Raw genomic sequence first — 115,343 nt, 5'->3', positions numbered from 1 at the left:
ACATCCAGTCGGCCGGCGAGCCGATCGTCGGCCTCTATTACGACGAAATCCCGCTGATCGGCCCGGTCGGCGTCAACAACGACGCCGGCGGCGCCCAGCCCGACGTCCGCCTGTTCGACGTCCAGCGCGTCGAGGTGCTGCGCGGCCCGCAGGGCACGCTCTACGGCTCGGCCTCGATGGCGGGCACCGTCCGCCTGATCTTCTCCAAGCCGAAGATGGACGAATATGAAGGCGCAGTGCAGGCCAACCTGACCACCACCGACGGCGGCGGCCTGGGCGAGGAAGTCTATGGCATGGTCAACGCGCCGATCGCCAACGATCTGCTCGCCGTCCGCGTCGTCGGCTTCTATCGCAACCGCGACGGCTGGATCGACAATTCGCGCCGCGGCCTGAAGAACATCAACGACAGCGAAGCCTATGGCGGCCGCGTGATGGTGCGCTTCACCCCGACCGACAAGCTGACCATCGACGGCCTCGCCGCGATCCAGCGCTCGGACGGGTTCGTGAACAACTATCTGTGGGGCAACACCACCACCAAGACGCAGAACCCGAACAAGTATGACGCGGCGTACAGCGCGCTGCATCCGAACGGCGACGACATGGACCTGTTCGCGCTGACCGCGAGCTACGACCTCGGCTTCGCCAGCCTGGTCGGCTCGATCTCGCACCAGCGCCGCTTCCTCTACTATACGAGCGACACCAGCGACTTCTTCACCCAGCAGCAGGCCAATGCCTCCCGGTGCGCCCAATATATCGGCGTGACGACCTGCAACGCGACGCAGCTCGAAACCTATCGCACCTTCGCGCTCAGCCAGACGCCGTCGGCCGCCTATTCGGGCCAGACGACCAAGGCGGACACGCAGGAGCTGCGCCTGTCGTCGAACGGCGCCACCGCGTTCAACTGGACGCTGGGCTTCTATCATTCGAGCCGCGACGCCTATGTCCATTCGGACGTCACGCTGGTCGATCCGGCCACCGGCCTGGTGATCTTCCCGCAGACCACCACCCCGCGCGTCGCCAATGGCACCGTGGTCTCGCCGGCGAATGTGATCTTCCGCCGCTACGTCGACGACAATCTCGATCAGACCGCGGGCTATGTCGACCTGTCCTACGACATCACGCCGAAGTTCACGGTCAGCGGCGGCGCCCGCTACTATGACTATAGCAAGAAGGTCGCGGGCCAGGTGCTGGTCGGCAACCTGATCATCGGCACTGCGGCCGGTGCCGCCACCGCCAACAACTCGAACGACCATGGCTGGGTGTTCAAAGGCGCGGCCAACTACAAGATCACCCGCGACGTGATGCTCTATGCCGAAGCGGCGCAGGGCTTCCGCCCGGGCGGCGTCAACCAGGTGATCGGCCTGCCGCAGGAATTCGCACCCTATGCGGCGGACAGCCTGTGGAACTACGAGTTCGGCGTGAAATCCGAATGGTTCGATCGGATGCTGACGATCAATGCCGACGTCTATCAGATCGACTGGACCAACATGCAGATCAGCGGGCAGACCAATGCCCAGTCGACCGGTTCGACCTTCAGCGTCATCGCCAATGCCGGCAACGCCCGCATCCGCGGCGTCGAGGTCGAGGCGGCGATGCATCCGGCCCCCGGGCTCGATCTGCGCGGCTCGCTGACCTTTGCCGACGCGGTGCTCACCACCGACCAGACCACCAGCTTCCTCAACGCCAGCGGCAAGAAGGGTGACAAGATCACCGGCGTGCCGCGCTGGACCTGGCAGCTGGGCGCCGCCTACACCAAGCCGGTGAAGGAAGGCCTGGACGGCATCTTCCGGGTCGACGCCTCCAAGACCGGCCAGGTCTGGACGACCTTCGCCCAGACCGAGGCGAACGAGTTCGCCTATCTGCTGCCGTCCTATGTCGAGCTCAGCGCCCGCATCGGCGTCGAATCGCACGACGGCAAATGGGGCGTCTATGTCTATGGCAACAACCTGCTCAACGAAGTCGGCCTGAGCAGCAAGGGCACCGGCACGCTGTTCGGCTCGGGCGCGGTGCGCGCCACCGGGCTGGTCCCGCGCGTGCTCGGCATCGAGCTGCGCAACCGCTTCTAAGCCTGTTCAACCAAGTCTCCGGGCGGGTCCCTTCCCCCGCCCGGAGCAACGGGGACAAATGAGTATGCGTCTGAAAACCGCTCTTCGGGCAGCCGCCGCTGCCGCCGCCCTTGCGATCGCCACGCCGGCGCTTGCCAAGGATTATGTCATTCACGCCGGCCATATGATCGACGGCTACACCCAGACCGTCCACGGCAAGGTGACGATCGTCATCCATGACGACCGCATCGTGCGGATCGACAATGGCTTCACCACGCCTGCCGGGTTCGAGGTGATCGACCTGTCGACCTCCACCGTGCTGCCCGGCCTGTTCGACTGCCACGCCCACGTCACCGGCGGCATGCGCACTGCCAATCGCATGGCGATCACGCCCGAGCGGATCGTCATCCAGACCGCGACCAACATGCGCGCGATCCTGATGTCGGGCTTTACCTTCATCCGCGACGTCAGCGGCAATATCGACGTGCTGAAGGCGACCAAGGACTCGATCGAACAGGGCATCACCCCCGGCCCGCGCATGATCTACAGCGGCATGTCGCTGACCCCCACGGGCGGCCCGGCCGACATGTCCAAGGGCATGGACCCGGCCTGGACGCGCAGCGACGGCTGGATCGACAATGTCGTCGACAGCCCCGACGAAGCGACCAAGGCCGTGCGCGACCGGCACCAGAAGGGCGCCGACATCATCAAGATCAACGCCAGCGGCGGCGTCGCCTCGACCGGGATCGACGTCAAATATCAGGTGCTGGCCAATGACGAGCTGAAGGCGATCATCGACACCGCGCACTCGCTCCACATGAAGGTCGCGGCGCATGCCCATGGCGAGGCGGGCATCCATTCCTCGCTGCTCGCCGGGATCGATTCGATCGAACATGGCACCTATGCCAGCGCCGAGGACTATCAGCTGATGAAAGCGAAGGGCGTGTTCCTCGTCCCCACCCTCTACGCTGCGAACGAGATCCGCGAACAGGCGCTCAAGAACCCGGACGCAATGGCGCCCGATGTCCGCGCCAAGGCGATCAACGTCACCCCGCTGATGAGCGGCAACCTCACCCGCGCCTACAAGGCCGGGGTGAAGATCGCGCTGGGCACCGACCAGCTCGGCTATCACCCGCTCGGCGATAGCGCCAGGGAGTTCGTCTATATGACCCAGGCGGGCGTGACGCCGATGGACGCGATCATCGCCGCCACCGGCAATGCCGCCGAACTGACCGGCCAGCCCGATCTCGGGCGCATCCAGGACGGCAAGTTCGCCGACATCATCGCCGTGTCGGGCGATCCGATCGCCGACGTCACCGAGCTGCAGCGCGTGCAGTTCGTGATGAAGGGCGGGAAGGTGTTCAAGGCCGGCGGCAAGCCGATCATCGAAGATTGAAGGGCGCATCCATGAAATTCAGCAAAATGGCAGCAAGCCTGCTCGCCGGATCGATGCTCGCGCTCGCGGCACCGGCCCTGGCCAACGACGTCGTCATCCATGCCGGCACGCTGATCGACGGGGTCAGCCGCACGCCGCGCACCAAGGTCTCGATCATCATCAAGGACGATCGCATCGTCGCGATCGAAGCCGGCTTCGTCACCCCGGAGGGTGCCGAGGTGATCGACCTCAGCGCGGAGACGGTGCTGCCCGGCTTCATCGACTGTCACGACCACATAACTGGCGGCAATGCCCGCCGCGACCTGCTCCGCGGCACCCCCGAGAAGCAGGTCTATGAGGCGATGGTGAACCTGCGCGCGACGCTGCGCGCCGGCTTCACCACGATCCGCGACGTCGGCGGCAATGTCGACGTGCTGCGCGCGCTCAAGGACGGGCTGCGCGTCGGCCAGGTCGTGGGCCCGCGCATGTGGGTCGCGGGCTTTTCGATCGTGCCGACCGGCGGGCATGGCGACATCTACAACAGCATCGATTCGACGTGGAAGCGCACCGACGACCTGCTCACCCTGCCGGTGATCAGCGGCAAGTACGAAGCCCGCAAGGCAGTGCGCGAGATGCAGAAGCGCGGTGCGGACCTGATCAAGATCACCGTCACCGGCGGCGTCGCCAGCCACAATACCGACGTCAACATCCAGACGATGAATGACGAGGAGATCACCTCGGTCGTCGATACCGCGCACATGCTCGGCCTCAAGGTCGCAGCGCACGCGCACGGCAAGCCGGGCATCGACGCGGCGATCCGCGACGGCGTCGATTCGATCGAGCACGGCACCTATTCGGATGCCGAGACCTACAAGCTGATGAAGGCGCACGGCACCTTCATGGTCCCGACGCTGTTCGCCGGCTTCGAGATCGCCGAGGAGACGCGCAAGAACCCCGACAAGTTCGCGCCCGACGTGGTGTGGAAGGCGCAGCACGTCACCCCGACCATGTCGTCCAATGCGTACAATGCCTGGAAGGCGGGCGTGAAGATCGCGCTCGGCACCGACCAGCTCGGCTATCGCCCGCACGGCTCGAACGCGTTCGAGTTCCAGTACATGGTTGAGGCCGGCATCCCGGCGATGGACGCGATCATGGCCGGCACCAGCAGCGCCGCCGAGCTGATCGGCGTGCCGCAGGACATCGGCTCGGTCCAGGCCGGCCGCTTCGCCGACATCGTCGCGGTGAAGGGCGATCCGCTGAAGGACATCAAGGTCCTCCAGTCGGTCGACTTCGTGATGAAGGGCGGCGCGGTATTCAAGCGCGACGGCCGCATGGTGGTGCCGAAGTGATGCGCCGCCTCGCTCCGCTCGTCCTCCTCGCGGCGGCCCCGGCCGCCGCGCAGGAGATCCCGCCCTCGACGCCGATCGCGGTCGGCAACGAAGTCGTGCCGCCGAAGAAGGTCAATCCCAGCCTGCCGAACATCCGCGTCGTCAGTCTGGGCGGCACCATCGTCTCCACTGCCAAGGGCCGCTTCCGCTACCAGAGCTACGACAAGCCGCGCATCTCGATCGAGAGCCTGGTCGACCGGCTCCAGCCCGAGATCGGCGACGTCGCCAACGTCTCGATCCTCAAGGCGTCGGACATCGGCTCGCAGGACATCACTACCGAATATCTCCACGACCTGACCGTCGCGATCGACAAGACGCTTGCCGATCCTGCGGTGCAGGGCGTGGTGGTGACCACCGGCACCAGCGTGCTCGAGGAAGTCGCCTATTGGCTCGACCTCACGCTGCGCAGCGACAAGCCGGTGGTGGTCACCGGCGCGATGCGCCAGGCGAACACCGTGTCCTGGGACGGCGAAGGCAATCTGTTCAACGCGATCCGCCTCGCCGCGAGCCGCAAGACGACCTGCTTCGGCACCGTCGTGATGCTCGACGACCAGTTCTACGGCGCGCGCGAGGTTACCAAGACCGATGCGGTGCGCATGGACACCTTCCAGGCGCGGCGCACCGGCACGCTCGGCTATGTCGACGAGGATCGCATCCGCGCGATCCACGCCCCGGCGCGCGTCCTAGCCTGCCACAAGCCCGAATGGGCGACGCCGTTCGACATGGGCCGGATCGCGACCAAGGCGATCCCGCGCGTCGACATCGTCTATTCCTATGTCGATGCCGGGGGCGAGCCGATCAAGGCGCTCGTCGATGCCGGCGTGAAGGGCATCGTCACCGCCGGTACGGGCGGCGGCGGGCTCTCCGCCGATCAGAATGCGGCGCGCAAGGCGGCAATTGCCCGGGGCGTGCTGTTCGCCAGCACCACGCGCACCGGATCGGGCAGCTCCTATGGCGGCGGCCCGGGCGTGCTGCCCGGCGGCGACCTGCTGCCGCAAAAGGCGCGGATGCTGCTCCAGCTCGGCCTTGCGACCGGCAAGGACGAAGCGACGATCCGCAGCTGGTTCCTGACGATCGGCCGCCCCGACTTCAACCTGTCGGGCAATCCGGAGAAGCAGTGGTGAAGATGCTCCCTATCCTCCTCGCCGCCGCGCTGGCGGCCACGCCGGCGCTGGCGCATGACAGCACCACCTTTGCGCCGGTGCCCAAGGGCGGAGTCTCGTGGGAGACGCTCGGCGCGACCGAGCAGCTTCCCTGGGTCGATGCCGCCGGCGCCAACCGGATCGCCCCGGGCTTCACGCCTGCGGTCGAGGCGCTCGACGGCAAGCTCGTCACTATCGCCGGCTATGCGATGCTCGACGACGAGCAGCGCGGCGCGTTCACGCTCTATGCCAGCGAAGTCGATTGCGAGTTCCACGTCTCGCCGGGGCCGAACCTGCGCGCCGAAGTGAGCCTGGCGAAGGCGCAGGTCCTCAAACCGGGCGCGCTGGTCGTGCGTGGCCGGCTCGAGCTGGTCCGCGCCCGCCAGGGCGGCGTGTTCTTCCGCATCCGCGATGCGGTGGTGACGCCGGCCTAGCCTAGCCAGCCTTTCCTCTCTTCCGTTTCCCCCCAGCCGCCGCGCTCCCCTGCGCGGCAGATCGAGAAGTCATGTCCTTTTGTCCCCAGGGTGCATGCTGATGCTGCACCAGCGCGTTCTCAGCTTCGACGACATCTACCGCAAGCCCGACGGCCCGATCTTCATGACCGGCATCCAGGCGCTGGTCCGGCTGCCGATGATGCAGCGGCGGCTCGACCGCGCCGCCGGTCTCAACACCGCCGGGCTGGTCAGCGGCTATCGCGGCTCGCCGCTCGGCGCCTATGACCAGCAGCTGTGGAAGGCGGCCAAGCTGCTCGAGGCGGAGGACGTGGTGTTCCAGCCCGGCCTCAACGAGGATCTCGCCGCCACTGCCCTTTGGGGCGCGCAGATGCACCGTGCGTTCGGCGAGGTGAAGGCGGACGGCGTGTTCGGCATCTGGTACGGCAAGGGCGCCGGCGTCGATCGCACCGGCGACGTGTTCCGCAACGCCAATGTGCTCGGCACCTCGCCGCTCGGCGGCGTGCTGGCGGTGGCAGGCGACGACCATGCCGCGCAGAGCTCGATGTTCCCGCACCAGACCGACGGCATTTTCCAGTCGGTCAACATGCCGGTGCTCCAGCCTGCCGACGTCCGCGAGATCCTCACGCTGGGGCTGGCGGGGATCGCGCTGTCGCGCTTCTCGGGGCTGTGGATCGGCATGAAGACGATCGCAGAGGTGGTGGAGAGCGCCGCTTCGTTCGATCTGCCCGAGGCGCCCTCCTTCGTCACGCCGTCCCTGCCCGGCACCGCGCGGCGCAACTGGGACCCGACGATCCAGTGGCCCGCCCAGCGCGCCGAGCTCGAGCGCCGGCTGGTCGAGGAGCGGCTGCCCGCCGTGCTCGCCTGGGCCCGCGCCAACCGGCTCGATCGCCCCGCGCTGGTCAGCCCGGACAAGCGGCTGTGCATCGTCACGCTCGGCAAGGCGCATGGCGACGTGATGCAGGCGCTCGCCGATCTCGGCGTGGCGCCCGGCGATCTCGGCATCTCGGTTTACAAGGTCGCGATGAGCTGGCCGCTCGACACGCAGAGCCTGCTCGCGTTCGCCGACGGGTTCGAGCAGGTGCTCGTGGTCGAGGAGAAGAAGCCGGTCGTCGAGGACCAGATCAAGGTCGCCGCCTATGGCCGCGGCCTCAAGCTGCCGATCCGCGGCAAGGACCTGCTTCCCGAAGTCGGCGAGTTCAGCGCGGCGATGGTCGCCCGCGCGCTGGCGCAGGTGCTGCCGGGGCTCGGCACGCGCCTGCCCGCCCCCCGCAACGCCGCGCTGCCCGGCTTCGCGGCGCGCAAGCCCTATTTCTGCGCCGGCTGCCCGCACAACAGCTCGACGAAGACGCCCGACGGCTCGATCACCGGCGGCGGCATTGGCTGCCACGTGATGGCGCTGTCGCAGCCCGCGCTGAAGACCACCACCTTCAGCCAGATGGGCGGCGAGGGCATGCAATGGGCCGGCGCCGCGCCCTTCTCGAAGACCGGGCACATCTTCCAGAATCTGGGCGACGGCACCTATCAGCACTCGGGCCTGCTCGCGATCCGCGGCGCGATCGCCGCCGGCACCAACATCACCTTCAAGATCCTCTACAACGACGCGGTGGCGATGACCGGCGGCCAGCCCGCGGAAGGGACGATCGACCCCGCCCGGATCACCCGCCAGCTCGCCGCGGAAGGCGTAAACGAGATCTGGTTCGTCAGCGACGCGCCGGAGAAGTGGCGCACCGCCGCGCTCGCCCCGGGCACCGAGCTGCGCCACCGCGACGAACTCGATGCCGTGCAGCGCCACCTGCGCACCGTTCCCGGCGTCACCGCGCTCGTCTATGAGCAGACCTGCGCGGCCGAGAAGCGCCGCCGCCGCAAGCGCGGCACGCTGCCCGAACCCGACAAGCGCTTGTTCATCAACCCGCGCGTCTGCGAAGGCTGTGGCGACTGCTCGGTCCAGTCCAACTGCGTCGCAGTCGAGCCGCTCGAGACCGAATTCGGCCGCAAGCGGCGGATCAACCAGTCGGCTTGCAACAAGGACTTTTCCTGCGTCGCCGGCTTCTGCCCGAGCTTCGTCGAGATCGAAGGCGCCGTGCTGCGCAAGCCCGATCCCTCGCGCGCCGCCGAGGCCGAGGCGCGGCTGTTCGCCAGCCTCGCCGAGCCGGCGATCGCCCCGCCGACCGGCGACTACAACATCTATGTCGCCGGCATCGGCGGGCTCGGCGTGCTGACGATCGGCGCGCTGCTCGGCGCCGCCGCGCATATCGACGGGCTGGGCGCCACCGTGCTCGACTTCACCGGCCTGGCCCAGAAGAACGGCGCCGTTGTCAGCCAGGTGCGGATCGCCCCGCATGCCGCGCAGATCCATGCGGTGCGCATCGGCGACGGCCGCGCCGACCTGTTGCTCGGCACCGACCTGGTCGTCAGCGCCGCGGCCGATGCGCTGGTCCGGCTCGATCCGGCGCGCTCGGCGGCAGTGCTCAACAGCGACGTGCAGCCGACCGCCGACTTCGTGCGCGACCGCGACACCGCGATCCCCGCGCCCGACATGGCCGACGCGATCGCCGCGCGCGCCCGCGCGCTGTCGCGCCTGCCCGCCACGGCGATCGCCGAGGGGCTGTTCGGCAACAGCACCGCCGCCAACGTCCTGCTCGCCGGCTTCGCCTGGCAGTCCGGGCTGATCCCGCTCACCCGCGACGCGCTACGCGCCGCGATCGAGGCGAACGGCGCGGCCGTGGCGATGAACCTGCGCGCCTTCGAATGGGGCCGCCTCGCCGCGGTCGATCGCGCCGCAGTCGACCAGGTCGCCGGGCTCGCGGCACCGGCCCCCATCGACGAAGGGATCGAGGCACTGGTCGCCCGGCGCGTCGCCGACCTGACCGCCTATCAGGACGCCGGCTATGCCCGCCGCTACCAGGCGCTGGTCGAGCAGGTCCGGCAGGCCGCTTCACCCCATGGCGCATCGGGCGAGGCGCTGGTCCGTGCCGTCGCGGCCAATGCCTACAAGCTGATGGCGTACAAGGACGAGTATGAGGTCGCCCGGCTCTACAGCGCGCCCGAGTTCGCCGCCGAGCTCACCCGCCAGTTCGCCGGCACCGGCAAGACCCGGCTGCACCTCGCCCCGCCGCTGCTGTCGCGGCTCGATCCGGCGACCGGCCGGCCGCGCAAGCGCGCCTTCGGCCCCTGGATCTTCCCGGCGCTGCGCCTGCTCGCCCATGGCAAGCGGCTGCGCGGCGGCTGGGCCGATCCGTTCGCCCGCACCGAGGAGCGCCGCCGCGAACGCGCGCTGATCGCCGAATATTTCGCCGATATCGAGCGCGCCCTCCGCACGCTCGATCCCGCCGGGCTCGAACGCGCATGCGCGCTGGCCGCGCTGCCCGACGACATTCGCGGCTTCGGCCCGGTCAAGGCCGCCGCGTTCGAGCGCCACGCCGCCCGCCGCGCGGCGCTCCTCGCCGAACCGCAAATCACCCAATGAAGGAGGAAAACCCCATGTCGCGTACCATGCTTGCCCTGCCGCCCGACATCGTCGAGCACATGATGACGCACTGCCAGGCGCGGACCAACGAGGCGCTGCAGTCGCGCTTCGGCATCAGCTACAATACCTGGCGCCAGATCGAGCGCGGAGCCGCGCTGCGCCGCTCGGTCGCCGAACGGCTGATCAACCGCATCGCCGCCGAACAGGCGAACGCCTAGGCGGCGGCGGGCCGGGTCGGCAGCTGGATCAGGTTGAGGAACGACATCACCACGATGCCCGCCTGGTTGGTGACCGTCATCCGCATCAGCACGGTGCCGCGGTCGGGCTTGCTGCGCGAGGGCGTGACTTCGATCACTTCGCGCAGGATGTCCAGCCGGTCGCCGGGGCGGACCGGATGGCGCCATTGCAGGTCGTCGATCTTGAGCCCGAGCAGTGGCGTCTCGCCGAACGGCGCGCGCTCGACGAAATCGCGCATCACCAGCGCCGCCACGTGCCAGCCGCTGGCGATGATCCCGCCGAACCGGCCCGCCGCCGCGGCTGCAGGATCGATGTGCATCGGCTGGGGGTCGAACTCGGTGGCGAAGCGCAGGATATCGGCCTCGACCATGTCGATCGGGCCGCCCTGCCAGCGCATCCCCGCTTCCAGATCGTCTAGATAGAGTGAGGTGGGCATGCGTACGGCTCCTCCTGCGTCGATGCAGGCACGAATCCGCTAGCGCACGCGGTCGCGGCTAGTCGAGTACGACCTTGTCGGCATGGCGCGCCTCGAAGCCCCGCGCGCGGCGCTCATATTCCTGCGCCATGCCCATGTGGGCGCGGAAGCTCGGCATGCCCTTGGCCTTGAGCGCGGCATCGCGTGCCTCGGCCGCGCGCTGCGCGTAATAATTGCTGTCCTTCATGTGGCGCCCTCCAGCCCTCACGACATAGAGGTAAGCAGCCGCGCCCCGCCGCGCATTCCGTAGAAACGCGTAAGCGCCGCCAGGCCGTGCCCGGCATGCGCCAGCCGGATCCTAGCCGCCGATCGGCGCGTCCAGCGGCAGGCCGGCATGTTCGTAGCCGCGGCGGAAATCGGCCATGTGGCGGCGCATCCACAGCTTGGCGGTGTCGAGGTCGCGCGCCGCCAGTGCAGTCACGATCTCGCGGTGCGCGTCGAGGATGCGCCGCGGCGAGCGGTCGCGCGTCTTCGGATGCGCGAACAGCCGCTCGAGCGAGGGATAGAAGAGCATCGACACCGGCTCGCGCGACATCAGCAGCACCCGGTTCTGCGTGGCATGCGCGATCAGCGCGTGGAACTCGACGTCGAGCGCGGCGATCGGCTCGCCCTTGTCGAGCGCCGCTGCCATCGCCGCGACATTGGCTTCCAGCTTCGCGACCAGCGCATCGTCGACCTGGCCTTCGAGCAGATCCATCGCCAGCAGCTCGAGCTGCATCGCCACTTCCCAGATCTCGCGGAACGAGACCTGCTGCATCACCAGCGCACGGGAGTTCTGCGTGGCCAGCGCATCATGCCTGGGCCGGGTGACGTGCAGCCGCCGCCCGGCATCGCGCTTGACCAGCCCGCTCTGCTCGAGCGCGCGCATCCCCTCGCGCACCGTGTGGCGCGTCACGCCGAACTTCTCGGCCAGCTCGGTCTCGGTCGGCAGCGGCTCGCCCGGCGGCAGCGCGCCGCTGAGGATCGCCTCCTCCAGCGCCTGCTGCACCGCCTCATAGGCACGCGCGATCCTGAGCTTTCCAAACTCCATCAAAATACCTTTGTCCAACAAACCAACAAATGATAGGCGCCTCCCCGAACGCTGCCAATGGGAGACGGGGTTTGCAAGTCGAGGTCGAGCGGCATGGCGCGGTGGCGCTGCTGCGTTTCTCCAATCCGCCGGTGAACACCCAGTCGGTGGCGGGCGTGGGCGTGATCGCCCAGGCATTCGCCGGGCTGGTCGCCGATGCCGAGGTCGCGGCGATCGTCGTCAGCGGCGGGCCGAAGCTGTTCAGCGCCGGCGCGCAGATCACCGAGTTCGACGGCGATCCGTCGAAGATCGACGCCAATCGTGCGATGATCGAAGCTATCGAAGCCTCGCCCAAGCCGGTGATCGCGGCGATCAACGGGGTGTGCATGGGCGGCGGGCTCGAGCTCGCGCTCGCCTGCCATTACCGCGTCGCCGCCGAGACCGCGCGGATCGGGCTCACCGAAGTGACTTTGGGCGTGCTGCCCGGCGGCGGCGGCACCCAGCGCCTGCCCCGGCTGATCGGCGCCAGGGCCGGGCTCGAGCTGATGTTGAGCGGCCGCGTGCTGAACGGCGTGCAGGCGCATGGCGCAGGCATCGTCGATCTCGTCGTCGCCGATGACGCCGAAGCCGCCGCGCTCGCCTTTGCCGAGAGCATGCCGCCGGTGCGCCGTACGGGCGAGATGCCGGTGCCGGCGGACCTGGCCGATGTGCTGGCAGCCGCGAAGCCGCGCGGGCTCGCCCAGCGCCGCATCGTCGAATGCGTCGCGGCGATCGGCACGCACGATTTCGCCAGCGGACTGCGCGTCGAGGCGGACCTGTTCAGCGAGCTGCTCGGCTCGGCGGAATCGCGCGGCTTGCGCCACGCATTCTTCGGCCGCCGTATCGCGGCGCGCGTGCCCGGCCTTGGCGACGTGAAGCCCCGCAAGATCGGCCATGTCGCCGTGATCGGCGGCGGGCTGATGGGCACCGGCATCGCGCTGGCGCTGCTCAATTCGGGGCTCGAGGTCACCCTGGTCGAGCCGCGCGAGGAAGCGCTCGGCAAGGCGCAGGCCGGGATCGCCAAGACGATCCTGCGCGATGTCGAGAAGGGCCGGATCGAAGCCGAGGTCGCCGATGCCCGCATCGCCGCGCTGAACGCCGCCGCGACGATCGATGCCGCCGCCGAGGCCGACCTGCTGATCGAGGCGGTGTTCGAGGACATGGACGTCAAGCGCCAGGTGTTCACCGAAATGGAGCGCGTCGCCCGGCCCGATGCGATCCTGGCCAGCAACACCTCGACGCTCGATCTCGATGCGATTGCCGGCTTCACCGCCACGCCCGAGCGCGTGATCGGCCTCCACTTCTTCTCGCCCGCCAATGTGATGCGGCTGCTCGAAGTGGTACGCGGTGCAAAGACTTCGCCCGAGACGCTGGCAACGGCGATGGCCTTCGGCAAGGCGATCGGCAAGAGCCCGGTGGCGGTCGGCGTGTGCGACGGTTTCGTCGGCAACCGCATGTTCGAGGAATATCTCCGCCAGGCCTGGTATCTGCTCGAGGAAGGCGCGCTGCCCGCCCAGCTCGACGGCGCGCTCAAGCGCTGGGGCATGGCGATGGGCCCGGTCGCGGTGATGGATCTGGCCGGCCAGGACATCGGCTGGAGCATCCGCAAGCGCCGCGCGATCGAGCAGCCCGACCGGCCCTATTCGAAGATCCCCGACCTGGTCTGCGCGCTCGGCCGCTTCGGCCAGAAGACCGGCGCCGGCTTCTATCGCTATCCGGATGGCCGCACCGCCGAGAGCGATCCCGAGATCGACGCGCTGATCCTCGCCGAGTCCGCCCGGCTCGGCATCACGCGCCGCGAGATTTCGGACGAAGAGATCGTCGAGCGCTGCATCTATGCGCTGATCAACGAAGGCGCGAAGATCCTCGGCGAAGGCATCGCCTATCGCCCGGTCGATGTGGATGTCGTCTATCTCGACGGATACGGCTTCCCCGGCGAGCGCGGCGGCCCGATGTACTTCGCCGACCAGATCGGGCTCGCCAAGGTGCTCGAGCGGATCGCCGAATTCGCCGCCGGCCCGCAGGGTTGGGCCTGGGCACCCGCGCCGCTCCTCGTCGAGCTGGCCGCTTCCAACCGCAATTTCGCGTCGCTCGACGCAGCCAATCTCTGAAAGGAATGAGCATGGGGATCGATCTTTCGACCCGCGTGGCGATCGTCACCGGTGCCGGCGCCGGCCTGGGCGCCGCGCATGCGATCGCGCTGGCGAAGCGCGGCGCCAAGCTGGTGGTGGCCGACATGAACGGCGAGGCCGCGGCCGCGGTCGTCGCCCAGATAGAGGCGGCGGGCGGCGAGGCGATGGCGGCGGCGGCGAGCGTCACCGATTTCGCCGCGGTGCAGGCGATGTGCGAGGACGCGCTTTCGCGCTGGGGGCGCATCGACATCCTCGTCAACAATGCCGGCATCCTGCGCGACAAGAGCTTCGCCAAGATGGATCTCGACGATTTCCGCCTGGTGCTCGACGTCCATCTGATGGGCTCGGTCAACTGCACCAAGGCAGTGTGGGACACGATGCGCGCGCAGAATTACGGCCGCATCATCTTCACCACCTCGTCCTCCGGGCTCTACGGCAATTTCGGCCAGGCGAATTACGGCGCGGCCAAGATGGCGCTGGTCGGGCTGATGCAGACGCTGGCGATCGAAGGGGAGCGCTATGGCATCCGCGTCAACTGCCTGGCGCCGAGCGCGGCGACGGCGATGACCAACGGCCTTTATGCCGACGAGATGCTCGCCGGGCTTGGTGCCTCGCTGGTCAGCCCGGCGGTGGTCGCGCTCGCCGCCGAGGATGCGCCCAGCCGCGCGATCCTGCTCGCGGGCGCCGGCAGCTTCGAACAGGCGCATGTCACGATGACGCGCGGGCTGTTCCTGGGCGACGGCGAGGCGGTGGCCGACACGCTGCTCGATCGCCTCGCCGAAGTCAGCGCGCGCGACGGGGAACGGATCCCTGCGCGCGGCGAGGAGCAATATCAGTACGAAATGGCCGCCCGTGCCGATAAGGTGAACGCATGACCCAGTCCGTCTATATCGTCGCCGCCCGGCGCACCGCGATCGGCACCTTCGGCGGCGCGCTCAAGGACGAGACGCCCGGCAGCCTCGCCGCCACCGTCACCCGCGCGGTGCTCGACGCCGCTGGAGTCGCGCCCGAAGCCGTCGGCCATGTCGTGTTCGGCCAGGTGATCCCCACTGCGCCGCGCGACGCCTATCTCGCGCGCGTCGCCGGGATCGAGGCGGGCATCCCCAAGGAAGTGCCCGCGCTCACCGTCAACCGGCTCTGTGGCTCGGGCGTGCAGGCGATCGTCTCGGCGGCGCAGATGCTGATGCTCGGCGATGCCGAGATCGCTGTCGCTGGCGGCAGCGAAGTGATGAGCCGCGCGCCCTATTATTCCCCCGCCACGCGCTGGGGCCAGAAGATGGGCGACGCCACCGTGATCGACGGGCTCAACGGCGCGCTCACCGATCCGTTCGGCGGCGGGCTGATGGGCGTGACGGCGGAGAATGTCGCCGAGCGCCACGGCGTCGATCGCGCGCGCCAGGACGAATATTCGGCCGAGAGCCATGCCCGTGCCGCCCGCGCGATCGCCGAAGGGCGCTTCGCCGGCCAGATCGTGCCGATCGAGGTCAAGGCCGGTCGCGCCACCAAGGTCTTCGACACCGACGAGCATGTCCGCGCCGACGCCAATGCCGCGGACCTCGCCAGGCTGCGCACCATCTTCAAGCCCGAGGGCACGGTCACCGCCGGCAACGCCTCGGGCATCAACGACGGCGCGGCGGCCCTGGTGCTGGCGAGCGAGAAGGCAGTGGCCGAGCTCGGCCTCACGCCGATGGCGCGGATCGTCGCGTACGGGCATGCCGGCGTCGATCCCAATTACATGGGCATGGGCCCGGTCCCCGCTACCCAGGCGGCGCTCGCCAGGGCCGGGCTGTCGGTTGCCGACATGGACGTGATCGAATCGAACGAAGCCTTCGCCGCCCAGGCCTGCGCCGTCGCCGACGCGCTCGGCTTCGACGCGGACAAGGTGAACCCGAACGGCAGCGGCATCTCACTCGGCCATCCGGTCGGCGCGACCGGGGCGATCATCGTCACCAAGCTCGTCCACGAGCTGGCCCGCACCGGCGGCCGCTACGGCCTCGCCACGATGTGCATCGGCGGCGGCCAGGGCATCGCGCTGATCGTCGAGCGGGTTTGAGTAAATCGTCATCCCGGCGAAAGCCGGGATCTCGTGCGGCTCTTTTCCGGCGCCTCGCGCCACCGCCTGAGATCCCGGCTTTCGCCGGGATGACGTCCTAACTGCCGCTATACGCCGCCCGCAGCTGCAGCTTGTCGATCTTGCCCGTCGAGCCGCGCGGCATGCTCGGCACGCGCACCACCGCATCGGGGATCCACCAGGACGCGACCTGCCCGCGCAGCGAGCCGAGCAGCTCCTGGTCGCTGATCTCCTGGTCCTCGCGCAGCTCGACGAGAAGGAGCGGCCGCTCGCCCCATTTCACGTCGCTGCGCCCGATCACCGCGGCCAGCGAGACCTGCGGCAGCGCGCACACCACCGCCTCGATCTCGGCCGGGTTGATCCATTCGCCGCCCGACTTGATCAGGTCCTTGGCGCGGCCGGTGATCATCAGATTGCCGGCGCGGTCGATCTTCGCGAGGTCGCCGGTGTCGAACCAGCCCTCTTCGTTGGTCGCGCTGCGCTCCTGCCCGAAATAGCGGTCGATCACCGCGGCGCCGCGCACGTGCAGCCGGCCTTCGACATCGCGCTGCTCGGGCAGCAATGCGCCCTGCTCGTCCATCAGCGCGAGGTCGACACCCAGCGCCGGGCGGCCCGAGATCAGCGCGTCGCGCGTCGGCGCACTGAGCACGCCGAACGTGCCGACCGGCGACAGCTCGGTCATCCCCCAGCTCGTCTGCACCGGAATGCCGAGTTGGCTCTCGATCCGCTCCATCAGCGCCGGCGGCATCGGCGCGCCGCCGACGATGATCCGCTTGAGCGACGGCAAGGTCATGCCGGTCGCATCGAGATGATCGCACAGGCCCAGCCACACCGTCGGCACGCCGACCGCAATCGTCACGTCCTCCGCTGCGATCAGCTTCGCCAGGCTCGCGCCATCGAGGTGCCGCCCGGGCAGCACCAGCTTGGCCCCCGCCGCGGGCACCGCGAAGGGCAGGCCCCAGGCATTGGCGTGGAACATCGGCACCACCGGCATCACCACGTCTTGGCTGGTGATCCCCGAGACGTCCGCCTGGAGCAGCCGCAGCGTGTGCATGAAGCTCGAGCGGTGGGTATAGGTCACGCCCTTGGGCGCGCCGGTCGATCCCGAGGTGAAGCACAGTCCGCTCGGCGCCTTCTCGTCGAAATCGCCCCAGGCGAAGTCTCCGGCCGACGCGTCGATCAGCGGCGCCAGCGCCGCGATCTCGGCGCTGCCATAGCTTTTGGGCGAGACGTCGCCATCGATCACGAGCACCCGCCCGATCCCCGGCGCGTCGTCGAGCACCTTCAGCGCCAGCACCATCAGGTCGGCGCTGACGATCAGGATGCGCGCGCCCGATTGCGCCAGCATCCAGGCGAGCTGGGGCGCAGTTAGCCGCGGGTTGAGCGTGTGGCACACCGCGCCCATGCCCATGATCGCGAACCAGCTCTCGACATGCGCCTGGCTGTTCCACGCCAGCGTCGCCACCCGCTCGCCCTGCGCCACGCCCAGATCGGCGAGCAACCGCGAGACCTTGCGCGACCTTGCGCGCAGATCGGCATAGCTGACATGCGCGATCGCCCCGCCCTCGCCCGCGGTCGCCACCTGCACCTCGGGATGCCATTTCGCCGCATGGTCGACGATCCGGTCGAGCGTCAGCGGAAAATCCTGCATCGAGCCGTCGATCACTTGCAGCCCTCCGCCGGCGCGGGCAGCGGCGGCGCGATCACGCCGACATTCCAGTTCCAGGGCAGGTTGCCGGCCGCCCGGCGGCGGCAGAAGACCTGGTCGTGCAGTGCGTATTCGGCAGCCTTGAGGTCGCTGCCGACCTCGGGCTTGTCGGTGAAGTGCATATAGGCAGCTCGTTGGTTGTGAGAGGGCCAGGCGGGCTGGCCGGTAGCGCGGGGCGCGCCGGTGCGGGCGAAGCTCGCCCAATAGCCGACCATCGCATCGGAGAGCGCGCGCTCGCCCGGCGTGTTCGGAATGGCAGGCCACAGCGCGGTGACTCGGTCGATCGTGCCGAACATGAAGGGCACTTCGGATGCGTGGAAGGCGTGGATGCCCGCCGCGTCCGAAGACGGCAGGTGATGATCGAAATAATAGAGATAGGCCGGCTGGCCGGCCCGCGCCTGCTCGCGCACCAGCTTCTGCGAGTTCCAGGCGAAGAAGCCGTCGCGCGCCGCCGCGAGCATGTTCGCGCCGATCGCGCTCGACGGATAGAGCCGCAGGAATTCGTCGGCGAGCGGGCCGTAGCTGGCGCGGATCTTCGCTTCATAGCTTTCCGCAGTGAAGGTCGAAGCCTCGGGCAGCCCCGGCAGGATCGACTTCATCGTGCTGATCTCGCCGGCGGTGAAGCCGGTCATCAGCGGCACCTTCGCCTGCTCGCCGCGCTCGAACGTGTCGAGCAACTGGCGCGTGATCACCTTGCCGTCGACGATCGCGGTCGAGGCGAAGCCCGCCTTCACTGCGCGCGCCGCCAGGTCGGGCCCGGGGATCGCGCGCAGCTCGGCGACGTCCTTCGCGCCCATCGCCGTGGCATAATGCACGCCCAGCGTCTCGGCCGAGGGCACGCCGTGCGCCATCGTCTTGAGCTCGGGGATGTTCATCAGCGCCGCGCTCTGCACGATCGCCTTGCCGAACAGCCCGCGCGCCTGGGGCGAGACCAGCAGGTGCAGGATCGCCAGCCCGCCGGCGGATTCACCCGCGATGGTGACGTTGCCGGCATCGCCGCCGAACGCGCCGATATTGGCCTTCACCCATTTGAGCGCCGCGATCTGATCCATCACCCCGTAATTGCCGGAGGTGCCGTCGGGCGATTCGGCGCTCAGCCCGGGATGGGCGAAATAGCCGAACACGCCGAGCCGATAGTTGATCGAGACGACGATCACGCCGCGCTTGGCCAGCTGGCTGCCGTCGAACATCGCCTGTTGCGACGATCCGCGCACCAGGTTGCCGCCATGGATCCAGACGAACACCGGCGCCTTCTTCGCCCTGGCCGGCACCCAGACGTTGAGCGACAGGCAATCCTCGCTCATCGCCGGATAGACTTCGGCATAGATGCTGCCCGGCGGCGCCGAGGGCTGCTGGCAGGCGGGGCCGAACGCAGTCGCGTCGCGCACCCCGGCCCAGGCCGGCACTGCCACCGGCGGCTTCCAGCGCCGCTCGCCGACCGGCGGCAGCGCATAGGGAATGCCCCTGAATATGGTCTGGCCCCCGGCCGTCTCGCCACGGACGCTGCCGGCGGGTGCCTTGACGATCGACTGGGCGGCGGCCGTGCCGAGCGCGGCGGTGCCACCGGCAAGCGCCAGGCCCAGCGCCGCGAAGCGGTGCGCTATTCCCATCTTACTCTCCCGATTTTCCTGCTGGCGGCGTTCAGCCGATCACCTTGTTCAGCCGCAGCCACAGCTGCTGGTCGAATTCCTTGTCGGTCGCGGTCGCGCCGGTGCGCACCACCACCAGCTTCTTGCTGGGCACGACGTAGAGGCGGCGGTTGAAGGCGCCGAGCGCGGCGATCGTGTCGGCCGGCGCGGCCGCGATCAGCGGGCCGTCCTTCTTGTTGCCCAGCGCGCCCATCATGTAGGCGCCGCCGTTCAGCCACCACAGCCGGCCATAGGCCGGGTTGGTCGGCGAGCGCTCGAACATCGCGTTGAGGCTGGCTTCGGAGACGACGCGCTTGCCATCGTTCGACACGCCCTTGTGCAGGATCATCAGCCCGAACAGCGCAGTGTCGCGCGGGGTGGTGACCAGCCCGGTGTCGTTGCCGATGCTGGCGAGCGCCGCCGGGCGCTTGCGCCACGCGGTGTTGACCATGCCGGCCGGCACGGTCAGCCAGTCCTGCGTAATCGTTTCGAGCGGCTGCTTGGCCGCCGCCGCCACGATCCGCTTGGAGATCGCATAGACCGGGGTGTTGTAGAAGAATTTGGTGCCCGCCGGCGCTTCATAGCCGAACTTCTCGTCCAGACCCGATGCCATGTGCAGCACGTCGATCACCCGGATCTTGGCTTCCTGCTCGGGCGTCGCCTTGGACCAGCCCGTGCCGATATAGTCGGAGACGGGCCTGGTGACGTCGATCAGCCCCTTGTCGATCGCGATCGCGATCAGCACCGAGACGAAGCTCTTCTGCTGCGAGGCGACGTCCTCGAGCAGCGCGCCGTCCTTGGTCTTGCCATAGACGAAGAGCGGGAACTGGCGGTCGCCCTCGGGCGCCGGGAAGTTCTTCTCCACCAGCACCTTGCCGTCCTGGATCACCAGGAAGCCGGTGGTGTTCTGGTTGCGCAGATAGTCGAGCAGATTGGTCATCGCCGCATCGCCGGCAGCGGCGGGGGCAGGAGCGCGGGGACGAACCGGCGCGGCGGGCGCGATCGCTGCACCGGCCAGCGTGGCGGCGAGCAACATAAGCTTGGCGAGCGATCGTGCCTTCATCTTCATCTCCTGTTTGCGGCGGCGCGCTTTTTTATCGGGGGTGCAGGCGCGATCAGCGGCGCGGCTTCGCGCACGCGGGGGCCGCGCGCGAGCATGATCCGCGCGACTTCGCCCTGCATGAAATAAAGGATCTCGCGCGCGGCCTGGCTCGCCTTGTCGGCATCGCGCTCGACCAGCGCGGCGCGCACCCGGCGCCAATATTCATAGGGGCCGGGGCCGTTGGCGTTGAGCGCCAGCGCGGCATAGGAGAAGTGGAAGCGCGTCTTGCGGCGCACCGCCTCGATCATCTTCTGCGCATCGGGGCTGGCCGATTCGGCCATCTCGCTGAAGATCGTCTCCGAAAGCTCTATGATCTGCTCGGCCGGCACGCCGCTGGCAGCGTCGCTCAGCATCTTGTCGATGTTCACCAGCATATGGCGGATCGCCGCATCGGTGCCGCGCAGGCAGGCAAAGCGCGCGGCCAGGCCGTAGAGCGCAGCGCGCACCTCATAGAGATCGAACACTTCCTCGACCGTGGTGGCGGAGACGCGGGCGCCGCGGTGCTCCTCGATCTCGATCAGCCCGTCATCGGAGAGGATGCGCAGCGCGCGGCGGACGATCGAGCGCCCGACGCCGAACTCGCTGCACAGCCGCGCCTCGCGCAGCCACTCGCCGGGGGCGAGCTCGCTCTTCTGGATCTGCAGCCGCAGGGCGTGCGCCAGATCGTCGGCCGTCGATGCCGAACCGGCCACCGCCGCTTCCACCGAGTCTCCGCCGCCCATATCGGCCACTGATTCCTGATTGCCACTCAAAGACTTGCCCTCTCACGGAATGGATGCGCCTGTGCCGGTGCTTACCAGTCCTGCACGACCATTTCTATTGCGCGCGCGGAGGCGTAGCAAGAGATTTGTCACACCATTGATCAAAGATTGTCGTACAATCTGGTTGACACCGTCCGTCCGCAGGTGGATGAAAAGGGCAGGCGCAGCAAAAATGCGCGCCATGGGAGGATGCATGCGAGATTTTCTTGCCACCACGGCAACCCTTGCGCTCGTCGCCGCCACGCCGGCCCTGGCGCAGACCACCACCGCCACCACCGAAACCGCCCAGCAGGCCCCTGCCCAGCAGGACGCGCCCGACGCGAGCGATGCCAAGCGCCAGGACGACATCATCGTCACCGCGCGCCGCCGCGAGGAGAGCATCCGCGACGTGCCGGGCACGATCAACGCGGTGACCGGCGACCAGCTCGACGCCAAGGGCCCGGTCGCGGGCAGCGGCGATCTGCTCAGCACCACGCCGGGCGTGCGCTTCAACGATGTGGCGAGCGAGAACCTTGCCGAAGTCTCGATCCGCGGTTCGGGCACCGCGCGCGCCACCGGCGCCGATTCGGGCGTCGGCCTGTTCGTCAACGGCGCCTATGTCGGCAGCTCGACGCTGGGCGGCCGCAACTTCAAGGCGAACGACTATTTCGACATCGAGCGGGTCGAATCGCTCCAGGGTCCGCAGGGTGCGCTCTACGGCCGCAACTCCGAATTCGGCGTGGTCAACATCGTCCTCGCCAAGCCCAAGTTCGAAAGCTCGGGCTGGGCGCGCGGCATGTACACCTTCGGGCTCGACCAGAAGCGCGTCGCCGCCGTGGTCAACGAAGCGCTGAGCGATACCGTCGCGGTGCGCGTTGGCGGCGAGATCTACGGCCAGACCGGCGGCTTCTACTACAACCCCAACACCAAGAAATATTACGACAGCACCCGCGGCTGGAACGGCCGCGCCCAGCTGCGCTACCGCTCGGGCAATCTCGACGTGAACCTGCTCGTCGACGGGCAGGACCTCAAGCTGCCGAGCTTCGTCAACAGCCTCGTCATCGCGCCCGGCACCAACGCCGCGGTGCCGCTCGGCTATTATCAGTCGCGCTACACGCTGCCGCATGACGGCAAGGACGAGCTGATGCAGAAGGTCGGCCGCGTCATGCTCAATGCGAGCTACGACTTCGGCTGGGCCAAGCTCGAATCGACGACGATGGCGACGCGCTGGCGCTCGAGCCAGTTCTACGGCGCGGCGATCGACTTCGCGACGCTCCAGTCGATGCGCCAGCAGGGCGAGCTCGGCATCTATCCCTTCACCCAGGTCCACACCAACGTGGTCGACCGCACGCTCTATCAGGACCTGCACCTGACCGGCAGCGGCGCGGGCGGCAAGCTGACCTGGATCGTCGGCGCCGAGGGCCTCTACCAGAACGACGATTACCGCCTGGCGATCAACACCTCGCCCTGCGCCTTCACCACCATCACCCAGGGCATCTGCACCGGCACGCCGACGGCAAAGGTCTGCCTCAAGCCGCTGCCCACTTCGGCGAACTGCCCGACCAATTATCCGCTGGTGTTCGGCACCGACAGCTACACCCAGCAGCGCATCTACTCGTTCGCGGCCTATGCCTCGGTCGGCTACCAGTTCGGCAATCTGTCGCTGAACGGCGAAGCGCGCATCTCGCACGACTACAAGACCGCGACCCAGTATATCTACGCGCTCTACACCACCAACTATACTCGCCTACCGACCACCTTCGTCTATAAGGCAGAGCAGCCGGCGTTCACCGCCACCGCGAGCTACAAGATCCCGGGCCCGACCAGCACGCTGCTCTACGCCAAGGTCGGCACCGGCTACCGCGCGGGCGGCGTCAACAACGGCTCGTACAATGCCGCGGCGCCCAATCCCTTCCAATATACCTATGGCAACGAGACGACGATCGGCTACGAGGCCGGCATCAAGTCGACGGTCACGCGCGGCGTGTTCGTCCGCGTCGCCGCCTATCTGCAGCGCACCAAGGATGCGATCACCAGCATCAACGACGGTTGCACGCTCACCAATGCCTGTCTCCAGGGCGGCCAGCAGTTCAACGTGAACGGCGGCACGATCCAGTCCAAGGGCATCGAGGCGGCGCTCGACGGGCGCTGGCGCCTGGCGGGCGGCATGTTCTCGCTGGGGCTGAACGCAGCCACCCAGCGCGCGCATTTCGTCAAGGTGCCGACCGGGGTGACCGGCCTGCCGACGCTCGACAGCGCCGTGGCGCAGATCCCCGACTGGACGATGTCGGCGAGCGTCGATTACCGCCACCCGATCAGCGACAAGTCGAACGTCTTCGTCAACGTCAACTATCAGGGCCAGCGCGGCGGCATCCAGGATACGGTGACCGCGTCCACCCCGGCGATCCCGATGACCGATTTCGACCTGTTCGGCGCCCGCGCCGGCTTCAACTTCAACAAGGTCCAGGTCGCGGCGTTCGTCCGCAACATCACCGATCGCCAGATCCAGGTGCTGAAGTTCATGCAGGCGGGCTATCCGCTGTCGGTGCGCTACAACAAGCCGCGCACGATCGGCGTGAGCATGTCCACCCGCTGGTAAATATCCGGGGCGGTTCTTCCATCTCCGCCTGATCCTGCCGCCGGCTTCGCTGTCCTCTTTCGCGAAGCCGGCGGCCTTCTACCCCAAGCGACCGCCGGGAGAGCCGATTTGGCAACAGAGCAAGCGACCAAAGCCCCCAGCCTCAAGATCGCGGCGATGGCCTCCGCCGGCGCGGCGATCGAATGGTACGACTTCTTCATCTACGGCACCGCCGCGGCGCTGGTTTTCCCCAAGCTGTTCTTCCCCGCCGATCTGCCGCCCTTCATCGCGCAGATCGCCGCCTTCTCCACCTTCGCGGTCGGCTTCATCGCTCGCCCGATCGGCGGCATGGTCTTCGGCCATTTCGGCGATCTCTACGGCCGCAAGCGCGCGCTGGTCGCCGCGATGTTCATCATGGGCCTGGCGACCACGCTGATCGGCCTGCTCCCCAGCTATGCCAGCCTCGGCGTGCTCGCGCCGCTGCTGCTGGTGGCGCTGCGCTTCGTCCAGGGGCTTGCCGTCGGCGGCCAGTGGGGCGGCGCCGCGCTGATGGCGATCGAGAACGCGCCCGCGCATCGCCACGGCTTCTACAGCAGCTTCGTCCAGGTCGGCGTGCCGCTCGGCGTGGTGCTCGCCAACACCGTGTTCCTGATCGCCAGCACGCTGATCGACCCGGCCAGCTTCGCTGCCTGGGGCTGGCGGATCGGCTTCCTGCTCAGCGTCTCGCTGATCTTCGTCGGCATCGTCATGCACCGCACCGTCGCCGAGCCCGAGGGCGAAGCCGCACCGGCGGACCAGGCCCCGGCCTCGCCGATCTGGCAGGTGCTCAGCCAGCACGGCCTCACCGTGCTGACCGCGGGCGGCGCCTTCATCGCCAACAATGTCTGCTTCTACATCGCGATCACCTATGCGGTGGCCTATGGCACCACCACGATCGGCCTGCCGCGCGAGACGATGCTGCTCGCGGTGATGGTCGGCAGCCTGGTGATGATGCCCGCGCTGATCGCCTGCGGCGCGCTCTCCGATCGCTTCGGCCGCAAGCCGATCTTCGTGCTCGGCGCGCTGCTCTCCGGCGGCTGGGCGTTCGCCGTCTTCCCGCTGATCGAGAGCCAGTCGGCGCTCGCCATCGTCGCCGCGATCACCATCTCGCTGATCTTCGTCAGCATGATGTACGGCCCCCAGGCGGCGCTGTTCGCCGAGCTCTTCCCCAAGGAGGTGCGCTATTCGGGCGCCTCGCTCGGCTATCAGATCGGCACGGTGGCCGGCGGCGGTTTCGCTCCGATCATCGCGACTGCCTTGCTCGCGCGATATGGAACGAGCATGCCGATCTCGATCTATCTGGCCGCGACCTGCGCGATCTCGCTGGTCTGCGTGCTGATGCTGGGGAGGAAGCATGACGCTTGAGGCAAGCCGGCGCGGGTTCCTGGCGGCGAGTGCCGCATTGCCGGCCGGCGCCGCGCTGGCCCGCGTGCCCGAGGACCGCGTCGCCAGGGTCGCCGCCGATCTCGACAAATATCTCGGCTTCGGCATCAAGCATGCCGGCGGCCCCGGCGACACCGCCTGCGGCGCCTGGCTGACCTCGGAGATCGAGGGGCTCGGCTTCAAGGTCGAGCAGCAGCCGGTCTCGGTCCCCTATTTCGTTCCCGAGCGCACCGAGCTCGTCTGCGGCACGGCCAGGGCGAGCGTCTGGCCCCAGCCCATCGTCGTCCCTACCGGACCCGAAGGCGTCACCGGCCCGCTGGTCCGCATCGACGGAGCCGGCCGCCCCGCCGCCCCGCTTGCCGGCGCCGTCGCGCTGCTCGAACTGCCCTATTCGCGCTACTCGACCGCGATCGCCAAGCCGGTGCGCGCGCCGATCGACGCTGCCTTCGCCGCCGGCGCCCGGGCCGTGGTCGTCATCACCAACGGCCCCACCGGCAAGGTGATCGCGCTCAACGCCGATGGCCGCAAGCCGATGTTCCCCGGCCCCGTCGCGCTGCTCGCCCCCGCCGATGCCGGCCCCTTCCTCGCCGCCGCGATCCAGGGCACCTCGGCAACGCTCACCGTCACCGGCGAGAATGGCCGCCGCCCCGCCGCCAACTTCATCGGCCGCATCGATCGCGGCCGGAAAAGCTGGCTCGTCGTCTCCACCCCGCGTTCGGGCTGGACGCACTGCGCCGGCGAGCGCGGCGGCGGCATCGCCGCCTGGCTGTGGATGGCGCGCTGGGCGAGCAAGGCAGTGACCACGCACAACCTCGCCTTCATCTGCAACACCGGCCACGAATATGAAAATCTCGGCGCCGCCGAGGCGCTCAAGGCAACCGCGCCCAAGCCGGCGGACACGCATTTCTGGCTGCATCTCGGCGCCAATGTCGCCTCGCAGGACTGGCACGACCTGACCGGCCAGGTGCTGCCCGGCATCGATACCCAGCGCTTCCTCTCGGTCTCCCCCCCGCTGCTGCCGCTGGCGCGCGAGACCTTTGCCGGCCATGTCGGGCTCGAGGCACCTTATTCGAGCGACGCGCTCTCGGCCGGCGAGCAGATCGAGATCCTCGCCGCCGGCTATGCCCGCGTCGCCGCGGTGTTCGGCCTGCACCGCTATCACCATGTCGTCGGCGACGATGCGCGCTGCATCTCGGCCGCCAATGTCGCGCGCACGACGATGGCATTCCAGCAGCTCGTCGAGCGCGCGATCAAGGGCTAGGGAACAGCCGGGCCTCGCCGACGGTTTTGCCGCTCGGAGGCTTGCGATGGTGACGACGGCGCGAAAGGCATTGCTGGTGTGTGGCGCAGTGGCGCTGTGCGGCGGCGGACTGGCCGGGATCGGCCTTGGCAACTATGCCCGCTCAGGGGCCTTCGAATTCTACAAGAACACGCCGCCGCCGGGCACGTCGGGCGCGATCGCCGCCAATGCCGACAGTGCCGGCTATTATCCGGTCAGCCGCGCCGCGCCCGCACCGATCTATCCCGAGAACCCCTATCCGCCGCGCGTGACCATTGCCCGCCCGGCCGAGCCCGCCGACTATCAGCGCGCCGCCGCGATCGATCTCGATCCGGTGCCCGAGGCCGAGGCGCAGGCGGCATTGCCCGGCCCGCTGTCGATCCCCGTGCCGGTGGTCACGCCCCAGCGCGGCTCCTGGACCGCGCCGGAGGAAGCGCCCGGCGAGCCCGCCGAGACCACGCCCGGCGAGACGGCGTCCTGATCGTAAAAGAGTGGCACTGCCGCACTAACCAGTTCCCCGGCGGAAGCCGGGGCCCAGGGTCACAAGCGAACCGGTAGAGAAACTCTGTGTCGCGGCTTTTCCGGGGACGCTAGCCCAGCAGCTCGGCCCTGAGCGCCGCCCCGATCCCCGCGGCGCCGTCGCCCAGGATCAGGTGCAGCCGGTTGCCGGAAACCACTGCCTGCCGCGCCACCGTGCCGAGCGCGGCGAGATCCAGCGCCGCCGGATCGGCGACGTCGATCAGCACCCGCGTCGCATTGGCGGAGACGCCCAGCACCCGGGCCGAGCCCAGCGCCGCGCGGATCGCGCCGGTATCGCCGCCCGCAGCCGGGACCGCAGCGACCGGCGCCGCGACCGGTGCCGCCACGCCCGCGCCTACCGCGACGCGCACTTCGGCCGCGACCTGGTCGGCGATCGGCCCCAGCACCACCTGCAACCCGCCGCCCTGCAGCTTGATCACGCCGCGCGCGCCCAGCGCCTTCAATCGCGCCTCGTCCGCCTGGCCATTGTCGACCAGCACCAGCCGCAGCCGGGTGGTGCAGGCATCGACCGAGCGGATGTTCGCCGCCCCGCCCAGCGCCAGCGCGATCGCGGTGCCGCGGTCGCCAGCCTCCGCTTCGGCCGAAACCGTCTCCTCCAGCGGCTCGCGCCCCGGCGTCTTCAGGTTGAAGCGGCGGATGCACCAGCTGAAGGTGAAGTAATAGATCGCGGCATAGGCCAGCCCGACCGGGATCAGCAGCAGCGGCTTGGTCGCCAGCCCATAGTTCAGCACATAGTCGAACAGCCCCGCCGAGAAGCCGAAGCCCAGCTTCACGCCGAGCAGGTCCATCAGCACCATCGCCGCGCCGGTCAGCACCGCATGGATCAGATAGAGCACCGGCGCGAGGAAGATGAAGCTGAACTCGATCGGCTCGGTCACGCCGGTGAGCAGCGAGGTCAGCGCCAGCGACAGCAGCAGGCCGCCCACCGCCTTGCGCCGCTCGGGCAGCGCGTTGCGGTACATCGCCAGGCAGGCGGCGGGCAGGCCGAACATCATCACCGGGAAGAAGCCGGCCATGAACGATCCCGCCGTCGGATCGCCCGCGAAGAAGCGCTTGATGTCGCCGGTCGCGCCGTGGAAGTCGCCGAGCAGGAACCAGGCGATGTTGTTGATGATGTGGTGCAACCCGGTGATCAGCAGCAGCCGGTTGAGCAGCCCGTAGAGGAACAGCCCCAGCGATCCGGCGCCGAGTACCCAGTGGCTGAGCGCGTCGATCCCCGCCTCGAACCACGGAAAGCCGAGGCCAAAGGCGGCGGCGAACACGAGGCCCGCGAGCCCCGAGACGATCGGCACGAAGCGCCGCCCGCCGAAGAAGGACAGGTAATCGGGCAGCTTGATCGCGTGGAAGCGGTTGTAGAGCAGCCCGGCGACGATGCCTGACGAGATGCCCACCGGCACGCTCAGCTTGGAGATTTCCTTGGCGCGCCACGCCGCCTGTTCGAGCGCCGCCGCGCCGGCAAGATCGGGCGGCAGGTGCAGCAGCACCTTGGCGCCTTCGGTCGCGACCAGATAGGTGACCACGCCGGCGAGCGAGGCCGCGCCGTGATTTTCCTTCGCCAGCCCCACTGCCACGCCGGCGGCGAAGAGCAGGCCGAGGTTCGAGAAGATCGCATCGCCCGCCGCCGCGATGAACGGCACATCGAGCATGTCGGCCTGGCCCAGGCGCAGCAGCAGCGCCGCGATCGGCAGCACCGCGATCGGCAGCATCAGCGCGCGGCCGAGCGGCTGCGCCTTGGAGAGCAGGGCGGAAGGACTGAAGCTCATGCGGACGCCTCCATGGCGAGAGCGCGGACTTCCGCCGCGGATTGGGCGTCGCATGCCTTGTCGGCAAGCGCCTTGCACGCCGCCATGTCGAACCGGGCGACCGCAGCCTTCACGCCGGGCACCTGCGCCGGCGTTGCGCTCAGCTCGGTGATGCCCAGCCCTATCAGGATCGGCGCGGCGAGCGGATCGGAAGCGAGTCCGCCGCACATCCCGGCCCAGCGGCCGGCCGCGGCGGCGCCCTTGCCGACTTCGCGGACGAGGCGCAGCACCGCGGGGTGCATCGCGTCGATCCGCTGCGACACCGCGGCGTTCCCGCGATCGGCGGCGAGCGTGTATTGCGTCAGGTCGTTGGTGCCGATCGACAGGAAATCGGCTTCGCGCGCGATCTGCCCGGCGAGCAGCGCGGCGGCGGGGGTCTCGATCATCACGCCGAGCGGGATCGCCTCGCGCACGCCAAGCTCGGCGCGCACTTCGTCGAGCAGCGCCCGCACCGGCCGGTAATCGCCCAGGTCGGCGACCATCGGCAGCATGATCCGGCACTGGGCGGCGGGCACCGCGCGCAGGATCGCGCGCAGCTGGATGCGCATCAGGTCGGGCCTTGCCGTCGTCAGCCGCACGCCGCGCAGGCCGAGCGCCGGGTTCTCCTCGCGCTCCATCGGCAGATAGGGCACCGGCTTGTCGCCGCCGATGTCGAGCGTGCGCACGATCAGCGGGCGCTCGCCCAGCGTCGTCGCGATCGCCGAATAGGTCTCGCGCTGCTCCTCCTCGCTCGGCGCGGTCTCGCGCTCGAGGAACAGGAATTCGGTGCGCAGCAGCCCGCAGCCTTCGGCGCCGGCGCTCACCGCGGCGGCGGCATCGGCGACCGAGCCGAGATTGGCGAAGACTTCGATCCGCACCCGGTCCGCCGTGTGCGCGGCGGTGTGCGCAGTAGCCAGTTCGCGGGCGCGGCGTTCCCGCAACGCCGAAAGCCGCGTGCTCGCCTCGGCCAGCGCATCGGCATCGGGGTCGACGGTGAGCGTACCGGCATCGGCATCGAGGATCACCGGCGTGCCGTCGGCGATCGCCAGCACGCTCTCGCCGGCGGCGACCAGCATCGGCACCCCGGCCGAGGCGGCGAGGATCGCGACGTGCGAGGTCGGCCCGCCCTGCGCGGTGACGATCCCGGCGAGCCGCGCGGTGTCGAGGTTGAGGAACTGCGAGGGCAGCAGGTCATCGGCGAACAACACCGTGCCCTTGGGAATGGTGAGCTTCGGTCCGGCGGTGTCGCCCATCAACCGCCCGATCACCTGGCGCTCCAGGTCGGTGAGGTCGGCGATGCGCTCGATCAGCAATGCGTCGCCGGTGGCGCGCAGCGCGGCGCGGGCGTCCTGCGTGGCGGCGCGCCAGGCAAAGGCGGCGCTGCGCCCCTCGGCGATGTGGCGCGCGGCGGTGGCGGCGAGCTCGGGATCGGCGAGCAGCGCGCGGTGCGCCTCGGCGATCTCGGCGGCAGTGCCGTGTGCGCCGTCGAGCCCGGCGGCGGTGGCGGCGGTCGCGCTGGCCAGCGCCGCCTGCTCGGCGGCGATGCCCGTGCCGTTCTCGGGCACGTCGAGATCGGCGCTGCGCAGCTGAAAGGCCTGGCCGATGGCGAGCCCGGGCGCGGCGCGGACCGGGCCGGCGTTCGCGGGTGCGGACGCCTTGGCCACCGATGCGTGCGCGGCCTCGTGGAAATTGGCGAGGATAAGCTCCGCCACGGCATCGACCGCGGCCTGGGCGTCGCCGCCGCGCGCGACGATGCGCACTTCCTCGTCCTTGCCCGCGCCCAGCCCGAGCAGCGCGATCGTGCTGCGCGCATTGGCGCTGCGATCCGCGGCATGCAGCGCCACTTCGGCAAGGAAGGGCTTGAGCGCGGCGACGATGCGCGCGGCGGGGCGCGCATGGATGCCGTTGGCCGCAGTGACCCGCACGACACGCTCGGCGCCAACATCGGAGGCCATAGCGTCCGCAACGATCGCGTCCGTCCGCAGGACCTGCCCGACAACCGCCCCGGCGGCCACCGCCCGGCCCAGCGAACCGAGCTCGAGCGTGTAACCTTCGCTCGCCATGATGACCGGAGTGATCAGGGCGCGCGCGGCGGTGGCGACGGCGTCGAGGTCGAATTCGATCAGCGCCTGGCCCTGCGCGACCCGCTCGCCCGCCGCCACCCTGGCGGCAAAGCCCTTGCCGCCCAGCGCCACCGTCTCCAGCCCGATGTGCAGCAGCAGATCGGCGCCGTTGTCGAGCCGCAGCGTCACCGCATGCCCGCTTTCGGGGACATTGATCACCTCGGCCGCGGCCGGCGCGCGCAGCACGCCCTCGACCGGGTCGATCGCGAAGCCGTCTCCCATCATCCGCTCGGCGAAGACGGGGTCGGGCACTTCCTCCAGGGGTGCCAGCCACCCCGCGAACGGGGCGGTCAGCGAAACGGCATCGCTCAAGGGACCAGCTCCACCGATTCCAGCGCCCACATCGGATTCACGCCGTTCGAGGCATAGTCGATGCAGATATTCTCGTTGCCCTGCCTGAGCGGCAACGGCGCGAGCAGCCGGGTCAGCCCCGGATTGCCCACCGCCGCGGCCAGCGGCAGCGTCGCCAGGATCGGCCCGGTGCAGGTGCCGGCATGGACGCGGAACTCGCCCGCGGGCGTCGCCGCCGGCGGGATCTTCACATGGTCGATGTCCTTGCCCAGCTGGAAGTTGAACGGGATCTGCCCGACGGTGAGCGCCACGGCCTTCACCCCGCCGGTCGGGGCGTCGTTCCACTGCCAGCAGGGCTGGAAGATATCGACGAGGAACACCGCGCGCTTGCCGGTCGCCGGATAATCGTCCTCGATCCCCAGCACTACCTTGCCGGCGCAGGTCTTGATGTCCTCGTCGGTGCGGAAGCGCACCGCGCGCCCGTCGACCATCCGGTCGATCGCCCCGCCGACGCTGCTGTCCGCCAGGAAGCTCGCGGCGCGCAGCCGCGTCGGCAGCTGCATCTCGATCGGCGCGCTGTAGAGCGGCGAGCGGGCGGTCACCGGCGTGCCGTCGGTGGTGTAGCGCATCGCCAGCCCCGACTGGTTCTCCAGCGCCACCGTCACGGTCTTGGCGCCCGCCTTGTAGTCGAGCTTGGGATGCACTTCGAAGGCGCTGGTCGCCGCATCGAGCCCCAGCGGCTTCATCCGCGCGAGCTGCGGCACCAGCCGCTGGACGAACTCTGCATAGTCGCGCCCCTCGGGCTTCGACCAGCCGATCTCGGCCACGGCGTTGGCGCGCGGGAAGATCGCCCAGCTCGCCCGGGCATCGGTGCGCATCCGCTCGGACCACAAATTCGCCTGGAGCCCCAGGATATGATGCTGCTGCTCGGCCGGGATCTGGTCGACCGGGTCGTAGCCATAGACCTGCTTGAGGTCGATCAGCGTGCCGCGCGCCGGCGGCTCGTTCGGGCCCCAGCCCTGGCGGTTGTCGAGATAGAGGATCGGCGACGGGCTCATCACCGCGTCATGGCCCTTCTTCGCGGCCTCGATGCCGCCCTTGATCCCGCGCCACGACGTCACCGTCGCATCGGCGGGCATGTCGTCGCCTTCCAGGATCTCGTCCCAGCCGATCAGCTTGCGGTCATGCGCCTGGAGATAGGTGGCGATGCGGCGCATGAACCACGCCTGCAGCGCCGTCTCGTCCTTGAGGCCCAGCGCCTTGATCTTCGCCTGGATGACCGGCGACGCCTTCCACTGGTCCTTGGTCGCCTCGTCCCCGCCGACATGGATGTACTTGGACGGGAACAGCTCCATCACTTCGCCGAGCACGTCCTCGAGGAAGCCGAAGGTCTTGTCGTCGACATTGTAGAGCCAGGGGAAGATGCCGGCGTCGCTCTCGATCCCCTTGGGCACCGGCTGGGCGCTGGCCAGCTCGGGATAGGCGCGGATCGCCGCGAAGGCGTGGCCCGGCATCTCGATCTCGGGCACCACGGTGATGTTGCGCTTGGCGGCATAGGCGACGATCGAGCGAATCTCGGCCTGGGTGTAGAAGCCGCCCATCTGCGGCAGCTTCGGCGCGCCCGGCGCCACCGCAGGATAGCGCCAGCCCGAGACGCTGGTCAGCTTGGGATATTTCTTGATTTCGATCCGCCAGCCCTGGTCGTCGACCAGATGCCAGTGGAGCGTGTTGAGCTTGTTGACCGCCATCCAGTCGATCAGCTGGCGGACATAGGCGGGCGAGCGGAAGTTGCGCGCCACGTCGAGCATCACCCCGCGCCAGCCGAAGCGCGGCGCGTCGTCGATCTTCAGGCCGGCCAGGGTCACCGCGCCGGTGCCGCTCGCCTGGGTGGCGGTCTGCCACAGCGTGACCGCGCCGTAGAGCAGCCCGGCATCGTCGCCGGCAGTGATCGTCGCGCCGTTCGCGCCGATCTCCAGCCTGTAGCTCTCGGCCTTGCCGGTCGCGCCGCGGACGAAGCGGATCGCGGCATGCGGCGATGCGGCGGCGGTGCGCAGCGTGAGCCCGCGCGAAAGCTTGAGCAGCGCAATCAGCCGGTCCGCCGCGGCCCGGGCGCCGGCATCCCCGGCGGGCACCAGCACCGGCGTGCTCGCGGTCAGCGCGAAGCGGCCCGGCGCGGGCTGCATCGCGGCGGGTGCCGGCAACAGGCGCGGCAGCTGCTGTGCCGAAGCAGGGACGGCCGCGGCGAGAGTGGCAGCGGCGGCGAGGATGGCGAGACGGAGGGTGATCACGCTTGGGGCTCCCGGCTTGGATCCCGCGAGCTTAGGCGGCTTCGCGGTCCAGGCAATCGCGGCATGCAGGGCGTGCATGGCCCGCGGATAAGAAAAAGGGGCGGCGGGTGGTGCGATCGCTCGTCCATCCGCCGCCCCAGTGCACTACACCAGGTTGGAGATCAGAAGTTCACGTTCACGGTCGCGAGCAGCTTGCGGCCGTTCTTGTACACGCCGCGCGGCAGGCGCTGCGTGTTGGCATAGGCGTAATACTGGCTGTCGGTCAGGTTCATGCCCGACAGGGTCAGGCCGACTTCCTTGGTGATGTTCCAGGTCGCCGACACGTCCACATTGGCGGCGTCGCGGACATACATCTGGTCGCCGCGGTCGATGCCCGTGAAGTATTTCGAGCGCCAGGTATAGGTCGCGCGCAGCGCCACCGGGCCGCTCTCGAAGAACGGGCTCAGGCTGGCCTGGTGCCGCGAATTGTACGGCAGGTCGGCGCCGGTGCTCGAGGAGCCGTCCGAATAGGTGTAGTTCGCCAGGATGCCCAGGCCGAAGGCCAGGCTCTGCTGATAGGCGATGGCGAAGCCCTTCACTTCGGCCGATCCCGCGTTGAACGGGCGGGCGATCTGATAGGTCGTCACCATGTTCTGCGAGGTGTTGAAGTGCTGCTCCGCGACCGTCTGGGTCAGGATGTAGTTGCTGATGTCCTTGTAGAACACCTCGCCCGACAGGATCGCCCGCGGCGCCAGATACCATTCGAGCGACGCGTTGAAGTTGTTCGACTTGTAGGGCTTCAGGTCGGGGTTGCCGCCGCCGCCGGTGAGGATCTGGTCGGAGAGCCAGAAATAGTTGGTCTCGTCGGCATAGTTCGGGCGGGCGATCACCTGCGCCGCGGCGAAGCGGAACACCAGGTCCTTCTTCACGTCGGCGATGATGTTCACGCTGGGCAGCACATTGTCGTAGCTGCTCTTGGTCGTCTGCCACACCCAGTCGGTCTGCGCGTTGCAGGTCGCGCCCGGCTTGCAGACATAGCCTGCGCTGTCGGTCGCGGTGTGGACGTAGCGCACGCCGAAATTGCCGCGGAAGCCGCCGGCATCGAAGTTCGCCTGGGCGTAGAAGGCGTGGATCTGCTCCTTGATGTCCCAGTTGCCCGCAGTGAATTCCGAGGCGGCGAACTTGGACGGCACCGGCAGGTTCGGACGGCCCTGGACATAGTTCACCATCGAATTGCCGTTGATGATGAAGCGGCCGGCCATCTGGTCGTTGATGCCGTCGAAGCCCGACAGATAGTTGCCGGAGACGGTGCTGGTGTCGAAGGCGCTCGCCGGCTGGGTGAAGCCGTTGGCGCCGGCAAGGGCGACGCCCTCATATTGCTGGCCGGTCTCGTGCTGGCGATATTTGTAGCCGAGCTGGATGCGCTTCAGCACGCCGTCGAACTTCAGGCCGAAGTCCGCCTGGCCATAGCGCTCCTTGTCGGTGGTCGGCTTGTTGACCAGGTTGCCGCTCCAGCCGGAGTCGGTGACGAACGCCGCCGGGTTACCGAGCACGTTGCTGCCATAGCTGATCGTGCCGGGCTTGTCGGGCGCGCCGCTGATGTCGACGGTGTAGTCGGCCCAGTTGAGGAACTCGAGGAACACCTGCTTCTTGGTGCCGCCGTCCGCGTCGGACACGCCGCCCTCGACGTTCAGGTCCCAGTGCACGTCATCCCAGCCGATCTGGCCGTGGAAGGTCTGCGAGTGCATCTCGGCGACGCGGTACTGCGCGTCGAGCACCGAGAGCGCGTTGTGGAAGCTCGCCTTCGTGACGATGCCGTCCTGCACGGTCAGCCCGGTCAGCGCGCCGGCGCTGTTCCAGACATTGCCCGGGAAGGCGTACATCGACTGGTTGAGATTGTCATAGGTCGCGTCGATGCGCAGCCAGTCGGCAGTGATCGTCAGCTCCTCGACCGGCTTCCACTGCGCCGTCGCCGAATAGGTCAGGCGCTCGCGGGTCTGCTCGAAATAGGAAGTGCCGAACGCGTTCGGGAACTTGGCGGTCGGGTTCGCGGCCAGCGTGGTCGCGCAGGTGCCGGTGCAGTTGCCCGTGGTGATCGAGCTGGTGCCGGCGTCGTTCACGCCGTTCCAGAAGTTCGCGTTGATCGTGCCGTAGCTCTCCAGGCCGTCGCGGCGCAGCTGGTCCTTGCTGCGCTGGAACGAGGCGAGGACGCCGAAGGTATCGCTCTCATTGTGCCAGCTGACCAGCGCCGAGCCCTGCACGTCGCCCTTCTTCGAGCGATCGACATAGAGGTAGCTGAGCGAGCCGGCGACGACGAGCGGCTTCAGGTCGAGCGGCTTGCGGGTGAGCACGTTGACGGTGCCGCCGATCGAGCCTTCGTCGATCCGCGATTCGACCGACTTATAGACGTCGACGCGGTTGACGAGCTGCGGCGCGAGCAGCGCATAGTTGAAGGTGCGGCCCGGATTGTCGAGGATGAACCAGTCGGCCGAGGCGACCGTCTGGCCGTTGAGCAGCGTGCGGTTCAGCGCCGGATCGGTGCCGAGGATCGAGACCTTCTCGCCCTGGCCGAACTGGCGGTCGACGGTGACGCCCGGAACCAGCGTCAGCGCTTCGGCGACGTTGGTGTTGGGAAACTTGCCGACATCTTCGGCCGAGATCGAGTCGACGATCGCATCGGCCTTGCGCTTGGCGTCGATCGACTGGGCAAGCGAAGCGCGGAAGCCGGTGACGACGATCTCGCCGTCATCGGCCGCGGGCGGCGTGGTGTCTTGTGCATGCGCGGCGCCGCTGAGCAGCGCCATCGCGCTGGCGGTACCGATAAGAAATCCCCGGATCCCCATGTCTCATCCCCTTGGTCAGATGACTTCAACGTCAGATTCTTAGATTCTTGTGGCAGCCCTGAAAGACCAGTCGCATACCAATATCCAGACCATTCCTTAGAGTGGGCGGCCCGTCAAGACGGATTCTTACAACCACATTACGACCAGACGAAATATTTTTGCTGACATGTGGTACGATATTGGTACTAGTGTTGCATCCGGCACACAGCCGGTCGATTATGGGGAACCGATGCCAACGCTGGCTGAAAAGATCAGGCCGCTCGACGGAGCAGGCCGCGGGCCGCTTTACCGGCAGCTCGAGACCGCGTTGCGCGAGGCGCTGCGCGACAATCAGCTCAAGCCCAACGAAGCGCTTCCCCCGGAGCGCGACCTTGCCGCCGATCTCTCGGTCTCGCGGATCACGCTGCGCAAGGCGATCGACAAGCTGGTCGACGAGGGGCTGCTGGTCCGCCGCCACGGCGCCGGCACCTTCGTCGCCGGCCGCGTCGAGAAGCAGTTCGCCAAGCTCTCCTCCTTTTCCGAAGACATGGCCTCGCGCGGGCGCACCGTGCGCAGCGAATGGCTGATCCGCGAATCGGGCGTGGTCACCGGCGAGGAATCGCTCACCTTCGGGCTCAGCCCGGGCACCGCAGTCTATCGCTTCAACCGTATCCGCTATGCCGACGATGTGCCGATGGCCGTTGAGTTCGCGATCATCCCGGGCTTCGGCTTGTCGGGTCTCGAAGCCGTCGATTCGTCGCTCTATGCCGCGCTCGAATCGACCGGCAACCGGCCGGTGCGCGCGCTCCAGCGCCTCCGCGCCGCGCTGTGCGATGCCGAGCGCGCCGCGCTGCTCGGCGTCGAGGTCGGCGCCCCCGTCCTCTATATCGAGCGCCGCGGCTTCCTGGCCGACGGCCGGGTGATCGAGGCGACCACCAGCTGGTATCGCGGCGACGCCTATGACTTCGTCGCCGAACTCGACATGCGGGGCTGAACGACATGACCAACCCCGAATCGACCAAGATGTTCGCCGAAGCCGGCGAGGCCGGCGCCGCGGTACGCCGCCAGCTGGACCAGAATGGACCAGTGGTACGCGAACTGGGCGCCCAATTGCGCACCACCCGGCCGCGCGGCGTGCTCACCTGCGCGCGCGGCAGCTCCGACCATGCCGCAACCTTCGGCCGCTACCTGATCGAGACCCGGCTCGGGCTGCTGACCACGTCGGTCTCGCCGTCGGTCGCCTCGGTTTACGGCGTCGAGACCGATTATTCGGACATGCTCGCGCTCGGCATCTCGCAATCGGGCAAGAGCCCCGACATCCTCGCCGCGATGCGCGCGGCGAGCGACAGCGGCGCGCGCACCGTCGCGATGGTCAATGTCGAGGATTCGCCGCTGGCGACCGAATCGGACACGCTGGTGCCGCTGCGCGCCGGGCCCGAGATCAGCGTCGCCGCCACCAAGTCGTACATCGCCGCACTCGCCGCCCAGCTCCATCTGGTGAGCGAATGGGCCGATGACGCCGCGCTCAAGTCCGGCCTCGCCGCGCTACCCGATCTGCTCGAAGCGGCCTGGGCCGCCGACTGGTCGCCGCTGGTCGAGCGGCTGCTCGATGCGCGCGGCCTCTATGTCATCGGCCGCGGCCTCGGCTTCGGCGTGGCGCAGGAAGCCGCGCTCAAGTTCAAGGAAACCTGCGGGCTCCATGCCGAGGCGTTCAGCGCCGCCGAGGTCCGCCACGGCCCGATGGCGCTGGTCGGCCCCGGCTTCCCGCTGCTCGTCTTCCGTCAGGACGATGCGACGGCCGACGGCGTCGACGAGCTGGTCGCGGACGTGCTGGCGCGCGGCGGCGAAGTGCTGGTGAGCGGCGGCCAGGTGCCCGGCGCGATCCATCTGCCCCACCCCGCCGCCGGCCCGGCGATCGAGCCGATCCTGCAGATCCAGGCTTTCTACCGCGCCGCCAACGCGCTTTCGATCGCGCGCGGCTTCGATCCCGATCGGCCGCCTTCGCTCGCCAAGGTCACCGAGACGGTCTGATGCAGGCGCTGATACCGACACGCGCGCTGGTCGACGGCGCGCTGCACTCCGGCGTCGCCGTGCTGATCGACGGCACGCGCCTGTTCGGCGTGGTGCCGGTGCCGGCGCTGCCCGCCGATGCCAAGGTGCAGCACCTCGCCGGCACGCTCGTCCCCGGCTTCATCGATACCCAGGTGAATGGCGGCGGCGGCGTGCTGTTCAACGATTCGCCGACGGTGGAGGGCATCGCCGCGATCGGCGCCGCGCATCGCCGCTTCGGCACCACCGGCTTCCTGCCGACGCTGATCAGCGACGATCTCGAGGTGATCCGCCGCGCCGTCGCCGCGGTCGATGCGGCGATCGAGGCCGGCGTGCCGGGCGTGCTCGGCATCCATATCGAGGGCCCGTTCCTCAACGTCGATCGCAAGGGCATCCATTCGGCGGAGAAGATCCGCCCACTCGATGCCGAGGGCATCGCCGCGCTGACCGGCCTCAAGCGTGGCCGCACCTTGGTCACGCTCGCCCCCGAGCGCGTGGCGATCGCCGATATCGAGGCCCTGGTCGCCGCCGGCGTGGTCGTCGCGGCCGGGCATACCAATGCGCGCTACGAGCAGGCCAAGGCGGCGGTGGCCGCGGGCATGCGCGGCGTCACCCATTTGTTCAACGCGATGTCGCCGCTCGGCTCGCGCGCGCCCGGCATGGTCGGCGCCGCGCTCGATTCGCCCGAGCTGGTCTGCGGCATCATCGTCGACGGCCATCATGTGAGCCCCGCCACGCTGCGCCTGGCGCTGCGCTGCAAGCCGGCCAGCGGCTTCATGCTGGTCACCGACGCGATGCCCACGGTGGGATCGGACACCAGCGAGTTCATGCTCCAGGGCCGCCACATCACCGTGCAGGACGGCGCGGTGCGCGGCGACGACGGCACGCTCGCCGGATCGCATCTCGACATGGCCTCGGCGGTGCGCAACACGATCGAGATGCTCGGCGCCGATCTCGCCACCGCGGTGGAGATGGCCAGCGCCAGCCCCGCCGCGCTGATGGGCCTGGCGGGCACGCATGGCCGGATCGCGCCGGGCTATGCGGCAGACCTGGTGCTGCTCGACGATGCCGGCAACGTCGCCGCCACCTGGATCGGCGGAGCGTAAGCCCTTTGGCCTTCCTTTTCCCCGGCGAAAGCCGGGGCCCAGGGTTTCTCTGCCGCATCGCTCGTGACCCTGGGCCCCGGCTTTCGCCGGGGAACAGCACTTGGCCACAGCTTGCCCCGCTCCGCCCACAGGCGTAGCGCAGCCCGATGACCGACTCCACCAAGGCGCTCGACTATGTCGAGGCGCATCTCGACGACAGCCTGGACCGACTCTTCGCGCTGATGCGCGTCCCCTCGGTCTCGACCGATCCTGCCTATGCCGAACAGTGCCAGCATGCCGCCAGGCTGCTGTCCGACGAACTCAATGGCCTGGGCTTCACCGCGCGCGTCGCGCAGACGCCGGGCCATCCGATGGTGGTCGCGCACCACGATGGAGACGGCCCGCACATCCTGTTCTACGGCCATTACGACGTGCAGCCGGTCGATCCGATCGAGCTGTGGCGGCGCGATCCCTTCGATCCGGTGATCGAGACGCGCAGCGACGGCGCGAAGCAGATCGTCGGCCGCGGCGCCTCGGACGACAAGGGCCAGCTGCGCACCTTTGTCGAGGCCTGCCGCGCCTGGAAGGAAACCGAAGGGCGCCTGCCCTGCAAGGTGACGATCCTGTTCGAAGGCGAGGAGGAATCGGGCTCGAAGAGCCTCGAGCCCTTCCTCCACGAGAATGCCGAGGAGCTTAAGGCCGATTTCGCGCTGATCTGCGACACGCTGATGTGGGACACCGAGACGCCGGGCCTCACCATCGGGCTGCGCGGCATGGCCGCCGGCCAGGTGACGATCCGCGCCGCGTCGCGCGATCTCCATTCGGGCCTCTATGGCGGCGCGGCGCGCAACCCGATCCAGCTGCTCTGCACGATCCTGGGCGAGATGAAGGATGCCGATGGCCGGGTGACTCTCGCCGGCTTCTATGACGGCGTGCCCGAACTCGATCCCGCGGTGCGCGCGAGCTGGGACGCGCTCGGCTTCGACGCCAGGGAATTCCTCGGCGAGATCGGCCTCAGCGTCCCCGCCGGCGAGAAGGGCCATGACGTGCTCGAGCAGGTCTGGTCGCGGCCCACCGCCGAAGTGAACGGCATCTGGGGCGGCTATACCGGCGAAGGGTTCAAGACCGTGATCCCGGCCGAGGCGCATGCGAAGGTGAGCTTCCGTCTGGCCGGCGCCCAGAATCCCGAGAAGATCTGGGCCTCGTTCGAGGACCATGTCCGGTCGCGCCTGCCCGCCGATTGCACCGTCGAGTTCACCGGCCGCGGCCCGGGCAGCCCGGCAGTGAGCGTCCCGAGCGACAGCCCGCCGCTGGAAGCGACCCGCGCGGCGCTCGACGCCGAATGGGGCAAGGCCGCGCTGATCGGCTGCGGCGGCGGCATCCCCGTCGTCACCTCGATCTCGAAGATCCTCGGCATGGACACGGTGCTGGTCGGCTTCGCGCTGAACGACGACAATATCCACTCGCCCAACGAGAAATACGATCTGAAGAGCTTCCACAAGGGCATCCGCTCCTGGGTTCGAATCCTCGCGAAGATCGGCGAAATGGCGAAGGTTCCCGCCTGATCGCGCTGGCCCGAATCGCCCGGCTGGGGTAGATTCGGGCCATGGGGAACGGGGCTCGATTGATCACGGTGATGCTCGGTTGCGCGGCGCTGGCGGCGTGCAAGCCCGATGCCCCCAAGCCGGTGCAAAAGGCCGAAGCCGCACCGGTCGCCACCACGCCTGCCCCCGCCGCGGGGCCGCTCCAGGCCTGGCTGGTCGGCAGCTGGTCGTTCGAATCGAGCTGCGCCAGCGACTTCATCGCCCATTACGGCGCCGATGGCGCGCTCGACAACAGCGGCGAGCTCGGCAGCTGGGCCGTGAACGGCGATACGATCACCGAGACGATCCGCGAGCGCTATGACAGCGCGGAGAGCGACGGATCGCAAAAGGTGAACCCGCCCGAGACGCGCGACTATACGGTCGAGCGTCTCGACCAGGATCACGGCATGATCACCTATCAGGGCCGCAAGGTGCCGATGCTGCGCTGTTGACGGCGCGGCCCGCGCGGCCGATAGCGGGGCCATGGTTCCCCTTTCGTTCGCCGGCCACGAGTTGATGGCGCTGCCCGAGGGCGCGCTCTACTGGCCCGCGCGCGCGGCGCTGCTGGTGGCGGACCTGCATTTCGAGAAGGGCAGCTGGTTCGCGCAGCGCGGCCAGATGCTGCCGCCCTATGATTCGATCGCGACGCTCCATGCCGTGGCGGCGCTGGCCGAGCGCACCCGGGCGCGCGAGCTCTGGTGCCTGGGCGACAGCTTCCACGATTCGGAAGGCTGCGCGCGGCTGCCGGCGGATGCCCGCGCGCTGCTCACCGATCTCACCACCCGGCTCGACTGGCGCTGGATCACCGGCAACCACGACAGCCTGCTGGTCGATCCTTTTGGCGGCGCGATCCTCGCGGAAGCCGAGGTCGACGGGCTGATCCTGCGCCACGAGGCCGAGCCCGGCGATCCGCGCCCCGAGCTTTCCGGCCATTTCCACCCCAAGCTGCGCCTGCGCGTCCGCGGGCGCCAGGTGGCCCGGCGCTGCTTCGTCGCGTCCGCCACCAAGCTGATCCTGCCCGCCTTCGGCGCGCTCACCGGCGGGCTCGACGCGCATCATCCCGAGATCGTCCGCGCCGTCGGCAGCAAGGCCCAGGCGCTGGTCGCGCTCGACGACCGGCTGCTCCGCTTCCCGCTCGCCGCCTAGCTTGCAATGTAGGATTTCGGCTGCTTGGCGCTGGTGGTCGGCGCGCTGCCGGCCGCTCTTTGGCCCTGTAGGAAAGATAGGAAAACCCTCGCGTAAGAAAATTACGCGATGCGGCGCGCTACGCGGGATTGAGTCGACCCAGGCGCCGCGAAAATCGGCCCTTGGCGTGTACTTCATGTACTTTGGCGGCTCAGCGCGGCGCGCGCGGTAGGAAGGCCTAGTCGGTCTTGCGCGCTTCGATATTGGCGCACTCGATCGGCCCCTGGCCGACCACCGCGCATTTGCCGTTGCCGATCACGCGCACCACGCCACTCGACGTGGCGCTGACCTGCGAATTGTAGCGCACCCCGACGGTCAGTGCGCCGGTGCTGCCCGAGACGAGCACGGCATCGGCACTGGTGAGCGCCGCCGCATCGAGGCTGGTCGCGCCATAGAGCCGCACGCGCAGGTGCAGCGCATTGCCCGCGAGCGTGACGACGCCCTCGCCCGCGGTGGTCACGCTCAGCTCCTGCGCATCGACCTTGGCGACATCGATCCGCCCGGCGCCGTTGAGCGCGATGTCGATGCGGTTGCTGGTCAGCGCGGCGATCTTCAGGATCGTGCCGCCATTGGTCTGCACCATACGCAGCCCGGGCACCGAGACGCGGATGCGCACCGTGCCGGCCGCCTTGCCGGTAGCCGGGCCAAGCGCCTGCAGCCCCGAATTGAGCACCAGCGTGCCCGCCTCGACGCGCACGCCCACCTTGTCGATCGCCGCGCGGTCGCCGCTGATCGTCACCCCCGGCGATCCGGGCACGACTTCCACCGCGAACGGGCCATCGATGCGCAGCCGGTCGAAGCCGGTGACCATCACCTTGCGCTCGTCGCCGGGCGCGGCGGCACCGAGGAGGAGCAGGAACGGAGCGAGGGCGAGCCGATGCATCGGCCCACCCTCGCCCGGGTTCAGCGCTTAGGCAAGCTCAGGAGCAGCGCGCCTCGCCGGGGCCGGTCGCGCTGACCGCGCATTTCGCGCCGCCGGTCAGGTCGACATCCCCCGGGCCGGTGATCGAGATCGAGGCGCCGCCGGTCACATTGCCCTTCATGCTGCCCGGGCCCATGATCGAGATGCTCGCGCTCGACGCGGTGAACTTGCTGGCGTCGATGTCGCCGGGACCGGTGATCGAGGCGTTGAGGCGGCCGCCGCTGCCGGCGACGGTGAGGTTGCCCGTGCCGGTGATCGAAAGGTCCGCGTCGGTGGCTGCGAGCGCGGCGATGTCGAGATCGCCGGTGCCGGTGATCTTGCCGTGAAAGTCGCCCTCGGCCTTGTCGACCTTCACATTGCCGACGCCGGTGAGCGTGACACCTGTCAGCTTGGGCAGGGTGACGTGCACCTTCACGCTCTGCCCGTCATTGTTGCCCCAGGAGAAGCCCCGATGGTCCTTGCGGCCGACGCGCAGCGTCCCGCCGACCACTTCGATCACCAGTTCGTCGAGCATCGCGGTGTCGCCCTCGGCAGTGACCGCAAACTGGGGGCCATTGGTCACGTCGACATCGTCGACGCCGGTCTGCTCGATCGTGGTGAAGCCCTTCGCGTCATAGCTGCGCTTGGCGACGACGCCGCTCGGCTTGGCGCCGTCGGGGCCATTCTTGCCGTCCTTCTCCCAGCTGGCGTGGCAGGCCCCCGTGGCCATCAACGGCACCAGGGCCAGGGCGATCAGGCTGCGCATAACTTCCTCCCGAGACGATGTGTGTTGCAATGGCAATACACCATGTGCCGGACAAGGAAAAGGGGCGGTTTTCATTCCGCCCCTCTCCAAGGTACCGATGCTGATCTGGATCAGGCCGGAACCTTGTCCTTGTTCCAGGTCACCGCGGCCTTGCGCAGGATCTCCAGGATCTTCTCGAGCGCGGCCGGCTCGTCGATCTCTTCCATCGCCGCGAGCTCGCGGGCGAGGCGGCTGGCGGCCGCTTCGAAGATCTGACGCTCCGAATAGCTCTGCTCGGGCTGGTCGTCGGCGCGGAACAGATCGCGGACCACTTCGGCGATCGACACGAGGTCGCCCGAATTGATCTTCGCTTCATATTCCTGGGCGCGGCGCGACCACATGGTGCGCTTGACCTTGGGCTTGCCCTTGAGCGTGTCGAGCGCTTCCTTGAGCGTCTTGTCGCTCGAAAGCTTGCGCATGCCCACGCTCTCCGCCTTGTTGGTGGGAACGCGCAGGGTCATCTTCTCTTTTTCGAAACGCAGCACGTAAAGCTCGAGCTGCATGCCCGCGATTTCAGATTTCTGGAGTTCGATTACACGGCCAACGCCGTGCTTGGGGTAAACGACATAATCGCCGACATCGAAGGACAGCGCCTTTGCAGCCATGTGCGAGGAACCTTTCGTGATAACCGGCCCCGACGGGCTCGGCGTCCACCCCGGCGGATGCAGGGCGGGCTGGTCGGGGCGACTTCTCTTTGCTTCTCCGGGCGGAGGTGAGTCTTCCTCCGTCGCGCCCCATTTAACACGCTTGCAATAAAATTACCAGCCAAACGACACCGTTTGTCTGCGCAAAAATGCAGTTTCTCGCGGGATTCTGTGGATTTTGCGGCCCTGGCCGCCAAATCGGGTAAGCTTAGCTGCCCGATCCCGGCTCCTGCGAGAAATATTGCTCGAGCTTGTTCGGCACATCCTTCATCGCGTCCGCATCGGCGGGCACGTCGCCCTTCTGGGTGATGTTGGGCCAGGACTCGGAATAGGTGCGGTTGAGCTCCAGCCACTTTTCCAGGCCGTTCTCGGTATCGGGCAGGATCGCCTCGGCCGGGCATTCCGGCTCGCAAACGCCGCAATCGATGCACTCGTTCGGATTGATGACGAGCATGTTCTCGCCCTCGTAGAAGCAATCGACCGGACACACCTCGACACAATCCATGTACTTGCACCGGATGCAATTGTCGGTGACGACATAGGTCATGGAAACGGCCCCTTGGAACGGAAATCTGCGGGTCCTGCTATGCCTGTGGTTTCGCTGCGTCAATCAATAGGCGCTTCCTGCGAGACGTTCGCAGTGACGCTAAGGTCCTGATAGCAGGCGCGCCCTTCCGCCGGCGGGCCTCGGCGCGTCGGCAACTGCTCGATCCGCACCACCCGCACCTTGCCGTAGAGCGGAAAGGCGAGAACGCAGCCCACCCGCACCGCCGCCGAGCTGCGCTCGATCCGGCGTCCGTCGATGCGCAGCGTGCCCTTCTCGGCGATCGCCTGCGCAGCCGATCGCGTGCCGGCAAGGCGCGACCACCAGAGGAAGCGGTCGACCCGCATCGTGGCGCCGGGCTCAGCCATGCTTCAATTCCGCCAGTGCCGCGAAGGCGTTGTCCCGCGGCGGCGCCTTGGGCTTGGGCGGCGCGACCAGCCCCTGCCAGATCCAGCGCTGCGCCTCACCCTCGGCGCCGCGCGCGGTGCGAAAGCCGAGCTGCGCCATAAGCCGCGCCAGCGTCTCCGGCGTGAGCCCCATCGACGTGGCAAGCGCAGGATCGGGTGCGAAGGGCCTGCGACCCTGCCGGCTGTCATGCGCGGCGCGCGCGATCCGCTCGACCAGGTCGACGCGCACGGCCTGGGCACCCAGCGGGCGATAGCCATAAGCGAGGTCGGCGCCGGGCGCGCTGCGCGGCAGCACCGTGGCGCCTTCGCGCGGCACCGCGGCCAGCCCCATCAGCTCGCGCCGCCAGCGCGCCGCAGCCGGCTTGAGCAGCGCCGGTGCGAACAGGTCGAGCGTGCCGATCGTCACGCCGATCCGGCGCAGTCGCTTGCGCGCCTCTAGATCGAGCGCCTCGACCAGATTGGCGGCAGCGCGGCGCGGCAGCAGGCCGCCGGCCTCGAGCAGCGCACTGGCCAACGCCCGCAGCGGCGAGCCTGCCTCCGGATCGCGCGTCGCTTCGTCGAGCTTGCCGAGCACGGTCAGGCGCGTGCCGATCTGATCGGCGAACCAGCGATCGAGCCGGGCCTGCACGGCAGCCTTGGCGGCGGGGTCGAGGACATCGAGCGAACGATCGAGCCGGATACGCGGGCGGGCGATATTGGGCCCTGGCTCCAGCGTCGCCACCGTCACGCCGCGCCATGCGAGCGCCGCGCCGGCGAGCGAGATCGCTGCATCTTCCGCTTCGGCCAACGCCGCGCCGCGCTTCCTGTACTCTCCGCCCAGCCTTTTCTCCGCCGCCGCGAGCAGCATGCGCTTGTCGGCCGCCCGTGCCTCCGGTGCCACGGTGAAGCGGAAGCCGGTGAGCGTGCCGAGCGGATGCTCCTCGACGCTCACTTCGCCTTCCGGCCCTATCGTCACCGGCAGGTTCGAGGCGTCGGCGCCGATCTGGCGGAGCAGCACGGTGGTGCGCTTGTCGACGAATCGCTGGGTAAGGCTGGCATGGAGCGCATCGGACAGCTTCTCCTCGATCGCCCGGGTGCGCTCGGCCCAGTGGATCGGATCTTCCAGCCAGTCGGCGCGGTGCGCGATATAGGCCCAGCTGCGCGCTGCGGCGATACGCCCGGCGAGTGTCTCGACATCGCCGCCCATATTGTCGAGCCGGGCGATCTCGTCGGCGAACCACTGGTGCGGCACATGGCCGCGCCCCTCGGAGAGATGGCCGAACAGGCGCCCGACGAAGCGGCTGTGCGGCTCGGCCCCGAGCTTGCGGAAATCGGGCAGGCCGCAGGCGGCCCAGAGCCGCTTGACCATCGCCGGCGAGCGCACCCGATCGCGCACCCAATCCTCTTCGGACAGCCGCTTGAGCACCGACAGGTCGATCGCCTCGGGCGCGGCGCGCAGCACTTCGCTGTTCGGCTTCGCCTCAAGGCTGCCGATCAGGTCGCCGATGCTGGAGAAATCGGGCTCGCCTTCGCGCCAGTAGAGCTTTTCAAGCGGCGGAACCCGGTGCGCCTCGATCGCCAGCACTTCCTCCGGCGTGAAGGCGTTGGGCCCTTCCTCGTGCAGCGCGCCGAAGCTGCCGTCCTTCTGGTGGCGCCCGGCACGCCCGGCGATCTGCGCCATCTCCGCCACCGTCAGCCGGCGCTGGCGGCGGCCGTCGAACTTGTTGAGCGAGGCGAAGGCGACATGGTGGACGTCCATGTTGAGCCCCATGCCGATCGCATCGGTGGCGACGAGATAATCGACCTCGCCGGCCTGGAACATCGCGACCTGGGCGTTGCGGGTGCGGGGCGACAGCGCGCCCATCACCACCGCCGCGCCGCCGCGGAGCCGTCGAAGGGCTTCGGCCACCGCATAGACTTCCTCGGCGCTGAACGCGACGATCGCGGAGCGCCTCGGGAGCCGCGACAGCTTCTTGGCCCCGGCATAGCTGAGCGTCGAAAAGCGCGGTCGGCCGATGACTTCCGCTTCGGGCACCAGCGCCTTGAGCATTGGCTTCAGGCTGTCCGAGCCGAGGATCATCGTCTCCTCGCGGCCGCGCGCGCGCAGCAGCCGATCGGTGAAGACATGGCCGCGCTCGGGATCGGCGCCGAGCTGCGCCTCGTCCAGTCCGACGAACGCCACCTCGCGCTCGAGCGGCATCGATTCCGCCGTGCACAGGAACCAGCGCGCCTTGGGCGGCAGGATCTTCTCCTCGCCGGTGATCAGCGCCACTTCGGCGTCGCTGCCCTTCATCCGGACGACGCGATCATAGACCTCGCGCGCCAGCAGGCGCAGCGGAAAGCCGATCATGCCGCTGGCATGACCTGCCATCCGCTCCACTGCCAGGTGCGTCTTGCCAGTGTTGGTGGGACCCAGCACCGCGGTGATCTCGGAACGCGCGAAACGACTCATTGCGGCTCCCAAGATCGTTCCGAGTCGCCCCTTAAGCAACTCCCCCGGGTTGGCCTTTCGGCTTAACCATGTTGGAAACACTGCCAATTATGGTGAAAGCTTCGCTTCATCTGCGACGTGCCACAACTCGCCGCACGAGTCGGCCCTGAACCGGGTGCTTAATTTGACTTTAAGTCCTGCCTTGCACAGTGATCTGCCCTGTAGCCGGGGGTTTACGGCACGTTATCGACGACCTTTTGGGGGGCGTTGCGCCTTGTATTTGCGTAGTGACCATGGAGAAGGCCTGAGCGGCGGCGCTGCATCTGCGCGCGCCGGTGTGCCTCCGCATGGGTTCGCGGCGCGCCTGGCCGAGCGCTTCGCCGACTTCGAATTCGCCCCCGATCTCGGCTCGCGCATCGGCTCGCTGACCTGGTATCGCGGCGCCGCGACCTGTGTCGGCCTGATCACCGCCGCGCTGCTGCTCGCCCCCGGTTTCGAGAACCCGATCTACGGTTCGGTCCCCGCGCCGCTTTCCGGCGCCGAATGGGATGCGACCCAGGCCCAGGCGATCAAGCCGATCGGCATGGGCTCGGCCACCGGCGTGCAGGTTGCGGCGACCAATCTGGTCACCCCGCTGACCGACACGCCCGAGCGACCGATCCTCGAGGGCAGCACCAAATATACCGGCTCGCTGCTCGGCTCGCTGCTCCGTTCGGGCATGGGCAAGACCGACGCCAACCTGGTCGAGCAGCTCGTCACCAAGGCCGTGGCCAGCGACGGCCTCCAGCCCGGCACGCTGCTCGACTATACGCTGGGCCGCCGCACCGACAAATCGCAGCCCCGCCCGCTCGAGAAGCTCGAGATGCGCGCGCGCTTCGACCTGAAGCTCGAAGTCGCCCGCAATGGCGGCGCGCTCAGCCTCAAGCAGATCCCGATCGCGATCGACCGCACCCCGCTGCGCATCCAGGGCACGATCGGCGCGTCGCTCTATCGCTCGGCCCGCGCCGCCGGCGCGCCGGCCAAGGCCGTCGAGAGCTATATCCGCACGCTCGCGACGCGCATTCCGGTTTCGCGGCTCGATTCCGGCTGCAAGTTCGACATCATCCTGGGCCAGGCACGCGCCGAAACCGGCGAAGTGCAGCTGGGCAACCTGATGTATGCGGGTGTCAGCGGCTGTGCGAACAAGCTGCAGCTCGCCCCCTTCGAGCAGGGCGGCAAGACGACCTGGTTCGACGGTCTCGGCCGCGGCAGCACCACCGGCGCGATGGCGATGCCGGCCAATGGCCGCATCTCGTCGAACTTCGGCATGCGCCGCCATCCGATCCTCGGCTATACCCGGATGCACAAGGGCATCGACATCGCCGCGCCCTGGGGCTCGCCGGTGTTCGCCGCCAGCGACGGCGTGGTCAAGTTCGCCGGGCGCGCCTCCGGCTATGGCAGCCTGATCCGCGTCGTCCACAACGCGACCTACGGAACCGGCTATGCGCATCTCAGCCGGATCTATGTCCGCAACGGCGAGCGCGTGCGCCGTGGCCAGCGGATCGGCGCCGTGGGCAATGAAGGCCTGTCGACCGGCCCGCACCTCCACTACGAGCTCTACAGGAACGGCGTGCCGGTGAACCCGCGCTCGGTTTCCTTCGCCAGCACCCAGCAGCTCACCGGAGGCGACCTCGGCGAGTTCAAGGCGCAGATCAGCCGGCTGCTCGCCGTGCCCGTGGGCCATGGCGCGGTGAAGGACGCCGACGACTAAGCGCGGTTCGGCATGCCCGGCGTGCCGAACATCGCCTTCCTACAGTGCGCCACCCGGCAACGCGTCAAAGTACGCGAAGTACACGCCAAGGGCCGATTTTCGCGGCGCCCGGCTTGAGTCAATTCGGGGCAGCGCGCGGCATCCCGCAATATTCTTGCGCGAGGCTTTTCCTATCTTTCCTACAGCGCCAGGGAGCGGCCCCAGCCTGAGGAGGCCGGCGCGCCGCGAACCGGACAGGGGCTTTTGCACTGCACCGCAAACGCGGTATCGCTGCGGCAAGATGGATCTCTACCTCCCGATCGCCAACCTGTCGGTCAACGCGCTCGTCATCGTGGCGCTCGGCTTCGGCGTCGGGCTGCTTTCGGGCATGTTCGGCGTGGGCGGAGGCTTCCTCACCACGCCGCTGCTGATCTTCTACGGCATTCCGCCCACCGTCGCCGCCGCATCGGCGGCCAGCCAGGTGACCGGCGCGAGCGTTTCGGGCGTGCTCGCCCATTTCCGCCGCGGCGGGGTGGACGTGCATATGGGCGTGGTGCTCGTCTTCGGCGGCATCATCGGCAGCCTGCTCGGCGCGGTACTGTTTACGCTGCTGCAGAAAAGCGGCCAGATCGATGTGGTGATCGGCATCCTCTACGTGCTGATGCTCGGCTCGATCGGCGGGCTGATGCTCCACGAATCGGTGCAGGCGATCCGCGTGACCCGCGGCGCCCGCCCGCCGCGCCCCCGCAAAAGGCGCCACCACCCGCTCGTCGCGATGCTGCCGCTGCGGTGGCGCTTCTACGCCTCGGGGCTCTACATCTCGCCGCTGGCCCCGCTGCTGCTCGGCATATTCACCGGCATCCTGACGGTGCTGCTCGGCGTCGGCGGCGGCTTCATCCTGGTGCCGGCGATGCTCTACCTGCTCGGCATGGGCACGCAGGTGGTGGTGGGCACCTCGCTGTTCCAGATCCTGTTCGTCACTGCCGCCGCGACCATGGTCCACGCCACCACGACCAAGGCCGTCGACATCGTGCTGGCGGCGCTGCTGCTGCTCGGCTCGGTGGTCGGCGCGCAGATGGGCGCGCGTTTCGCGATGAAGGTGAAGGCGGAATATCTGCGGCTGATCCTCGCGGTGATCGTGCTGCTCGTCGCCGTCCGCATGCTGCTCGGCCTCGCCTGGCAGCCCGACGAGATCTATTCGGTCGAATTGCTGTGAGGCGATTGCTTCCCTGGGCTTCCGCTTCGCGGAAGCGCCGCGCACGCAAGAGCACCGCGCTGCTCCTCCTCTGCCCGCTGCTGATGGGCCAGGCGAAGCCGGTGCTCGTCCCCGACGTATCGCAGCGCGACATCGAGATCGCCTATTCGTTCACCGGTGCCGAGCTGCTGCTGTTCGGCGCGATCCTCTATCCAAGCGGTCGCGCGCCCGAGGCCGAGGCCAAGCCGGCGGACATCGTGGTGGTGGTGAAGGGTCCCACCCAATCGATCCAGGTACGCGAGAAGGAGAAGGTCGCCGGCATCTGGGTGAATGCCGAGCGGATGCGCTATCGCTCGGCGCCAAGCTTCTATGCGATCGCCTCTTCCCGGCCGATCGAGAAGATCGTCGATGAACGCACCCGCGCCATCTACGAACTGGGCGTCGACAGCCTCCAGCTCTCGCCCGCTTCCGGCGCCGCGCCCGAAGTGCAGACGCGCTTCGACAAGGGGCTGGAGGACCTGCGCGCGCGATCGGGCCTCTATTACGAAGCGCCCGGTGCGGTGGAGATCACCGACGGCGTGCTCTACCGCGCCCGGCTCGCCATCCCGGCGCGCGTGCCCATCGGCAAGTTCACCGCCGAGACCTTCCTGATCCGCGACGGCCGCGTGCTCGCCGCCGCGGTGCGCCCGATCGAGATCCGCAAATCGGGCTTCGAGCGCTTCGTCGCCTATTCGGCCGATCATTATTCGGTATTCTACGGTATCGTGGCCGTAGCGCTCTCCATTCTGTTCGGCTGGGGCGCCGGCGTCATCTGGAAACGCTTCTGAGACCTTCCGGGACTCACCCAATATTTACCTCCCATCGGCAAATTGGGAGCGTTAACGGGGAGCAGCCGATGGACGGCCAGTTTGGCGGGCGCGGGTTTGAAGGCGCAGCGTCGTCAGTTTCTGCAAATGAGGGCCTGCCCTCGCGCGCGCCGGTCGAACCGATCGGCGCGGTGCTGGAGATCGCCGGCTCGTCGAGCCAGGTGCTGATCGACCCCGAGGCGCTGAACGCGCTTGCCGGGAGCAGCGACCCTACCATCGCCAATGCCGGCGGCGTCGGCAGCCAGGTGAAGGTGCGCGTGGGCGCGACCTGGCTGATCGCCAATGTCCGCTCGCTCAAGCTCCAGGGCGAGCATATCGCCGCCTATATCGACTTCCTGGGCGAAGGCGACGAGGAGCGGCTGACCGGCAAGCTCTACAAGTTCCGCCGCGGCGTGACGCGCTATCCGACGCCGGGCGCACCGGTATTCCCGGTCTCGACCGCGGACCTCAAGCAGATCTACGCGGCCGAGGATCGCGCCCATGTCGAGATCGGCAACGTCTATCCGACCAAGGACATTCGTGCCGCGCTCTATGTCGATTCGATGCTCGGCAAGCATTTCGCGCTGCTCGGCTCGACCGGTACCGGCAAGTCGACCGCGGCCGCCCTGATCCTCCACCGCATCTGCGAGCTGGCGCCGCAGGGCCATATCGTGATGGTCGATCCGCACGGCGAATATGCCAGCGCGTTCAAGAACACCGGCGCGCTGTACGACGTCTCGAACCTGCAGATGCCGTACTGGCTGATGAACTTCGAGGAGCATTGCGAAGTGTTCCTCAACACCTCCGGATCGGACCGGCAGGTGGATGCGGACATCCTCGCCAAGTGCATCCTCGCCGCCAAGCAGAAGAACCGGCTGGCGGCCGAGATCGGCAAGCTCACCGTCGACGCGCCGATCCCCTATCTGCTGAGCGACCTGACCCAGATCCTGCAGCTCGAAATGGGCAAGATGGACAAGGCGACGGACACCGCGCCCTATCTGCGCATCCGCGCCAAGATCGACGAGATCAAGAGCGACCCGCGCTACGCCTTCATGTTCTCGGGCATGCTGGTGGCGGACACGATGGCCGGCTTCCTCTCGCGCGTGTTCCGCCTGCCGGGGGACGGCAAGCCGATCTCGATCATCGACGTGTCGGGCGTGCCGAGCGAGATCACGTCGGTGGTCGTCGCGGTGCTCAGCCGCATGGTGTTCGACTATGCGATCTGGTCGCGCGGCGAGAGCAAGCGCCCGATCCTGCTCGTCTGCGAAGAGGCGCACCGCTACGTTCCCAACGAGCGCAACGCCGATGGCTCCTCGGTCGGCCGCATCCTCAGCCGGATCGCCAAGGAAGGCCGTAAATACGGCGTGTCGCTGGGGCTGATCACGCAGCGCCCGTCGGACCTGGCCGAAGGCGTGCTTTCCCAGTGTGGCACGATCCTGTCGATGCGCCTCAACAACGAGCGCGACCAGGCCTTCGTCAAGGCGGCGATGCCCGAAGGCGCGCGCGGCTTCCTCGATTCGATCCCGGCGCTCCGGAACCGCGAGTGCATCGCGGTGGGCGAAGGCGTCGCCACGCCGATCCGCCTGCTGTTCGACGCGCTCGAGGACAACAAGCGCCCAGCGTCCGACGATCCGCTCTTCTCCGAGCTGTGGCGCGATACCGGCGGCGAGGAACAGATCCTCGAGCGCACGATCCGCCGCTGGCGCGCCCAGGGCAAGTAACGCTCAGAAATCGGCGCCAAGCGTGAGCGCGAGGCCGGATCCCGGCTTCGCCTCACCGGCCACGCGCTGGCGCCAGTCGAGCGCGAGGCGCAGGTTGCGCGCCGCCAGTGTGGCCGATGGGCCGATATCGAGCCGCTGGGCATCGCGCTGCGCCGCGCCCCATGCGCCGGCGCCAAGCCCAAGCCGCACCGGCCCGGTCGCGTCGACCATCCGCACCCCGCGCGCCGCACCATCGGCATAGGGATCGGCGCGGCGGCGCAGAATCACGCCCGCCTGGCCATAGGCTTCGAGCCGGAAACCGCGCGCCTCGCGGTCGATGCCGGTGATCATCCCGATCCCGGTGCCGCCCGGATTTCCGTCCAGCCCGAAGCGCTGCTCGGCGATCAGCCGCACCGGCGCGCGCATCGGCTGCCATTCGAGCCCCAGGGCCGCCTCACGCCCCTTGCCCCGCAGCGGCGCGGTGAGGCGGGCATACGCAGCAAGGCGCTGGCGCGGTGCGACCAGCCAGGCCGCGCGCAGGCCTGCCTGGCCACCACCGATCTGCCCGCCCGGCGCCGCTGCCGACCCGCCGCTGCCGCGCGCCACCACCCAGCCGCTCAGCGACCAGCGATCGGGCAGCGGATCGAGCCGCTCGGGGAACGGTACCGCGCGCGCCGGCAGCGTCGCGCGCGGCACGGAAGGCGGCGTCCAGCCCGTTTCGCCATATTGGACCAGCCCCATCAGGGCGAGCTGGATGCGCGGATCCTCGTCCCCCAGCGGCGCGCGATAGGCGGGCAGTGGCGGCGATCGCAGCGGCACGCTTCGGCGCGGGGCGCCGCCGGGCCGTGCAGGCATGACCGGCAGCGCATGCGGTGCGGCCTGGGCCAGCGGAAGCGCGGCCTGGATCGCGGCGGGCAGGGACCCTGCCTGCGGCCAGAGCATCGCGGTCCGCACGCCTATCCAGGCACAGACCACCAGCGCGAAGAAGCGCAGCGGCCGCCCGCGGCCGGTCAAGCCGGGCGACCCGGCGCGAGATCGGGAAATTCGTGCGCGGTCTTGTCCCAGCGCGGCGGTGCGCCGGCCAGCATGCGGATATAGTCGAACAGCGCGCGCCGGGCGGCGAGCAGCGCGACCGCATTGCTCGAAAGCACGCGCGGCACCGACCACAACGCCTCGACCCGGCCATAGGCCCGCCCGACGAACGCCGCGCGCACGGCCAGCCGCCAGCCGAGCAGCGCGAGGTTGGCCCAGAGCAGCGCCTGCATCGCGGCGGACTGGGCGGGCGACGGCGTGCGGGCGAGCAAATGCGCGCCGAAGGACAGGCCCCAGAGCAGGATCGAGAGATAGGCGAGTGCCAGCACCGGTATTTCCAGCGTCGCCCGGCGATCGCGCATCCGCATCCAGTTGTCGCCGATCTGGCGCCAGCCGCCCCAGCCGGTTCGATCCCAGCCGGCCAGCGCGATGCCGATCATCCAGCGCGCCTTCTGGCGGACCGCGGCGTCGAGCGTCCTGGGGAAATAGGCGCGCACCGCCACCGGCACGCCGCCCGGCGCTTCGGCGATGCGCAGCAGCCGCGCCGGCGATCCCATCGCCGCCAGCGCCAGGCCCAGCTCATAATCCTCGGTCAGGCTGGTCGCGTCGAAAGGGGCGCCGTCACGCATCGCCGCAAGGCGGCCGAGCAGATCGCGCCGGATCGCGCAGCCCACCCCGGCGAAGGGCAGGGCGGCACCCACCGTCTGGCGCACCACCAGCCCGCGGCCATGGCTCTCGGCGAACTCGTCGAGATAATGGCCGGCGAAGAAGCGCGAGCCCGGATGCGCAAGCGGCAGCACCGGCAGCTGCACCGCGGCGTGACGCGCCAGCCCGTGCGCATAGACGCGCAGCTCGAGCGGATGGACGACATCCTCGGCATCGTGCAGCGCCACCGCGCTTGCGGTGAAGCCTTCCGCCGCTTCGTCGCGCAGCAGCGCGCGCCACAGCGTGTTGAGACAGTCCGCCTTGGTCGTGCCGCCCGGCCGCGGGCCGATCACCAGGCGCACGCGGTCATCCGTCAGCGCCACCTCGATTACCGCCGCGATCGTCTCGGGATCGTTGGGATAGGTGCCGACATAGATGCGATAATCGGGATGCGCGAAGCGCGCGAGCGCAGCACGCAGCATCGCGCCGATCACATCGGCTTCGCGCCAGGCCGGCACGAACACCACGATCCGACCGGGGGGCACCGGCCCCTCGAGCGCGGGCAGCGCCTCGCGCCCTCCGCGCAGCCGCCGCAGGAGGTAGATCAGGTCGACGAGCAGGTCGTCGAGCCCGCCGACGACGAACCAGAGCGCCGCGAACAAGGTCGCTTCGCGTGCAACTGCGTCGAGCACGGCAATCAGCGCCTCCCCTCCCGGCACCGCCTTCCCTCCGATTCGGACAGCGGATTAAGCCGTGCCGCCCTCGGAACGATCAAGCGGAATGGCGCATTTAACTCCGAATCGGAGGCGGTTAATTCGTCGCTGGACTCGTGGTGGTGCCCGGCTATCGTGCGCCGCTGCCCGAGGGGGAGGTTGCTCGATGAAGCTCGTTGCACGGCTTGGCGTTTTGGCTCTGGTCCTGGCGCCCATCGGGGCAGTCACGGCATTTGGCGACAATGGCCCCCAGGTGGAGATGGCGACGCCCGGTGTGGGCGACGGCGCGATCGAGCGCTTCACTGCCCGCTTCAACGTGGCGATGGTCCCGCTCGGCGATCCGCGCGCCGAATCGCCCTTCAAGGTCGAATGCCCGGTCGGCGGCCAAGGCCGCTGGGTCGACCAGCAGACCTTCGTCCACGAATTCGCCAATCCGCTGCCGGGCGGCGTCACCTGCAAGTTCGTGCTGCGCGACGGGATCAAGAGCCTGTCCGGCTATGCACTCCAGGGGCAGAAGGAATTCAGCGTCGATTCGGGCGGGCCGATCGCCCGCGCGGTGCTGCCCAGCCGCTATGGCAGCGAGATCGAGGAAGACCAGGTGTTCGTCGTCGCGGCGAACCTTGCGCCCGATCGCGCCTCGGTCGCCGCCAATGCCTATTGCGCGGTGGACGGGCTGGGCGAGAAGATCCCGGTCGATGTGCTTGCCGGCGACGTCGCGCCCAAGCTGCTCGCCGATCTCGGCACCGATCGCTGGGAAGTGCAGAGCTTCCTGAGCGAGGCCGGCCTGCCCCACGCGCTGCCCGCCAAGGCCGAGGACCGCGCCAAGTCGCTCGCCAGCGTCGTCGCGCTCAAGTGCCGCCGGCCGTTGCCGGCGGGCCGCGACATGGCGCTGGTCTGGGGCAAGGACATCAAGAGCGCCTCGGGCCGCGCCGCCGGCACCGACCAGCGCTTCGACTTCACCGTGCGCAAGGAATTCAGCGCGCGCTTCGAATGTTCGCGCGTCAATCCGCAGGCGGGCTGCAGCCCGGTGCAGGATGCCTGGGTGCGCTTCTCGGCGCCGGTGCCCAAGGCGACCGCCGAGGCAGTGCGCATCAAGACGGCCGACGGCAAGGAGCTGGCGCCGATCTTCTCCGACGACGACAAGAACAAGGCGATGGTCGCCGACCTCAAGTTCAAGGCGCCGCTGCCGGCCGAGACCAGCGCCAAGGTGGTGTTCCCCGCCGAGGTGAAGGACGAGAGCGGCCGCCCGCTCGCCAATGCCGAGCGCTTCCCGCTCGACGTGAAGTTCGACGCGCCGCCGCCGCTGGTGAAGTTCGCCGGCAATTTCGGCATCCTCGAAGCCAAGGAAGGCGGCGTGCTCCCCGTCTCGGTGCGCAATGTCGAGCCCGAGCTGCAGGGCAGCCAGATGGCGGTCAACGGGCAGAGCCTGAAGGTCGAGGGCGGCGACGGCGAGATCGCCAAGTGGTTCCGCGCGCTCGCCGACGCGGCCGAAGACAAGTCCGACGAAGTGAAGCGCGGCGACGAGACGATCCGGATCAACCAGACCGGCGCCAAGCCGCTGCTCACCCCGGCCACCGGCAAGCCGCTCAAGATCGGCCTGCCCGGCAAGGGCAAGGATTTCGAGGTGGTCGGCATCCCGCTGAGCCAGCCCGGCTTCTACATCGTCGAGCTCGCCAGCCCGCGCCTCGGCGAGGCGCTGCTCGGCCGCAAGGCCCCGCGCTATGTCGCCACCGGCGCGCTCGTCACCAACATGAGCGTCCATTTCAAATGGGGCCGCGACCAGTCGCTGGTCTGGGTGACGGCGCTCGACAGCGGCCAGGGCGTCGGCGATGCCGAAGTGCGCATCACCGATAGCTGCTCCGGCCAGCTGCTCGCCAAGGGCAAGACCGACGCTTCGGGCCGCCTCGGCGTGCCCGCCGGCCTGCCCGAGCCCGAAACCTATACGAGCTGCGAGAACGGCAACAATGACGTGCTGATGATCTCGGCGCGCAAGGCCGACGACTTCAGCTTCACGCTCACCCAATGGGGCGACGGCATCCGCCCGTACGACTTCGACCTCAACTATGGCTGGTCGGCCCCCGAGCAGATCTTCCACACCGTGTTCGACCGCTCGCTCGTCCGCCAGGGCGAGACGATCCACATGAAGCACATCGTCCGCACGCCCATAGCCACGGGCTTCAGCGCCTCGCCGGCCTTCACCGGCACGCTGCGCCTCAGCCATCGCGGCTCGGATACCCAGTATGACCTGCCGCTGACCATCGACGCCAACGGCACCGGCGAGACCGAATGGACCGCGCCGCAGGGCGCCAAGATGGGCGATTACGACGTCCAGTTCGTCACCACCGAGGACGGCAAGGAGCAGGTCCACTATACCGGCCAGTCGTTCAAGGTGCACGAATACAAGCTCCCGACGATGAAGGCCTCGGTCGCCGGGCCCAAGGACGCCGCGGTGCGCCCGGGCGTGCTGCCGCTCGACCTGTTCGTCGGCTATCTCTCGGGCGGCGGCGCGGCCAGCCTGCCGGTCGAGACGCGGATCGGCTATTTCTCCGATTTCAAGACCCCCGACGGCTATGACGGCTTCAGCTTTGGCGGCCGGGCGATGGCCGAGGGCACCAAGCCGATGAACGGCGAGGGCGAGGACGAGCAGGTCCAGCTGCCGCCGACCCAGACGCTGCCGGCCACGCTCGGCGCCGACGGCACCACCCGGATCAATGCCGAGGTGCCGCAAGCGCTCGACCAGAACACCACGATGCTGGTCGAGATGGATTATCAGGAAGCCAACGGCCAGATCCTGACCTCGTCGCGCCGCATCCCGATCTTCACCTCCGCGGTGCAGCTCGGCGTCAAGAGCGACGGCTGGCTGATGAAGCAGGACGATCTGCGTCTGAAGTTCGTCGCGCTCGATACCGCAGGCAAGCCGATCGCCAACCAGGCGATCTCGGTCGAGCTGTATAGCCGCGAGATCCTCACGGCGCGGCGCCGGCTGATCGGCGGCTTCTACGCGTACGACAACCAGATGAAGACGACCAAGCTCTCGGCCACCTGCTCGGCGACCACCGATGCCCAGGGCCTGGCGAGCTGCGCGCTCAATCCGGGCGTGTCGGGCGAAGTCTATGCCGTCGCCACTACCAAGGACGCCAACGGCAACGTCGCACGCGCGACAAAGTCGGTCTGGCTGGTCGGCGACGATGACTGGTGGTTCGGCGGCGACAATGGCGACCGCATGGACGTCATCCCCGAGAAGCAGGAGTACAAGGCAGGCGAGACGGCGAAGTTCCAGGTCCGCATGCCGTTCCGCGATGCCACCGCACTCGTCACCGTCGAGCGCGAAGGCGTGCTTTCCAGCTTCGTCGTCGGGCTCACCGGCAAGGACCCGGTGATCGAAGTGCCGATGCCCGCCGCCTATGCGCCCGATGTGTTCGTATCGGTGATGGCGGTGCGCGGGCGCGTCTCGGGCTGGCAGAACTGGCGCTCGAACATGGCGCGCGACTGGGGCGCCCCCTGGTCGAAGGACGGCGGCGAGCCGACCGCGACCGTGGATCTCGCCAAGCCTGCCTATCGCCTGGGCATCGCCAAGGTGAAGGTCGGCTGGGAAGGCCATAAGCTCGACGTCGCGGTGAAGGCCGACAAGGCCAGCTATGCCGCGCGCGATAACGCGCTGGTCGACGTCATGGTGAAGACTCCGGACGGCAAGCCCGCCGCCACCGCCGACGTCGCCTTCGTCGCGGTCGACGAGGCACTGCTCCAGCTCGCGCCGAACGAGAGCTGGAACCTGCTCGACGCGATGATGGGCGATCGGCCGATCTCCGTGCTCACCTCGACCGCCCAGACCCAGGTGGTCGGCAAGCGGCATTACGGCAAGAAGGCAGTGGAAGCCGGCGGCGGTGGCGGCGGCGGCGATCTCTCCGGCCTCAACCGCGAGAATTTCCAGCCCGTGCTGTTGTGGAAGGGCAAGGTCGCGCTCGACGGCAACGGCCATGCCAAGGTGCAGGTGCCGCTCAACGACGCGCTGACTTCGTTCAAGCTCGTCGCGATCGCCACGTCGGGCCCGGCACTGTTCGGCACCGGCAGCGCGAGCATCCGCTCGTCGCAGGACCTGACCATCTATGCGGGCGTGCCGCAGCTGGTGCGCACCGGCGACACCTATGGCGCGATGTTCACCCTCAGGAACGGCTCGAGCAAGCCGATGAAGGTGACCGCCACGGTGGCGCTGAACCCGGCCTACGCCACCGGCAAGCCGCTCACCGTGAACATCCCGGCGGGCGGCGCCGCGCCGGTGGTGTGGAACCTCACCGCGCCGCCGCGCGAAGGCAAGCTGAGCTGGACGGTCACTGCCAAGACCGCCGACGGCAAGTCGGCCGACAGGGTGACGATCGCCCAGGCGATCGCGCCGGCGGTGCCGGTCGAGACCTGGGCGGCGACGCTCGGTCGCGTCGGCACCGGCACCCAGTTCACCATCGCGCCGCCGGCAGGCGCGCTGCCCGGCTTCGGCGCAGTCGAAGTGAGCCTGACCGACAGCCTCGCCCCGCCGCTCACCGGCGTGCGCGAATATATGTCGCGATATCCGTATAACTGCCTCGAGCAGCGCACCTCGCGTGCGATCGCGCTGGGCGATACCGGCCAGTGGAACCTGATCGCCAGCGACATCCCGGCCTATCAGGACGGCGACGGGCTGCTGCGCTACTGGCCGGGCGACTGGCCCGGCTCCGAAGCGCTGACCGCCTATATCCTCTCGGCCACCGGCGAAGCGGGCCTGCCGCTGCCCGAAGGCCCCAAGGCCAAGATGCTCGACGCGATGAAGGCCGTGCTCGACGGCCGCCTGCGCCACGAGGATTATGGCGATGTCCGCCTGCAGCGCGTCGCCGCCTTCACGGCGCTGGCGCGCCAGGGCGCGGCGACTTCGGCGATGCTCGGCCAGATCGGCATGACCCCGGCCGAAATGCCCACCGCGACGCTGTCCGACTATGCGATGGCGCTCGGCAAGGTGCCGGGCCTCGCCAATGGCCAGCAGCTCCGCATCGATGCCGAGAAGGTGCTGCGCAGCCGGCTGGTCTATGAAGGGACCCGCGTCGACCTGTCCGACAAGGGCCGCATGGCCTGGTGGCTGATGTCGTCGGACGACGAGGCGGCGATCAAGGTACTGCTCGCCACGCTCGGTCGCCCCGGCTGGGAGAATGACTCGGCCAAGCTGATGGTCGGCATCGCTGCCCGCCAGCAGCGCGGGCATTGGGACACCACCACTGCCAATGCCTGGGGCACGATCCTGGCGCGGCGCTTCATGGGGCTCTACCCGGCCGAAGCGATCGCCGGGATCACCAGCGCGTCGTTCAGCAGCTTCAGCCCGGTCAGCCTCACCTGGCCGCTGGCCGAGCCGCAGCGCAGCTTCAGCTTCCCGCTGCCGGCGCAGACCACGCCGCTGGTGCTCAACCAGTCGGGCGGCGCCGGCCCCTGGGCGTTCGTCCGGGTCAAGGCCGCGGTGCCGCTCACCCAGCCGCTGATGGCGGGCTACAAGGCGAGCAAGAAGGTCGAGGCGGTCAAGCAGGCCGTGCCCGGCAGCTGGTCGCGCGGCGACGTCGTCAAGGTGACGATCAGCGTCGAGGCGACCGCCGAGCGCAACTGGGTGGTGGTCAACGACCCGATCCCGGCAGGCGCGACGATCGTCGGCAATCTCGGCGGCCAGTCCGAGATGCTGGCCAAGGACGCGGGCACCAGCGAAGGCGTCTCGCCCAGCTATATCGAGCGCGGCAATGACAGCTGGCGCGCCTTCTATGGCTGGGTGCCGCGCGGCAGCTTCACGGTCTCGTACGTGATGCGGCTCGATGCGGCGGGCAAGTTCAACCTGCCGGCCACCCGGGTCGAGGCGATGTACTCGCCCGAGATTCGCGCGCAGCTGCCCAATGCCGTGATGACCGTGGCGCAGCGGTGACGGCGAAGGAGGTTTTCGACCGCTTCCTCGCCTTCGCCCGCCGCTGGACGAAGCGCATCGACGACGCGCCCGAGGCGCTGCATGCATGGTTCGGGCGCGAGCGCGCGGCATGGAAGGCGACGGGCTGGCGCGGCGTGATCACGCCGCCGCGGGTGGTGGGCACGCTCCTGGCGCTCGTCTTCGCGCTGACGGCAAGCTTCTGGTGGGTGACGCGCCCGCCGGCGCTGCCCGATTACGCGACGGTCCGCGCCGGCTGGCATCCGTCCGAGGCATGGCTTTACGACCGGCACGGTGTGCTGATCGATTCGAGCCGCGTCGACTATCAGGCCCGCCGTCTCGCCTGGACGCGGCTCCAGGACGTCTCGCCGGTAGCGCGCGACATATTGGTCGCCGCCGAGGACCGCCGCTTCCGCGCGCATGGCGGCGTTGACTGGGTGGCGCTGAGCGGCGCCGCGCGCGACCGGATCGAGGGCAAGCGCGGCCGCGGCGCCTCGACCCTGTCGATGCAGGTCGCCGCCTATCTCGCCCCCGATCTCGCCACGCCGGGCAGCCGCGGCATGCGCGACAAGCTGCGCCAGATGCGCGCGGCCTGGGCACTCGAGGCGCGCTGGAGCAAGGACCAGATCCTCGAGGCCTATCTCAACCTCGCCGGCTTCCGCGGCGAGGCGCAGGGGATCGGCGCCGCCGCGCTCGGCCTGTTCGGCAAGACGCCGGCGACGCTCACCCGCGACGATGCGCTACTGCTCGCGGCGCTGCTGCCCAACCCCCAGGCCAATGCCTTCGAAGTCGCCCGCCGCGCCTGCGCGCTCAGTCGCGACAAGGATTGCACCCGCTTCCCCGGCGCCGCCGCCTCGATGCTCGGCCCGGCGCGCAGCCTGGCGCTCGACCCGGGCCTGGCGCCGCACCTCTCGGCCGAACTGCTCACCCGCCCGGGCGCGAAGATCACCACCACGCTCGATGCGACCATCCAGCGCGCCGCGATCACGGCGCTCAAGCGCCAGCTCCAGGGGCTGGGCGGCAGCCGCGCGCGCGACGGCGCGGTGGTGGTGGTCGACAATGCAAGCGGCGACGTGCTCGCCTATGTCGGCGGCATCGGCGGCGAGAGCACCGCGCCCGCGGTCGACGGCGCCTCTTCCTATCGCCAGGCGGGGTCGACGCTGAAGCCCTTCCTCTATGCCGAGGCGATCGAGAAGGGCTATCTCACCGCCGCCTCGATCCTCGACGATTCCCCGGTCCAGCTCGACACGGCCTCGGGCCTCTATGTCCCGCAGAATTACGACAAGGCGTTCAAGGGTCCCGTCTCCGCGCGCATCGCGCTTGCCGGCTCGCTCAACGTGCCGGCGGTGCGCACCTTGCTGCTCACCGGCGTCGACAGCTTCCGCGACCGGCTCTGGGATACCGGCTATCGCGGGCTGGTCGAGGACGGCCAATATTATGGCTATTCGCTTGCGCTCGGCTCGGCCGAAGTGACGCTGATGGAGCAGGTCGCGGCCTATCGCAGCCTCGCGCTCGAAGGCCGCTGGTCGCCGCTGCGGCTGACGATGGATGCGAAGGCCGACGCCCCGCGCCGCACCACTACGCCGCAGGCGGCCTGGATCGTCGCCGACATGCTCGCCGATCCCAATGCCCGGGCGGGCACCTTCGGCGTCGATTCGGCGCTGCGCCTGCCCTTCTGGGCGGCGGTGAAGACCGGCACCTCCAAGGCGATGCGCGACAATTGGTGCGTCGGCTTCACCGACCGGTTCACCGTCGGCGTGTGGGTGGGCAATCTCGAAGGCGATCCGATGCGCGCGGTATCGGGCACCAGCGGCGCGGCGCCGGTGTGGCGCGACGTGATGCTGACACTGAACGAAGCCGATCCCGGCAAGGCGCCGCCCCGGCCCGCAGGCATAGAAGAACGCCAGATCCGCTTCACCGCCGGGGTGGAGCAGCCGCGCCGCGAATATTTCCTGCGCGGCACCGGCATGGACCGCGTCGCCTATGCCCCCGCCGAATCGCGCCGCCCGCGGATCACCAATCCGGTGGCGGGCAGCGTCTATGCGCTCGATCCCGATATCCCTGAGGGCAACCAGCGGCTCGCCATCGCGGTGTCCGGCCAGGCGCTCGGCCACCGGTTGATCCTCGACAAGCGCGACCTCGGCACCGCCGATTCGAAGCCGCTGATCCTGGCGCCTCCGGGCAAGCATCGCCTCGCGCTGGTCGACCTGGACGGCAAGGTGATCGACCAGGTGCTGTTCACCATAAGATAGCTGCACGAATCGAAGAATGTTGAGGGAGCGAAACGCTACGTCGCGCGTTGTTCGCGCGGTCCCTTCTACCCCTTTCGGGACCGTGCCGAACGGCACCGGCCGCGCTGCCTAAGAACAGCGCGGCCGAAGCCCTTGTAGCCGAAGGGGAAAGCCCGGCCAGGCAGTCAGGCCGACCGCCAGGCGAAGGGACTAGGGGCCGTTGCCGCCGCCGCCAGCACCGCCGGCACCCGGCGCGCCCACCGTGCCGATATTGCCGAACAGGTCCTCGAAGAAGCCGCGCTTGTGGCCGAGCGTCGGCGTGGTCTTGCCGTACGGATCGACCGAGGCGATCAGTTCCTTGCCCATCCGGTCGACCGCGACGACGTTGCCGGTGGCGTCGAAGCGCACGCGCAGCGTGGTCTGGTCGCGGGGCTTCAGCGACTGGTAGCCAAGGTTCGAGCTCTGGCGCGAGACATAATACCACTCGCCTTCGTTGAACTGGCTGGTGAAGGTCGGCCGGCCGAGCGTCTGCAGCACCGATTCGCGCGTATCGATGCCGGGCTGCACCGAATCGACGAGTTCCTTGTCGATGATATAGCCCTGATGCGTGCGCACGGGCACGCAGGCAGTGGTGCCAAGCGCGGCTGCCAGCAGGGCGGCGCCAAGCGCGCGGGCGGGAATCGGCATTCGGGTCTCCAGGCAAACGCGTACCGGCACACGCATTGCATCGCGGGCCGTTCGCCTCAATATGCGGCAAAATGCGGCCAAACAAGGTCGCGACCCAATATGCAGGACCCGAACCGGCACATGCGCTTGCTCCAGCGGCTCTTCCAGGCTCCCGACCGCGGCACCGCGCCGCGCCTCTATGCCGCGATCGTCGCGCGCGGACGCGAGCCGCACTGGTACGAGGCGGGCGCGGTGCCCGACACGATCGACGGCCGTTTCGACATGATCGCCGCGGTGATGAGCCTGGTGCTGCTTCGGCTCGAGCAGGACGATGCGGCGATCCCGTTCAGCACCCAGCTCACCGAAGTCTTCATCGACGACATGGACGGGCAGCTGCGCCAGATCGGCATCGGCGACATCGTCGTCGGCAAGCATGTCGGCAAGATGATGGGGATGCTCGGCGGCCGGCTGGGCGCCTATCGCGCGGCGCTGGCCGACGGCACGCTGGGCGAGGCGCTGGTCCGCAACCTCTATCGCGGCGAGGCACCGGCGCCCGAGGCGCTCGCGCATGTCGAGGCCGGGCTCCGCACGCTGCGCGACCAGCTCGCCGAAACGCCGATCGACACGCTGCGCGAAGGAGTGCTGGCATGATCCAGAGCGAATTTTCCCGCCCCCAGCGGCTCGACACGATCGGTGCCGGCGAGAACCAGGTCCATGTCGAGGCCGAGCCCGGCGAGCGCACGCTGCTCGCCGAGCGCTTCGGGCTCAAGGCGATCGACAGCCTGAAGGCCGAGTATGCGATCCACCGCGACGCCCGCGGCATCATCGCCACCGGCCATCTCTCGGCCAGGGTGGTCCAGGCCTGTGTGATCACCGACGACCCGGTCCCCGCCACGATCGAGGAGGATTTTGCGATCCGCTTCCTGCCCGAAGGCGACGGCGACACCGGTGAGGAAGACGTCGAGCTCGGCGAAGAGGATTGCGACATCGTCTTCTATTCAGGCGGCGCGATCGACCTGGGCGAAGCCGCGGCGGAATCGCTGGCGCTCGCGCTCGATCCCTATCCGCGCAGCCCGCGTGCCGAAGCCGCGCTGCGCGACGCCGGGGTGATCAGCGAGGAAGAGGCGAAGCGCCAGGCCGAGGAAAGCGGCCCGTTCGGCGGGCTGGCCGGGCTCAGGGACAAGCTCGGCAAGGAGTGAACCAACTCGCCAATCAAACCGTCCTAGTTCCCGGCGAAAGCCGGGGCCCAAGGTCACGGGCGACCCGGCAGAGAAACCCTGGGCCCCGGCTTTCGCCGGGGAACTGCTTTTTGCAGCATCCCGGAACACGTCTCTAAGCGTGCCCCACCACGTGCAGATGCGGCGCGCGGCTGTTCACCCACACTTCCTCGCGCGCGACCGGCGACCAGGGCAGCCAGCGGAACCAGGTATAGACGGTGCGCCATTCCTCCCCCGCCGGGCGCTGGAGCAGCGCCTTGTAGGGTCGTTTGGCGCGCGGCCAGTAGAACAGGTGCAGCCGGATATCGCCGTGCACCAGCCCGTCCAGCGTCTCGATGAACCGCGTCTCCGCCTCGGGATCGGCGTCGAGATAGAAATGCGCGGCGAACAGGTCGCTGCGGATGCTCAGCGTGTCGCGCGCCCAGACCAGCCGCAGCGCGATGCGCAGCCCATATTGCACCGGAAGCTCGAGCTCGAGATAATCGGGCCCGGCATCGGCACCGCGCATGCGCAGATTGTGGCGCTCGGCGAGCACCGTGAACAGCGCCCTTGCCCGCGCAGCATGCCAGTCGCTGAAATCCATGCCCCCTTGATGGGGCCGCGCGCCGCCGCCCGCAATGGCGCGCGCTTGCCTTTATTGTGTTATAAACATAGCACACCGCGCACATCACTGTCGGGAAGCCCTGTTTGGACAAGCATCTGCGCCTGATCGGCAGCATCACCCTGGTCGTGCTGATCCTGCTCTTCTCGCAATCGGTGCGCGATCTCGCAGCCGCCGTCGGGTTCCGGATCCCGCCGCTGCCGATCCCCTATGGCGGATCGATCCTCGACAATCTGCTCGGCGTCGCCATCGTCCTGGCAGGCACGTTGCTGCTTGGCAGGCTCGGCGCGCTCGGGCTTGGCTTCAACGGCTGGCGCGCGCCGCTGCTCGTCGCGCTGGGCACGTTGCCCGCCTGGATCGGCCTCGCGACGCTCGGCAAATTCTCGCACGACTGGACCTGGCTCGACCTGGCGATGCTCGCCATCGCCTTCCCGCTTGCCGAGGAGATCGCCTTTCGCGGCTTCGGCTTCGTCTTCACCCGCCAGGCGCTGCGCTGGCCGCTCTGGCTGGCGATCGCCGTGCAGTCGGCGCTGTTCGGGCTGGTCCATTGGTGGAGCATGGGCGGCAGCGCAGGCGGCGCCATGGCGCTGCAGGTCTTCGCGATCACCGGCATCGGCGCCGTGGCGATGGCGCTGCTCGACCGTCTGGACGGCTACACGATCTGGAGCGGCGCGGTGCTCCACATCTCGCTCAACCTCGCCTGGAATCTCTTCCAGGTCCCCGACGAAGCGGTGTTCGGCTGGACCGGCAATGCGCTGCGCCTCGCCTCCGCCGCGCTCGCCATCCTGCTCGTCTGGGGCATGGGCCGGCCGAAGCGGACCCGGCGCGCGCGGCGCTAGCGCCCGGTCCCGATCCCGCGCGCGAGCATCTGCGCCACCGTATCGGCGATCGCCTCCGGATCGACGTCCTCCTGCCACACGCTGTAGCGCAGCCCCAGGAACACGTTCATCCCCATGATCGCCCAGGCGTGGACCTCGCCCACATCCTCGCGCACCTCGCCGCGCGCCGCCGCTGCCTGAAGCCGCTTGGCGATGCGCTCTGCGGTGGTCGCATAATGCATGCGGAAGCTCTCGGGATCGACGAACTCGGCCTCGTCGATGATCCGGTAGATTTCCTTGTGCTGGCGCGCGAAGCGGATGAAGGCGAGCAGCGCCGCCTGCTCCGCCGCGATCTGCCCGCCGGTCGCGCCCTTGATCGCCGGCGCGACATGCTCGCGCACCTGTTCGCTCATGTCGCGCACCAGCGCGCGGAACACGTCGTCCTTCGAATCGAAATAGGTGTAGAAGCTGCCGAGCGCGACGCCGGCGCGCCGGGTGATCCCGCTGATCGAGCCTTCGTGGAACCCCTTGGCGCCGAATTCCTCGGCCGCCGCATCGAGGATCAGCCGCAATGTGCGGCGCCCGCGCGCGGTGCGCGGCTCCTTGCCGGCGCTGGCCGCCTCGCTGCCCAGAAGGTCCGATGCTGTGGCGTTCATGCCACGGACCCTAGCCATTGCATCTCCCCCTGTCGATCCAAGTTGAAACTCGGTTCAGGTTTCAGTATAGCCTCGGTCAACAACGTGCAACCCGCGACAAATGACGGGTTCGAGGAGAGGGGAGTTCTGAATGTCACGCCTGAATTCTGCCCGTGCGATTCTGTTCGCGGGCGCCGCCTTCACCGCACTCGCCGCCGCCCCCGCCTTCGCGCAGGAAGCGCCCGCCGCGGATGCGCAGGCGACTCCGGCCGACGATAGCGGCGAGATCATCGTCACTGCCCGCCGCCGCGAGGAGCGCCTGCTCGACGTGCCGGGCGCCGTCACCGCGCTTTCGGGCGCCGCGCTCGAACAGTCGGGCGCGATCGACGTGACCGACATCTCGAACACCGTGCCCAACGTCACCTTCGAGAATTCGCGCGGCACCAACTCGACGCTCACCGCCTTCATCCGCGGCGTCGGCCAGCAGGATCCGGTGCCCGGCTTCGAAGCCGGCGTCGGCATCTATCTGGACGACGTCTATCTCAACCGCCCCCAGGCCGCGGTGCTCGACATCTATGACGTGGAGCGCGTCGAGGTGCTGCGCGGGCCGCAGGGCACGCTCTATGGCCGCAACACGATCGGCGGCGCGCTGAAGTACGTGACGCGCGAACTGCCCGACAAGCCCGAGTTCAAGATCCGCGGCACCTATGGCTCATACAACCAGGCCGATCTGGTGGTGAGCGCGGCGACGCCGATCGGCGACCAGTTCAAGATCGGCGCGACCAGCGCCCGCCTGTCGCGCGGCGGCTTCGGCGAGAATCTCTACAACGGGCTGGAAAACTACAACAAGGACATCTGGGCAACGCGCGGCACGATCGAGTTCGCCTCGCCCGACAAGCGGATGAAGATCCGCCTTTCCGGCGACTATACCTGGGACCGCTCGAACCCGCGCAACGGCCACCGGCTGTTCCGCTCGATGCTCACCGGCACCCCGGTACTGCCCGACGTCTATGACACCCAGGCCGGGCTCAACAATCCGCGTCAGGATGTCGAAGGCGGCGGCCTGGCGATGAATGTCAGCGCGCAGATCAGCGACGCGGTCACGCTCCGCTCGATCAGCGCCTGGCGCAAGGATCGCAGCTATGCGCCGATCGACTTCGATTCGCTGCCCAGCGTCGATGTCGACGTGCCCGCGGTCTATCGCAACGAGCAGGTCAGCCAGGAATTCCAGCTCCTCTATTCGAGCGAGCGGCTGAACGGCATTCTCGGCTTCTACTATCTCGATGCCGAGGCCTCGACTTCGTTCGACGTGCTGCTCGGCACCACCGGCGCCATCGCCGGCCTGCCGGGGCTCAACGCCTATACCGCGGGCAATGTGAAGACGACGACGCCGTCCATCTATGGCGACTTCACCTTCGACATCACCCCGCAGTTCAGCATCTCGGTCGGCGGCCGCTACACCTGGGATCACCGCGATGCCTGGGTCTATAAGGCGACCAAGATCGGCGGCACCTCGGCCGAGTTCGGCGGCAACGCCGTCACCATCGCCACCGCCACCGATTTCCGCGGCAAGGCCGATTTCGAGAAGTTCACCCCGCGCGCCTCGATCAGCTTCAAGCCGAGCGCGGACCACATGCTCTATGCGTCCTATGCCAAGGGCTTCAAGGGCGGCGGCTTCGATCCGCGCGGCAGCGGCAACATCGCGCCCAACACCGATGGCGTGCCCGGCATCCAGTATCAGGACGTCTATAACTTCATCTCGTTCGATCCGGAATCGGTCGACAGCTACGAGATCGGCTGGAAGGGCTCGCTGTTCGATCGCGCGCTGAACTTCGCGATCGACGGCTTCTACGCCAAGTACAACAACGTCCAGATCCCCGGCTCGATCGGCGTCGATGCCAATAACGACGGCATCTACGAGAGCTTCGCCGGCGTCACCACCAACGCGGCGCGTGCCGAGTTCAAGGGCATCGAGGCCGAAGTGAACGCCCGTATCGCCCGCGGCTATGCCGGCCCGGGCTCCGCCTTCACCTTCAACGGGTCGCTCGGCTGGATCGACGGCAAGTACAAGGAATTCTACGTCAACAACGTGAATGTCGCGAACCAGCGCAACATTCAGAACACGCCGGAATGGACGCTGTCGGGCACGATCGGCACCTATCTCGAGGCCGGCCCCGGCACGCTCAACGTCTCGACCACCGTCTCCTATCGCAGCGAGACGCACCAGTTCGAGACGCCGATCCCCTGGCTCGACCAGCCGGGCTATGCGCTGTGGGACGCCAACCTGACCTACAGCTTCGGCGACGGGCGCTACGAGATCGGCGTGCACGCCAAGAACATCACCGACCAGCGCTACATCACCTCGGGCTATAATTATCTGAGCTACAACCCGACGACGCAGGTTTACAGCTCGACGCTGGGCCGCGAGGGCATCGCCACCGCTTTCTACGGCAATCCGCGCCAGGTCTTCGGAACGTTCAGCCTCAAATTCTGAGTATGCTGCACCGCACCTAACTCCCGGAGCCGGGCGTCGCTTGACGTCCGGCTCTTTTGATGTCGAGGTATGCTCATGAACGCTCCCGCCGCTTCCCCCGCGAGCCGCCCCGGCTATCCTGGCCTCGTGCTGGCGATGCTGCTGCTGGTCTATACGTTCAACTTTCTCGATCGCCAGATCCTCGCGATCCTCGCCAAGCCGATCATGGCGGACCTGCAGCTGACCAAGACGCAGTTCGGCGCGATCGGCGGGCTGGCCTTCGCCGTGCTCTATTCGGTGCTCGGCGTGCCGCTCGCCTATCTGGCGGACCGGACCAGCCGATCGGGCGTGATCTCCGCCTCGCTCGCGGTGTGGAGCGCGTTCACCGGGCTGTGCGGCATCGCCGGCGGCTATTGGTCGCTCTTCCTGTTCCGGCTGGGCGTCGGCGTCGGCGAGGCGGGCGGCGTCGCGCCTTCCTATGCGCTGATCGCCGATTATTTCGCGCCCGAGCGCCGCGCCCGAGCGCTTGCCATCTATTCGCTCGGCATCCCGATCGGCCTCGCGCTGGGCACGCTACTCGGCGCCTATATCGCCGCGCTGGTTGACTGGCGCGCGGCGTTCATCACCATGGGCGTGCTCGGCCTGGTGATCGCCCCGATCTTCCGTTGGGTGGTGCGCGACGTGCCCCGCGCGCCGGCCGCCGCCGGAACGACCACGCCGGTAAGCGCGGTGTTCGGCATCCTGGCGGGCAAGCCGGCCTTCTGGCTGCTTGCCTTCGGCGCCTCGTGCAGTTCGCTGTGCGGCTATGGCCTGGCGCTGTGGACTCCGCTGGTGCTGATGGGCAATTTCGGCTTCGACCTGGTGGCGACCGGCCAGTTCATGGCATCGCTGCTGCTGATCGGCGGCACTGCGGGCGTGTTCGCCGGCGGCTGGTTCGCCGATCGGCTCGGCAAGGGCGACCGCGCCTGGTACGCCTGGCTGCCCGCGATCGCCTGGCTGCTCACCGCGCCGCTGTTCGCCGCCGGCTTCCTCACCTCGAACCCGTGGATCGCCTGGCCGCTGCTGGTGATCCCGAACGGGCTCAACATCCTGTGGCTCGGCCCGGTGACCACTGCCGTGCAGCACATGGTCCCGCAGCACATGCGCGCCACTGCGTCGGGCAGCTTCCTGATGATCAACAATCTGATCGGCATGGGCGCCGGCCCGCTGCTGATGGGCTTCCTCGCCGAGGAGCTGAAGGCAGGCTATGGCGCCGATGCGCTGCGCTACGGCGCGGTCTTCTGCCTGGGCTTCTATGTGCTGGCCGGCATCCTCGCACTGATCGCGGCGAAGCATGTGCGCAAGGGCTGGGTCGAATCGACCTAAGTAGTTTCCCGACTCGGCGGATTCCTGAATCGCGCAAATTGCGGATTTGGGCGATGTTGCGCCTGCGTTCCGAGGGGATCCTTACGGGACGGCCGGGCGGGGATGGGACCGCCCGGCCACCCCCTCGGGAACCAGCCTCAGCGCTCGCGCGTCGCCGCGAACTTCACCTTGGAATAGCGATCGGCGATATAGCCGACTTCCCAGGCCGACTTGGCCATGAACACCGGGTTGCCGTCGCGATCCTTGGCCATCGCGGCGCGGTTGAGCGAGACGAACTCCTCAAGGTCCTTCGGATTTTCCGCGGAGATCCAGCGCGCCGTCTCGAACGGCGCCACTTCGAGCCCCGCCGCGACCTTGTATTCGGCATCGAGGCGCGAGAGCAGCACGTCGAGCTGCAGCTGGCCGACCACGCCGATCACCCAGTTCGATCCGATTTCCGGATAGAAGACCTGGGTCACGCCTTCCTCGGCCATGTCGTCCAGCGCCTTGCGCAGCTGCTTGGTCTTGGTCGGGTCCTTCAGCACGACGCGGCGCAGGATTTCCGGCGCGAAGTTCGGCAGCCCGGTGAAGCGCACATCGGCCTTCTCGCTCAGCGTATCGCCGACGCGCAGCACGCCGTGGTTGGGGATGCCGATGATGTCGCCGGGAAACGCCTCGTCGGCCAGCTCGCGCTCGCGTGCGAAGAACAGGATCGGCGAATGGATCGCGATCGGCTTGCCATGCCCGGTCGGCGTCAGCTTCATGCCGCGCTTGAAGGTGCCCGAGACGAGCCGCATGAACGCGATGCGGTCGCGGTGATTGGGGTCCATGTTCGCCTGGACCTTGAACACGAAGCCCGTGACCTGCGCGGCATCGGGCGCAACCGGCGCCGGCTCGGCGGGCAGCGCGTGCGGCGGCGGGGCGTGCGTCGCGATCGCCTCGATCAGCGAATCGACGCCGAATTCCTTCAGCGCCGATCCGAAATAGACCGGGGTCAGGTCGCCGTGCCGATAGGCCTCGGCATCGAAGGCGGGATAGCCGGCCTGGGCGAGCTCGACATCCTCGCGCAGCTTGGCGAGGTTGTCGGCGCTGAGGATGTCGTCGAGCTGCGGATCGTCGAGGCCGCTGGTCTGCACCACCTTGCCGTGGAATTCGCGGCTGTCGCCTTCGGGCAGCAGCAGCCGGTTGGTGGCGAGGTCGAAGATCCCCTCGAAGGTGCCGCCCATGCCCACCGGCCAGGTCATCGGGCACACATCGAGCGCGAGCAGATCGGCGATCTCGTCGAGCGTCTCGAACACGTGCCGGCCTTCGCGATCGACCTTGTTGACGAAGGTGATGATCGGCACGTTGCGGAGGCGACAGACCTCGAACAGCTTGCGCGTCTGGCTCTCGATGCCCTTGGCGACGTCGATCACCATCACCGCCGAGTCCACCGCAGTCAGCGTGCGGTAGGTGTCTTCGCTGAAATCCTCGTGGCCCGGCGTATCGAGCAGGTTGAAGGTCACCCCGTTCCGCTCGAAGGTCATCACCGAGCTGGTCACCGAGATGCCGCGCTGCTGCTCGATCTTCATCCAGTCCGAGCGGGCGCGCCGCGCGGCGCCGCGTGCCTTCACTTCGCCGGCAAGATGGATCGCGCCGCCGAACAGCAGCAGCTTTTCGGTCAGCGTGGTCTTGCCCGCGTCGGGGTGCGAGATGATGGCGAAGGTACGGCGGTCGGAAGGGGAAGGCATCGCGGCCCTCTAGTCGCCGCGCGGCCTCACGGCAACGTCTGCGATCGGGTGCAGGATGCAAGCTTCGGGATACTAGCCCATCTGCTCCCCGGCGAAGGCAAACCGCAGGGCGATTCTTATCGAGCGATGCGCGACGCCACCTACATTCCTCTCCCGGAGGGAGAGGGGGACCGCCGCCGAAGGCGGTGGTGGAGAGGGAACGCCCCAAGCGGTATCGCCCGTGGCAAGCCCCCTCCACCAGCTTCGCTGGTCCCCCTCCCCCTCCGGGGGAGGATTTGGAAGCCCTAAACCCGCAACGTCACCCGCATCGTAAACGTCCGCGCCTCGCCCGGCGCGAAGCGCTGCATCAGCGGCTTGTCCCAGATCTCGCCATCGAAGCCCCAGGGATCGGCAATGCCGTGCCACGGCTCGATGCACAGATAGCGCGCGCCCGGCTTCATCCACAGCCCCAGCGCCGGCGTGTCGGGGAACTCGCACGCCAGCTGCGGGCCGCCCAGCGCGCCATAGGTCAGCGCCTGGCTGCGCACCGGGTTCCACACCAGCGCGTCGCGCTCGAACAGCTCGTCATACAGCTCGAGCACGCGCCCCTCGACCGGGCTCTCCCAGCCATCGGCGTCGATCCAGCCGCCCTTGACGATCGCCGAGAGCCGGCCCGGCTCATCGTCGGCGAAGACGATCTGATGCTCCTCCTTCGCCGCGCCATAGGGCAGCGGCCAGGCAAAGGCCGGGTGGAAGCCGAAGCTCGCCGGCATGTCGGTGTCGCCGGTGTTGGTCACGCGGATCGCCATCGTCAGCGTCGCCTCGTGCAGCGTGAACGCAGCGTCGAGCGCAAAGGCGAAGGGATAGGCGGCGCGCGTCTCGTCATTGTCGGTCAGCCGGAACACCGCCCGGTCCGGCGCCTGCTCGATCAGCGCGAAGCCCTGGCGGCGCGCGAAGCCGTGCGCGGGCAGCGCATATTCCTTGCCGTCCAGCCGGTATCTGTCGTCCATCAGCCGGCCGACGATCGGGAAGAGCAGCGGCGCCCGGCCGGTCCAGAACGCCGGATCGGCATCGGTCATCAGCTCGCGCCCGTCCGCGTCGCGCAGCGAGGAAAGCTCGGCGCCAAAGGGATTGATGGTGGCGGAAAGCTCGGCGCTGGCGATCTCGATCATGCTGCGATGCCTAGGCGCTCCGCCGGTATCGGGCAATCTGGGGTTCATCCCGCGGCGATATGGACTACAGCTGTAGTCGATATCATCGGGGGACCCTGGATGCGCTGCCTGTTGCCTTTCGCCTTGCTCGCCACGCTCCCGGCGCATGCCCAGGAAGCGCCGGTCGAGCACTGGATCGTGGCGACCGACATGTGGGGCACCAATGCGTGGTCGACGCTCGACATCGTCCGCGAGGGCAACCGGGTCACCGGCACGCTCGACGGCGATCCGCTCGAAGGCACGCTCCGCGGCAAGGCGATCCGCTTCACCGCGAAGGACGCCAAGGGCACGACCTATGGCTATGCCGGCACGCTGTCCGGCACCGCGATGGCCGGCCAGGCCGACATGCCCGATTCCAACCATCCAGGCGTGCGCATCCCCCACCGCTTCACTGCGCGCCGCCTGCCCGATCGACCGGCAGGCGGGCCGAAGACCTGGGACTATGCGCCCACCAGCTTCTCCAACCTGTTCAGCGCCGATCGCGCGCCGGTGCTGACGATCTGGCCGGGCGACAGCGTGCGTACCAGCACGATCGATTCGGGCGGCGTCGACGCCAAGGACGTCACCCGCGCGCTGTTCGGCAATCCGCAGACCGGCCCCTTCTTCATCGCCGGCGCCGCGCCCGGCGACACGCTGGCGGTGCACATCGTCCGCCTCACCCCCAATCGCGACTGGGCCGACAGCCTCGACACGATCGTGAGCCGCGCGCTGGGCGGCCCGTTCGCGGCGCAGGCCGGCAGCCTCGGCAAGCCGGTGCGCTGGACGCTCGACCGCACCGCGGGCGTCGCGCGCCCCGCCGGCGCCGCAGGCGCGCTCAAGGACTATGCCGTGCCGCTGCGCCCGATGCTCGGCGGGCTCGGCGTCGCCCCCGGCTTCGGCGCGGCACCGCTGTCGACCGGCGACACCGCGCGCACCGGCGGCAACATGGACTTCCCCGAAGTGGTGGCGGGCAACATCGTCTATCTCCCCGTCCAGCAGCCCGGCGCGCTGCTCTATCTCGGCGACGCGCATGCGCTCCAGGGCGACGGCGAGACCTCGCAATATGCGCTCGAGACTTCGATGGACGTCGAGTTCCGCGTCGAGCTGATCAAGGGCAAGCCGATCGGCAGCCCGCGGGTCGAATCGCCCACAGAGCTGATGGTGCTCGGCCAGGCCGGCGCGCTCGACGAGGCGCTCAAGGCCGCCAGCGCCGGGCTGATCGCCTGGCTCCAGCGCGATTACGGCCTCACCCTGTCCGAAGCCGCGCAGGTGATCGGCACCGGCATGCGCTACAGCGTGCCCAATCTCGCCGGGCGCAGCGTCGGCGTCGCCGCGCGGATCGACAAGAAACTGCTGCCGCCGCGCAAGCTCTGAACACCTCCCGTTCCCCGGCGAAAGCCGGGGCCCAGGGTTTCTCTGCCGTGACGCCTGTGACCCTGGAGGACGCCGGAGCTTTTAAATATCGCCTCCCTCTGGCTTCCACGCCCCCGCTCCCCATCTCCCGACAATCGGGTTTCGGAGAACGGAGCAGTTCATGGATATCGGCGTCATCGGGCTCGGGCAGATGGGCAACGGCATCGCGCGCAACATCGCCAAGGCCGGGCACCGGCTGACCGTGTGGAACCGCGATCCCGCCAAGGCCGATGCGCTCGTCGCCGAAGGCGCGATCCGCGCAGCCAGCCCGGCCGAAGCGGCGCGCGGCGACCTGGTCGTGACCATCCTCGCCAACGATGCCGCCGTCGAAGCCGTGACCTTCGGCGAAGCCGGCATCCTTTCGGCCGCCCCCGGCGCGATCCATGTCTCGATGAGCACCATCGCCCCGGCGCTGGTCGCGCGGCTGGCCGATGCGCACCGCGCCGCCGGCTTGCGCTTCGTCTCCGCCCCGGTGTTCGGCCGGCCCGACGTCGCCGCGGCGGGCGCACTCAACATCGTCGCGGCCGGCGACGCCGATGCGATCGCCGCCTGCCAGCCGCTGTTCGACGCTGTCGGCCAGCGCGCCTTCCCCGTCGGCCCGCGCCCGGAGCAGGCCAACATCGTCAAGATCTCGGGCAACTTCATGATCCTCGCCGCCGTCGAGAGCTTCGCCGAGGCGATGGCACTGGGCGAGAAGAACGGCATCGCCCCCGCCGCGTTCGTCGAGGTGATGACCGAGACGCTGTTCGGCGGCCGCAGCCACCGCGTCTATGGCGAGATCCTCGCCGAGCAGCGCTTCCGCCCGGCCGGCTTCCCCGCCCCGCTTGGCCTGAAGGACATGAACCTGGTCGCCGCGCTCGCCAATGAAAGCCGCGTGCCGATGCCGTTGCTCGGCGTGATCCGCGACCATCTGCTCAGCGCGATGGCGCGCGAGGGCGAGGATCTCGACTGGTCGGGCCTCGCCCTCGCCGTCCGCGCCGACGCGGGGCTCTAGCCCCGCCTCAGCCTTCGCGGTGCACGGCGAAGGGTTGCCAGCTCTGGTTCACCGGCATCAGCTCGATCGTGTTGATGTTGAGGTGCGGCGGCAGCGTCGCGATCCACAGGATCGTCTCGGCGATGTCCTCGCCGGTCATCGGGTTCACCCCGCCATAGAGCTTGTCCGACGTTTCCTGGCTGCCGGTGCGCACCAGCGTGAACTCGGTCTCGACCATGCCCGGCTCGACCGAGGTGACGCGCACGCCGGTGCCATGCAGGTCAGCGCGCAGGTCGAGGCTGAGCTGGCGGACGAACGCCTTGGTTGCGGCGTACACATTGCCGCCCGGATAGGGATAGGTCGCCGCCACCGAGGACAGGTTGATGATCGCGCCCTTGCGCGCGATCAGCATCGGCAGCAGTTTGTGCGTGATCGAGGCGAGCGCGACCACATTGGTGTCGATCATCGTCTTCCAGTTGGCGAGCGACGCCTGCTGGGCCGGCTCCAGGCCGAGCGCCAGCCCGGCATTGTTCACCAGCAGGTCGATCTCGCGGAAGTCCTCGGGCAGCGAATCCAGCGCCGCGTCGCGCGCTGCCTCGTCGCGAATGTCGAAGGCGAGCGTGCGGACATTGTCGCGCGCGAGCCCGGCCAGCCGGTCCTCGCGCCGCCCGGTGGCGACGACGTTCCAGCCGGCATCGGCAAAGGCATGGACACAGGCCTCACCGATCCCTGCCGTTGCGCCGGTGATGAGTGCAGTTGCCATGCCGAGTCTCCTGGTGTTTGTTCGCTCCTTGCCGGGCGGCATTCGCCCGTCAAGCGTGCGGGGGAGTCGAGTGATGGGAGACATGGTGATCGTCGCGTACCGGCCGAAGCCGGGCAAACAGGCCGAGCTAGAAGCGCTGGCGCGCGACCATGTGCCGTTCCTCCGCCGCCTCGGCCTCGCCACCGATCGCCCGGCGCTGATCATGAAGGCCAAGGACGGCACGATCGTCGAGGCCTTCGAATGGAAGGAAGGCGCCGTCGCCACCGCGCACGAGAACCCGCAGATCCTCGCGCTGTGGGAGGAATATGCCGCGGTGTGCGACTATCTCCCCCTGTCCCAGCTGCCCGAGGCGCAGGACATGTTCGCCACCTTCGCACCGCTGGACTGAGCGGGAACCGGCGTGGAGAGCGTCAGGATTGTCGCCTTCGCCACGCTGGCGGCGATCCTCTACGGCATCCTGCACGATCAGGTGACCGCGCATCTCTGCGTCGAATATTTCACGATCGGCCATCCGCCGATCTTCCCTACCAGCTCGCCCGTCCTGCTGGCGCTGGGCTGGGGCGTGATCGCCACCTGGTGGGTGGGGCTGCCGCTGGGGATCGGCCTCGCCATCGCGGCACGGGCAGGGCGCGCGCCGAAGCTGTCGCTCCGGGACCTGCGCCGGCCGGTCCTGCTGCTGATGCTAGGCTGCGGCGCACTGGCGCTGCTGGCCGGGATCGCCGGCGCGATCGGCGCCGCGATGGGCTGGGTCTGGCTGATCGGCTGGCTGGCCGAAGCGGTACCGCAGGAAAAGCACATCGCCTTCCTCGCCGATCTCTGGGCGCACAGCGCAAGCTATGCCGGCGGCTTGCTGGGCGGGCTGGCACTGATGGCCTGGACCTGGCGGCAGCGGCGCATCGCCCAACCAAACCAGCCGTCACCCTGAACTTGTTTCAGGGTCCAAATCTCCACAAAGGATATCCCTCGCGGCTCCTTGGATGCTGAAACAAGTTCAGCATGACGGAAAAAAGCCTAAGCCCTCCCCATCAAGGGGGAGGGCTTTTTCTCACAGCGACTTACCCGCGCAGCACTGCGCCGAGCTTGGCCGCCGCGGCGACCACCTTGTCCGCCACGGCCTTCAGCTCCTCGTCGGTGAAGCTCTTCTCGCCCGGCTGGAGCGTGACTTCGATGGCGAGGCTCTTCTGCCCCTCCGGCACGCCGGTGCCGGTGAAGACATCGAACAGCCGTGCGTCGACGATCACCGCCTTGTCCGCGCCCTTCACGGTGCGGACGAGATCGCCCGCCGCCAATTCGAGCGGGACCAGGAAGGCGAAGTCGCGCGTCACTGCCTGCAGCGCCGGCGGCGTGTAGGCGGTGCGCATGAAGCCGGTCCCGCCGCGCTTGGCGGGCAGCGCATCGAGATAGAGCTCGACCGCGGCGACATCGCCGTCGAGGTCGAACGCCTTGAGTACGCTCGGATGCACCATGCCGAACGCCGCCAGCACGGTCTTCGGTCCCAGCCGCAGCGTTGCCGACTGGCCCGGATGCCAGACCTCGCCGGCCTCCCCCATCACCTGCAGGTTCGCCACCGGCGCGCCGGCAGCCTCGAGCAGCGCCAGCGCCTCGGCCTTGGCGTCGAACGCGGTGAAGGGCTGGGCGCGGCCAGCCTGCCAGCCGCGCGGCGTCTTCGCGCCAGCCAGCAGCACGCCAAGCGTCACGCGTTCATCGAGATTCTTGGCGCCATCCGCCAGATAGCGCCGGCCCAGCTCGAACAGCCGGACCGAGGTCGCACCGCGCTTGAGGTTGCGCTCGGCAGCCCCCAGCAGGCCCGGCAGTAGCGACGGGCGCATGACCTTCATGTCCTCGCTGATCGGGTTGGCCAAAGTCCAGGCGCCGCCGCCGAACGGCGCCGCCTGGCTTTCCGAGACGAAGCTCCAGGTCACTGCCTCGTTGAGCCCGCGCGCGGCGGCGTTGCGGCGCAGCTTGCGCTCGATCTTCTGCTCGGGGGTCGCGGTCGGCCTGGCCACGCCGGGCACGCGCGACAGCGGCGTCGAGGGGACATTGTCGATGCCCTCGATGCGGATCACTTCCTCGACCAGATCGGCCGGGCCGTCGATATCGCGGCGCCAGCTCGGCGCGGTGACGCGCAGCGCGTCGAAGCCGGCGCCCAGATCGACCGGATCGCCATTGCCGTCGAGCGGCTGGACGGTGAAGCCCAGGCTCTCGAGGATCTCGATCTGCCGCACCGCCGGCACGGCGAGCCCGCCCAGCGTCTCGGCAAGCGTCGGGTCATAACCGGTGGTGACGCCGACATGCGGCGGCGTGCCCGCGCGGGTGATCGCGCTGGCGATGCCGCCGCAATGCTCGAGCACCAGCTTGGTCGCGATCGCCAGCCCGTCGTCGAGGAACGCCGGATCGACGCCGCGCTCGAAGCGCTGGCGCGCATCGCTGGTCAGGGCCAGCTTCTGGCCGGTCCGCGCGATGTGCTCGGGATCGAAGAAGGCGCATTCGATGACGACGTCGGTCGTCGCCGCCGACACGCCCGAATGCTCGCCGCCCATGATGCCGCCGATATCGTGGACCGCCGCGTCGTCGGCGATCACGGTCATCGTCTCGGTCAGCGCATAGGTCTTGCCGTTGAGCGCCCGCATCTCCTCGCCCGCCTTGGCCTTGCGCGCGACCAGCCCGCCGACGAGCTTCGCCTTGTCATAGACGTGGAGCGGGCGCCCCAGGTCGATCGAGACGAAGTTGGTGATGTCGACCAGCATCGAGATCGGCTTCTGCCCGATCGCGGTCAGCTTGCGCGCCATCCAGGCGGGGGCAGCACCGTTGGTCACCCCCGACACCGCCTGCGCATAAAAGGCCGGGCAGCCTTCGCTGTCCTCGATCCGCACATCCGGTGCCGGGCCGCTGCCGTCGATCGGCGCCACTGCGTCCATCCGATAGACCTGGGCGAGCGGCTTGAGCGTGCCGAGGCCCGCCGCCGCCAGGTCGCGCGCAATGCCGCGCACGCCCATGCAGTCCTGGCGGTTCGGCGTGATCGAGATGTCGAACACCGGATCGTTGAGATCGGCATAATCGGCGAACGCCGTGCCCACCGGCGCATCGCCCGGCAGCTCGATGATGCCGTCATGGTCGTCGCCCAGCTCGAGCTCGCGCGTCGAGCACATCATGCCGTTCGATTCGACCCCGCGCACGGCGGCGACCTTCAGCGCCATGCCGTTCGCCGGCACCACCGCGCCAGGCGTGCCGAGCACGCCGACCAGCCCCGCACGCGCATTGGGCGCGCCGCAGACCACGGTGAGCACCTGCTCGCCGGTATCGACGGTCAGCACCTGCAGCTTGTCGGCCTGGGGATGCCGCTCGGCGGTCAGCACCCTGGCGACGCGGAAGCCGTTCAGCTTCTCGCCCGGATTCTCCACGCCTTCCACTTCGAGACCGATACGGGTCAGCGCCTCCTCGATGTCGGTGAGCGAGGCGTCGGTATCGAGATGCTCCTTGAGCCAGCTCAGCGTGAACTTCATGCGCCCACTCCTCCGCTCAGCGTGGGCACATCGAGCGCCGAGAAGCCGTAATGCTTGAGCCAGCGCAGATCGCCGTCGAAAAAGGCGCGCAAGTCGTCCATTCCGTATTTGAGCATCGCCAACCGGTCGACCCCGGTGCCGAATGCGAATCCCTGCCATTCATTCGGATCGAGCCCGCAGCTCTCGATCACCTTGCGGTGGACCATCCCGGAGCCGAGCACTTCCATCCAGCCGCCATTGTCGCTCTTGCGCGGATCGCCGCCGATCACGCGCTTGCCGTTCTGCCAGGTGAAGCCGACATCGACTTCGGCCGAAGGCTCGGTGAACGGGAAATAGCTCGGGCGCAGCCGCAGCACGATGTCGTCGCGCTCGAAGAACGCCTTGAGGAAAGTCTCCAGCGTCCACTTCAGGTGGCCGAGCGTGATCCCCTTGTCGATCACCAGCCCCTCGATCTGGTGGAACATCGGCGTGTGCGTAGCATCGCTGTCCGAGCGATAGACGCGGCCCGGCGCAATGATCCGGATCGGCGGCTTGTCCTTCACCATGGTGCGGATCTGCACCGGCGAGGTGTGGGTGCGCAGCAGATACTTTTGGCTGCCGTCCGCCTCGGGCGGGAAGTAGAAGGTGTCGTGCATCGCCCGCGCCGGATGCGTCTCGGGGATGTTGAGCGCCGTGAAATTGTGCCAGTCGTCCTCGATCTCGGGGCCGGTGGCGACCGCGAAGCCGAGATCGGCGAAGATCTCCGCCAGCTCATCCATCACCTGGCTCACCGGATGCACCGAACCTGCGGCCACGCCGTCCACCGGCAGCGTCATGTCGATCGTCTCGCTGGCCAGCCGCGCATCGAGCGCCGCCTTCTCCAGCCCGGCCTTGCGTGCGCCAAGCGCCTCGGTCACCGCCTCGCGCAGCGCATGGATGCGCGGCCCTTCGACCTGGCGTTCCTCGGGGCTCATCCCGCCCAGCGTCTTGAGCAGGCCGGTGATCGCCCCCTGCTTGCCGAGCGCATGCACACGCACCGCTTCAAGCGGCTCGAGCCCCGCCGCGGCATCGATCGCGCCGAGCAGGTCGGTGCGGAGCTGGTCCAGATCGGTCGTCAACTTGTCACCTCGTCATTCCCGCGAAGGCGGGAATCCATTCACACTATCGGTAGCGGCTCGAAGCCCAGCCCGATCGCAAGGTCAACCCATTCCGGGTTGGATTGCTCGATCAGGTTCAGCTTCCAATCGCGATTCCACTTCTTGATCCGCTTTTCACGCAGGATCGCAGCCTCCATGTCGCCATGCATCTCGTACCAGACGAGGCGGAGTGCGCCATGTTCATGCGCGAAGCCCTTCGTGATGCCTTCGCGATGCTTGTAAAGCCGGCCCATCAGGTCGGAAGTGACGCCGGTGTAGAGCGTCCCCGCCCGTCCGCTAGCCAGGATATAGACGCACGGATATTTCTCCACCGTCCCCTCCACCGTCATCCCCGCGCAGGCGGGACCCATTGGCGCTGAACTCGGAAAGAAACCCACCGTCAGCCTAAATGGATTCCCGCCTTCGCGGGAATGACGAAAGAAGAAGCGGCCAAAGAAAAAGGGCGCCGGTGTTGCCACCGGCGCCCCATTTTCTGGTGCTCGCGCAGGTCGCTCAGGCGGCCTGGGGCAGAGCCGCCTTCGCCTGCGCGATGATGGCGCTAAACGCTTCACCTTCGTGCATGGCGATGTCGGCCAGAACCTTGCGGTCCAGCTCGATGCCGGCCAGCTTCAGGCCGTGCATGAACTGCGAATAGGTCAGGCCCTCGGCGCGGACGCCGGCGTTGATGCGCTGGATCCACAGACCGCGGAACGTGCGCTTCTTAACCTTGCGGTCGCGATAGGCGTACTGGCCGGCCTTTTCGACGGCCTGACGGGCGATGCGGATCGTGTTCTTGCGACGACCGCGATAGCCCTTTGCCTGCTCAAGAATGTTCTTGTGCTTGGCCTTGGTGGTCGTACCACGCTTAACTCGTGCCATGTCTTAGGCCCTCCTTACTTCAGACCGTAGGGCGCCCATGCCTTGATGTGCGCGACATCGGCATCGGCGAGCACGGAGGTGCCGCGGTTCTGGCGGATATACTTGGCGTTGTGGCTGATCAGCCGGTGGCGCTTGCCAGCCACACCGTGCTTCACCTTGCCGGTGGCGGTGAGCTTGAAGCGCTTCTTCACGCCGCTCTTCGTCTTGAGCTTGGGCATTTTCGTCTCCTCAGGTTCGACGATTGCGGACGCGCGCGGCAGCCCATACAGCCGGCGCATCCCTACGATCGCGGAAAGCGGGCCCCCTAGCCGAAGAGTCGGGAGAGCGCAAGGTGAGTCTCCCCCTCCTCCGTCATTCCCGCGAAGGCGGGGATCCATTGGCACTGAAACTGGATGGAGCCGCACCGCCGGCCACATATGGATTCCCGCCTGCGCGGGAATGACAGGATGCGCGCGAATCGGAACCCCTTCCATCGCCAGGCTTTTTCCTCCTGATGGCCGATCGTGACACGCCCATAACAGCCGCTGACGCCGCCCCGCCGCCGGGCGATGCGCCCGCCCGGCCGATTCGCGCGCTCGGAACCCCGCTCGCCAGCGCCATCGCCGTCGCCGCCACGCTGCTCGGCCTGATCGTCCTCGCCTGGACGATCCTGTTCGTCACCAAGGGCCGCTTCCTCAAGCATACATTCGAGCGCATCGTCGCCGGCCAGACCCACCGCGACGTGAAGGTCGCCGGCGACTTCCAGCTCTATTTCAACCCGTTCAACGTCAAGTTCGTCGCCGAGCGGATGACGATCGCCAATCCCGCCTGGGCCGGCCATGGCAATTTCTTCCAGGCCAAGCGCATCGATTCACGCATTTCCACCTGGAGCCTGATCACCGGCAAGTACCGGGTGAACTGGCTGGGCCTGGAAAATGGCCAGGTCGATCTGCAATGGGACAAGGCCGGCAAGCGCAACACCTGGACCTTCAGCGAGGAGAAGGGCGAGCCGCTCGACCTGCCGCTGATCCGCCGCGCGCTCGTCCAGGGCACGATGATCCGCTATGTCGATCCGCGGATGCAGATCGAGGCCGGCATCCGCATCCACACGGTCGAGGCCAGGGACACCCAGTTCGCCTCGGCGATCAATTTCGACGGCAGCGGCACCGCGCGCGGCACCCGCTTCGTGCTCAACGGCGCGCTGCTCACCCCCAATGCCACCGTCTCGGGCGGCAAGAACCAGCTCCGGCTCCATGCCGAGGGCGTGCGCACCCAGCTCGACGTCTCGGGCACGCTCCCCGGCGCCACCGAGATCGAGGGTGCCGACCTGCACATGGACGTGCGCGGCCAGAACCTCGCCGACATCTTCATGCTCGCCGGCATCGCCGTGCCCGATACCCGCAGCTACCGGCTCACCTCGGCGCTGACCAAGCTCGGCGACGAGTGGCGCTTCACCGGCCTCAAGGGCCGGTTCGGCGAGTCGGACCTCGCCGGCAAGATGACCGTGAAGATGACGCGGCCGCGCATGCTGCTCACCGCGCAGCTCGCCACCGACACGCTCGACATTGTCGATGCCGGCCCGTTCATCGGCTACAATCCCAACACGCTGGCCGCCAAGGGCGCCGCCGGCACCGTCACCCAGGTCGCCGGGACGCCGCGCATCCTCCCCGACGCCAAGCTGCGCGTCGATGCGCTGCGCAATTTCGACGCCAAAGTGCACTGGACGGTGCGCGACGTCCGCGCGCCGAGCCTGCCCATCTCGAACATCGAGCTCGGCCTCGATCTCGACAACATGCTGCTCAAGCTCAGCCCGCTCAACTTCAGCATGGCGCGCGGAACGGTCAGCTCGGACATCAGCATCAACGCGCGCAAGCAGCCGGTCTTCACCGATTACGACATCCGCCTGTCGCCCACCCCGATGGGCACGCTGCTCGCCGGCTGGGGCGTCGAGCAGAGCGGCACCAGCGGCACGATCAAGGCGCGGGTGCAGATGACCGGAGCGGGCGACAGCGTGCGCGAATCGCTCGCCCATTCGAACGGCCGCATCGCGATCATCATGCCGCGCGGCAGCATGTGGGCGCGCAACATCCAGCTGTCGGAGATCGACATCGGCACCTTCCTCCAGAAGATGTTCGAGAAGAAGCTGAAGGAGCCGGTGCAGATCAATTGCGGGCTGATCGGCTTCACCGTGCGCAACGGCATCGCCGCCGCCGATCCGATCCTGATCGACACCCAGAAGAACGTCATCCTCGGCCGCGGCGGCTTCAGCTTCCGCAACGAGAGCATCGACCTGGCGATCCGCGCCGACGGCAAGAAGTTCAGCCTGTTCTCGGCCCAGTCGCCGGTGGGCCTGAACGGCTATTTCGCGCGGCCGGGCATCAACGTGATCTCGCCCGAGCTGGTCGCCCGCGCCGGGGTCGGCCTGGGGCTCGGCGTCTTCGCCAGCCCGTTCGCGGCGATCATCGCCTTTGTCGATGTCGGCGATGCCAAGTCCGCCGCCTGCGGCCCGATCCTCGAAGGCGCCCGCGCCGCCGCCCAGCGCGACACCAAGGGCCGCCCGCGCGACGATGTCGGCAAGGGCACCACCGCCAAGTCGGAGGACGGCTCGCGTTCGAAGCAGGACCGCCGCGACCAGCGCAAGGTGTTCAAGAAGAAGGATTGAGCAGTGGATCGGTGCGGCGATATCGCGCGTAGCTGTGCTTCCGGCCTCCTGGCGCTGGCCGTCTGCGGATGCGGCGGTTCCCAACAAGCCGGCAAGGACGACGCGTCGGCGGCGCTCGGCAATGCCAGCGCTAGCGAAGTCGCCCAGGCGCGCGCCTATGTCGGCCAGTTCGCCACCGGGAACCCCGATGGCTGCTTCCAGGAAGTCGCGCTGGAGCGGCCAAGGCTCGAGTCGCGGACCCCCGACGGCATCGGGCCGAGCATTGCGCCGGTTCGCGTCGTCGTCGCGATCGACGGCTCCGGCTCGATGGCAGGCCGCATCGGCGGGCAGACCAAGCTCGATCTCGCCCGAGAGGCCGCCACGCGCTTCGTCGATGGCCTGCCCGCGTCGGTGGAGGCCGCGCTGCTCGTCTTCGGGCAGCAGGGTGACAATAGCGAGGCGGGCAAGGCCAGGTCCTGCGCGGCCGTCGACCTGATTGCCCCCCTGTCGACCGATCGCGCCGCGCTGGGCGCCGCGGTTTCCAGGGTCAAGGCGGTGGGCTGGACGCCGCTCGCCGCCGGCCTGGCAAAAGCGGAGGCGCTGCTCGCCGGCTCTTCCACCGAAGGCGAGCAGGTCATCTATATCGTCTCCGACGGCGAAGAGACGTGCGGAGGCGATCCGGTGGCGGCGGCACGGCGGATCAACAGCGGCAGGACGCGTGCGGTCATCAACATCATCGGCTTCGGCCTGCCGTCGAGCGAAGCAGCCGCGCTGAAATCCGTCTCCGATGCCGGCGGCGGCAGTTTCGTCAACGTCAGCAGCCGCGCCGACTATGACCGGACGTTCGCGCTGGTGCGCGAATCCAATCGCCAGTCCGGCAATGCCCTGCGCCAGAGCAACGCCGTCTCGGGCAACGCCTTGCGCACTTCGAACGCGCGCAGCCACGCCGCGCTCTGCATCAGCAACATCATCAGCAGCGAAAGCCTGCGGATGAGCAACGACCTGTCCGCGCGCGGCGTCCGGGGCGAGTCGCCACCCTTCGAGCGCACGGCCCTGGCCCTGCTGGAGGCGCGCCACGATGCAATGCAAGACCGCCTGAAGCGCTATGAGGCGCGCTTGAAGGGCGACGAAACCCATACGCGCGACAGTATCGATGCGGCGGCCAATGCGGTTCACTAGGTCGAAGCGGGGCCCATGCGGACCGGCGAGAAGCCGATGGGATCGCAGCGCGAACGGTGCAAGGTTCTCGAACAGGGACTGACCGCCCGGGCTATTTCTGCTCCGCGTCCTCGCGCGCCACGGCCTCCGCCTCGTGCAGCATCATGCGCGCGGCGTTGGCATCGAGATGCGAACCCTCATGATTGGCGTGCAGGTAATTGGCGTTGAACATCGCCAGCGCGCACATCGCTTCGAGGTCGAGCATCTCGAACTCGCGGCCCTTCCAGGCGATCAGTCCGCGGGTCCGCAGTTCCTTCAGCGTGCGGTTGACGTGCACCGTCGTCATCCCCGTCACTTCGGACAGGTCGTTCTGGGTCAGCGGGATCCAGCAGCGATTGCCGGTCGTCATGCGCACCGCGCGCAGCCGGAAGAAGACTTCGCACAACAGATGCGCCATCCGCTCCATCGCGTCGCGCTGGCCGAGATTGACCGTCCATTCGCGCTGGATCGCGGCACTCACCAATGCGTCCCACCACAGCGCCTGGGTGACGCGCGGATGATGCGTGGTCAGCATGTCGATCCGCTCGCGCGTGATCTCGACATAACGCACTTCGGTGAGCGTGCCGATCGAGTGATCGAGCTGGCGCAGCACATAGACATGCAGGTCGCACAAATCGCCGGGCAGGAAGAGAGCGATGATCTGGCGGCGGCCGTCGGGCAGCACCTTGTAGCGGCATGCCCAGCCTTCGAGAATCAGCCGCACCACGCTCGGGCGCTCGCCTTCCAGGATAATGTCCCGACGCGTGCCGATGCGGAATTGCGGCCCCGATGCCAGCGTGTCCAGCGCCGAGCGGTCCTCGGGCGACAAACGGGCATATTGTTCGAGCCGATGGGCGAGCGGATTGGCCACGGGGGAGCGCATCCTTTCGAGACAACAACATTCGGCGCGCGCCCACGTTCACATATGTTTGTGTCGGGCATCAAAGTACGGAAGCGAAACGAGAATCGCGTTTCAGACTTGCGATCGGCGCAATGCAACTGTCTGCATAGACGGCGCCACATCATTAAATGCGCAGGTTTTGCTAAATATCCGCCGGCGGAGGGCCTTTCGCCTTTTCGGCCCGCCGGTCATATTCGTCGGCCATGCGAAAATGCGTGAGGGCAACCGCATTGTCCTTGCATGCCCGCGCGATCACGCGCTCTTGCGTCGCCCGCAATGTGAAATATTCCCGGTCGTCGTGGCGTTCTGTCATATTCTGCTCCGGTCGCCCCGACCCGCGCGGGCAGGATAAGCCGAAGCGGGGCTGCCGCGATCACCTATGTTGGGTCGCTGCAACATGGGCCGCCTTGCAATGTAGGATTTCGCCTGCTTGGCTTTCGCGGCCGGACTCATCGCCGGCCGCTCTTTAAATTGTTGGAAATATAGGAAAAGGCAGGCGCAATAACCTTGCGAGATTGCGCGCGTTTGCGGGAAAAGTGTCAACTTAAGGCGCCGCAAAAACGCGCTTCGGCGTGATCTTCGTGTACTTTGGCGAGTCGCGCCTAGTGCCCGTGTTGGTGATCGCCGCGACAGGCCAGCGCCTCGAGGATGTCGTCGATCCGCGCCGGATCGCCGCAGGCGACGACTTCGCCGTTGCTGCCGGCATGGAGCGGGTCGCCCTGCCAGTCGCACATCCGCCCGCCCGCGCCCTCGACGATCGGCACCAGGGCCGCGAAGTCGTGGAGCTTGAGCCCGGCCTCGACGACCACGTCCATCCAGCCGCTGGCGACGCAGCCATAATTGTAGCAGTCGCCGCCCAGCACCACGCTCATCACCGCGGCGTCGAGATGCTCGAAGGCGTGGAGCTGGTCGTCGCCGAACAGGGCCGGCGAGGTCGTGCCCAGGATCGCCTGGTCGAGCTCGCGGCAGCGGCGCGTCTCGGCGGGCTTGCCGTTGAACAAAGTCGGGCGGCCGGTCACGCCCAGCCAGCGCTCCCTGGTCACCGGCTGGTCGATGATGCCGAGCAGCGGCCAGCCCTGCTCGATCAGCGCGATCAGCGTGCCGAAGATCGGGCGGCCGGCGATGAAGGCGCGGGTGCCGTCGATCGGATCGAGCACCCAGACGCGGCCGCTGGTGCCTTCGCGCACGCCGAATTCCTCGCCCTGGATGCCGTCCATCGGCCGCTCGGCGATGATCAGCTTGCGCATCGCCTCTTCGGCGGCGCGATCGGCGAGGGTGACGGGGGACTGGTCGTCCTTGGCCTCGACGCCGTGCTCAGCGCGGAAATAGGGGAGGATCGCCGCGCCCGCCGCATCGGCAAGGCGTTCGGCAAGGGCGATGTCGGCAGCGGTCACGGGCATGGCTCCGCCCTAACGATCGGATTTTGACTCGCCAAGGTCACAAAGCTTTGTCACTCCACCGGCCCATGCCCATGCGCTCCCTGCTGATCCCCGTCGCGCTGCTCGCCGCCACGCCCGCCGCGGCGCAGAGCCTGCGCGCCGTGCCCGCCCAGCCCGCCTCGGAGGCCGAGGCGCTGCGCGGCGTCGAGGTATTCCTGATCAACGAGGGCGAGGTTGCAGTCACCGATACCGGCCCGCGCACGATCGAGATCACTGCGGCCGACGGCACGCGGCTGGTGCTCGAGCGGGCGCCGGGCCCGCAGCCCACGGTCGCCCCGCACGGCTTCGCCAAGGCGCGCTATGTGCCGGTCAGCGTCGCCGGGCGCGCGGTGCCGCCGGCCGAGCAACACGCCGCCGCCGAGATCCCCGAGGGCGAGACGGTGGTGCAGAGTTCGACCGGCAGCTCGGCGGCGTTCGTCGACCGGTTCGAGCCGCACGAGCCCATCTACGGCGCGTTCGGGCTCAAGGATGCCGGCGGCAAGCTGCAGGTCAGCTTCGCCTTCCGCCCGTTTGCCGAGAAGGCGCCGCTCAAGCTCGGCAACCTGCGTTTCGCCTATACCCAGACGATGTTCTGGGCGCTGAACCAGCCCTCGGGCCCATTCCGCTCGACCAATTACAGCCCCGAGATCTACGCCGACATCCCCTTCGACGAGACGACCAAGGTGGCGCTGGGCTATCGCCACGATTCGAATGGCCGCGGCGAACTCGACTCGGTCGATCTCAACCGCGTGTTCCTGCGCGCCGAGAAGCGCTTCGACCTGGGCGGCGACTGGCATGTCGATGTCGCGCCCCAGGCCTGGTTCTATGTCGGCCGGCTCGGCACCGCGCCCGATGTGAAGGACTATTTCGGCTACACCTCGCTCACCGCGGCGATCGGCCAGGATAACGGGCTCAAGCTCGCGCTCACCGGCCGCGGCAATTTCCAGACCGGCAAGGGTGCGGGCGAGCTGTTCGTCTCCTATCCGCTGGCGCGGATTGCCAAGGGTGTGGGCTTCTATATCTTCGGCCAGGCCTTCACCGGCTATGGCGAGGCACTGGACGACTATCGCAAGAACGACACCCATGCCCGGATCGGCATCGCACTGACGCGATAAGCCGGGCGGACGGGGATTTTAGGAGGATCGCCATGCGCAAGTTTTGGATCGCCGCTGCCGCCACCACGCTGGCGCTCGCCGTGCCGGCCGGTGCCGCGCTCAAGGACGGTGCGCGCGCGCCCGATTTCACCGCGCCCGGCGCGATGGCGGGCAAGCCGTTCAGCGTGAACCTGAAGGCCGCGCTCAAAAAGGGTCCGGTCGTCCTCTATTTCTTCCCCGCCGCCTTCACCGATGGCTGCAATGCCGAGGCGCATGCCTTTGCCGAGGCGCTGCCCGATTTCCAGAAGGCCGGGGCCAGCGTGATCGGCATGACCGCGGGCAATATCGACAAGCTCGAAGCCTTTTCGGCCGAAAAGTGCGCCGGCAAGTTCGCCGTCGCCGCCGCCAGCCCGGAGATCATCAAGGGCTATGACGTGGCGCTCACCAAGCCCGACGGCACGGTGACCAAGATCACCAGCCGCACCTCCTATGTGATCGCGCCGAACGGCAAGATCCTGTTCGCGCACACCGATATGAGCCCGGCGAGCCATATTCGCCTGTCGCTCGAAGCAGTGCAGAAGTATAAGGCGGCGCATAAGCACTGACATTATTCCGGGTCGGTCGGCTTTTGCTCACCGGATGTTAGCAGTTGACGACTAGTTTGCCCGGCAAGGCGATGTTGAGGACATTGCCGATGCAATTTCTGGTGAGGAATAGAGGCAAATGGTCGCGGCCAAGGCCGTCCGGGTGGCAAGCGGTTCCCAGGCCGCACGAAGCCTGTACGACCGAATCGGTGAGTTCCTGGTGGATCAGCGGCTCGACCCTGATCCCGCGAACTATGCCTTTGCCTATCAGCTGCTCGCCAATCCCGATGGCCCGCTGGCGCGCGCCGTGCACACGCTCACCGACGGCGGCGTCCGCCTGACCCGGCGCGACATCGAGACTTTGGGCTGCGACAGCCCGGTGCCCGGCACGCCCACCGCGACGATCGAGAAGGCGCAGGGCCTGGTCGCCCAGACCCAGATGCAGGTCGAGGGCTTCCACGACATCGTCACCGCGATGCGTGCCGACGCCCAGGATTTCGGCCGCGACCTCGAAGCCAGCGCGCAGGCGATGCGGCGTTCGGGCGGCGACGATCTCGAAGTCACCCGGCTCACCGCGACGATGCTCGAGCGCGTCCGCTATGCCGAGGAGCGGCTCGAGACCGCGACCCGCGAAGCCAGCGAGCTGCGCACCAAGCTCGAGGAAGCGCGCGACAATGCGCGCAAGGACCCGCTGACCGGCCTCGCCAATCGCCGCGCCTTCGAGGAAGCCTATGCTGCCGCCGCGGCCAAGGGCACCCGGCTCTGCATGGCGGTGTGCGACGTCGATCACTTCAAGTCGGTCAACGACCGGTTCGGCCATGTCGTCGGCGACCGCGTGCTCAAGGCGCTGGGCGAGGCGCTGTCCGATACCTGCAAGGGCCATCTCGTCGCCCGCTATGGCGGCGAGGAGTTCGTCGTGCTGTTCAACGGGCTCGACCTGCGCGGCGCCCGCGAAGTGCTCGAGCGCGCCCGCATCGCCGTCTCCGCCAAGCGCTACCGCCTGCGCGAGACCGATGCCCCGCTCGGCGAGATCACCTTCTCGGCCGGGCTCAGCCCCGCCGAGCGCGGTGAAGTGTTCGGCACCGTGTTCCACCGCGCCGACCAGCTCTGCTACGCCGCCAAGAATGGCGGCCGGAACTGCATCCGCGTCAACTGACCGGAATCGGACAGTGACTGTCCGCTTATGATTGGGAAAATCCGCCATAGCTTGGCGTGAAATTTCCCAACTCCACGTAACTTTCTAACTCACCCCCAGCAAAATCAAACACTTAGAAAACTGGCACGCTCCCTGCAAAGTATCTGGCATCGGCAGCCGGATGGTCCGGCAAAGGCCGAAAGCACAGGGAGTAAGTTAAAATGTCGATCCGTATCAGCTCGCTTCAGCACAGTGTCGCCGTCGTCGGCGCCGTCCTGTTCACCTATGCCATCGTGCTCTTCTCGGCCCCCGTGGTTCCGATCGCGTGATCCGCGGCGGACCAGACGGAAGGGAGAGGATAAGCATGATACGCAGCCTGATGGTCGGTGTGGCGTCCTTCGCACTCACCGCAGCAATGATCGCCGTGAGCGGCATGCAGGGTTCCGGCCTGATCGGCTGACCCTGCAGAGCCGCCCGGCGGCGGCCGAACGAGGCGGAACCACTCGCCTCCACCACCGGTTTCCCAAGGCATTCCAGGAGGATGCCGTGTCCGAAACCGAAGCCATGATCCACGAAGACGCGCTGCCCGGTCACGAGGCCGCGCTCGAGCCCAAGCCCGACTGGGAACCGCGCTATCGCGGCTCCGGCCGGCTCGAAGGCAAGGTAGCACTGATCACCGGCGCCGACAGCGGCATCGGCCGCGCAGTCGCCGCACTCTATGCGCGCGAAGGCGCCGATGTGGCGATCCTCTATCTTTGCGAGCATGACGACGCCGAGAAGACGGCGCAGATCATCCGCAGCGAAGGCCGCGAGGCGCTGACCATCGCCGGCGATGTCGGCGACAAGGCCTTTTGCGATTCCGCCGTCGCGAAGATCATCGAGAAGTTCGGGCGGATCGACGTCCTGGTGAACAATGCCGGCGAGCAGCACCCCGACAAGGACATCACCGACATTACGGAAGCGCAGCTGCGCCGCACCTTCCAGACCAACATCTTCGGCATGTTCTTCCTGACCCAGGCCGTGCGCCCGCACCTGAAAAAGGGCGCGGCGATCGTCAACTGCACCTCGGTCACCATGTATCAGGGCTCGAAGGAGCTGCTCGACTATTCGAGCACCAAGGGCGCGATCACCGCTTTCACGCGCAGCCTCTCCGAGAACCTGGTGGGCGAAGGAATACGAGTGAACGCGGTGGCGCCGGGGCCGATCTGGACCCCGCTAAATCCGATGGGCGGCGCCTCTCCCGAGAAACTAGAGCATTTCGGCGAGAATACGCCGATGGGTCGGCCAGGCCAGCCCAACGAAGTCGCGCCCGCCTTCCTGTTTCTGGCTTGCGAGGACGCCAGCTATATGTCCGGCCAGGTGCTGCACCCGAATGGCGGGACAATAGTGAACGGCTGAGCCCAGCGGCGAGCGCGATCTACGCCACCGCGCCCGCGCCCACCGGCCCCACCGGGGCTTCCTCGCCGCGCGAATAGGTGCCGGTGAGCAGCCCTGCCGCGATCACCCTGCCTTCCATGACCCGCAGCAGTTCGCCGCGCCCCGGATTGTCGCCTGGCTCGGGTCCTTCGCTCAGCGCGAAGATCTGGAAGGCGTAATTGTGCTCGCCATGCCCGTTGGGCGGATCGGGCGGCAGCCAGCCTTCGACGAAGCCGCTGTTGCGGCCGACATCCTCGCCCTCCGGCCCGCCGGCACCATCGGGGACGATCTCACCCTCCTTCAGATCGCCGTCGAGCGGCAGGCCCCAGACGATGGCATGCACCACCGGCTGCGGCGTCGGCGCGTCGGGATCCTCGACCAGCAGCACCAGCCGCGCAGTGCCCTCGGGCACACCCGTCCAAAACAGAGGCGGAGAGACGCCCTCGCCGTCTGCGGTGAAGCGATCGGGCAGGCGCGCGCCGTTCGCGAAGGCCGGGCTGGCAAGGTGGATCACCCCTTCGCCGGCCAGCTCCGGCCGGACGATCGCCAGCTTGTCCGCGCCGGCGCGCAGCGGGCTCAGCGCCTTGCCAAGCCAATGGGGAAGATGTTCGAGCATCGCTTTCTCCTTGGCTACTGAACCGACGAGAAAGCGCGAGGCTCCCGCTTAAAGGTCCAGCTTCTCGTAGTCGGCGGGCGGCGGGATGCCTTCCATGCGCTCGCTCAGAAGCGGGCGGAAGCTCGGGCGGCTCTTCATCCGGACGTACCAGCCCTTGGCCTGTTCGTGGCTCTTCCAGTCGATGCCGCCGAGATAGTCGGCGATCGAGATCTGCGCCGCAGCGGCAAGATCGGCCAGGCTCATGGTCGGGCCGGCCAGCCAGGTGCGGTGATCGAGCAGATAGTCGATATAGTCGAGATGGTTGACCGCTGCCTTCATCGCCGCGCGAAGCACCTGCCCGTCGGGCGATTGCTTATAGACGATGCGCTTGAGCATCCGCTCGTGGAGCAGCGGCGCGGTGATCTCGGCATAGAAATTGGTGTCGAACCAGATCGCCAGGCGGCGGATCTCGGCGCGATCCGTCGCGGTGCCGTTGAGCATCGGCGCCTTGTTCACCGTCTCCTCGAAGAATTCGCAGATCACCTGCGAATCGATCAGCGTCACCCCGCGCTCGGTATCGACCATCACCGGCACCTGGCCGGTGGGGTTCAGATCGAGGAACTCGTCGCGCCGCAGCCAGGGCGATTCCCGCACCGGCTCATAGCCGACGCCTTTCTCGCCCAGCAGCAGCCGGACCTTGCGCGAGAAGGGACAGAGCGGGAATTGGTAGAGCTGCCACATGGGGCCGCTTTAGGACTCGCCCGGCGCCCGCGTAAAGCGCTTGCCGACCGGCCGCGAATAAAAGCCGACTATTTGGTCGCCAAGGCCGCGCGCAACGGCTGGAGCGCAGCCCGCAAGCGCGCCGCCGTCTCGTCGAGCGAGGCGCGCATCTCCAGCGCATTCTGTCCAAGCGCCGCCGCCACCGCGACTACGCGCCGCGTATCGGCCTGGAGATGCTTGTCGAAGTCGGGATCGCGGCGGCGCTGAATGTCGCCCAGCGTGTCCTGCTCGCCGATCGTCGGGTCGGCATAGCGCGCGACGGGGCCGACGCGGGTATCGAGCACGGCATCAGCAAGATTGCCGAGCATCGCGGCGGCGCCGGCCTGAACCATCGGATTCTGCAGCGCCCGGACGATCGCTTCGGCCTTGTCGGGCTGTGGCTGCGACTGGGCAAGCGCCGGAGTGGCGGCGGCGCAGAGCAGGATGGCGGCGAGGACAAGACGCATGATACGCTCCGGTAGGCAGACTCGGATATGCACGCCTTATATCACAGATAGTTGCGCGGGGGCAGCAACCTGCAAATCCTCCCCAGCTTGCTGGGGAGGATTCTAGGCTATTCAGCCGCGACGGCTTCCGCGGCATCGTCGTTGAGCGGCATCGGCAGGCGGGTCAGCATTTCCTTCGGCACCACCTGCCAGAAGCTGCCCAGCGCGCGGTCCCAGTCCTCGAGCAGGCCGGCCGCCCATTTGCTGTCAGTCGCGGCGACATGCGCCTCGACCATCCCGCGCAGCTTGGCTTCCCAATGCGCCGAGGACAGGCGCTGCCAGACGATACTCTCCGGATTGGCCTTGGCCGAGAAGCTGGCGTCCTCGTCATAGACGAAGGCCATGCCGCCGGTCATGCCGGCGCCGAAGTTCATGCCGACCTGGCCGAGCAGCACCGCGGTGCCGCCGGTCATGTACTCGCAGCCATTGGCGCCGCAGCCCTCGACCACCACTTCGGCACCCGAGTTGCGCACCGCGAAGCGCTCGCCCGCCTGGCCGGCGGCGAACAGCTTGCCGCTGGTCGCGCCGTACAGCACGGTGTTGCCGATGATCGTGTTCTTCCAGCTCTCGACCGGCGAGCTGACCAGCGGACGCACCACGATGGTGCCCCCCGACAGGCCCTTGCCGACATAGTCGTTGCTGTCGCCGAACACTTCGAGCGTGATGCCCTTGCACAGGAAGGCGCCGAGCGACTGGCCGGCCGAACCGCGCAGGCGGACATGGACATGCCCGTCGTTGAGCGACGACATGCCGAACTTGCGCGTCACCTCGCTCGACAGCCGCGTGCCCACCGCGCGGTGGGTGTTCCGGACATTGTACGTCAGCTGCATCTTCTCGCCGCGCGCGAAGACCGGGGCGGCGTCCTTGATCATCTGCGCGTCGAGGCTGTCGGGCACTTCGTTGCGGAAGGTCGACAGGCTGAAGCGACGCTCGGCATCGTCGGCGTCGACCTTGGCGAGGATCGGGTTGAGATCGAGATCGTCGAGATGCTCGGCGCCGCGGCTGACCTGGCGGAGCAGCTCGGTGCGACCGATCACTTCGTCGAGGCTCTTGAAGCCCAATCGCGCCAGAATCTCGCGAACTTCCTCGGCGATGAAGGTCATCAGGTTGATGACCTTCTCCGGCGTGCCGACGAACTTGGCGCGCAGCTTCTCGTCCTGGGTGCAGACGCCCACCGGGCAGGTGTTCGAGTGGCACTGGCGGACCATGATGCAGCCCATCGCGACCAGCGACAGCGTACCGATGCCGAATTCCTCGGCGCCGAGGATCGCGGCGACGACGATGTCGCGCCCGGTCTTGAGGCCGCCATCGGTGCGCAGCTTCACGCGGCCGCGCAGGCCGTTGAGCGTCAGCGTCTGGTTGACCTCGGTCAGGCCCATTTCCCAGGGCGTGCCGGCGTACTTCACCGAAGTCTGCGGCGAGGCGCCGGTGCCGCCGACATGGCCGGCGACTAGGATGACGTCGGCATGCGCCTTGGCCACACCCGCGGCAACCGTGCCGATGCCGGCCGAGCTGACCAGCTTGACGCAGACGCGGGCACGCGGGTTGATCATCTTCAGATCGTAGATGAGCTGCGCCAGGTCCTCGATCGAATAGATGTCGTGGTGCGGCGGCGGCGAGATCAGCGTCACGCCCGGCGTCGCATGGCGCAGCTTGGCGATGAACTCGGTGACCTTGAAGCCGGGCAGCTGGCCACCCTCGCCGGGCTTGGCGCCCTGCGCGACCTTGATCTCGATCTCGTCGCAGGCGTTGAGATATTCGGCGGTAACGCCGAACCGGCCCGATGCGATCTGCTTGATCGTCGAGTTGGCATTGTCGCCATTCTCGTACGGCGTGTAACGCGCCTTGTCCTCGCCGCCTTCGCCCGACACCGCCTTGGCGCCGATGCGGTTCATTGCGATCGCCAGCGTCTCGTGCGCCTCGGGGCTGAGCGCGCCGAGCGACATGCCCGGCGTGACGAAACGCTTGCGGATCTCGGTGATCGCCTCGACCTGGTCGATCTGGATGCCCTGGTCGGGGAAATTGAATTCGAGCAGGTCGCGCAGATAGACCGGCGGCAGATCGCGCACGCCGCGCGAGAAGGCCATGTAGGACGAGTAGCTGTCGGTCGACACCGCCGTCTGCAGCAGGTGCATCAGCTGCGCCGAATAGGCATGGGTCTCGCCGCCATGGCGCTGGCGATAGAAGCCGCCGATCGGCAAGGTCGCGACGCCGCGGTCATAGGCCGCCTGATGACGCATCATCGCCGAGAGGTGGAGCGAGGCATAGCCTTCCCCCGAGATCTTGGCGGGCATGCCGGGGAACAGGTCGTTGACCAGCGCGCGCGACAGGCCGACCGCCTCGAAATTATAGCCGCCGCGATAGGAGGAGATCACCGCGATCCCCATCTTCGACATGATCTTCAGCAGCCCCTCGTCGATCGCCTTGCGGTGGCGCTTGAGGCATTCTTCCAGGCCGATCTCGCCGAACAGGCCGCGGCCATGGCGATCGGCGATCGCCGCCTCGGTCAGATAGGCGTTCACCGTGGTCGCGCCGACGCCGATCAGCACCGCGTAATAGTGCGTGTCCAGGCATTCCGCCGACCGGATATTGACCGACGCATAGGAGCGCAGCCCCCGGCGGACGAGATGCGTATGCACCGCCGCCGCCGCCAGCACGCCGGCGATTGCGGCGCGTTCGGCCGAGACATGCTCGTCGGTGAGGAACAGCTCGGTGCAGCCGGCGCGGACCGCCTGCTCCGCCTCGTAGCGGATGCGCTTGATCGCCTCGCGCAGATCCTCCGCCGAGCCGCTGGCCGGGAAGGTGCAGTCGATCTCGGCGGACTGGCTGCGGAAATGCGCGCGCAGCCGATCCCAGTCGCCGTTGGTCAGCACCGGGCTGTCGAGCACTAGCACGCGCGACGCGCCGCCCTCGGTATCGAGGATGTTGGCGAGGTTCCCGAAGCGCGTCTTGAGCGTCATCACCTGGCGCTCGCGCAGGCTGTCGATCGGCGGGTTGGTGACCTGCGAGAAATTCTGGCGGAAGAACTGGCTGATCAGCCGCGGCTTGTCCGAGATCACCGCGAGCGGGGTGTCGTCGCCCATCGAGCCGACCGCTTCCTTGGCAGTCTCGACCATGGGGGCGAGGATCAGTTCCATGTCCTCGAGCGTCTGGCCGGCCGCGACCTGGCGGCGGGTCAGTTCGGCGCGATCGAAGCGCAGCGCCACCGCGTCCGTCTCGGGCAGGTCTGCAACGGTCATGAACTCGCCGATCATCCCGGCATAGTCATGCTCGCCGGCAACCTGGTCCTTGATCTCGCGGTCGCAGAGCAGCACGCCGCGATCGAGATCGACCGCGATCATCTGGCCCGGGCCCATCCGGCCCTTGGCGACCACGGTCGATTCGGGAATCTGGACCATGCCGGTCTCGGAACCGACAATGAGAAGGCCATCGGAAGTCTGGGTATAGCGCAGCGGGCGCAGCGCGTTGCGATCGACGCCCGCTACGGCCCAGCGGCCATCGGTCATCGCCAGCGCGGCCGGGCCGTCCCACGGCTCCATCACCGAGGCGAGATACTTGTACATGTCGGTATGCGACTGCGGGATCTCGTCGCTGTCCTGCCAGGCCTCAGGCACCAGCATCAGCTTGGCCGTCGGCGCGTCGCGGCCCGAGCGGCAGATCGCCTCGAACACTGCGTCGAGCGCGGCGGTGTCCGATGCGCCCGCCGGGATCACCGGCTTGATGTCTTCCGAGCGCTCGCCGAACGCGATGCTCGCCATCTTGATCTCGTGGCTGCGCATCCAGTTCTTGTTGCCGCGGATCGTGTTGATCTCGCCATTATGCGCCAGGCAGCGGAACGGCTGCGCTAGCCACCATTGCGGGAAGGTGTTGGTCGAATAGCGCTGGTGGAAGATCGCCACACGGCTGGTGAAGCGCTCGTCCCTCAGATCCGGATAGAAGTCCGACAGCGATTCCGCGAGGAACAGCCCCTTGTAGATGATCGAGCGGGTCGATAGCGAGCAGATGTAGAAGCCGTTGATCTGCGCGGCGATCACGGCTTTCTCGATCCGACGACGGACCAGATAGAGCTCCTTTTCGAACTCGGCGGCATCCATCGCATCCGGATGCGGACCTGCGATCATGATCTGCTCGATCTCGGGGCGCGTCGCCTGCGCCTTCATGCCGATCACCGACACGTCGACCGGCACCTGGCGCCAGCCATAGATGGTGTAGCCCGCCTCGATGATCTCGCTCTCGACGATCGTGCGGCAGGCCTCCTGCGCGCCCAGATCGGTGCGCGGCAGGAAGACCATGCCCACGGCCAGCCGGTTGGGCAGGACGCGGTGGCCGCCTGCGGAGATGGCATCGTCGAAGAAGCGCACAGGCAGGTCGACATGCAGCCCGGCACCGTCACCGGTCTTGCCGTCGGCATCCACGGCGCCGCGGTGCCACACCGCCTTCAGCGCGTCGATCGCCGACTGAACGACGCGGCGCGAGGGCTGGCCATCGGTCGCGGCAACCATGCCGACACCGCAGGCGTCCCCCTCGAACTCGGGACGGTACATGCCCTCGCGGGCCATCCGTTCGCGTTCGTCCAGCTTCATTCTCACTTACTCCAGGTCCGGTCGCTCAAGACGCGTCGTCTTCGAGCTTTTCGGGATCGACGCCGAGCAGGTCGGCGAGCTTCTTGCGTTCGAGGGGGGAGAGGTCGTCCATCTTGCGCACCGGCGGCAGGTCCGCCGTGGCTTCCTCCGCGCGCTGCATCAGCACGGGCATGGCAGACATCATCTCCGGCATCATCTCGGTCATCGCCTTGGTCATTTCGGGACCCATGGCGATCGCCAGCGACTGGGCGGCATAATGCGCGCCTGCCGGCGTAGCGAAATAGCGATCGAGGTCGGTGAGCTCCTCGACCGTGAACTCGCGGGCATAGGCCTGGGCCAGCGCCTTGCGGACGATCGGCTCCACCTTGACCATCACGTCGCCCATGCCGGTGCCGAATGCCTGCATCATCCGCTTCTGGCGCTCGCGCCAGGCCGGATCATAGATCTCCATGATCTCGCGGAGCTTCACATCCCCGAGTGCCTTGGCCTCGGCCTGGCTGAGTCCGCCCAGCTTGGCGACCTCGCCGACGGGCATCTCGCCGACCTGGCCGAAGATCTGGTCGGTCATCTCGCCGAAGACCGTCGCGAACATCTTCTTGTAAACGCCCTCGGGCACCAGCTTGAAGACGACGCGCTGCGCTACCGCCAGCCGGGCCGGATCGGCCGGTGCAGCGACTGGTTTCACGGGCGCGCTCGGTATCACCACCACCGGGGGCGGAGCCTTGGCATCGCTTTGCGCATGCGCAGCGCCGATCCCGGCGAAGAGCAGCGCCGTCGCTGCAACGAGTTGGCGGCGCATCACTTGGTGCCTTTCCGTGCGAGATAGTCGGCAGTCAGCTTCACGGCCATCGCCTTCATCTTGTCGCGGTTCTCGGCGACCAGCTTCTCGGCCCAGGCCTTGCTGGCGGCAGAGATCTTCGGGTTGAGCGTGCCCATCTTCTGCGCGGCCGGGCTAGCGCCGAACGCCATCAGCGCCGGATAGTCCTCCGCCGTCATCTTCGCCATCACCGAGGCGATCGCCGCCTGCTGGACCTCTTGCGGAGACTGGCCCGGCGCGCTGCCCATCGTCTCATAGACTTCTGTGCGCACCTTCTGGCCGGTAGGGCTGTTGAAGAAGGTGAGCGTGTCGACGATCTCCGCCGCGGTCATCTCCTGCTGGAGGATGCCGCCGAGCTGGGTACGCAGCGAAGGCAGCGCCGCGATCAGGATCGCAGTGAACTGGCTGCGCAGCTGACCGCCCACCTGCTCGCGCAGACCCGGATTGGCGTCGAAATTCGCCTTCATCTGGGAGTCGGCCGCGAGCTGCTGGTCCATGCCGGCATCAAAGGCCTTGCCGGCCAGGCGGCTGATCGCATCCTCGGGCGCCATCAGCGCGACGAGCTTGTCGATATTGGCGTCGGGCATGGGCGCTGCGACCGGCGCGGCGGCATGTGCCACGGCCGGCGCCAGCGCTGCGGCACTCAGCATCAGGGCAGTCAGGAACGGCTTCATCGGGATCGACAACCTTCTCAAGCAGCCCGAGCCGCATCGGCGCGGGCGCGCATCCAGGCATGCATGTTCGCCGCCACGTCGCGGCCGTCGCGAATCGCCCAGACCACCAGACTCGCGCCGCGGACAATATCGCCCGCCGCGAAAACGCCGTCGAGGCTGGTCATCATCGTGCGGCCGTCGGTGCGCAGCGTGCCCCAGCGGGTGACGCCAAGCTCGGCGGCGCCGAACAGGCGGGGCAGGTCCTCGGGCTCGAAGCCGAGTGCCTTGATCACGAGATCGGCCTGGAGCTGGAAAGCGCCACCGGGATCGAGCTCGGGGGCGCGGCGCCCGCTCGCATCGGGGGCGCCCAGCCGCATGCGCGTGGCGCGCACGCCGGTGACCTTGTCGCCGCCGTCGAAGGCCTCCGGCGCCGACAGCCAGACGAACTCGACGCCTTCCTCTTCGGCATTGGCGGTCTCGCGCTGCGAGCCCGGCATGTTGGCGCGGTCGCGGCGATAGAGGCACTTCACCGAAGCGGCACCCTGGCGCACCGCGGTGCGCACGCAGTCCATCGCGGTGTCGCCGCCGCCGATCACCACGACATGCTTGCCACTGGCATCGAGGCTGCCGTCGTCGAACGCCGGCACCGCATCGCCAAAGCCCTTGCGGTTCGACGCGGTGAGATAGTCGAGCGCTTCGACCACGCCCTGTGCACCGACGCCGGGCGCCTGGATGCCGCGTGCCTTGTAAACCCCGGTCGAGATCAGGATCGATGTGTGGCGCTTGCGCAGATCATCGAGGCTCGCCTCGCGGCCGACTTCGAAGCCCTGGTGGAAGACGATGCCGCCTTCCTCGAGTCGCGCGATGCGGCGCATGACGATCTGCTTCTCGAGCTTGAAGCCCGGGATGCCGTAGGTGAGCAGGCCGCCGGCACGATCGTGCCGGTCATAGACATGCACGTCATAGCCATAGCCGCGCAGATATTCGGCGGCGGCGAGGCCGGCCGGCCCGGCACCGATGATGCCCACCGACTGGCCGCGCGCCGGGCCGACCGCTACCGGCTCGACCCAGCCCTCTTCCCATGCGGTATCGGTGATGAACTTCTCGACCGAGCCGATGGTGACGGCGCCGTGACCCGAGAATTCGATGACGCAATTGCCCTCGCACAGCCGGTCCTGCGGGCAGATGCGGCCGCAGATCTCGGGCATGGTCGAGGTGCTGTTCGACAGCTGATAAGCTTCGCGCAGCCGCCCTTCGGCGGTCAGGCGCAGCCAGTCCGGAATATGGTTGTGAAGCGGGCAGTGCACCGAGCAATAGGGGACGCCGCACTGCGAGCAGCGGCTCGCCTGTTCCTCGGCCGTCGGCACCGCATAGCGATCCGCGATCTCGCGGAAATCTTCCGCACGCAGCTCTGCCTCACGCTTGCCCGGATAAGCCTGCGCCGTTCCCACGAATTTGAGCATCGTTTCCGCCATGCCGGGCGCCTAACCCCGCAAGCCAGTCAATAAAAGGCAGCAACACTGACCTTTATAGTGTTTTCCGGCTTAAATCGCGCAAAATTGAAAGATTATTACGCGCATTTGCGGCCGATCCGGACCTACCGCATCGAAAGCCAGATGATTGCGCCGAGGCCGGCAACGATTCGGTACCAGGCGAACGGTGCGAATCCGTGCTTGGAGACGATGCCGACGAACCATTTGATCACAAACACCGCGACGATGAACGCCGTGACGAAGCCGATGCCGATCTCGTCCCAGCCCACTCGGCCCGAGGCGATCGCATCATGGTTCTTCGCGAGTTCGAGCACCGTCGCGCCGAGCATCGTCGGGATAGCGAGGAAGAAGCTGAACTCGGCGGCGGTGCGCCGCTCGACGCCCAGGCTGAGCGCACCCATGATCGTCGCGCCCGATCGGCTGACGCCCGGGATCATCGCGATGCACTGGATGAAGCCGATGCCGATCGTGCGCACCAGCGGGATCTCGGCAATGCCGTGGATCGTCGCATTCTTCACCAGCCGTTCGATTACCAGGATGGCAATGCCGCCGATCACCAGCGCCCAGGCGACCACCATCGGCTCGCCGAGCAGCGCCTCGATATGCTTGTGCAGCGCCAGGCCAATCACCGCCGCCGGGATGAAGGCGATCAGCAGGTTGCGCACGAAGCGGATCGAGACCGGGTTCAGCTTGATCAGCCCCTCTGCAACCGCCCAGAAGGTCCGCCAGTAGAGCACCACGACCGCCAGGATCGCGCCGAGCTGGATGACGACGTTGAACATCCCCCAGGTTGCGGAATCATAGCCCATCAGCTCGGAAGCGAGGATCAGGTGGCCGGTCGATGAGACGGGCAGGAATTCGGTGATCCCCTCGACAATGCCGAGGAGGATCGCGACCAGGGTTTCGCTCATGCTGGGCTAGGCTCCGATGCGCCGATGGCGCGAAAAGGCGGTCAGGCGGCGAGCTTGCCGAAGCGGCCGTGGCGGCGATAGCGCACCAGCCAGGCGGGCGCGGCGCTCGCCAGCGGCGTCGGCGTGATGCCGAGCGCGGCGAGGCCGGGCGCATCGCCCGCGACATTGTCGGCCTGGAGCATCCGCCACTGATCGCGCGTGATCGGCGTGCCCGGCAGCGCCGCGATCAGCGCGCCGATCGGATCGGGCAGCTCGGTGAAGGCAGGCTTGTGGCCGGTGGCCTTGGCGAGCCACTGGAACAGCCCGGCCATGGTCAGTGTGTCCGGGCCGGCCAGCGCATAGGTCTTGCCGCCATGCGCGTCAGGATCGGCGAGCGCGGCGACAACTGCCTTGGCGACATCGACGACATAGACCGGCTGGAAGCGCACATCGGCGCGCAGCACCGGCACGACCGGGCCCGAGCCGACCAGCGCGGCGAAGCGATTGGTGAACTGGTCTTCGCGCCCGAAGATGAAGGACGGGCGCAGGATGGTCGCGGACGGGAAGGTGCCGCGCACCGCTGCCTCGCCTGCCGCCTTTGAACGGCCATAGGCCGAAGCGGACTCGCGCTCGGCGCCGAGTGCGGAGAAATGAACGAGCGACTCGACACCGGCCGCCTTGGCAGCTGCGGCGACGGTGCGAGCGCCTTCGGCGTTGACGCCGTCGAAATTGCCCTTGAGCACGCCGACCAGGTTGACCACCGCATCGGCACCGGCAACCGCCGCGGCGATCGTCTCGGGCTGGGTTACGTCGGCGGCGACGAACTGGGTCTGGCCGAGATTGCCGAGCGGCTTGAGGAACCAGGCATCGCGCGGGCGGCGCTGGGCGATCCGCACGCGGGCGCCGGCTGCGAGCAGCTCCTGGGCGACATAGCGGCCGACGAAACCGCCGCCGCCAATCAACACGATGAGTTTGTCCTTCATGCCCTTGATCCCGGTACTGAACCTGCCTGCCGGCCGAGCCTTCTCCCATGCCGCGCGGCGCGCGGGGAGGCAAGCGCGGATGGCCGTGCCGGGCTAGTTGGCCAGGATCTGGTGGCTGCGCAGCCAGGCGAGGAAGAGATCGGGCCATTGGCCGACCAGGCTGCCGGGTTTGCCCGCCCCCCAGCTGTGGCCGCCCTTTTCGAAGACGTGCATCTCCACCGGCCGCCCGGCTGCGCGCATCGCCGCGAACATGCGCAGCGAATGCTCGACATTGGCGATCGGATCGTCGGCGGCATGGGCGAGGAAGACCGGCGGCGTAGCGGCGTCGACCTGTGCTTCCACCGAATAGAAGTCGCGATAGTCGGGAAGGACCGAAAGCTTCTTGCGCGTCTGGGTGGTGTCGATCGGCGGGCGCATCGAGACGACCGGATAGATCATCGCGGCAAAGGCCGGGACGGCGTTCTGCTTGTCCGCCTCGTCCGCCGGGGGATAGAAATCATGCGCGCCGCGTGTCGCCATCATGCCGGCGAGGTGCCCGCCGGCGGACATGCCGACCACGCCGATACGGCCCGCATCGAGGTTCCAGCGCTTGGCGCCGGCTTTCAGCAGGCGCAGCGTGCGTTGCGCGTCCTGGAAAGGCGCATCGGCGTTCCAGCCGTCGCCGGGCAGGCGGTAATAGAGGATCACCGGCGTGATGCCGGCCGCCGCCAGCTTGGCCGCGACGTCCTTGGCCGAGCCGATCTGGATGCGGAAATAGCCGCCGCCACCCAGGATCAGCGCGGCCGCGCCATTGGGATGTTTCGGCCGATAGACTTCGTAGCGCGGCTCCGAGATGTTCGACCAGGAGCCGGTCTGCCCGCCTTCGTTGCCGACCTTCTCCGGCCCCTGCGGCTTGCCGAAGCCGGGCGGCTTGCCTGGCCACACCGCATAGACTTCCGGCTTGCCGAGCCCGTCCTGGGCGAAAACAGGACTGGCCGCGCTGAAAAGCGCGGCCAGGAGGGAGAAGAGGAAGAAACGACGCATCATCAGATCAGAACCTCTTGCCGATCGTCATGTAGAGATAGCGGCCATAGGGGCTGTAGAGCGAGCCCAGATAGCCGTCGGCGGTGATCGGGGGCTGCTTGTCGAAGATGTTGCGCGCGCCGATGCGGATACGCGTGTCATCGAGGATACCGCCCTTGAAGCGATACTGGGTGTAGAGGTTGAAGGTCACCTGGCCCTCGAGCTTGTACGGGTTGCCGTTCGCGTCGAGGAAATTGGTGTCATAGACGGTGCCGATATAGTTGGCGAAGGCGCCGACCTGCCAGCCGCTCTTGGACCAGGTCAGCGAGCCGGTGACGCGCCACTTGGGCTTGCCGCGGTCCTCGATCAGGTCGCTCGCATCGGTGAGCGGGGTCGCAGCGTTGATCTGCCCGGCCGCGCGCGCATCGAACAGCGCCTGCACCGCCGGCGGCGTGTCGCGCGAGAACTTGGTCAGCCGCGCGCCGTTCAGCGCGAGGTCGAACTTACCGATGCTAGTGCGGACATTGTAGAGCAGCGCCAGATCGATGCCCTGCACCGTCTGCGGCAGCAGGTTGACGAACTGGTCGTTGATCCGCGTGACCGCGCCCGCCGTCGCCAGGCCGGTGCCGGCGAAGACCGGGGTATCGTCCGCGGTCGCCGCGGCACGGATCACGTTGGGGTTGCTCGAGCCCTGCAGGCGCAGCAGATAATCGAGCACCAGCGCGTTCTGCGCGCCGAACTGGCCGACGATGCCGGTCTGCTTGATCGACCAGAAATCGGCGGTGAGCGTCAGTCGCCCGGCCTTTTCGGGGATGAACTTGGGCTGGAGCACTGTGCCCAGCGTCCAGCTGGTGCTGCTCTCCGGCTTCAGGTCCGGATTGCCGCTGACGAAGATCGCATAGCTGATGCCGCGCGAGCAGGCACCATAGCTGGCGATGCGCCCGGCGCGCAGATCGGCCTCACAGCGATAATAATCGGTGTTCGAGTTGAGGCGCGAATAGGCGACCGTGTTGGTCTGTTCGAGGTTCGGCGCGCGGAAGCCCTGCGACCAGGAGCCGCGGATGCGGATGCCGTCGATCAGGTCCCAGGCTGCCGCAACCTTGGGCTTCGCCACCGATCCGAAGTCGCTGTAATGCTCGTAGCGTCCGGCCAGCTGGACATCGAGGCGATGGACCAGCGGGATGTGCATGTCGGGCGAGACCACCGGCACGGCGAGCTCGGCAAAGGCCGAGAAGACGGTGCGTGCACCCTTGGTGCTCGGCGTCGGGCTGACCGCGGCGACGTTCGACAAGTTGGTCTCGCCGGTCACCATGTCGACAAAGCCGATCTCGCCGTTGAGATTGGGATCGCGGTCGTCGCGCTGCGTCTCGCGCCGCGCCTCGACGCCGAAGGCGATACCGAGATTGCCGCCCGGCAGCGCGAGCAGCCGTGCGTTCGACATCTTGAAATCGGCGAGCGCGAGCGTGGTCTTCGAACGGCGCTTCAGATCGAACTGGAACGAATCGATCGTGGTCGCCGATGCCGGCGAGCAGTCGCCCAGGCTCGGCGTCGCGTTGCAGCCGCCGCTGAACGGATTGTACGCCTCGGGCGTCGACAGCGCGAGGTTCTGCTGCAGCTTGGTCATGTTGATGGCGTTGGAGACGTCGGTCGCCTGCGCCTCGGAATAGAGGATCGCGCTGTCGAAATCGAAGGTGCCGATCTCGCCCTTCAGCCCGCCCAGGAAGCGCGACTGCCAGTTGGTGACGTTCACCGTCTGGTTGCCGGCATCGACGAAGCGATAGGTGGAAAGGCGCACCGCCAGGCCGGAGGCGGGCACGTTGGTGAGGTTGGGGATGCGGTTGGGGTTGGCGACGCCGTTGATCGTCGTCGCGCCGAACGGGTTCCAATAGTTGGAGGCCGGGATCACGATCGAATTGAGATTGATCGTCGGCGGCTGGATGCGCGTGGTCTCTGCATAATAGAAGCCGGCCTCGCCATAGACGGTCAGCTTGTCCGAGATGTCGTAATGCGCGCTGGCGAAGCTGTTGTAGCGATCGATGCTCGGCGAAACCGTGGTTCCCGCGCGCGTGTCGAAGCGCTCGGAGCGCAGCGTCGACGCCGTGGCGCGGGTGCCGCTGCCCAGGCAGGTATCGGCGTTGAGCGTGACCAGACAGCCGGCATTGCCGATCGACTGGGTGTGGAAGGCGCCCGCCGACGAGGTCAGCGCCTGGTTGCCCGGGCTGCGGCGGATCGTGCCGGGACCGTTCACCACCGCAAGGTTCGCCCAGGGCGACTGGGTGGCGCGCCCGTCCGCAGTCAAATTGCCGGCATAGGCAGGGTCGTCGGCGAAGAAGGACATGAGATTGTCCGTCGCCGTATAGGGCTGGTCCTCGGCCAGCTGCGCGGTGCGGTGGGTATAGTCGAGGTACAGCGACACGTTGCCGCGGCCATCGGCGAAGTCGTCGCCCACCGTGCCCGTCACCTGGAACTCGCGGCGATGCGTGCCTTCGGCCCCGCCATAGCGGAAATCGAGCGAGCCGCCGTCGATATCGGTCTTGGTGACGGTATTGACCACGCCGGCGACCGCATCCGAGCCATAGATGGCGGCAGCGCCGTCGCGCAGGATCTCGAGCCTCTGGATACCGGCGACCGGCAGCGAATTGGCGTTGTAGCCGAGCACCGGCACGTTGCCGTCGCCGGCCTGGCTGGTCGGGTGGTTGACCAGACGGCGGCCGTTGAGCAGCACCAGCGTGTTGCCCACGCCCAGGTTGCGCAGGTTGATCGAATTGACGTCGCCGCGCGCCGCATTGCTGGTCTGCGGGTTGTTCGCTTCGTTGAAGGTCACGTCGCCCGCCTGGGGGATCGAGCGGAACAGCTCGTCGCCCGAAAGCGCGCCGGACGCATCGATCTGGTTGGCGTCGATCACCGAAACGGGGAGGGCTGCCGTGGTGCTGGCACCGCGGATCTGGGTGCCGACCACGACGATCTCGTCGGTCTTCTCGGTCGCTTCCGGCGCGGCCGGAACTTCCTGCGGGGCCGGAGCCGCCGCTTCCTGCGCCTGCGCCGCCTGTGCGAGCATCAGCACGCCCAGCGCGCTGCCCGCACTCAAGGCGATCCGCCGATATCCCTTCTTCATGCCCTCTCTCCCTGTTCCATTTGTTCTAGGTCTTGTGATCTTGCGATTGCGCGCCCGTTCAGCGCGGCATCCAGCGCGGCGCGATCGAGCTTGTTTTCCCAGCGCGCGACGACGATCGCCGCCACCGCGTTGCCGACGAAATTGGTAAGGCTGCGGCACTCGCTCATGAAGCGATCGACGCCCAGGATCAGCGTCATCCCCGCCACCGGCACGCTCGGCACGATCGACAGCGTCGCCGCCAGCGTGATGAAGCCGGCGCCGGTCACGCCCGCCGCGCCCTTGGAGCTGAGCATCGAGACGAGGACGAGCAGGATCTGCTCGCCCCAGCTCAGATGCACGCCGCATGCCTGCGCGATGAACAGCGCCGCCAGCGTCATGTAGATGTTGGTGCCGTCGAGATTGAACGAATAGCCGGTCGGCACGACCAGGCCGACCACGCCCTTTTCGCAGCCGGCACCTTCCAGCTTGGCGATCAGGCTGGGTAGCGCCGCTTCGGACGAGGACGTACCGAGCACCAGCAGCAGCTCCGCCTTCAGATAGGCAAGCAGGCGCAGGATCGAGAAGCCGTGCAGCCGCGCGACGGTGCCCAGCACCACCAGCACGAAGAAGAGCGAGGTCGCATAGAAGGTGGCGACCAGCGTGCCCAGGTTGATCAGGCTGGCCGCGCCGTACTTGCCGATGGTGAAGGCCATCGCGCCGAACGCGCCGATCGGCGCGACGCGCATCAGGATGCCGACGACGCGGAAGACGATCAGCGCGAGCCGCTCGACGAAATCGAGCACCGGCTCGGCGGGCTTGCCGACCAGCACCATCGCAATGCCGAACAGCACCGCGACGAACAGCGTCTGCAGGATCGAGCCTTCGGTGAGCGCCGATACCAGCGTCGTCGGGATGATCGACATCAGGAAGCCGACCACCGTCGTCTCGTGCGCCTGATGCGCATAACCGGCGACCGCGCCGGCATCGAGCGTACGCGGATCGATGTTCATGCCCGCGCCGGGCTGGACGACATTGGCGACGATCAGGCCGATGATCAGCGCCAGCGTCGAGAAGAACAGGAAATAGCCGAACGCCTTGGCGGCGACGCGGCCGACCGAGCCCAGCTCGCGCATGCCCGCAATGCCGCTGACCACGGTGAGGAAGATCACCGGCGCGATCACCATCTTCACCAGCTTGATGAAGCCTTCGCCGAGCGGCTTGAGCGCCTCGCCCGTGGCCGGCCAGAAATGGCCGATCGTCACGCCCAGCGCGATCGCCACGAGCACCTGGAAATAGAGGTGCCGGTAAAACGGCTTGCGCGCAGCCATGGGCTGCCCGTCGGGGATCGACTGGATGATCATACTCTCCTCTGTCGCGCCGGGTTGGCGCGCAGCCTCTTGTATTGGGGCCTTGGGCGTGCACCTTATTCCTCTCGCCGGGCGCCTGCAGCCTTTCGGATTTGTCGGGATAAGTATTTGAGTTACCGAGATTTCATTCGAAACAGCCGGTGCCGCCCCATGCGAAATCGTGTGGATTTTCGCCCAGCACTCCGGCAAAATGTGCGATAATCCGCACAAATGAGCCCCGCCGCCTCTCTTCGCCGCCAGCGCCTGCTCCTCGCCGCGATCACGCTCGCGGCGATCCTGCTGCTCGCCTGGGCGGGCAGCCGCTGGGCGATGGGCCAGGCACGCATGTCCGCCGACGCGGTTGCGCAGCAGACGGCACGCGCGCATGTCGGGCTGCTCAATTCGGAGCTGCAGAAGTTCCGCCTGCTGCCGCTGGTGCTCAGCGAGAATCCCGAGATCGCCCCGGCGCTGCGCGGCGGCGATCCGGCGGCGCAACGCGGGCTCAACGCCACGCTGGAGCTGCTCGCCAATCGCACCGATGCCGCTGTGATCTATGTCATCGATCGCCAGGGCCGCACCGTCGCCGCCAGCAACTGGCGGCTGCCGACCAGCTTCGTCGGCCAGGTCTATGGCTTCCGCCCCTATTTCCGCGACGCGATGGAGCGCGGCGCATCGGAGCTGTTCGCGCTGGGCACGGTGAGCGGGCGGCCCGGCCTGTATCTCGCGCGCCGGGTCGATCGCGGCGGCCAGGCGCTCGGCGTGGTGGTGGTGAAGGTCGAGTTCGACGATGTCGAGGCGGCCTGGGCGCGCGCGCCCGGCATCACCATCGTCACCGACGCGCATGGCGTGATCCTGGTCACTTCGATCCCGGGCTGGCGCTTCCAGGCGACACGCGCGCTCGATGCGGCGACGCTGGCCGATGCGCGGCGCACGCTGCAATTCGGCCCGCGCCCGCCCCGGCGCGCGCCGGTCGCGATCGACGGCGTGCAGGCGAGCGTCGACAGCGGCGGCAAGGCGCAGCGCTACCGCGCCGCCGCCGAGCCGGCGCCGCTGGCGGGCGCGCATCTGATCCATCTGGCGCCGCTGGAGCCGCCGCTCGCCGCTGCGCGCACCCAGGCGCTGCTGATCGCACTGGCGATCCTGCTCGCCGCCGGCATGTTTGCCGGCTTTGCGCTGCGCTCGGCGGAGAAGCGCCGGCTGCAGCGCCACCACCAGGCGCGGCTCGAAGCCGAAGTCGAGCGCCGCACGGCGGAGCTGCGCGAAGCCAATGCCGCGCTGATCGTCGAATCCGAGGAGCGGCTCGAAGCCGATCGCCGCTACCGCGCCGCGCGCGAGGAGCTGGCCCAGGCGAGCCGGCTCGGCTCGCTCGGCCAGATCACCGCCGGCGTGGCGCATGAGATCAACCAGCCGGTCGCGGCGATCCGCACCTTTGCCGAGAATGCCGCGACTTTTCTCGAACGCGCCGCCCCCGACAAGGCCGGCGCCAATCTCAGGCAGATCGTCTCGCTCACCGAGCGGATCGGTACGATCACCGCCGAGCTCCGCGCCTTTGCCCGGCGCAAGACCCCGGCGGAAGGCACCGCCGAGATCGGCGCGGTGCTCGACGGCACGCTGCTGCTGCTCGGCGAGCGCGCGCGCGGCGTGGTGACGCTCAAGGTCGCCAGGGGGCTGCGCGCCGTCAGCGTGCGCGGCGATCGCATCCGGCTCGAGCAGATCCTGATCAACCTGCTCCAGAACGCGCTCGATGCGGTGCAGGGCGGCGGCGAGCCGCGCATCCTGGTCGAGGGGTGGCGCGAAGGCGAAGTCGCGCGGCTGTCGGTGATCGACAATGGCCCCGGCGTCGCGCCGGAGATCGCCGACACGCTGTTCTCCCCCTTCACCTCCGCCAAATCGGGCGGGCTCGGGCTCGGCCTCGGCATTGCGCGCGACATCGCCCGCGAGTTCGGCGGCGACATCCTCCACGCGCCAAGCCCCGGCGGCGGCGCGACCTTCCATCTCCTGCTGAAGACGGCCTGATGCTTACGCCCGACAATGCCCGCGTGATGTTCGTCGAGGATGACGAGCAGCTTCGCCTCGCCATGGTGCAGACGCTCGAGCTGGCCGGGCTCGACGTCCTGCCCTTCGACCGGGCAGCCCCGGCACTGGCGCGGCTCTCGCCCGATTTCCCCGGCGTCATCGTCTCCGACATCCGCATGCCGGGAATGGACGGACTTGAGCTGCTCGCCCGGGTGCAGGCGACCGACAGCGACATTCCGGTGATCCTGGTGACGGGGCATGGCGATGTGCCGATGGCAGTGTCGGCGCTGCATGACGGCGCGTTCGACTTCCTCGCCAAGCCCTTCGCCGCCGATCGGCTGCTCGTCGCGATCCGCCGCGCGCTCGATCGGCGCGCGCTGGTGATGGAGAATCGCCGTCTGCGCGCCGCCGCCGCGGCGACGGCGCAGGAGCAGAGCCCGCTGATCGGCGAGAGCCCGCCGATGGTGCGGCTTCGCGCGACGATCGACCAGCTCGCCGAGACCGATGTCGACATCCTGGTCGAAGGCGAGACCGGTACCGGCAAGGAGCTGGTCGCGCGGCTGCTCCATCGCCGCGGGCGCCGGCGCGGCAGGCCCTTCGTCGCGGTCAATTGCGCGGCGCTGACCGAGGGAATCGCCGAGATGGAACTGTTCGGCCATGCGGCGGACAGCGTTCCCCACACGCGGCTCTCGCGCGTCGGGCGGATCGCCTCGTCGAGCGGCGGGACCCTGTTGCTGGACGAGATCGATTCGATGCCGCTGGCGATGCAGGCGCGGCTGCTGCGCGTGCTCGAGGAGCGCGAAGTGCAGCCGATCGGGGCCGAATATCCGGAATCGGTCGATCTGCGCATCATCGCGACGGCCAAGGCCGATGTGGCGACGGCGGTGGCGGAGGGCCGCTTCCGCGCCGATCTCTACTACCGGCTCGCGGCGATGCGGCTGCGCGTGCCGGCGCTGCGCGAATGCGGCAGCGATGCCTTCCTGCTGTTCGCCGCCTTTGTCGAGGAAGCCAAGCAGCAGCTCGGGGTGAGCGAGATCGCGCTCGATCCGGCGGTGCACGCGCGGCTCGCCAGCCATGACTGGCCGGGCAATGTCCGCGAGCTGAAGAACTTTGCCTTCGAGGTCACGGCGGGGCGCAGCTTCGCCGAGCTGCCCGAAGCGGATGGCCGGCTCGATCTGCCGACCCGGCTGGCGCGGTTCGAGGAGAGCCTGATCCGTGAGGCGCTGGTCCGCAGCGACGGCCGCGTGTCGCGCGCGCTGGTCCAGCTCGGAGTGCCGCGCAAGACGCTGTACGACAAGATCGCCCGGCTCGGCATTGATCTCGCCGAGATCAAGCGCTCTCGGCGCTGAAGGGGGCTCAGCTCGATCGGGTCGGGTCGGTCATCGGATCGAGCTCGCGCGGGTCGGGCGTGCGGGCGATCGGCAGCGAGCTGGTCTGGCGCTCGATCCGGCGATGGATCATCGGCTCGGTTCCCGGCATCCACAGCGCGTGCAGGGCCTCGCTATTCGCCATATCGGCGTTTGTACGCCGCTCATTGTGCCGAACATAATCAAGCCAGGTCGCGAAATCGAATCGTTCCACCCACAACACCCCCTCCGCCAAATCGCGGCTGAGCGCCCAGTTGCGCGCGCCGTCGCGCCGGCGGATGCGGCGACGTTCGTGCATCACGGTGAGGAAGGCGGCGATGTCGTTCTCGGCAATGCGATGCTCCACCGTGATCACGATCGGGCCGCTGCGAGCCTCGACCGGCACCGCGGTCCGCGGCTCGATCCAGGTATCGCGCGGATCCAGGTTTAGATCGCTGATCGCCGGCAGCGGCAGCAGGAAGCCTGCGACCACGCTCAGCAGCTGCAGCAGGCCGGCGGCCAGCAGCGCGATTGCAACGCCGTGGTGGCTGGCCACGGCGCCGAACAGCCAGCTACCGCCTGCCATGCCGCCAAAGGCCGCCATCTGATAGAGCGCGATCACGCGCGCGACGACCCAGCGCGGCGAAGCCATCTGCACGCTGACGTTGAAGGTAGAGAGCGCAAGCACCCAGCCCGCGCCCGCGGCCGCGAGCCCGAGCAGGGCCAGCGCCATCGCGCCGGTCGCCGTCGCAGCCGCGCCCGCGGCAAGGGCGATCGAGGCGGCCCGAACGATGCCCTCGGTCGTCAGAAGGTGGCGCATCCGGCGACTGAGCAGCGCCCCGCCGACCGCGCCCAGGCCGAAGGCGCCGAGCAGCGCACCATAGACCAGCGGGCCCCCGCCGATCAGATCGCGCGCGACCAGCGGCATCAGCGCCTGCAGCGCGCTCGCGGCGAGACCGAACAGCGTCGCCCGGCCCAGCACGGTGCGGATCTGCGGCGACAGCCCGACATAGCGAATGCCCGCCATCATCGCGACGCCCAGCCGCTCGCGCGGCAGCTTGCGCGGCGGCAGCTCGGGCCGCCAGCGCTTGAGCACCACGATCAAGCCGACATAGCTCAGCGCGTTGACGAGAAAGGCAGCCGCCGCTCCGGCGACGGCGACGATTACGCCACCCAGCGCAGGGCCGAGGCTGCGCGCGATGTTGAAGCCCATGCTGTTATAGGCCACCGCGCTCGGCAGCAGCGGCCGCGGCACCATGTCGCCGACCGAGGCCTGCCAGGCCGGCCCGTTGATCGCGGTGCCGCAGCCGATCAGGAAGGTGAAGGCGAGCAGCAGCCAGGGTGTGACCAGCCCGAACCATGCGGCGGCGGCAAGGATCGCCGAAACGAGCAGCATGAAGCTCTGCGCGGCGAGCAGCACACGCCGCCGATCGAGATTGTCGGCGATCGCGCCCGCCCAGAGCGCGAGCAACATGATCGGCAGGCTGGTCGATGCCTGGACGAGCGCGACCATCTGCGCCGAGGCGCCGAGCCCGGCCATCATCCAGGACGCGCCGACCGACTGGATCAGGCTGCCGAAATTGGAACACAGGCTGGCGATCCAGACTGCGCGGTAGAGTTTCAGTCGAAAGGGGGAATTGGGTTCGGTGGTCATCAGCAGTCCAATGCGATACTGCCGTAGTCGATCCCGAAACAAGATGGCGAAAGCGCCGCAGCCCGCTTTGCGCGGTTCAGCCGGCGGCTTTTAGGCACTAAAAATCCCCGCGAGCTTGTTTGCTTGCGGGGTTGTTGGTTGCGGGAGTAGGATTTGAACCTACGACCTTCAGGTTATGAGCCTGACGAGCTACCGGGCTGC

The 115,343-nt window shown here is 68.2% G+C and carries 89 protein-coding genes (1 of these 89 running past the window's edge); 43 read left to right on the top strand and 46 right to left on the bottom strand.

Translation table 11 applies throughout. The features are described from left to right. From P6144_RS12235 to P6144_RS12205, 7 genes are all read left to right on the top strand, one after another. Nucleotides 1-2,066: the 3' portion of a TonB-dependent receptor gene (locus tag P6144_RS12235; RefSeq protein WP_277768049.1), read on the top strand. It extends 316 nt beyond the left edge of the window; only the last 2,066 of its 2,382 coding nucleotides appear in the window; its start codon lies off the left edge, out of view; the stop codon is at nt 2,064-2,066. A 64-nt stretch (nt 2,067-2,130) separates the two neighbouring features. Further along, complete coding sequence (locus tag P6144_RS12230) at nt 2,131-3,441, top strand: amidohydrolase family protein (protein WP_277768048.1); 1,311 nt, start codon at nt 2,131-2,133, stop codon at nt 3,439-3,441. Between the two features lie 26 nt (nt 3,442-3,467). Continuing rightward, the gene (locus P6144_RS12225; RefSeq protein WP_277768047.1) at nt 3,468-4,769 is read left to right on the top strand and encodes an amidohydrolase family protein; all 1,302 of its coding nucleotides are present in this window, start codon (nt 3,468-3,470) and stop codon (nt 4,767-4,769) included. After that, complete coding sequence (locus P6144_RS12220) at nt 4,769-5,932, top strand: asparaginase (protein ID WP_277768046.1); 1,164 nt, start codon at nt 4,769-4,771, stop codon at nt 5,930-5,932. Before P6144_RS12225 ends, P6144_RS12220 begins: the two co-directional genes overlap by 1 nt. Beyond that, nucleotides 5,929-6,384, top strand: a complete 456-nt coding sequence (locus P6144_RS12215) for a hypothetical protein (RefSeq protein ID WP_277768045.1) — start codon at nt 5,929-5,931, stop codon at nt 6,382-6,384. Before P6144_RS12220 ends, P6144_RS12215 begins: the two co-directional genes overlap by 4 nt. Nucleotides 6,385-6,484: 100 nt before the next feature. Next, nucleotides 6,485-9,871: an indolepyruvate ferredoxin oxidoreductase family protein gene (locus tag P6144_RS12210; RefSeq protein WP_277768044.1), complete on the top strand. Its 3,387-nt coding sequence runs from the start codon at nt 6,485-6,487 to the stop codon at nt 9,869-9,871. 14 nt (nt 9,872-9,885) lie between these two features. Further along, nucleotides 9,886-10,089, top strand: coding sequence for a hypothetical protein (locus tag P6144_RS12205; RefSeq protein WP_277768043.1), 204 nt, complete (start codon nt 9,886-9,888; stop codon nt 10,087-10,089). On the opposite strand, the gene P6144_RS12200 is transcribed toward P6144_RS12205, so the two are convergent. The 3 genes from P6144_RS12200 to P6144_RS12190 all read right to left on the bottom strand — a co-directional run bounded on the left by P6144_RS12200 (nt 10,086) and on the right by P6144_RS12190 (nt 11,613). Then, complete coding sequence (locus P6144_RS12200) at nt 10,086-10,544, bottom strand: MaoC family dehydratase (protein ID WP_277768042.1); 459 nt, start codon at nt 10,542-10,544, stop codon at nt 10,086-10,088. The genes P6144_RS12205 and P6144_RS12200 overlap by 4 nt on opposite strands. A 58-nt stretch (nt 10,545-10,602) precedes the next feature. Then, on the bottom strand, nt 10,603-10,770 hold the full coding sequence (locus P6144_RS12195) for a hypothetical protein (protein WP_277768041.1): 168 nt from the start codon (nt 10,768-10,770) through the stop codon (nt 10,603-10,605). A 111-nt stretch (nt 10,771-10,881) separates the two neighbouring features. Then, a complete protein-coding gene (locus P6144_RS12190) occupies nt 10,882-11,613 on the bottom strand; it encodes an FCD domain-containing protein (protein WP_277768040.1) in 732 nt (243 codons plus the stop codon). A gap of 71 nt (nt 11,614-11,684) precedes the next feature. Here P6144_RS12190 and P6144_RS12185 point away from each other — a divergent pair, with 71 nt between their 5' ends. From P6144_RS12185 to bktB, 3 genes are read left to right on the top strand one after another with little or no spacing between them, the layout of a single operon-like run. After that, nucleotides 11,685-13,742, top strand: a complete 2,058-nt coding sequence (locus P6144_RS12185; RefSeq protein WP_277768039.1) for an FAD-dependent oxidoreductase — start codon at nt 11,685-11,687, stop codon at nt 13,740-13,742. Between the two features lie 11 nt (nt 13,743-13,753). Then, entirely contained in the window at nt 13,754-14,638 is an 885-nt protein-coding gene (locus tag P6144_RS12180) for an SDR family NAD(P)-dependent oxidoreductase (protein WP_277768038.1), read from the top strand. Further along, nucleotides 14,635-15,816: a beta-ketothiolase BktB gene (gene bktB / locus P6144_RS12175; protein ID WP_277768037.1), complete on the top strand. Its 1,182-nt coding sequence runs from the start codon at nt 14,635-14,637 to the stop codon at nt 15,814-15,816. Before P6144_RS12180 ends, bktB begins: the two co-directional genes overlap by 4 nt. Nucleotides 15,817-15,913: 97 nt before the next feature. Here bktB and P6144_RS12170 read toward each other — a convergent pair whose 3' ends face one another. The 4 genes from P6144_RS12170 to P6144_RS12155 are packed head-to-tail and all read right to left on the bottom strand — an operon-like array spanning nt 15,914 to nt 20,994. Beyond that, nucleotides 15,914-17,500, bottom strand: coding sequence for a long-chain-fatty-acid--CoA ligase (locus P6144_RS12170; RefSeq protein ID WP_347275798.1), 1,587 nt, complete (start codon nt 17,498-17,500; stop codon nt 15,914-15,916). After that, on the bottom strand, nt 17,497-19,152 hold the full coding sequence (locus P6144_RS12165) for a carboxylesterase family protein (RefSeq protein ID WP_277768036.1): 1,656 nt from the start codon (nt 19,150-19,152) through the stop codon (nt 17,497-17,499). Before P6144_RS12165 ends, P6144_RS12170 begins: the two co-directional genes overlap by 4 nt. 31 nt (nt 19,153-19,183) lie before the next feature. Beyond that, entirely contained in the window at nt 19,184-20,233 is a 1,050-nt protein-coding gene (locus P6144_RS12160; RefSeq protein ID WP_277768035.1) for a serine hydrolase, read from the bottom strand. Between the two features lie 2 nt (nt 20,234-20,235). Further along, nucleotides 20,236-20,994 carry a GntR family transcriptional regulator gene (locus tag P6144_RS12155; protein WP_277768034.1) on the bottom strand — a complete coding sequence of 253 codons (759 nt, stop codon included), beginning with the start codon at nt 20,992-20,994 and terminating at the stop codon, nt 20,236-20,238. A 232-nt stretch (nt 20,995-21,226) separates the two neighbouring features. Between P6144_RS12155 and P6144_RS12150 the strand changes: the two genes are divergently transcribed. The 4 genes from P6144_RS12150 (at nt 21,227) to P6144_RS12135 (ending at nt 26,772) form a co-directional block, all read left to right on the top strand. Further along, nucleotides 21,227-23,611 (top strand): TonB-dependent receptor, encoded by a 2,385-nt coding sequence (locus P6144_RS12150; RefSeq protein ID WP_277768033.1) that lies wholly within the window; start codon nt 21,227-21,229, stop codon nt 23,609-23,611. Nucleotides 23,612-23,719: 108 nt separating this feature from the next. Beyond that, nucleotides 23,720-24,994: an MFS transporter gene (locus P6144_RS12145; protein ID WP_277768032.1), complete on the top strand. Its 1,275-nt coding sequence runs from the start codon at nt 23,720-23,722 to the stop codon at nt 24,992-24,994. Continuing rightward, a complete protein-coding gene (locus tag P6144_RS12140; protein WP_277768031.1) occupies nt 24,984-26,273 on the top strand; it encodes a hypothetical protein in 1,290 nt (429 codons plus the stop codon). Before P6144_RS12145 ends, P6144_RS12140 begins: the two co-directional genes overlap by 11 nt. Before the next feature lie 46 nt (nt 26,274-26,319). Continuing rightward, nucleotides 26,320-26,772, top strand: a complete 453-nt coding sequence (locus tag P6144_RS12135) for a hypothetical protein (protein ID WP_277768030.1) — start codon at nt 26,320-26,322, stop codon at nt 26,770-26,772. Nucleotides 26,773-26,881: 109 nt separating this feature from the next. Here the strand turns inward: P6144_RS12135 and nagE are convergent, their stop codons facing one another. From nagE to P6144_RS12115, 4 genes are all read right to left on the bottom strand, one after another. Continuing rightward, the gene (gene nagE, locus P6144_RS12130; protein WP_277768029.1) at nt 26,882-28,594 is read right to left on the bottom strand and encodes an N-acetylglucosamine-specific PTS transporter subunit IIBC; all 1,713 of its coding nucleotides are present in this window, start codon (nt 28,592-28,594) and stop codon (nt 26,882-26,884) included. Continuing rightward, a complete protein-coding gene (gene ptsP, locus P6144_RS12125; RefSeq protein WP_277768028.1) occupies nt 28,591-31,047 on the bottom strand; it encodes a phosphoenolpyruvate--protein phosphotransferase in 2,457 nt (818 codons plus the stop codon). Before ptsP ends, nagE begins: the two co-directional genes overlap by 4 nt. Continuing rightward, the gene (locus P6144_RS12120) at nt 31,044-33,314 is read right to left on the bottom strand and encodes a family 20 glycosylhydrolase (RefSeq protein WP_277768027.1); all 2,271 of its coding nucleotides are present in this window, start codon (nt 33,312-33,314) and stop codon (nt 31,044-31,046) included. Before P6144_RS12120 ends, ptsP begins: the two co-directional genes overlap by 4 nt. A 161-nt stretch (nt 33,315-33,475) precedes the next feature. Next, complete coding sequence (locus P6144_RS12115) at nt 33,476-36,136, bottom strand: TonB-dependent receptor (RefSeq protein WP_277768026.1); 2,661 nt, start codon at nt 36,134-36,136, stop codon at nt 33,476-33,478. Nucleotides 36,137-36,365: 229 nt separating this feature from the next. On the opposite strand from P6144_RS12115, the gene P6144_RS12110 reads away from it, so the two are divergent. The 6 genes from P6144_RS12110 (at nt 36,366) to pdeM (ending at nt 41,978) form a co-directional block, all read left to right on the top strand. Beyond that, nucleotides 36,366-37,109, top strand: coding sequence for a GntR family transcriptional regulator (locus P6144_RS12110; RefSeq protein ID WP_277768025.1), 744 nt, complete (start codon nt 36,366-36,368; stop codon nt 37,107-37,109). A gap of 5 nt (nt 37,110-37,114) precedes the next feature. Then, nucleotides 37,115-38,146, top strand: coding sequence for an SIS domain-containing protein (locus P6144_RS12105; RefSeq protein WP_277768024.1), 1,032 nt, complete (start codon nt 37,115-37,117; stop codon nt 38,144-38,146). Beyond that, the gene (gene nagA, locus P6144_RS12100; RefSeq protein WP_277768023.1) at nt 38,146-39,270 is read left to right on the top strand and encodes an N-acetylglucosamine-6-phosphate deacetylase; all 1,125 of its coding nucleotides are present in this window, start codon (nt 38,146-38,148) and stop codon (nt 39,268-39,270) included. The genes P6144_RS12105 and nagA overlap by 1 nt, the downstream gene beginning before the upstream one ends. A 146-nt stretch (nt 39,271-39,416) precedes the next feature. After that, entirely contained in the window at nt 39,417-40,814 is a 1,398-nt protein-coding gene (locus tag P6144_RS12095; RefSeq protein WP_277768022.1) for a M20/M25/M40 family metallo-hydrolase, read from the top strand. A 41-nt stretch (nt 40,815-40,855) separates the two neighbouring features. After that, nucleotides 40,856-41,284 carry a hypothetical protein gene (locus P6144_RS12090; protein ID WP_277768021.1) on the top strand — a complete coding sequence of 143 codons (429 nt, stop codon included), beginning with the start codon at nt 40,856-40,858 and terminating at the stop codon, nt 41,282-41,284. A gap of 31 nt (nt 41,285-41,315) precedes the next feature. Continuing rightward, nucleotides 41,316-41,978, top strand: a complete 663-nt coding sequence (gene pdeM, locus P6144_RS12085) for a ligase-associated DNA damage response endonuclease PdeM (RefSeq protein ID WP_277768020.1) — start codon at nt 41,316-41,318, stop codon at nt 41,976-41,978. Between the two features lie 217 nt (nt 41,979-42,195). Here pdeM and P6144_RS12080 read toward each other — a convergent pair whose 3' ends face one another. The 6 genes from P6144_RS12080 to P6144_RS12055 all read right to left on the bottom strand — a co-directional run bounded on the left by P6144_RS12080 (nt 42,196) and on the right by P6144_RS12055 (nt 47,749). Then, a complete protein-coding gene (locus P6144_RS12080) occupies nt 42,196-42,900 on the bottom strand; it encodes a DUF2807 domain-containing protein (protein WP_277768019.1) in 705 nt (234 codons plus the stop codon). Nucleotides 42,901-42,937: 37 nt separating this feature from the next. After that, nucleotides 42,938-43,684 carry a head GIN domain-containing protein gene (locus P6144_RS12075; RefSeq protein ID WP_277768018.1) on the bottom strand — a complete coding sequence of 249 codons (747 nt, stop codon included), beginning with the start codon at nt 43,682-43,684 and terminating at the stop codon, nt 42,938-42,940. A gap of 110 nt (nt 43,685-43,794) precedes the next feature. Next, nucleotides 43,795-44,328: a CarD family transcriptional regulator gene (locus P6144_RS12070; protein ID WP_116839720.1), complete on the bottom strand. Its 534-nt coding sequence runs from the start codon at nt 44,326-44,328 to the stop codon at nt 43,795-43,797. A 247-nt stretch (nt 44,329-44,575) separates the two neighbouring features. Further along, the gene (fdxA, locus tag P6144_RS12065; RefSeq protein ID WP_277768017.1) at nt 44,576-44,914 is read right to left on the bottom strand and encodes a ferredoxin FdxA; all 339 of its coding nucleotides are present in this window, start codon (nt 44,912-44,914) and stop codon (nt 44,576-44,578) included. 59 nt (nt 44,915-44,973) lie between these two features. Then, complete coding sequence (locus P6144_RS12060; RefSeq protein ID WP_277768016.1) at nt 44,974-45,279, bottom strand: S4 domain-containing protein; 306 nt, start codon at nt 45,277-45,279, stop codon at nt 44,974-44,976. After that, on the bottom strand, nt 45,272-47,749 hold the full coding sequence (locus tag P6144_RS12055; RefSeq protein WP_277768015.1) for a helicase-related protein: 2,478 nt from the start codon (nt 47,747-47,749) through the stop codon (nt 45,272-45,274). Before P6144_RS12055 ends, P6144_RS12060 begins: the two co-directional genes overlap by 8 nt. A gap of 316 nt (nt 47,750-48,065) precedes the next feature. On the opposite strand from P6144_RS12055, the gene P6144_RS12050 reads away from it, so the two are divergent. The 4 genes from P6144_RS12050 to P6144_RS12035 all read left to right on the top strand — a co-directional run bounded on the left by P6144_RS12050 (nt 48,066) and on the right by P6144_RS12035 (nt 53,218). Continuing rightward, nucleotides 48,066-49,478 (top strand): M23 family metallopeptidase, encoded by a 1,413-nt coding sequence (locus P6144_RS12050; protein WP_277768014.1) that lies wholly within the window; start codon nt 48,066-48,068, stop codon nt 49,476-49,478. A gap of 280 nt (nt 49,479-49,758) precedes the next feature. Next, nucleotides 49,759-50,673 (top strand): sulfite exporter TauE/SafE family protein, encoded by a 915-nt coding sequence (locus P6144_RS12045; RefSeq protein ID WP_277768013.1) that lies wholly within the window; start codon nt 49,759-49,761, stop codon nt 50,671-50,673. A gap of 83 nt (nt 50,674-50,756) precedes the next feature. Then, complete coding sequence (locus P6144_RS12040) at nt 50,757-51,479, top strand: TIGR02186 family protein (protein WP_277768405.1); 723 nt, start codon at nt 50,757-50,759, stop codon at nt 51,477-51,479. Nucleotides 51,480-51,547: 68 nt separating this feature from the next. Next, nucleotides 51,548-53,218, top strand: a complete 1,671-nt coding sequence (locus P6144_RS12035) for a DUF87 domain-containing protein (protein ID WP_277768012.1) — start codon at nt 51,548-51,550, stop codon at nt 53,216-53,218. A 3-nt stretch (nt 53,219-53,221) separates the two neighbouring features. Here P6144_RS12035 and P6144_RS12030 read toward each other — a convergent pair whose 3' ends face one another. Then, entirely contained in the window at nt 53,222-54,211 is a 990-nt protein-coding gene (locus P6144_RS12030) for a hypothetical protein (protein WP_277768011.1), read from the bottom strand. Further along, complete coding sequence (locus P6144_RS12025; protein WP_277768010.1) at nt 54,208-55,593, bottom strand: glycosyl transferase family protein; 1,386 nt, start codon at nt 55,591-55,593, stop codon at nt 54,208-54,210. The genes P6144_RS12030 and P6144_RS12025 overlap by 4 nt, the downstream gene beginning before the upstream one ends. Nucleotides 55,594-55,753: 160 nt before the next feature. Here P6144_RS12025 and P6144_RS12020 point away from each other — a divergent pair, with 160 nt between their 5' ends. Then, nucleotides 55,754-61,513, top strand: a complete 5,760-nt coding sequence (locus tag P6144_RS12020; RefSeq protein ID WP_277768009.1) for an MG2 domain-containing protein — start codon at nt 55,754-55,756, stop codon at nt 61,511-61,513. Nucleotides 61,514-61,665: 152 nt separating this feature from the next. Then, nucleotides 61,666-63,762 carry a penicillin-binding protein 1C gene (gene pbpC / locus P6144_RS12015; protein ID WP_277768404.1) on the top strand — a complete coding sequence of 699 codons (2,097 nt, stop codon included), beginning with the start codon at nt 61,666-61,668 and terminating at the stop codon, nt 63,760-63,762. Between the two features lie 189 nt (nt 63,763-63,951). On the opposite strand, the gene P6144_RS12010 is transcribed toward pbpC, so the two are convergent. Further along, nucleotides 63,952-64,428, bottom strand: a complete 477-nt coding sequence (locus P6144_RS12010; protein ID WP_277768008.1) for an outer membrane protein assembly factor BamE — start codon at nt 64,426-64,428, stop codon at nt 63,952-63,954. A 120-nt stretch (nt 64,429-64,548) separates the two neighbouring features. Between P6144_RS12010 and P6144_RS12005 the strand changes: the two genes are divergently transcribed. Beyond that, nucleotides 64,549-65,058, top strand: coding sequence for a ubiquinol-cytochrome C chaperone family protein (locus P6144_RS12005; protein WP_277768007.1), 510 nt, complete (start codon nt 64,549-64,551; stop codon nt 65,056-65,058). After that, entirely contained in the window at nt 65,055-65,606 is a 552-nt protein-coding gene (locus P6144_RS12000) for a YceD family protein (RefSeq protein ID WP_277768006.1), read from the top strand. The genes P6144_RS12005 and P6144_RS12000 overlap by 4 nt, the downstream gene beginning before the upstream one ends. Nucleotides 65,607-65,739: 133 nt before the next feature. Here P6144_RS12000 and P6144_RS11995 read toward each other — a convergent pair whose 3' ends face one another. Continuing rightward, nucleotides 65,740-66,207 (bottom strand): hypothetical protein, encoded by a 468-nt coding sequence (locus tag P6144_RS11995; protein WP_277768005.1) that lies wholly within the window; start codon nt 66,205-66,207, stop codon nt 65,740-65,742. A gap of 104 nt (nt 66,208-66,311) precedes the next feature. Between P6144_RS11995 and P6144_RS11990 the strand changes: the two genes are divergently transcribed. Continuing rightward, nucleotides 66,312-67,064, top strand: a complete 753-nt coding sequence (locus P6144_RS11990) for a CPBP family intramembrane glutamic endopeptidase (protein WP_277768004.1) — start codon at nt 66,312-66,314, stop codon at nt 67,062-67,064. Here the strand turns inward: P6144_RS11990 and P6144_RS11985 are convergent. After that, the gene (locus tag P6144_RS11985; protein WP_277768003.1) at nt 67,061-67,699 is read right to left on the bottom strand and encodes a TetR/AcrR family transcriptional regulator; all 639 of its coding nucleotides are present in this window, start codon (nt 67,697-67,699) and stop codon (nt 67,061-67,063) included. The two genes, P6144_RS11990 and P6144_RS11985, sit on opposite strands and share 4 nt — an antisense overlap. A gap of 130 nt (nt 67,700-67,829) precedes the next feature. Between P6144_RS11985 and P6144_RS11980 the strand changes: the two genes are divergently transcribed. Next, complete coding sequence (locus P6144_RS11980; protein WP_277768002.1) at nt 67,830-70,172, top strand: TonB-dependent receptor; 2,343 nt, start codon at nt 67,830-67,832, stop codon at nt 70,170-70,172. A gap of 75 nt (nt 70,173-70,247) precedes the next feature. Beyond that, nucleotides 70,248-71,516: an MFS transporter gene (locus tag P6144_RS11975; protein WP_277768001.1), complete on the top strand. Its 1,269-nt coding sequence runs from the start codon at nt 70,248-70,250 to the stop codon at nt 71,514-71,516. Nucleotides 71,517-71,653: 137 nt separating this feature from the next. Here P6144_RS11975 and P6144_RS11970 read toward each other — a convergent pair whose 3' ends face one another. Then, entirely contained in the window at nt 71,654-73,225 is a 1,572-nt protein-coding gene (locus P6144_RS11970) for a peptide chain release factor 3 (protein WP_277768000.1), read from the bottom strand. Between the two features lie 284 nt (nt 73,226-73,509). Beyond that, nucleotides 73,510-74,376, bottom strand: coding sequence for an aldose 1-epimerase family protein (locus P6144_RS11965; protein ID WP_277767999.1), 867 nt, complete (start codon nt 74,374-74,376; stop codon nt 73,510-73,512). A gap of 99 nt (nt 74,377-74,475) precedes the next feature. Here P6144_RS11965 and P6144_RS11960 point away from each other — a divergent pair, with 99 nt between their 5' ends. Together P6144_RS11960 and P6144_RS11955 are read left to right on the top strand one after the other, a co-directional pair. Then, nucleotides 74,476-75,768 (top strand): acetamidase/formamidase family protein, encoded by a 1,293-nt coding sequence (locus P6144_RS11960; protein WP_277767998.1) that lies wholly within the window; start codon nt 74,476-74,478, stop codon nt 75,766-75,768. A 160-nt stretch (nt 75,769-75,928) separates the two neighbouring features. After that, nucleotides 75,929-76,801 (top strand): NAD(P)-dependent oxidoreductase, encoded by an 873-nt coding sequence (locus P6144_RS11955; RefSeq protein ID WP_277767997.1) that lies wholly within the window; start codon nt 75,929-75,931, stop codon nt 76,799-76,801. A gap of 7 nt (nt 76,802-76,808) precedes the next feature. Here P6144_RS11955 and P6144_RS11950 read toward each other — a convergent pair whose 3' ends face one another. Beyond that, nucleotides 76,809-77,543, bottom strand: a complete 735-nt coding sequence (locus P6144_RS11950) for an SDR family NAD(P)-dependent oxidoreductase (RefSeq protein ID WP_277767996.1) — start codon at nt 77,541-77,543, stop codon at nt 76,809-76,811. Nucleotides 77,544-77,616: 73 nt separating this feature from the next. Between P6144_RS11950 and P6144_RS11945 the strand changes: the two genes are divergently transcribed. Together P6144_RS11945 and P6144_RS11940 are read left to right on the top strand one after the other, a co-directional pair. Then, the gene (locus P6144_RS11945) at nt 77,617-77,931 is read left to right on the top strand and encodes a hypothetical protein (RefSeq protein ID WP_277767995.1); all 315 of its coding nucleotides are present in this window, start codon (nt 77,617-77,619) and stop codon (nt 77,929-77,931) included. 12 nt (nt 77,932-77,943) lie between these two features. After that, complete coding sequence (locus P6144_RS11940; RefSeq protein ID WP_277767994.1) at nt 77,944-78,468, top strand: hypothetical protein; 525 nt, start codon at nt 77,944-77,946, stop codon at nt 78,466-78,468. A 130-nt stretch (nt 78,469-78,598) separates the two neighbouring features. Here P6144_RS11940 and pheT read toward each other — a convergent pair whose 3' ends face one another. The 5 genes from pheT to rpmI form a co-directional block, all read right to left on the bottom strand. Further along, nucleotides 78,599-81,046: a phenylalanine--tRNA ligase subunit beta gene (gene pheT / locus P6144_RS11935; RefSeq protein ID WP_277767993.1), complete on the bottom strand. Its 2,448-nt coding sequence runs from the start codon at nt 81,044-81,046 to the stop codon at nt 78,599-78,601. Beyond that, nucleotides 81,043-82,143 (bottom strand): phenylalanine--tRNA ligase subunit alpha, encoded by a 1,101-nt coding sequence (gene pheS / locus P6144_RS11930; RefSeq protein WP_277767992.1) that lies wholly within the window; start codon nt 82,141-82,143, stop codon nt 81,043-81,045. The genes pheT and pheS overlap by 4 nt, the downstream gene beginning before the upstream one ends. 38 nt (nt 82,144-82,181) lie before the next feature. Continuing rightward, nucleotides 82,182-82,532, bottom strand: a complete 351-nt coding sequence (locus P6144_RS11925; RefSeq protein WP_277767991.1) for a GIY-YIG nuclease family protein — start codon at nt 82,530-82,532, stop codon at nt 82,182-82,184. A gap of 142 nt (nt 82,533-82,674) precedes the next feature. Continuing rightward, nucleotides 82,675-83,040: a 50S ribosomal protein L20 gene (gene rplT / locus P6144_RS11920; RefSeq protein ID WP_277767990.1), complete on the bottom strand. Its 366-nt coding sequence runs from the start codon at nt 83,038-83,040 to the stop codon at nt 82,675-82,677. A 14-nt stretch (nt 83,041-83,054) separates the two neighbouring features. Then, complete coding sequence (gene rpmI, locus P6144_RS11915) at nt 83,055-83,258, bottom strand: 50S ribosomal protein L35 (protein WP_078103280.1); 204 nt, start codon at nt 83,256-83,258, stop codon at nt 83,055-83,057. A gap of 275 nt (nt 83,259-83,533) precedes the next feature. Between rpmI and P6144_RS11910 the strand changes: the two genes are divergently transcribed. Next, a complete protein-coding gene (locus tag P6144_RS11910) occupies nt 83,534-85,681 on the top strand; it encodes an AsmA family protein (RefSeq protein ID WP_277767989.1) in 2,148 nt (715 codons plus the stop codon). Between the two features lie 3 nt (nt 85,682-85,684). Further along, a complete protein-coding gene (locus P6144_RS11905) occupies nt 85,685-86,839 on the top strand; it encodes a VWA domain-containing protein (protein WP_277767988.1) in 1,155 nt (384 codons plus the stop codon). 91 nt (nt 86,840-86,930) lie between these two features. On the opposite strand, the gene P6144_RS11900 is transcribed toward P6144_RS11905, so the two are convergent. The 3 genes from P6144_RS11900 to hisN all read right to left on the bottom strand — a co-directional run bounded on the left by P6144_RS11900 (nt 86,931) and on the right by hisN (nt 89,158). After that, entirely contained in the window at nt 86,931-87,740 is an 810-nt protein-coding gene (locus tag P6144_RS11900) for a Crp/Fnr family transcriptional regulator (protein WP_277767987.1), read from the bottom strand. A gap of 160 nt (nt 87,741-87,900) precedes the next feature. Beyond that, the gene (locus tag P6144_RS11895; RefSeq protein ID WP_277767986.1) at nt 87,901-88,071 is read right to left on the bottom strand and encodes a hypothetical protein; all 171 of its coding nucleotides are present in this window, start codon (nt 88,069-88,071) and stop codon (nt 87,901-87,903) included. A 289-nt stretch (nt 88,072-88,360) separates the two neighbouring features. Next, nucleotides 88,361-89,158, bottom strand: a complete 798-nt coding sequence (gene hisN / locus P6144_RS11890) for a histidinol-phosphatase (protein ID WP_277767985.1) — start codon at nt 89,156-89,158, stop codon at nt 88,361-88,363. A 65-nt stretch (nt 89,159-89,223) separates the two neighbouring features. Between hisN and P6144_RS11885 the strand changes: the two genes are divergently transcribed. The 4 genes from P6144_RS11885 (at nt 89,224) to P6144_RS11870 (ending at nt 93,387) form a co-directional block, all read left to right on the top strand. Then, entirely contained in the window at nt 89,224-90,291 is a 1,068-nt protein-coding gene (locus tag P6144_RS11885; RefSeq protein WP_277767984.1) for a phospholipase A, read from the top strand. 32 nt (nt 90,292-90,323) lie between these two features. Further along, nucleotides 90,324-90,875 carry a peroxiredoxin gene (locus P6144_RS11880; protein WP_277767983.1) on the top strand — a complete coding sequence of 184 codons (552 nt, stop codon included), beginning with the start codon at nt 90,324-90,326 and terminating at the stop codon, nt 90,873-90,875. Between the two features lie 118 nt (nt 90,876-90,993). Beyond that, nucleotides 90,994-92,010: a GGDEF domain-containing protein gene (locus P6144_RS11875; RefSeq protein WP_277767982.1), complete on the top strand. Its 1,017-nt coding sequence runs from the start codon at nt 90,994-90,996 to the stop codon at nt 92,008-92,010. Between the two features lie 525 nt (nt 92,011-92,535). Further along, nucleotides 92,536-93,387, top strand: coding sequence for an SDR family oxidoreductase (locus P6144_RS11870; RefSeq protein ID WP_277767981.1), 852 nt, complete (start codon nt 92,536-92,538; stop codon nt 93,385-93,387). Between the two features lie 19 nt (nt 93,388-93,406). On the opposite strand, the gene P6144_RS11865 is transcribed toward P6144_RS11870, so the two are convergent. From P6144_RS11865 to P6144_RS11810, 12 genes are all read right to left on the bottom strand, one after another. Beyond that, nucleotides 93,407-94,021, bottom strand: a complete 615-nt coding sequence (locus P6144_RS11865) for a YbhB/YbcL family Raf kinase inhibitor-like protein (RefSeq protein ID WP_277767980.1) — start codon at nt 94,019-94,021, stop codon at nt 93,407-93,409. Between the two features lie 48 nt (nt 94,022-94,069). Beyond that, entirely contained in the window at nt 94,070-94,741 is a 672-nt protein-coding gene (locus tag P6144_RS11860) for a glutathione S-transferase family protein (protein WP_277767979.1), read from the bottom strand. Nucleotides 94,742-94,809: 68 nt separating this feature from the next. Further along, nucleotides 94,810-95,226, bottom strand: coding sequence for a hypothetical protein (locus P6144_RS11855; protein WP_277767978.1), 417 nt, complete (start codon nt 95,224-95,226; stop codon nt 94,810-94,812). Nucleotides 95,227-95,333: 107 nt separating this feature from the next. Continuing rightward, nucleotides 95,334-99,848, bottom strand: a complete 4,515-nt coding sequence (gltB, locus tag P6144_RS11850; protein ID WP_277767977.1) for a glutamate synthase large subunit — start codon at nt 99,846-99,848, stop codon at nt 95,334-95,336. A 25-nt stretch (nt 99,849-99,873) separates the two neighbouring features. After that, complete coding sequence (locus P6144_RS11845; protein WP_277767976.1) at nt 99,874-100,647, bottom strand: DUF2059 domain-containing protein; 774 nt, start codon at nt 100,645-100,647, stop codon at nt 99,874-99,876. Then, the gene (locus P6144_RS11840; protein WP_277767975.1) at nt 100,647-101,315 is read right to left on the bottom strand and encodes a DUF2059 domain-containing protein; all 669 of its coding nucleotides are present in this window, start codon (nt 101,313-101,315) and stop codon (nt 100,647-100,649) included. Before P6144_RS11840 ends, P6144_RS11845 begins: the two co-directional genes overlap by 1 nt. Before the next feature lie 41 nt (nt 101,316-101,356). Further along, on the bottom strand, nt 101,357-102,793 hold the full coding sequence (locus P6144_RS11835) for an NAD(P)-dependent oxidoreductase (RefSeq protein WP_277767974.1): 1,437 nt from the start codon (nt 102,791-102,793) through the stop codon (nt 101,357-101,359). 122 nt (nt 102,794-102,915) lie between these two features. Then, nucleotides 102,916-103,722 (bottom strand): undecaprenyl-diphosphate phosphatase, encoded by an 807-nt coding sequence (locus tag P6144_RS11830; RefSeq protein ID WP_277767973.1) that lies wholly within the window; start codon nt 103,720-103,722, stop codon nt 102,916-102,918. Nucleotides 103,723-103,763: 41 nt separating this feature from the next. After that, nucleotides 103,764-104,684 (bottom strand): complex I NDUFA9 subunit family protein, encoded by a 921-nt coding sequence (locus P6144_RS11825; RefSeq protein WP_277767972.1) that lies wholly within the window; start codon nt 104,682-104,684, stop codon nt 103,764-103,766. Nucleotides 104,685-104,777: 93 nt separating this feature from the next. Then, complete coding sequence (locus tag P6144_RS11820) at nt 104,778-105,710, bottom strand: alpha/beta hydrolase (RefSeq protein ID WP_277767971.1); 933 nt, start codon at nt 105,708-105,710, stop codon at nt 104,778-104,780. Nucleotides 105,711-105,714: 4 nt separating this feature from the next. Further along, nucleotides 105,715-108,801 (bottom strand): TonB-dependent receptor, encoded by a 3,087-nt coding sequence (locus P6144_RS11815; protein WP_277767970.1) that lies wholly within the window; start codon nt 108,799-108,801, stop codon nt 105,715-105,717. Next, nucleotides 108,798-110,141 carry a dicarboxylate/amino acid:cation symporter gene (locus P6144_RS11810; protein WP_277767969.1) on the bottom strand — a complete coding sequence of 448 codons (1,344 nt, stop codon included), beginning with the start codon at nt 110,139-110,141 and terminating at the stop codon, nt 108,798-108,800. The genes P6144_RS11815 and P6144_RS11810 overlap by 4 nt, the downstream gene beginning before the upstream one ends. Nucleotides 110,142-110,357: 216 nt before the next feature. Between P6144_RS11810 and P6144_RS11805 the strand changes: the two genes are divergently transcribed. Then, a complete protein-coding gene (locus P6144_RS11805) occupies nt 110,358-112,142 on the top strand; it encodes an ATP-binding protein (protein ID WP_277767968.1) in 1,785 nt (594 codons plus the stop codon). Next, a complete protein-coding gene (locus P6144_RS11800; RefSeq protein WP_277767967.1) occupies nt 112,142-113,491 on the top strand; it encodes a sigma-54 dependent transcriptional regulator in 1,350 nt (449 codons plus the stop codon). Before P6144_RS11805 ends, P6144_RS11800 begins: the two co-directional genes overlap by 1 nt. A gap of 7 nt (nt 113,492-113,498) precedes the next feature. Here the strand turns inward: P6144_RS11800 and P6144_RS11795 are convergent, their stop codons facing one another. Further along, nucleotides 113,499-115,142 (bottom strand): MFS transporter, encoded by a 1,644-nt coding sequence (locus P6144_RS11795; RefSeq protein ID WP_277767966.1) that lies wholly within the window; start codon nt 115,140-115,142, stop codon nt 113,499-113,501. Nucleotides 115,143-115,343 lie beyond the last annotated feature (201 nt).

Source organism: Sphingomonas sp. HITSZ_GF (assembly GCF_029543155.1).
In the GTDB taxonomy this organism is placed as follows: domain Bacteria; phylum Pseudomonadota; class Alphaproteobacteria; order Sphingomonadales; family Sphingomonadaceae; genus Sphingomonas.
Note: the sequence above shows the minus strand (reverse complement) of the source record. Positions and strands in the feature narration are given on the sequence as shown.

Bases quoted from the DNA above. Each gene is read 5' to 3' on its own strand.
- P6144_RS12180 (WP_277768038.1), top strand. From the start codon at position 13,754: ATGGGGATCGATCTTTCGACCCGCGTGGCGATCGTCACCGGTGCCGGC.
- P6144_RS12190 (WP_277768040.1), bottom strand. From the start codon at position 11,613: ATGGAGTTTGGAAAGCTCAGGATCGCGCGTGCCTATGAGGCGGTGCAG.
- P6144_RS12165 (WP_277768036.1), bottom strand. From the start codon at position 19,152: ATGGGAATAGCGCACCGCTTCGCGGCGCTGGGCCTGGCGCTTGCCGGT.
- P6144_RS11860 (WP_277767979.1), bottom strand. From the start codon at position 94,741: ATGTGGCAGCTCTACCAATTCCCGCTCTGTCCCTTCTCGCGCAAGGTC.
- rplT (WP_277767990.1), bottom strand. From the start codon at position 83,040: ATGGCACGAGTTAAGCGTGGTACGACCACCAAGGCCAAGCACAAGAAC.
- P6144_RS12005 (WP_277768007.1), top strand. From the start codon at position 64,549: ATGCGCTTGCTCCAGCGGCTCTTCCAGGCTCCCGACCGCGGCACCGCG.
- P6144_RS12000 (WP_277768006.1), top strand. From the start codon at position 65,055: ATGATCCAGAGCGAATTTTCCCGCCCCCAGCGGCTCGACACGATCGGT.
- P6144_RS11855 (WP_277767978.1), bottom strand. From the start codon at position 95,226: ATGCGTCTTGTCCTCGCCGCCATCCTGCTCTGCGCCGCCGCCACTCCG.
- P6144_RS12035 (WP_277768012.1), top strand. From the start codon at position 51,548: ATGGACGGCCAGTTTGGCGGGCGCGGGTTTGAAGGCGCAGCGTCGTCA.
- pheT (WP_277767993.1), bottom strand. From the start codon at position 81,046: ATGAAGTTCACGCTGAGCTGGCTCAAGGAGCATCTCGATACCGACGCC.
- P6144_RS11945 (WP_277767995.1), top strand. From the start codon at position 77,617: ATGGGAGACATGGTGATCGTCGCGTACCGGCCGAAGCCGGGCAAACAG.
- P6144_RS11985 (WP_277768003.1), bottom strand. From the start codon at position 67,699: ATGAACGCCACAGCATCGGACCTTCTGGGCAGCGAGGCGGCCAGCGCC.
- P6144_RS12200 (WP_277768042.1), bottom strand. From the start codon at position 10,544: ATGCCCACCTCACTCTATCTAGACGATCTGGAAGCGGGGATGCGCTGG.
- hisN (WP_277767985.1), bottom strand. From the start codon at position 89,158: ATGCCCGTGACCGCTGCCGACATCGCCCTTGCCGAACGCCTTGCCGAT.
- P6144_RS11810 (WP_277767969.1), bottom strand. From the start codon at position 110,141: ATGATCATCCAGTCGATCCCCGACGGGCAGCCCATGGCTGCGCGCAAG.
- P6144_RS11895 (WP_277767986.1), bottom strand. From the start codon at position 88,071: ATGACAGAACGCCACGACGACCGGGAATATTTCACATTGCGGGCGACG.
- P6144_RS11840 (WP_277767975.1), bottom strand. From the start codon at position 101,315: ATGCTGAGTGCCGCAGCGCTGGCGCCGGCCGTGGCACATGCCGCCGCG.
- P6144_RS11965 (WP_277767999.1), bottom strand. From the start codon at position 74,376: ATGATCGAGATCGCCAGCGCCGAGCTTTCCGCCACCATCAATCCCTTT.
- P6144_RS12115 (WP_277768026.1), bottom strand. From the start codon at position 36,136: ATGGGGATCCGGGGATTTCTTATCGGTACCGCCAGCGCGATGGCGCTG.
- P6144_RS12020 (WP_277768009.1), top strand. From the start codon at position 55,754: ATGAAGCTCGTTGCACGGCTTGGCGTTTTGGCTCTGGTCCTGGCGCCC.
- rpmI (WP_078103280.1), bottom strand. From the start codon at position 83,258: ATGCCCAAGCTCAAGACGAAGAGCGGCGTGAAGAAGCGCTTCAAGCTC.
- P6144_RS12040 (WP_277768405.1), top strand. From the start codon at position 50,757: ATGGGCCAGGCGAAGCCGGTGCTCGTCCCCGACGTATCGCAGCGCGAC.
- P6144_RS11900 (WP_277767987.1), bottom strand. From the start codon at position 87,740: ATGCGCTCCCCCGTGGCCAATCCGCTCGCCCATCGGCTCGAACAATAT.
- P6144_RS12080 (WP_277768019.1), bottom strand. From the start codon at position 42,900: ATGCATCGGCTCGCCCTCGCTCCGTTCCTGCTCCTCCTCGGTGCCGCC.
- nagA (WP_277768023.1), top strand. From the start codon at position 38,146: ATGCAGGCGCTGATACCGACACGCGCGCTGGTCGACGGCGCGCTGCAC.
- P6144_RS12225 (WP_277768047.1), top strand. From the start codon at position 3,468: ATGGCAGCAAGCCTGCTCGCCGGATCGATGCTCGCGCTCGCGGCACCG.
- gltB (WP_277767977.1), bottom strand. From the start codon at position 99,848: ATGAAGCTGGACGAACGCGAACGGATGGCCCGCGAGGGCATGTACCGT.
- P6144_RS11795 (WP_277767966.1), bottom strand. From the start codon at position 115,142: ATGACCACCGAACCCAATTCCCCCTTTCGACTGAAACTCTACCGCGCA.
- P6144_RS12090 (WP_277768021.1), top strand. From the start codon at position 40,856: ATGGGGAACGGGGCTCGATTGATCACGGTGATGCTCGGTTGCGCGGCG.
- P6144_RS11845 (WP_277767976.1), bottom strand. From the start codon at position 100,647: ATGCGCCGCCAACTCGTTGCAGCGACGGCGCTGCTCTTCGCCGGGATC.
- P6144_RS11865 (WP_277767980.1), bottom strand. From the start codon at position 94,021: ATGCTCGAACATCTTCCCCATTGGCTTGGCAAGGCGCTGAGCCCGCTG.
- P6144_RS12150 (WP_277768033.1), top strand. From the start codon at position 21,227: ATGCGAGATTTTCTTGCCACCACGGCAACCCTTGCGCTCGTCGCCGCC.
- P6144_RS12010 (WP_277768008.1), bottom strand. From the start codon at position 64,428: ATGCCGATTCCCGCCCGCGCGCTTGGCGCCGCCCTGCTGGCAGCCGCG.
- P6144_RS11815 (WP_277767970.1), bottom strand. From the start codon at position 108,801: ATGAAGAAGGGATATCGGCGGATCGCCTTGAGTGCGGGCAGCGCGCTG.
- P6144_RS12110 (WP_277768025.1), top strand. From the start codon at position 36,366: ATGCCAACGCTGGCTGAAAAGATCAGGCCGCTCGACGGAGCAGGCCGC.
- P6144_RS11960 (WP_277767998.1), top strand. From the start codon at position 74,476: ATGCGCTGCCTGTTGCCTTTCGCCTTGCTCGCCACGCTCCCGGCGCAT.
- P6144_RS11835 (WP_277767974.1), bottom strand. From the start codon at position 102,793: ATGGCGGAAACGATGCTCAAATTCGTGGGAACGGCGCAGGCTTATCCG.
- P6144_RS11830 (WP_277767973.1), bottom strand. From the start codon at position 103,722: ATGAGCGAAACCCTGGTCGCGATCCTCCTCGGCATTGTCGAGGGGATC.
- fdxA (WP_277768017.1), bottom strand. From the start codon at position 44,914: ATGACCTATGTCGTCACCGACAATTGCATCCGGTGCAAGTACATGGAT.
- P6144_RS12195 (WP_277768041.1), bottom strand. From the start codon at position 10,770: ATGAAGGACAGCAATTATTACGCGCAGCGCGCGGCCGAGGCACGCGAT.
- P6144_RS12095 (WP_277768022.1), top strand. From the start codon at position 39,417: ATGACCGACTCCACCAAGGCGCTCGACTATGTCGAGGCGCATCTCGAC.
- P6144_RS11975 (WP_277768001.1), top strand. From the start codon at position 70,248: ATGAACGCTCCCGCCGCTTCCCCCGCGAGCCGCCCCGGCTATCCTGGC.
- P6144_RS12210 (WP_277768044.1), top strand. From the start codon at position 6,485: ATGCTGCACCAGCGCGTTCTCAGCTTCGACGACATCTACCGCAAGCCC.
- bktB (WP_277768037.1), top strand. From the start codon at position 14,635: ATGACCCAGTCCGTCTATATCGTCGCCGCCCGGCGCACCGCGATCGGC.
- P6144_RS12205 (WP_277768043.1), top strand. From the start codon at position 9,886: ATGTCGCGTACCATGCTTGCCCTGCCGCCCGACATCGTCGAGCACATG.
- P6144_RS11880 (WP_277767983.1), top strand. From the start codon at position 90,324: ATGCGCAAGTTTTGGATCGCCGCTGCCGCCACCACGCTGGCGCTCGCC.
- P6144_RS11875 (WP_277767982.1), top strand. From the start codon at position 90,994: ATGGTCGCGGCCAAGGCCGTCCGGGTGGCAAGCGGTTCCCAGGCCGCA.
- P6144_RS12135 (WP_277768030.1), top strand. From the start codon at position 26,320: ATGGTGACGACGGCGCGAAAGGCATTGCTGGTGTGTGGCGCAGTGGCG.
- P6144_RS12070 (WP_116839720.1), bottom strand. From the start codon at position 44,328: ATGGCTGCAAAGGCGCTGTCCTTCGATGTCGGCGATTATGTCGTTTAC.
- P6144_RS11925 (WP_277767991.1), bottom strand. From the start codon at position 82,532: ATGGGTCCCGCCTGCGCGGGGATGACGGTGGAGGGGACGGTGGAGAAA.
- P6144_RS11955 (WP_277767997.1), top strand. From the start codon at position 75,929: ATGGATATCGGCGTCATCGGGCTCGGGCAGATGGGCAACGGCATCGCG.
- P6144_RS12060 (WP_277768016.1), bottom strand. From the start codon at position 45,279: ATGGCTGAGCCCGGCGCCACGATGCGGGTCGACCGCTTCCTCTGGTGG.
- P6144_RS11910 (WP_277767989.1), top strand. From the start codon at position 83,534: ATGGCCGATCGTGACACGCCCATAACAGCCGCTGACGCCGCCCCGCCG.
- P6144_RS12220 (WP_277768046.1), top strand. From the start codon at position 4,769: ATGCGCCGCCTCGCTCCGCTCGTCCTCCTCGCGGCGGCCCCGGCCGCC.
- P6144_RS12075 (WP_277768018.1), bottom strand. From the start codon at position 43,684: ATGCGCAGCCTGATCGCCCTGGCCCTGGTGCCGTTGATGGCCACGGGG.
- P6144_RS12045 (WP_277768013.1), top strand. From the start codon at position 49,759: ATGGATCTCTACCTCCCGATCGCCAACCTGTCGGTCAACGCGCTCGTC.
- P6144_RS11885 (WP_277767984.1), top strand. From the start codon at position 89,224: ATGCCCATGCGCTCCCTGCTGATCCCCGTCGCGCTGCTCGCCGCCACG.
- P6144_RS12230 (WP_277768048.1), top strand. From the start codon at position 2,131: ATGCGTCTGAAAACCGCTCTTCGGGCAGCCGCCGCTGCCGCCGCCCTT.
- P6144_RS11950 (WP_277767996.1), bottom strand. From the start codon at position 77,543: ATGGCAACTGCACTCATCACCGGCGCAACGGCAGGGATCGGTGAGGCC.
- nagE (WP_277768029.1), bottom strand. From the start codon at position 28,594: ATGAGCTTCAGTCCTTCCGCCCTGCTCTCCAAGGCGCAGCCGCTCGGC.
- pdeM (WP_277768020.1), top strand. From the start codon at position 41,316: ATGGTTCCCCTTTCGTTCGCCGGCCACGAGTTGATGGCGCTGCCCGAG.
- P6144_RS12105 (WP_277768024.1), top strand. From the start codon at position 37,115: ATGACCAACCCCGAATCGACCAAGATGTTCGCCGAAGCCGGCGAGGCC.
- P6144_RS12160 (WP_277768035.1), bottom strand. From the start codon at position 20,233: ATGAAGGCACGATCGCTCGCCAAGCTTATGTTGCTCGCCGCCACGCTG.
- P6144_RS12155 (WP_277768034.1), bottom strand. From the start codon at position 20,994: ATGGGCGGCGGAGACTCGGTGGAAGCGGCGGTGGCCGGTTCGGCATCG.
- P6144_RS11800 (WP_277767967.1), top strand. From the start codon at position 112,142: ATGCTTACGCCCGACAATGCCCGCGTGATGTTCGTCGAGGATGACGAG.
- P6144_RS12140 (WP_277768031.1), top strand. From the start codon at position 24,984: ATGACGCTTGAGGCAAGCCGGCGCGGGTTCCTGGCGGCGAGTGCCGCA.
- P6144_RS11980 (WP_277768002.1), top strand. From the start codon at position 67,830: ATGTCACGCCTGAATTCTGCCCGTGCGATTCTGTTCGCGGGCGCCGCC.
- P6144_RS11820 (WP_277767971.1), bottom strand. From the start codon at position 105,710: ATGATGCGTCGTTTCTTCCTCTTCTCCCTCCTGGCCGCGCTTTTCAGC.
- P6144_RS11805 (WP_277767968.1), top strand. From the start codon at position 110,358: ATGAGCCCCGCCGCCTCTCTTCGCCGCCAGCGCCTGCTCCTCGCCGCG.
- P6144_RS11970 (WP_277768000.1), bottom strand. From the start codon at position 73,225: ATGCCTTCCCCTTCCGACCGCCGTACCTTCGCCATCATCTCGCACCCC.
- P6144_RS12055 (WP_277768015.1), bottom strand. From the start codon at position 47,749: ATGAGTCGTTTCGCGCGTTCCGAGATCACCGCGGTGCTGGGTCCCACC.
- P6144_RS11825 (WP_277767972.1), bottom strand. From the start codon at position 104,684: ATGAAGGACAAACTCATCGTGTTGATTGGCGGCGGCGGTTTCGTCGGC.
- P6144_RS11995 (WP_277768005.1), bottom strand. From the start codon at position 66,207: ATGGATTTCAGCGACTGGCATGCTGCGCGGGCAAGGGCGCTGTTCACG.